Annotated in this window: 129 protein-coding genes and 15 pseudogenes (2 of these 144 cut by a window edge); 38 read left to right on the top strand and 106 right to left on the bottom strand. The window is 39.1% G+C overall.

The window, feature by feature from the left end:
* The 12 genes in view from BGM23_RS09055 to BGM23_RS09000 are tightly spaced (at most 41 nt apart) and all read right to left on the bottom strand, a layout consistent with a single transcriptional unit that may run on beyond the window.
* Positions 1-268 carry the 5' portion of an XkdW family protein gene (locus tag BGM23_RS09055; RefSeq protein ID WP_009967793.1) on the bottom strand. It extends 68 nt beyond the left edge of the window, so only the first 268 of its 336 coding nucleotides appear in the window; it begins with the start codon at positions 266-268; its stop codon lies beyond the left edge, outside the window.
* A 9-nt stretch (positions 269-277) separates the two neighbouring features.
* Complete coding sequence (locus BGM23_RS09050) at positions 278-1,378, bottom strand: pyocin knob domain-containing protein (protein WP_003229943.1); 1,101 nt, start codon at positions 1,376-1,378, stop codon at positions 278-280.
* A 2-nt stretch (positions 1,379-1,380) separates the two neighbouring features.
* Positions 1,381-1,653 carry a hypothetical protein gene (locus BGM23_RS09045; protein ID WP_003229942.1) on the bottom strand — a complete coding sequence of 91 codons (273 nt, stop codon included), beginning with the start codon at positions 1,651-1,653 and terminating at the stop codon, positions 1,381-1,383.
* Entirely contained in the window at positions 1,650-2,228 is a 579-nt protein-coding gene (locus BGM23_RS09040) for a YmfQ family protein (RefSeq protein WP_003229941.1), read from the bottom strand. Before BGM23_RS09040 ends, BGM23_RS09045 begins: the two co-directional genes overlap by 4 nt.
* Positions 2,212-3,258, bottom strand: coding sequence for a baseplate J/gp47 family protein (locus tag BGM23_RS09035; RefSeq protein WP_003229940.1), 1,047 nt, complete (start codon positions 3,256-3,258; stop codon positions 2,212-2,214). The genes BGM23_RS09040 and BGM23_RS09035 overlap by 17 nt, the downstream gene beginning before the upstream one ends.
* Complete coding sequence (locus BGM23_RS09030; protein WP_004398572.1) at positions 3,251-3,676, bottom strand: DUF2634 domain-containing protein; 426 nt, start codon at positions 3,674-3,676, stop codon at positions 3,251-3,253. Before BGM23_RS09030 ends, BGM23_RS09035 begins: the two co-directional genes overlap by 8 nt.
* 12 nt (positions 3,677-3,688) lie before the next feature.
* The gene (locus BGM23_RS09025) at positions 3,689-3,952 is read right to left on the bottom strand and encodes a DUF2577 family protein (RefSeq protein ID WP_003229938.1); all 264 of its coding nucleotides are present in this window, start codon (positions 3,950-3,952) and stop codon (positions 3,689-3,691) included.
* Entirely contained in the window at positions 3,949-4,929 is a 981-nt protein-coding gene (locus BGM23_RS09020; RefSeq protein WP_004398524.1) for an XkdQ/YqbQ family protein, read from the bottom strand. Before BGM23_RS09020 ends, BGM23_RS09025 begins: the two co-directional genes overlap by 4 nt.
* Before the next feature lie 12 nt (positions 4,930-4,941).
* Complete coding sequence (locus tag BGM23_RS09015; RefSeq protein ID WP_004398548.1) at positions 4,942-5,601, bottom strand: LysM peptidoglycan-binding domain-containing protein; 660 nt, start codon at positions 5,599-5,601, stop codon at positions 4,942-4,944.
* A complete protein-coding gene (locus tag BGM23_RS09010) occupies positions 5,594-10,351 on the bottom strand; it encodes a phage tail tape measure protein (protein ID WP_029727093.1) in 4,758 nt (1,585 codons plus the stop codon). Before BGM23_RS09010 ends, BGM23_RS09015 begins: the two co-directional genes overlap by 8 nt.
* 2 nt (positions 10,352-10,353) lie before the next feature.
* Positions 10,354-10,491 carry a hypothetical protein gene (locus BGM23_RS09005; RefSeq protein WP_021480099.1) on the bottom strand — a complete coding sequence of 46 codons (138 nt, stop codon included), beginning with the start codon at positions 10,489-10,491 and terminating at the stop codon, positions 10,354-10,356.
* Between the two features lie 41 nt (positions 10,492-10,532).
* Positions 10,533-10,982 (bottom strand): phage tail assembly chaperone, encoded by a 450-nt coding sequence (locus BGM23_RS09000; RefSeq protein ID WP_003229933.1) that lies wholly within the window; start codon positions 10,980-10,982, stop codon positions 10,533-10,535.
* Positions 10,983-11,789: 807 nt separating this feature from the next.
* Here BGM23_RS09000 and bsrH point away from each other — a divergent pair.
* The gene (gene bsrH, locus BGM23_RS21375) at positions 11,790-11,879 is read left to right on the top strand and encodes a type I toxin-antitoxin system toxin BsrH (protein WP_074794433.1); all 90 of its coding nucleotides are present in this window, start codon (positions 11,790-11,792) and stop codon (positions 11,877-11,879) included.
* 371 nt (positions 11,880-12,250) lie between these two features.
* On the opposite strand, the gene BGM23_RS08990 is transcribed toward bsrH, so the two are convergent.
* From BGM23_RS08990 to BGM23_RS08840, 31 genes are all read right to left on the bottom strand, one after another.
* Positions 12,251-12,694, bottom strand: coding sequence for a phage tail tube protein (locus BGM23_RS08990; RefSeq protein ID WP_015714312.1), 444 nt, complete (start codon positions 12,692-12,694; stop codon positions 12,251-12,253).
* A 2-nt stretch (positions 12,695-12,696) separates the two neighbouring features.
* Positions 12,697-14,097: a phage tail sheath family protein gene (locus tag BGM23_RS08985; protein WP_015714313.1), complete on the bottom strand. Its 1,401-nt coding sequence runs from the start codon at positions 14,095-14,097 to the stop codon at positions 12,697-12,699.
* Positions 14,098-14,289: a YqzN/YkzM domain-containing protein gene (locus tag BGM23_RS08980; protein WP_032679171.1), complete on the bottom strand. Its 192-nt coding sequence runs from the start codon at positions 14,287-14,289 to the stop codon at positions 14,098-14,100.
* Positions 14,286-14,723 carry a phage tail terminator family protein gene (locus BGM23_RS08975; protein WP_015714315.1) on the bottom strand — a complete coding sequence of 146 codons (438 nt, stop codon included), beginning with the start codon at positions 14,721-14,723 and terminating at the stop codon, positions 14,286-14,288. Before BGM23_RS08975 ends, BGM23_RS08980 begins: the two co-directional genes overlap by 4 nt.
* 12 nt (positions 14,724-14,735) lie before the next feature.
* Positions 14,736-15,239 (bottom strand): HK97 gp10 family phage protein, encoded by a 504-nt coding sequence (locus BGM23_RS08970; RefSeq protein ID WP_015714316.1) that lies wholly within the window; start codon positions 15,237-15,239, stop codon positions 14,736-14,738.
* On the bottom strand, positions 15,236-15,598 hold the full coding sequence (locus BGM23_RS08965; protein ID WP_015714317.1) for a YqbH/XkdH family protein: 363 nt from the start codon (positions 15,596-15,598) through the stop codon (positions 15,236-15,238). Before BGM23_RS08965 ends, BGM23_RS08970 begins: the two co-directional genes overlap by 4 nt.
* Positions 15,595-15,990 carry a protein YqbG gene (gene yqbG, locus BGM23_RS08960; protein ID WP_015714318.1) on the bottom strand — a complete coding sequence of 132 codons (396 nt, stop codon included), beginning with the start codon at positions 15,988-15,990 and terminating at the stop codon, positions 15,595-15,597. The genes BGM23_RS08965 and yqbG overlap by 4 nt, the downstream gene beginning before the upstream one ends.
* A gap of 4 nt (positions 15,991-15,994) precedes the next feature.
* Positions 15,995-16,306: a YqbF domain-containing protein gene (locus BGM23_RS08955; protein ID WP_015714319.1), complete on the bottom strand. Its 312-nt coding sequence runs from the start codon at positions 16,304-16,306 to the stop codon at positions 15,995-15,997.
* Between the two features lie 10 nt (positions 16,307-16,316).
* A complete protein-coding gene (locus BGM23_RS08950; RefSeq protein WP_015714320.1) occupies positions 16,317-17,252 on the bottom strand; it encodes a phage major capsid protein in 936 nt (311 codons plus the stop codon).
* Between the two features lie 18 nt (positions 17,253-17,270).
* Positions 17,271-18,245 carry an XkdF-like putative serine protease domain-containing protein gene (locus BGM23_RS08945; protein WP_015714321.1) on the bottom strand — a complete coding sequence of 325 codons (975 nt, stop codon included), beginning with the start codon at positions 18,243-18,245 and terminating at the stop codon, positions 17,271-17,273.
* Positions 18,246-18,250: 5 nt separating this feature from the next.
* On the bottom strand, positions 18,251-18,817 hold the full coding sequence (locus BGM23_RS08940; protein WP_015714322.1) for a hypothetical protein: 567 nt from the start codon (positions 18,815-18,817) through the stop codon (positions 18,251-18,253).
* Between the two features lie 42 nt (positions 18,818-18,859).
* Entirely contained in the window at positions 18,860-19,777 is a 918-nt protein-coding gene (locus BGM23_RS08935; protein ID WP_015714323.1) for a phage minor head protein, read from the bottom strand.
* Entirely contained in the window at positions 19,774-21,306 is a 1,533-nt protein-coding gene (locus BGM23_RS08930) for a phage portal protein (RefSeq protein ID WP_015714324.1), read from the bottom strand. Before BGM23_RS08930 ends, BGM23_RS08935 begins: the two co-directional genes overlap by 4 nt.
* Positions 21,307-21,309: 3 nt before the next feature.
* On the bottom strand, positions 21,310-22,605 hold the full coding sequence (locus BGM23_RS08925; RefSeq protein WP_015714325.1) for a PBSX family phage terminase large subunit: 1,296 nt from the start codon (positions 22,603-22,605) through the stop codon (positions 21,310-21,312).
* Positions 22,598-23,317: a phage terminase small subunit gene (terS, locus tag BGM23_RS08920; protein ID WP_053581899.1), complete on the bottom strand. Its 720-nt coding sequence runs from the start codon at positions 23,315-23,317 to the stop codon at positions 22,598-22,600. The genes BGM23_RS08925 and terS overlap by 8 nt, the downstream gene beginning before the upstream one ends.
* 523 nt (positions 23,318-23,840) lie before the next feature.
* Positions 23,841-24,029: a hypothetical protein gene (locus tag BGM23_RS08915; RefSeq protein ID WP_032722176.1), complete on the bottom strand. Its 189-nt coding sequence runs from the start codon at positions 24,027-24,029 to the stop codon at positions 23,841-23,843.
* Positions 24,030-24,173: 144 nt separating this feature from the next.
* Positions 24,174-24,629 (bottom strand): hypothetical protein, encoded by a 456-nt coding sequence (locus BGM23_RS08910; RefSeq protein ID WP_032722177.1) that lies wholly within the window; start codon positions 24,627-24,629, stop codon positions 24,174-24,176.
* Between the two features lie 90 nt (positions 24,630-24,719).
* Positions 24,720-25,373: a hypothetical protein gene (locus tag BGM23_RS08905; protein ID WP_032722179.1), complete on the bottom strand. Its 654-nt coding sequence runs from the start codon at positions 25,371-25,373 to the stop codon at positions 24,720-24,722.
* Between the two features lie 66 nt (positions 25,374-25,439).
* Complete coding sequence (locus BGM23_RS08900) at positions 25,440-25,646, bottom strand: XtrA/YqaO family protein (protein WP_032722180.1); 207 nt, start codon at positions 25,644-25,646, stop codon at positions 25,440-25,442.
* A gap of 81 nt (positions 25,647-25,727) precedes the next feature.
* The gene (locus tag BGM23_RS08895) at positions 25,728-26,156 is read right to left on the bottom strand and encodes a RusA family crossover junction endodeoxyribonuclease (protein WP_032722181.1); all 429 of its coding nucleotides are present in this window, start codon (positions 26,154-26,156) and stop codon (positions 25,728-25,730) included.
* A 95-nt stretch (positions 26,157-26,251) separates the two neighbouring features.
* Positions 26,252-26,401, bottom strand: coding sequence for a hypothetical protein (locus BGM23_RS08885; protein WP_074794430.1), 150 nt, complete (start codon positions 26,399-26,401; stop codon positions 26,252-26,254).
* Positions 26,392-27,333: an ATP-binding protein gene (locus BGM23_RS08880; protein WP_074794427.1), complete on the bottom strand. Its 942-nt coding sequence runs from the start codon at positions 27,331-27,333 to the stop codon at positions 26,392-26,394. Before BGM23_RS08880 ends, BGM23_RS08885 begins: the two co-directional genes overlap by 10 nt.
* Entirely contained in the window at positions 27,215-27,892 is a 678-nt protein-coding gene (locus tag BGM23_RS08875) for a DnaD domain protein (RefSeq protein WP_116758330.1), read from the bottom strand. Before BGM23_RS08875 ends, BGM23_RS08880 begins: the two co-directional genes overlap by 119 nt.
* A 76-nt stretch (positions 27,893-27,968) precedes the next feature.
* The gene (locus BGM23_RS08870) at positions 27,969-28,823 is read right to left on the bottom strand and encodes a recombinase RecT (protein WP_015714338.1); all 855 of its coding nucleotides are present in this window, start codon (positions 28,821-28,823) and stop codon (positions 27,969-27,971) included.
* 2 nt (positions 28,824-28,825) lie between these two features.
* On the bottom strand, positions 28,826-29,782 hold the full coding sequence (locus BGM23_RS08865) for a YqaJ viral recombinase family nuclease (protein ID WP_015714339.1): 957 nt from the start codon (positions 29,780-29,782) through the stop codon (positions 28,826-28,828).
* 103 nt (positions 29,783-29,885) lie between these two features.
* Complete coding sequence (locus tag BGM23_RS08860; RefSeq protein ID WP_003229905.1) at positions 29,886-30,080, bottom strand: YqaI family protein; 195 nt, start codon at positions 30,078-30,080, stop codon at positions 29,886-29,888.
* The gene (locus BGM23_RS21840) at positions 30,040-30,213 is read right to left on the bottom strand and encodes a hypothetical protein (protein WP_120028409.1); all 174 of its coding nucleotides are present in this window, start codon (positions 30,211-30,213) and stop codon (positions 30,040-30,042) included. Before BGM23_RS21840 ends, BGM23_RS08860 begins: the two co-directional genes overlap by 41 nt.
* Positions 30,210-30,467: a YqaH family protein gene (locus tag BGM23_RS08855; protein WP_015714340.1), complete on the bottom strand. Its 258-nt coding sequence runs from the start codon at positions 30,465-30,467 to the stop codon at positions 30,210-30,212. Before BGM23_RS08855 ends, BGM23_RS21840 begins: the two co-directional genes overlap by 4 nt.
* Entirely contained in the window at positions 30,464-31,033 is a 570-nt protein-coding gene (locus BGM23_RS08850; protein WP_015714341.1) for a helix-turn-helix domain-containing protein, read from the bottom strand. The genes BGM23_RS08855 and BGM23_RS08850 overlap by 4 nt, the downstream gene beginning before the upstream one ends.
* Positions 31,034-31,106: 73 nt before the next feature.
* Complete coding sequence (locus BGM23_RS08845) at positions 31,107-31,247, bottom strand: hypothetical protein (protein WP_003229902.1); 141 nt, start codon at positions 31,245-31,247, stop codon at positions 31,107-31,109.
* 29 nt (positions 31,248-31,276) lie between these two features.
* A complete protein-coding gene (locus BGM23_RS08840) occupies positions 31,277-31,507 on the bottom strand; it encodes a helix-turn-helix transcriptional regulator (RefSeq protein WP_004398958.1) in 231 nt (76 codons plus the stop codon).
* Positions 31,508-31,683: 176 nt separating this feature from the next.
* Here BGM23_RS08840 and sknR point away from each other — a divergent pair, with 176 nt between their 5' ends.
* Positions 31,684-32,034 (top strand): transcriptional regulator SknR, encoded by a 351-nt coding sequence (gene sknR / locus BGM23_RS08835; RefSeq protein WP_004398704.1) that lies wholly within the window; start codon positions 31,684-31,686, stop codon positions 32,032-32,034.
* A gap of 266 nt (positions 32,035-32,300) precedes the next feature.
* Here the strand turns inward: sknR and BGM23_RS08830 are convergent, their stop codons facing one another.
* Both BGM23_RS08830 and BGM23_RS08825 read right to left on the bottom strand, forming a co-directional pair.
* A complete protein-coding gene (locus BGM23_RS08830; RefSeq protein ID WP_003229900.1) occupies positions 32,301-32,468 on the bottom strand; it encodes a hypothetical protein in 168 nt (55 codons plus the stop codon).
* Positions 32,469-32,823: 355 nt separating this feature from the next.
* Entirely contained in the window at positions 32,824-33,360 is a 537-nt protein-coding gene (locus BGM23_RS08825; RefSeq protein WP_004399117.1) for an ATP-binding protein, read from the bottom strand.
* Between the two features lie 268 nt (positions 33,361-33,628).
* Here BGM23_RS08825 and BGM23_RS08820 point away from each other — a divergent pair, with 268 nt between their 5' ends.
* From BGM23_RS08820 to BGM23_RS22120, 3 genes and pseudogenes are all read left to right on the top strand, one after another.
* Entirely contained in the window at positions 33,629-34,147 is a 519-nt protein-coding gene (locus BGM23_RS08820; protein ID WP_015714342.1) for an ImmA/IrrE family metallo-endopeptidase, read from the top strand.
* Positions 34,147-34,545: pseudogene (locus tag BGM23_RS08815) on the top strand (sigma-70 family RNA polymerase sigma factor); the annotation flags it as partial. The gene BGM23_RS08820 and the pseudogene BGM23_RS08815, both read left to right, overlap by 1 nt.
* Positions 34,545-34,610, top strand: a pseudogene (locus BGM23_RS22120) (hypothetical protein); the annotation flags it as partial. The pseudogenes BGM23_RS08815 and BGM23_RS22120, both read left to right, overlap by 1 nt.
* A gap of 28 nt (positions 34,611-34,638) precedes the next feature.
* Here BGM23_RS22120 and yrkQ read toward each other — a convergent pair.
* Both yrkQ and yrkP read right to left on the bottom strand, forming a co-directional pair.
* On the bottom strand, positions 34,639-35,937 hold the full coding sequence (yrkQ, locus tag BGM23_RS08805) for a two-component system sensor histidine kinase YrkQ (protein WP_003246194.1): 1,299 nt from the start codon (positions 35,935-35,937) through the stop codon (positions 34,639-34,641).
* Positions 35,924-36,619, bottom strand: a complete 696-nt coding sequence (gene yrkP / locus BGM23_RS08800) for a two-component response regulator YrkP (RefSeq protein ID WP_003229895.1) — start codon at positions 36,617-36,619, stop codon at positions 35,924-35,926. The genes yrkQ and yrkP overlap by 14 nt, the downstream gene beginning before the upstream one ends.
* Positions 36,620-36,886: 267 nt before the next feature.
* Here yrkP and BGM23_RS08795 point away from each other — a divergent pair, with 267 nt between their 5' ends.
* The 3 genes from BGM23_RS08795 (at position 36,887) to BGM23_RS08785 (ending at position 39,173) form a co-directional block, all read left to right on the top strand.
* Complete coding sequence (locus BGM23_RS08795) at positions 36,887-38,104, top strand: DUF418 domain-containing protein (RefSeq protein WP_015251643.1); 1,218 nt, start codon at positions 36,887-36,889, stop codon at positions 38,102-38,104.
* The gene (locus BGM23_RS21830) at positions 38,023-38,271 is read left to right on the top strand and encodes a hypothetical protein (protein ID WP_119123070.1); all 249 of its coding nucleotides are present in this window, start codon (positions 38,023-38,025) and stop codon (positions 38,269-38,271) included. The genes BGM23_RS08795 and BGM23_RS21830 overlap by 82 nt, the downstream gene beginning before the upstream one ends.
* A gap of 344 nt (positions 38,272-38,615) precedes the next feature.
* Complete coding sequence (locus BGM23_RS08785; protein ID WP_015251641.1) at positions 38,616-39,173, top strand: GNAT family N-acetyltransferase; 558 nt, start codon at positions 38,616-38,618, stop codon at positions 39,171-39,173.
* A 489-nt stretch (positions 39,174-39,662) separates the two neighbouring features.
* Here the strand turns inward: BGM23_RS08785 and BGM23_RS08780 are convergent, their stop codons facing one another.
* From BGM23_RS08780 to bltR, 14 genes and pseudogenes are all read right to left on the bottom strand, one after another.
* On the bottom strand, positions 39,663-40,187 hold the full coding sequence (locus BGM23_RS08780; protein WP_003246192.1) for an NAD(P)H-dependent oxidoreductase: 525 nt from the start codon (positions 40,185-40,187) through the stop codon (positions 39,663-39,665).
* Between the two features lie 244 nt (positions 40,188-40,431).
* Positions 40,432-40,908: an HXXEE domain-containing protein gene (locus BGM23_RS08775; protein WP_004398792.1), complete on the bottom strand. Its 477-nt coding sequence runs from the start codon at positions 40,906-40,908 to the stop codon at positions 40,432-40,434.
* 582 nt (positions 40,909-41,490) lie between these two features.
* A complete protein-coding gene (locus BGM23_RS08770; protein WP_015251639.1) occupies positions 41,491-42,279 on the bottom strand; it encodes a sulfite exporter TauE/SafE family protein in 789 nt (262 codons plus the stop codon).
* Between the two features lie 59 nt (positions 42,280-42,338).
* Positions 42,339-42,566: a sulfurtransferase TusA family protein gene (locus tag BGM23_RS08765; RefSeq protein ID WP_012116896.1), complete on the bottom strand. Its 228-nt coding sequence runs from the start codon at positions 42,564-42,566 to the stop codon at positions 42,339-42,341.
* 33 nt (positions 42,567-42,599) lie between these two features.
* Positions 42,600-43,734, bottom strand: a pseudogene (locus BGM23_RS08760) (MBL fold metallo-hydrolase).
* 29 nt (positions 43,735-43,763) lie between these two features.
* Positions 43,764-44,048: pseudogene (locus BGM23_RS21825) on the bottom strand (DsrE/DsrF/DrsH-like family protein).
* Between the two features lie 20 nt (positions 44,049-44,068).
* Entirely contained in the window at positions 44,069-44,626 is a 558-nt protein-coding gene (locus tag BGM23_RS08750; protein WP_041520477.1) for a sulfurtransferase TusA family protein, read from the bottom strand.
* Positions 44,627-44,811: 185 nt separating this feature from the next.
* Positions 44,812-45,294, bottom strand: coding sequence for a DsrE/DsrF/DrsH-like family protein (locus BGM23_RS08745; RefSeq protein ID WP_015714353.1), 483 nt, complete (start codon positions 45,292-45,294; stop codon positions 44,812-44,814).
* 146 nt (positions 45,295-45,440) lie between these two features.
* Positions 45,441-45,701 carry a metal-sensitive transcriptional regulator gene (locus BGM23_RS08740; RefSeq protein ID WP_003237170.1) on the bottom strand — a complete coding sequence of 87 codons (261 nt, stop codon included), beginning with the start codon at positions 45,699-45,701 and terminating at the stop codon, positions 45,441-45,443.
* Between the two features lie 21 nt (positions 45,702-45,722).
* Entirely contained in the window at positions 45,723-46,040 is a 318-nt protein-coding gene (locus BGM23_RS22115) for a hypothetical protein (protein ID WP_015714354.1), read from the bottom strand.
* A 383-nt stretch (positions 46,041-46,423) separates the two neighbouring features.
* Positions 46,424-46,984 (bottom strand): cupin domain-containing protein, encoded by a 561-nt coding sequence (locus tag BGM23_RS08735; RefSeq protein ID WP_046663781.1) that lies wholly within the window; start codon positions 46,982-46,984, stop codon positions 46,424-46,426.
* Positions 46,985-47,209: 225 nt separating this feature from the next.
* Positions 47,210-47,353, bottom strand: a complete 144-nt coding sequence (locus BGM23_RS08725; protein ID WP_032729138.1) for a hypothetical protein — start codon at positions 47,351-47,353, stop codon at positions 47,210-47,212.
* Positions 47,331-47,435: pseudogene (locus tag BGM23_RS21820) on the bottom strand (N-acetylmuramoyl-L-alanine amidase); the annotation flags it as partial. The pseudogene BGM23_RS21820 and the gene BGM23_RS08725, both read right to left, overlap by 23 nt.
* 90 nt (positions 47,436-47,525) lie before the next feature.
* Positions 47,526-48,347 (bottom strand): multidrug efflux transcriptional regulator BltR, encoded by an 822-nt coding sequence (gene bltR / locus BGM23_RS08720; RefSeq protein WP_014480349.1) that lies wholly within the window; start codon positions 48,345-48,347, stop codon positions 47,526-47,528.
* Positions 48,348-48,463: 116 nt separating this feature from the next.
* On the opposite strand from bltR, the gene blt reads away from it, so the two are divergent.
* Together blt and bltD are read left to right on the top strand one after the other, a co-directional pair.
* Complete coding sequence (gene blt, locus BGM23_RS08715; protein ID WP_046663790.1) at positions 48,464-49,666, top strand: multidrug efflux MFS transporter Blt; 1,203 nt, start codon at positions 48,464-48,466, stop codon at positions 49,664-49,666.
* A gap of 168 nt (positions 49,667-49,834) precedes the next feature.
* Entirely contained in the window at positions 49,835-50,293 is a 459-nt protein-coding gene (gene bltD, locus BGM23_RS08710; protein ID WP_015714357.1) for a spermine/spermidine acetyltransferase, read from the top strand.
* 156 nt (positions 50,294-50,449) lie between these two features.
* On the opposite strand, the gene BGM23_RS08705 is transcribed toward bltD, so the two are convergent.
* The 3 genes from BGM23_RS08705 to BGM23_RS08695 form a co-directional block, all read right to left on the bottom strand.
* On the bottom strand, positions 50,450-51,754 hold the full coding sequence (locus BGM23_RS08705; protein WP_046663792.1) for a hemolysin family protein: 1,305 nt from the start codon (positions 51,752-51,754) through the stop codon (positions 50,450-50,452).
* A gap of 262 nt (positions 51,755-52,016) precedes the next feature.
* Positions 52,017-52,160 carry a YrzO family protein gene (locus BGM23_RS08700; RefSeq protein ID WP_014477437.1) on the bottom strand — a complete coding sequence of 48 codons (144 nt, stop codon included), beginning with the start codon at positions 52,158-52,160 and terminating at the stop codon, positions 52,017-52,019.
* Positions 52,161-52,177: 17 nt separating this feature from the next.
* Positions 52,178-53,143, bottom strand: a complete 966-nt coding sequence (locus tag BGM23_RS08695; RefSeq protein ID WP_015714359.1) for a DMT family transporter — start codon at positions 53,141-53,143, stop codon at positions 52,178-52,180.
* Positions 53,144-53,268: 125 nt separating this feature from the next.
* Here BGM23_RS08695 and czcR point away from each other — a divergent pair, with 125 nt between their 5' ends.
* Complete coding sequence (gene czcR / locus BGM23_RS08690) at positions 53,269-54,135, top strand: LysR family transcriptional regulator CzcR (protein ID WP_046663794.1); 867 nt, start codon at positions 53,269-53,271, stop codon at positions 54,133-54,135.
* Between the two features lie 120 nt (positions 54,136-54,255).
* Here czcR and BGM23_RS08685 read toward each other — a convergent pair whose 3' ends face one another.
* The 3 genes from BGM23_RS08685 to BGM23_RS08675 form a co-directional block, all read right to left on the bottom strand.
* Positions 54,256-55,293, bottom strand: a complete 1,038-nt coding sequence (locus BGM23_RS08685) for a flavin-containing monooxygenase (RefSeq protein WP_029727176.1) — start codon at positions 55,291-55,293, stop codon at positions 54,256-54,258.
* An 87-nt stretch (positions 55,294-55,380) separates the two neighbouring features.
* The gene (czcD, locus tag BGM23_RS08680) at positions 55,381-56,328 is read right to left on the bottom strand and encodes a CDF family zinc transporter CzcD (RefSeq protein ID WP_029727175.1); all 948 of its coding nucleotides are present in this window, start codon (positions 56,326-56,328) and stop codon (positions 55,381-55,383) included.
* A 287-nt stretch (positions 56,329-56,615) separates the two neighbouring features.
* Positions 56,616-57,005, bottom strand: a complete 390-nt coding sequence (locus tag BGM23_RS08675) for a tautomerase family protein (RefSeq protein WP_004398711.1) — start codon at positions 57,003-57,005, stop codon at positions 56,616-56,618.
* Positions 57,006-57,332: 327 nt separating this feature from the next.
* Here BGM23_RS08675 and gltR point away from each other — a divergent pair, with 327 nt between their 5' ends.
* Positions 57,333-58,217, top strand: a complete 885-nt coding sequence (gltR, locus tag BGM23_RS08670; protein ID WP_029727174.1) for a glutamate biosynthesis transcriptional regulator GltR — start codon at positions 57,333-57,335, stop codon at positions 58,215-58,217.
* A 173-nt stretch (positions 58,218-58,390) separates the two neighbouring features.
* On the opposite strand, the pseudogene BGM23_RS22385 reads toward gltR, so the two are convergent.
* Positions 58,391-58,551: pseudogene (locus BGM23_RS22385) on the bottom strand (hypothetical protein); the annotation flags it as partial.
* 71 nt (positions 58,552-58,622) lie between these two features.
* Here BGM23_RS22385 and BGM23_RS22380 point away from each other — a divergent pair.
* Positions 58,623-58,694: pseudogene (locus BGM23_RS22380) on the top strand (hypothetical protein); the annotation flags it as partial.
* A 61-nt stretch (positions 58,695-58,755) separates the two neighbouring features.
* On the opposite strand, the pseudogene BGM23_RS22375 reads toward BGM23_RS22380, so the two are convergent.
* The 10 genes and pseudogenes from BGM23_RS22375 to BGM23_RS22005 all read right to left on the bottom strand — a co-directional run.
* Positions 58,756-58,926, bottom strand: a pseudogene (locus BGM23_RS22375) (molybdopterin-dependent oxidoreductase); the annotation flags it as partial.
* Positions 58,927-59,113: 187 nt separating this feature from the next.
* Complete coding sequence (gene brnQ / locus BGM23_RS08660) at positions 59,114-60,436, bottom strand: branched-chain amino acid transport system II carrier protein (RefSeq protein ID WP_046663796.1); 1,323 nt, start codon at positions 60,434-60,436, stop codon at positions 59,114-59,116.
* Positions 60,437-60,596: 160 nt separating this feature from the next.
* Entirely contained in the window at positions 60,597-60,929 is a 333-nt protein-coding gene (azlD, locus tag BGM23_RS08655; RefSeq protein ID WP_003245988.1) for a branched-chain amino acid transporter AzlD, read from the bottom strand.
* Complete coding sequence (gene azlC, locus BGM23_RS08650) at positions 60,926-61,690, bottom strand: azaleucine resistance protein AzlC (RefSeq protein ID WP_015251618.1); 765 nt, start codon at positions 61,688-61,690, stop codon at positions 60,926-60,928. The genes azlD and azlC overlap by 4 nt, the downstream gene beginning before the upstream one ends.
* 12 nt (positions 61,691-61,702) lie before the next feature.
* A complete protein-coding gene (azlB, locus tag BGM23_RS08645) occupies positions 61,703-62,176 on the bottom strand; it encodes an azlBCD operon transcriptional regulator AzlB (RefSeq protein WP_053581893.1) in 474 nt (157 codons plus the stop codon).
* Between the two features lie 331 nt (positions 62,177-62,507).
* Positions 62,508-62,743 (bottom strand): annotated as a pseudogene (locus tag BGM23_RS08640) (barstar family protein).
* A 271-nt stretch (positions 62,744-63,014) separates the two neighbouring features.
* A complete protein-coding gene (locus tag BGM23_RS08635; protein WP_046663800.1) occupies positions 63,015-64,247 on the bottom strand; it encodes a cytochrome P450 family protein in 1,233 nt (410 codons plus the stop codon).
* 669 nt (positions 64,248-64,916) lie between these two features.
* Positions 64,917-65,483: a cysteine hydrolase family protein gene (locus BGM23_RS08625; protein ID WP_019712537.1), complete on the bottom strand. Its 567-nt coding sequence runs from the start codon at positions 65,481-65,483 to the stop codon at positions 64,917-64,919.
* A gap of 230 nt (positions 65,484-65,713) precedes the next feature.
* Complete coding sequence (locus BGM23_RS08620) at positions 65,714-66,085, bottom strand: DUF2568 domain-containing protein (protein ID WP_082201014.1); 372 nt, start codon at positions 66,083-66,085, stop codon at positions 65,714-65,716.
* 45 nt (positions 66,086-66,130) lie between these two features.
* A complete protein-coding gene (locus tag BGM23_RS22005; protein WP_165589092.1) occupies positions 66,131-66,286 on the bottom strand; it encodes a hypothetical protein in 156 nt (51 codons plus the stop codon).
* A gap of 276 nt (positions 66,287-66,562) precedes the next feature.
* Here BGM23_RS22005 and BGM23_RS22000 point away from each other — a divergent pair.
* Positions 66,563-66,688 (top strand): annotated as a pseudogene (locus tag BGM23_RS22000) (TetR-like C-terminal domain-containing protein); the annotation flags it as partial.
* Between the two features lie 226 nt (positions 66,689-66,914).
* On the opposite strand, the gene BGM23_RS08615 reads toward BGM23_RS22000, so the two are convergent.
* Positions 66,915-67,418: a DinB family protein gene (locus tag BGM23_RS08615; RefSeq protein WP_029318147.1), complete on the bottom strand. Its 504-nt coding sequence runs from the start codon at positions 67,416-67,418 to the stop codon at positions 66,915-66,917.
* Between the two features lie 226 nt (positions 67,419-67,644).
* Entirely contained in the window at positions 67,645-68,499 is an 855-nt protein-coding gene (gene aadK, locus BGM23_RS08610) for an aminoglycoside 6-adenylyltransferase AadK (protein ID WP_029727170.1), read from the bottom strand.
* 395 nt (positions 68,500-68,894) lie between these two features.
* On the opposite strand from aadK, the gene BGM23_RS08605 reads away from it, so the two are divergent.
* The 4 genes from BGM23_RS08605 (at position 68,895) to BGM23_RS08590 (ending at position 73,416) form a co-directional block, all read left to right on the top strand.
* On the top strand, positions 68,895-69,938 hold the full coding sequence (locus tag BGM23_RS08605; protein WP_029727169.1) for a nitronate monooxygenase: 1,044 nt from the start codon (positions 68,895-68,897) through the stop codon (positions 69,936-69,938).
* 346 nt (positions 69,939-70,284) lie between these two features.
* On the top strand, positions 70,285-71,082 hold the full coding sequence (murI, locus tag BGM23_RS08600) for a glutamate racemase (RefSeq protein ID WP_029727168.1): 798 nt from the start codon (positions 70,285-70,287) through the stop codon (positions 71,080-71,082).
* Positions 71,083-71,540: 458 nt separating this feature from the next.
* Positions 71,541-72,248, top strand: a complete 708-nt coding sequence (locus BGM23_RS08595) for a YrpD family protein (RefSeq protein ID WP_029727167.1) — start codon at positions 71,541-71,543, stop codon at positions 72,246-72,248.
* A gap of 466 nt (positions 72,249-72,714) precedes the next feature.
* Positions 72,715-73,416, top strand: coding sequence for a FadR/GntR family transcriptional regulator (locus BGM23_RS08590; RefSeq protein ID WP_029727166.1), 702 nt, complete (start codon positions 72,715-72,717; stop codon positions 73,414-73,416).
* Between the two features lie 99 nt (positions 73,417-73,515).
* Here the strand turns inward: BGM23_RS08590 and BGM23_RS21810 are convergent, their stop codons facing one another.
* The 8 genes and pseudogenes from BGM23_RS21810 to BGM23_RS08555 form a co-directional block, all read right to left on the bottom strand.
* The gene (locus tag BGM23_RS21810) at positions 73,516-73,692 is read right to left on the bottom strand and encodes a GapA-binding peptide SR1P (protein WP_231940258.1); all 177 of its coding nucleotides are present in this window, start codon (positions 73,690-73,692) and stop codon (positions 73,516-73,518) included.
* Between the two features lie 244 nt (positions 73,693-73,936).
* Positions 73,937-75,117, bottom strand: a pseudogene (locus BGM23_RS08585) (MFS transporter).
* 167 nt (positions 75,118-75,284) lie between these two features.
* Positions 75,285-76,043 carry an SDR family NAD(P)-dependent oxidoreductase gene (locus BGM23_RS08580; protein WP_029727164.1) on the bottom strand — a complete coding sequence of 253 codons (759 nt, stop codon included), beginning with the start codon at positions 76,041-76,043 and terminating at the stop codon, positions 75,285-75,287.
* A gap of 22 nt (positions 76,044-76,065) precedes the next feature.
* On the bottom strand, positions 76,066-77,019 hold the full coding sequence (locus BGM23_RS08575; protein WP_029727163.1) for a transketolase family protein: 954 nt from the start codon (positions 77,017-77,019) through the stop codon (positions 76,066-76,068).
* Positions 77,016-77,870 (bottom strand): transketolase, encoded by an 855-nt coding sequence (locus BGM23_RS08570; protein WP_029727162.1) that lies wholly within the window; start codon positions 77,868-77,870, stop codon positions 77,016-77,018. The genes BGM23_RS08575 and BGM23_RS08570 overlap by 4 nt, the downstream gene beginning before the upstream one ends.
* A 403-nt stretch (positions 77,871-78,273) precedes the next feature.
* A complete protein-coding gene (locus BGM23_RS08565; protein ID WP_015714381.1) occupies positions 78,274-78,843 on the bottom strand; it encodes a flavin reductase family protein in 570 nt (189 codons plus the stop codon).
* Positions 78,844-79,390: 547 nt separating this feature from the next.
* Complete coding sequence (locus BGM23_RS08560) at positions 79,391-80,239, bottom strand: MerR family transcriptional regulator (RefSeq protein WP_015714382.1); 849 nt, start codon at positions 80,237-80,239, stop codon at positions 79,391-79,393.
* A gap of 478 nt (positions 80,240-80,717) precedes the next feature.
* Positions 80,718-81,086 carry an MmcQ/YjbR family DNA-binding protein gene (locus BGM23_RS08555; RefSeq protein ID WP_029727161.1) on the bottom strand — a complete coding sequence of 123 codons (369 nt, stop codon included), beginning with the start codon at positions 81,084-81,086 and terminating at the stop codon, positions 80,718-80,720.
* 370 nt (positions 81,087-81,456) lie between these two features.
* Between BGM23_RS08555 and BGM23_RS08550 the strand changes: the two are divergent.
* Together BGM23_RS08550 and BGM23_RS22300 are read left to right on the top strand one after the other, a co-directional pair.
* Positions 81,457-81,748: pseudogene (locus tag BGM23_RS08550) on the top strand (phospholipid phosphatase); the annotation flags it as partial.
* 52 nt (positions 81,749-81,800) lie between these two features.
* The gene (locus BGM23_RS22300; RefSeq protein ID WP_015714385.1) at positions 81,801-81,929 is read left to right on the top strand and encodes a hypothetical protein; all 129 of its coding nucleotides are present in this window, start codon (positions 81,801-81,803) and stop codon (positions 81,927-81,929) included.
* Between the two features lie 64 nt (positions 81,930-81,993).
* On the opposite strand, the gene BGM23_RS08545 is transcribed toward BGM23_RS22300, so the two are convergent.
* Together BGM23_RS08545 and sigZ are read right to left on the bottom strand one after the other, a co-directional pair.
* Complete coding sequence (locus BGM23_RS08545) at positions 81,994-82,749, bottom strand: metal-binding protein ZinT (protein WP_029727159.1); 756 nt, start codon at positions 82,747-82,749, stop codon at positions 81,994-81,996.
* A 132-nt stretch (positions 82,750-82,881) separates the two neighbouring features.
* Positions 82,882-83,412 (bottom strand): RNA polymerase sigma factor SigZ, encoded by a 531-nt coding sequence (gene sigZ, locus BGM23_RS08540; protein ID WP_029727158.1) that lies wholly within the window; start codon positions 83,410-83,412, stop codon positions 82,882-82,884.
* 135 nt (positions 83,413-83,547) lie between these two features.
* Here sigZ and BGM23_RS08535 point away from each other — a divergent pair, with 135 nt between their 5' ends.
* Positions 83,548-84,528 carry an aldo/keto reductase gene (locus BGM23_RS08535; protein WP_004398762.1) on the top strand — a complete coding sequence of 327 codons (981 nt, stop codon included), beginning with the start codon at positions 83,548-83,550 and terminating at the stop codon, positions 84,526-84,528.
* A 275-nt stretch (positions 84,529-84,803) separates the two neighbouring features.
* Here BGM23_RS08535 and BGM23_RS08530 read toward each other — a convergent pair whose 3' ends face one another.
* Together BGM23_RS08530 and BGM23_RS08525 are read right to left on the bottom strand one after the other, a co-directional pair.
* Entirely contained in the window at positions 84,804-86,120 is a 1,317-nt protein-coding gene (locus tag BGM23_RS08530; RefSeq protein ID WP_029727157.1) for a citrate:proton symporter, read from the bottom strand.
* A 114-nt stretch (positions 86,121-86,234) separates the two neighbouring features.
* On the bottom strand, positions 86,235-87,104 hold the full coding sequence (locus tag BGM23_RS08525) for a LysR family transcriptional regulator (RefSeq protein ID WP_015251604.1): 870 nt from the start codon (positions 87,102-87,104) through the stop codon (positions 86,235-86,237).
* A gap of 144 nt (positions 87,105-87,248) precedes the next feature.
* On the opposite strand from BGM23_RS08525, the gene BGM23_RS08520 reads away from it, so the two are divergent.
* Complete coding sequence (locus tag BGM23_RS08520) at positions 87,249-88,352, top strand: 2-methylaconitate cis-trans isomerase PrpF family protein (RefSeq protein ID WP_017696050.1); 1,104 nt, start codon at positions 87,249-87,251, stop codon at positions 88,350-88,352.
* 271 nt (positions 88,353-88,623) lie between these two features.
* Here the strand turns inward: BGM23_RS08520 and csn are convergent, their stop codons facing one another.
* Complete coding sequence (gene csn, locus BGM23_RS08515) at positions 88,624-89,457, bottom strand: chitosanase (RefSeq protein WP_029727156.1); 834 nt, start codon at positions 89,455-89,457, stop codon at positions 88,624-88,626.
* Between the two features lie 437 nt (positions 89,458-89,894).
* Here csn and BGM23_RS08510 point away from each other — a divergent pair, with 437 nt between their 5' ends.
* Both BGM23_RS08510 and BGM23_RS08505 read left to right on the top strand, forming a co-directional pair.
* Entirely contained in the window at positions 89,895-90,158 is a 264-nt protein-coding gene (locus BGM23_RS08510; protein ID WP_003229850.1) for a CD3324 family protein, read from the top strand.
* 136 nt (positions 90,159-90,294) lie between these two features.
* Positions 90,295-91,116, top strand: coding sequence for an alpha/beta fold hydrolase (locus BGM23_RS08505; RefSeq protein WP_029727155.1), 822 nt, complete (start codon positions 90,295-90,297; stop codon positions 91,114-91,116).
* A gap of 382 nt (positions 91,117-91,498) precedes the next feature.
* On the opposite strand, the gene BGM23_RS08500 is transcribed toward BGM23_RS08505, so the two are convergent.
* The 4 genes from BGM23_RS08500 to BGM23_RS08490 form a co-directional block, all read right to left on the bottom strand.
* Positions 91,499-91,855 (bottom strand): SH3 domain-containing protein, encoded by a 357-nt coding sequence (locus tag BGM23_RS08500; RefSeq protein ID WP_004398671.1) that lies wholly within the window; start codon positions 91,853-91,855, stop codon positions 91,499-91,501.
* 51 nt (positions 91,856-91,906) lie between these two features.
* Positions 91,907-92,266, bottom strand: a complete 360-nt coding sequence (locus tag BGM23_RS08495) for an SH3 domain-containing protein (protein ID WP_004399021.1) — start codon at positions 92,264-92,266, stop codon at positions 91,907-91,909.
* Positions 92,267-92,529: 263 nt separating this feature from the next.
* Positions 92,530-92,631 (bottom strand): hypothetical protein, encoded by a 102-nt coding sequence (locus tag BGM23_RS21805; RefSeq protein WP_121572432.1) that lies wholly within the window; start codon positions 92,629-92,631, stop codon positions 92,530-92,532.
* Positions 92,632-92,775: 144 nt separating this feature from the next.
* Positions 92,776-93,162: a VOC family protein gene (locus BGM23_RS08490; RefSeq protein ID WP_015251599.1), complete on the bottom strand. Its 387-nt coding sequence runs from the start codon at positions 93,160-93,162 to the stop codon at positions 92,776-92,778.
* A 273-nt stretch (positions 93,163-93,435) separates the two neighbouring features.
* Here BGM23_RS08490 and BGM23_RS08485 point away from each other — a divergent pair, with 273 nt between their 5' ends.
* From BGM23_RS08485 to BGM23_RS08465, 5 genes are read left to right on the top strand one after another with little or no spacing between them, the layout of a single operon-like run.
* A complete protein-coding gene (locus BGM23_RS08485; RefSeq protein ID WP_014477469.1) occupies positions 93,436-93,681 on the top strand; it encodes a hypothetical protein in 246 nt (81 codons plus the stop codon).
* Between the two features lie 17 nt (positions 93,682-93,698).
* Positions 93,699-94,067, top strand: a complete 369-nt coding sequence (locus BGM23_RS08480) for a spore coat protein (protein WP_009967868.1) — start codon at positions 93,699-93,701, stop codon at positions 94,065-94,067.
* Positions 94,068-94,085: 18 nt separating this feature from the next.
* Positions 94,086-95,222, top strand: coding sequence for a zinc-dependent alcohol dehydrogenase (locus tag BGM23_RS08475; protein WP_003229843.1), 1,137 nt, complete (start codon positions 94,086-94,088; stop codon positions 95,220-95,222).
* A gap of 18 nt (positions 95,223-95,240) precedes the next feature.
* Positions 95,241-95,438, top strand: a complete 198-nt coding sequence (locus tag BGM23_RS08470) for a hypothetical protein (RefSeq protein WP_014480384.1) — start codon at positions 95,241-95,243, stop codon at positions 95,436-95,438.
* 15 nt (positions 95,439-95,453) lie between these two features.
* Complete coding sequence (locus tag BGM23_RS08465; RefSeq protein WP_003246006.1) at positions 95,454-95,753, top strand: spore coat protein; 300 nt, start codon at positions 95,454-95,456, stop codon at positions 95,751-95,753.
* A 262-nt stretch (positions 95,754-96,015) separates the two neighbouring features.
* Here BGM23_RS08465 and adhR read toward each other — a convergent pair whose 3' ends face one another.
* Entirely contained in the window at positions 96,016-96,438 is a 423-nt protein-coding gene (gene adhR, locus BGM23_RS08460; RefSeq protein WP_029318156.1) for an aldehyde stress transcriptional regulator AdhR, read from the bottom strand.
* A 182-nt stretch (positions 96,439-96,620) separates the two neighbouring features.
* Here adhR and BGM23_RS21325 point away from each other — a divergent pair.
* From BGM23_RS21325 to yraA, 3 genes and pseudogenes are all read left to right on the top strand, one after another.
* A pseudogene (locus BGM23_RS21325) lies at positions 96,621-96,801 on the top strand (carboxymuconolactone decarboxylase family protein).
* A 128-nt stretch (positions 96,802-96,929) separates the two neighbouring features.
* Positions 96,930-97,979 (top strand): NAD(P)-dependent alcohol dehydrogenase, encoded by a 1,050-nt coding sequence (adhA, locus tag BGM23_RS08455; RefSeq protein WP_029727154.1) that lies wholly within the window; start codon positions 96,930-96,932, stop codon positions 97,977-97,979.
* A 132-nt stretch (positions 97,980-98,111) separates the two neighbouring features.
* A complete protein-coding gene (gene yraA, locus BGM23_RS08450; RefSeq protein ID WP_003229836.1) occupies positions 98,112-98,621 on the top strand; it encodes a cysteine protease YraA in 510 nt (169 codons plus the stop codon).
* A gap of 41 nt (positions 98,622-98,662) precedes the next feature.
* Here the strand turns inward: yraA and sacC are convergent, their stop codons facing one another.
* From sacC to levR, 7 genes are all read right to left on the bottom strand, one after another.
* Complete coding sequence (sacC, locus tag BGM23_RS08445) at positions 98,663-100,666, bottom strand: levanase (RefSeq protein ID WP_231940262.1); 2,004 nt, start codon at positions 100,664-100,666, stop codon at positions 98,663-98,665.
* On the bottom strand, positions 100,605-100,772 hold the full coding sequence (locus tag BGM23_RS22105) for a hypothetical protein (protein WP_231940257.1): 168 nt from the start codon (positions 100,770-100,772) through the stop codon (positions 100,605-100,607). Before BGM23_RS22105 ends, sacC begins: the two co-directional genes overlap by 62 nt.
* 80 nt (positions 100,773-100,852) lie before the next feature.
* Positions 100,853-101,680, bottom strand: a complete 828-nt coding sequence (levG, locus tag BGM23_RS08440) for a PTS fructose transporter subunit IID (RefSeq protein ID WP_003229834.1) — start codon at positions 101,678-101,680, stop codon at positions 100,853-100,855.
* A 21-nt stretch (positions 101,681-101,701) separates the two neighbouring features.
* The gene (levF, locus tag BGM23_RS08435; RefSeq protein WP_003229833.1) at positions 101,702-102,511 is read right to left on the bottom strand and encodes a PTS fructose transporter subunit IIC; all 810 of its coding nucleotides are present in this window, start codon (positions 102,509-102,511) and stop codon (positions 101,702-101,704) included.
* Between the two features lie 16 nt (positions 102,512-102,527).
* Positions 102,528-103,016, bottom strand: a complete 489-nt coding sequence (gene levE / locus BGM23_RS08430; protein ID WP_029318159.1) for a PTS fructose transporter subunit IIB — start codon at positions 103,014-103,016, stop codon at positions 102,528-102,530.
* On the bottom strand, positions 103,016-103,456 hold the full coding sequence (gene levD / locus BGM23_RS08425; RefSeq protein ID WP_003246144.1) for a PTS fructose transporter subunit IIA: 441 nt from the start codon (positions 103,454-103,456) through the stop codon (positions 103,016-103,018). The genes levE and levD overlap by 1 nt, the downstream gene beginning before the upstream one ends.
* 189 nt (positions 103,457-103,645) lie before the next feature.
* Positions 103,646-106,453, bottom strand: coding sequence for a transcriptional regulator LevR (levR, locus tag BGM23_RS08420; RefSeq protein ID WP_029727152.1), 2,808 nt, complete (start codon positions 106,451-106,453; stop codon positions 103,646-103,648).
* Positions 106,454-107,009: 556 nt separating this feature from the next.
* Here levR and BGM23_RS21800 point away from each other — a divergent pair.
* Together BGM23_RS21800 and BGM23_RS08415 are read left to right on the top strand one after the other, a co-directional pair.
* A pseudogene (locus tag BGM23_RS21800) lies at positions 107,010-107,149 on the top strand (hypothetical protein).
* Between the two features lie 38 nt (positions 107,150-107,187).
* Complete coding sequence (locus BGM23_RS08415) at positions 107,188-108,576, top strand: amino acid permease (RefSeq protein WP_029727151.1); 1,389 nt, start codon at positions 107,188-107,190, stop codon at positions 108,574-108,576.
* A gap of 95 nt (positions 108,577-108,671) precedes the next feature.
* On the opposite strand, the gene BGM23_RS08410 is transcribed toward BGM23_RS08415, so the two are convergent.
* Positions 108,672-109,304, bottom strand: coding sequence for a LysE family transporter (locus BGM23_RS08410; RefSeq protein ID WP_003229828.1), 633 nt, complete (start codon positions 109,302-109,304; stop codon positions 108,672-108,674).
* A gap of 152 nt (positions 109,305-109,456) precedes the next feature.
* Here BGM23_RS08410 and BGM23_RS08405 point away from each other — a divergent pair, with 152 nt between their 5' ends.
* The 4 genes and pseudogenes from BGM23_RS08405 to oatA all read left to right on the top strand — a co-directional run.
* The gene (locus tag BGM23_RS08405; protein ID WP_029727150.1) at positions 109,457-110,284 is read left to right on the top strand and encodes a TrmB family transcriptional regulator; all 828 of its coding nucleotides are present in this window, start codon (positions 109,457-109,459) and stop codon (positions 110,282-110,284) included.
* 196 nt (positions 110,285-110,480) lie between these two features.
* Positions 110,481-110,981 (top strand): RNA polymerase sigma factor SigV, encoded by a 501-nt coding sequence (gene sigV, locus BGM23_RS08400; RefSeq protein ID WP_015251591.1) that lies wholly within the window; start codon positions 110,481-110,483, stop codon positions 110,979-110,981.
* Positions 110,981-111,838, top strand: a complete 858-nt coding sequence (gene rsiV / locus BGM23_RS08395; protein WP_003229823.1) for an anti-sigma-V factor RsiV — start codon at positions 110,981-110,983, stop codon at positions 111,836-111,838. The genes sigV and rsiV overlap by 1 nt, the downstream gene beginning before the upstream one ends.
* A gap of 110 nt (positions 111,839-111,948) precedes the next feature.
* Positions 111,949-112,806: pseudogene (gene oatA / locus BGM23_RS08390) on the top strand (peptidoglycan O-acetyltransferase OatA); it runs 1,046 nt beyond the window's last position.

The raw sequence follows: 112,806 nt of genomic DNA, 5'->3' as shown, positions 1-112,806 counted from the left end.
TTTGGTTTAATTCTTCAAGCTGTTTACGAGCCAGTTTTTCCTGTGACAACTCTCTTGCAAGTAGATCCACTTGAACTGGTGGTTCATATGCAGATGTACTCTGAAGCTCTTCCCACCAAGTTTTTAACTCTGCTTCCGTGGGTATAGGTGCCCTAATATTCCACTCTGCTATATATGAGGGAGTTCCATCACCATTATTCTGGACAATAAAATCCTTTGTGGGATCAGCTGTTGGGTATTTAAAAAGAATAGCTTCACCTATATTCATCGTTACCTCCTAAAATCTTGGATAGTTTCGGCCTCCAAGTTCTTGTATATCAAAAAAGTTAAATACACCATTTTTATCATCTACTGCCCTTTTCAGTGTTTCGTCTCCTCCGTAATTACAGTAGCACCAGATTTCAACGTAATCTCCTTTATTCATGGGTACAGTCGCATTGCCGTTTAAACCAAGATTCATCCCATTATCCTTTTCCTGAAAGTCTCCTCTTACATGGTGCAGTGTTTTATATGCTTTTCCATTTAGGTAAACCTTCAAATGAAAGTTTATATAAGATGTATAATTTAAGGTATATATACTTGCCCCGATTAAGTACATTCCATCGTTCGGAGCAATAAATCGATTGTTTTTAGTATCAAAAGCATTATGGCTATCCTTGATGACCCTGTTAAATGCAATTTTAGTGTGATCAATCTTTTTTAAATACTGAACACCTGTAGTTCCAATATTCGCATGAGCAAAACCTGATATCTTTTGCCACGGAGTCCAGCCTGAACCACTCCACCAGTGTCTAATCCAAACTCCTGTACTGTCATAGTAAGTCCCAGACTCATTCCCTGTTCCGTAAAAGTATTGAGTGAAACGGTAATTATTATATTTTTCATTTTTGACAATGCCATAACCCAAGGGGTAGCCTGTAGTATTTCCCTGCCCAATGTCCATTAAGGTCAGTCCTAAAGGATATTCTTCCCCTCCTGTTCTTGCATCTTGAATAGCATTGTCTCCAGTAATTAACGTCAGATTGTTATTTTTATAGTTGGTATCCACGTAATATTTTGCATCCGATAAAGCCTTATCCGCTTTTTCCTGAGCTCCGACAATTGTTTCTTTTGCATTCCAATTCTCCCGTTCCACTGGTGTAATGTGCCGTTGTAAATCATTACGATGCTCTTCAAATTCTTTTTTCGAAGCTTGCTGTACATTATCAACGTTCCCTAGCCCGATTTGCGCCTTTGTTGTATTGTGAGGGTTGTTCATGTCATTTTTATGTACAGCTAAATCTTTATGCGCATCTTGAATGCCTTTCTCCCAACGGTTCACATCATCTTCATTAATCGGATCGTCCGGGAGCCAATCTGTTTTTGCATCATAAGCCATTGTTAAACCACCTCAAAAGTAATCCTAAAATCTAGCGTTCTATTATTACTAACGTCTAAATCTGTTGTTCTTTCCGTAATCACGTTGTTTTGATCATCAAGTATCTGAACACTCTTAATATGTTTGATGTCTTCCTCTCGTTGAGTAAGCACCGTGACAACGGCACCCTGAATGGTGAGTTCCACAATTTCTGTTTCATTTCCATTCAGCAGCACTTTCGATATTCTATTTTTCAAATCTGCAGCTGTACGCTCTCTATAAAGCTGTGTAATCATACAAGGACCACCTCGTTATTATTGAGCGTGACGGAATAACCTACCTTTAGCTCACTTGCTTTTCGATACCTTCTGTTATTCAAAATGACAGTATCTTTTATTTGGAGTGGCTCATTCAAAGCAGCTCGCAAGGTATATGCCAAATGAGCTGGCTTCATATTCTCCAATGTTTCTATGAGCTCGCTCATATGCTGCATATCATCTATATCAATATCAACCTTAAAACGGTACTCTCCGGGAAGCAGCCGAACCTGAGCTGACGGATTTTTCAGGAACCGGTTCAACGCGTGTTCAATGGCCCTATATGTTGCCGGCGGTATATTGGACATTTTAGAGATTAGGCGCAATCGGCGGATCTCATCGGTGTCACCTGATTCCCGCGGTACGTTCAAAATCTTTTCCCATCGTTCAAGCCCCCAGGTTGCCGTAGTAACAAACAGCTGATCTGTCAGATCAAAGATGCTGTTATTTTGCTTCTCAAATTCCGGAGCTTCCGCTTTAAGAAGTTCAGCCATTTCCTTTAACTTGGTAAGGAACGGCGGCAGGTAAGCAGTCATTTCATCGAGTTTGCTCAATGATGTTCACCTGCCCCAATTTAGGGATTTCGACGGCACTCAGAACCAAATTTTCGGCCACGCCGTTGATTTTAATATCTGCGTAATCACTTACTGAAGGTGAATTGTAGACGATATTATTAATCTGCGATAAACGGATGACGTTATCTTCAAAGGCAATCTTTTTAAAAAGATTTAAAACACCTGATTCAATTTCTTGCTTTACCTGATCGATAGAGCTATTGACCTCGGGAAGTACCTCGGCTGAAATCTCAACCTCTTTCCATACCGCACTCTCCACTGTGACAAAGGCACCTATTGGCGCTTGTCCCTCACCTTGTCCGGGTTCAGGATCAATATAGTTTTTCACCTTTGATATTAAAATATCGGAAGCAGGTTCCAAGTTAGCATTGGTCACGACAATTTTGACTGTACCGTCCCCGTTCCAAAGCGGAAAGACCTTTACCTTCCCCACTCCGTCTACTTCTTCAGCCCATTGTTTATAGTGTGCTTTATTGGCACTGACAGCTTCTCGACGCACGCGGGTAAAATATCTAGCTCTTAAACTGTCATCATCCTCTTCTTCACGTCCAGGAATCAGAATCTCTTTCACAATCGCTTTTTGAAGCCCAGGTATAGTGTCTAATGACAATAGATTCTGACCGGATATGTTTGCGTTCCCTGCTTCCCCCGCTGTTTCACACTCCAACGTCCCGTCAGCTGTGTATTGAAAATAAAGATTATCAACATAAAAGCGAGACCCTACAGGAATGGTCACGCCTTCAGTAAACTCCCCTGCCCTGACTGCTTTTGTGGCAGCAGTCCGCTCAATGCCTGCTTCAGTAGCTCGTCGATCTAAAAATTCCCCTTGGGCCGTGTCTGAGAAGACAAGTTCCAGAACAGTATCGAGCCAAATATAAGACTTGGCCAATTCTGCGGCTACAGGAGCTAACGCGTTATAAATCACGCTGCCTTCCCTTTTATCAATGTCCGCTGAAATGCTGTTCAACATTCGATCCATAATCGATTCATAGGTTTGATCTTCAAACATCCTCGCCAAGCACCTCCTCGATCTCCAATGTTCCTTCGTCAGTCTCGACTGTAAAGGAGACACGGAACGATTCGCCTTGTTTTTCTATTTCAAAATCTGTAACAGCAGAAATCCGATCGTCATAGATCAGTGCTTCCTCTATCAGCCGAGGGATCTCCATTTTCTTATATGCGTCTGTTGTTTCGTTATCTGCCAGCACGTCTTGAAGTTCATTTCCAATGTCATGACTGTAAACAGAATATGCGTATCGCTCAGTATGGAGAGACAAATATACAAACTGCTTGATCGCTTCAAGGCCTGTGATGATTTCATTTGTGATACGGCCATTTTCAAAATCTATTTTGTAGGTTTGCGAGGTCTCTATGACTTCGCTGTCATCTTCTATATCCTCAAACTCGATTTCCGGAGACAAAGCCATTCCAAACACCTCCTATATTTTGTCGAGAATAAAAAATGATTGCCCGCCTTTTAAGGAGACAATCATCACACGCTCACCTGTATTTAATGCTTCTTCACCGGCCCGCAGCCGCTTTGGAACAATAATCAAATCAGCAGGTATTATTAATTTGTCATTTTCATTAAGCCTTATTTCAACAGGGGAAACGGAAACCACTTCAGCCGGTAGAATATCCACTGGCGACTCAGAATCAACTGCACGGACAGCCAAATGTTTGATTGCTTCACTTAATCTCATGAGGAAACACCATCAGGGATAGAATTTTTCTCAACCACATCAATGGTCATCGTGTGTGTCGATCCTTTAAATTCGTGTTTGTCTGTATCGATCCAGTATGTTTTCTTAACCCCGACTTCCGGAATTGAGATATAGATGGGCAACCCGCTCTGAAGATCCGGAATGCCAATCGCTTGAATACTCTTGAGTTCTTTTTTAACACCTTTTTTCTGTGCCTGTTTGACTTTCGCACGCTCCTGAAGCTGCGCCTGGTTAATGTTATCAGAAACCGTTTCGACATACTGAAGCACACCATATTTACTGATCCCTGAGCTGTCACTTGCAGTGGCTGTGTATGTTTTATTGTCTTTCTGCCGGCGGAGCTTTACTTTTGTGGCCGTGTCATTAATTGAAGTGCTGTATTGATAGCCGGTGATGTTCACACCCGTCTCCAACACCCATACTTCTGACAGATCTGGCCAAGCGCGAAGGCCAAGCTTCCCCTTCGCAGAATATAATTGATAATTCCTTCCGGTTTGGCTTTTCGTTTGTTTCAAGGCTTTTAGAATCATGTCATAAAGGCTCGTATCATCTTTAAACACTAATGATTTAATGGTGTAACCTGTATTTGCAATGGATGTAGTCGGAATCTGAAAATCTCGCGCCAACCGTTTTATAATCTCGTCTGCACGTTGATTTGAGAAAACATAAACATCTTTGTTCTTGACCAAATATTGCAGCATATCATAAGCCGTAAAAGTCATCCAGTGTTCTTCCGGATTGCGAGAAAACACAATGCCCCGGAACAGTTCTTTGCCCTTCCACTTAAATAAAACTGTATCCCCTTCAGATACGCTGTAATATGAATGGGTTCCCTGTTTCGTAATGATCTTGGCCGTAATCGATCGCGGCGCCTGATACCGTTGCCCTTCGAGGGAAACACTTTCAGTTACCAGCTCAAGCCATTCCGTTTCTTTAATGACGAAAAGTTCTATCATGTCATCACCTGCTTACTGCGGTATTTTTAATTTTTGCCCAGGAAAGATCCAGTGTCCTGGCTGTCTTATATTCCGTTTGCTTCGTTTGATCATAGCCTTTTTATTGACTTTCCATATCTTGCGCCATTTTGTACTGTCTCCATAAAATTTGCCGGCAAGGTCCCACAGTGTATCGCCTTTCTTAACGGTGTATGTTTTAGGAGCTGATTTAGATGGCCGTTTCTTCTTCGTCTTTTTCTTCTGCTTGATCTTCCGCGGCGAAGCAGTTTTGTATTCCTTCAGCTTTATTTCATAATCACGATCACCTATATCTTTTTGGCCCTCTGTATAAGAAAAAACCTCGATACTGCAAGTTAAATTAATTTTCGTTCCAGTAATTAAGAATTGAACCGGCTTTTTAGATTTCACCCATTTCTCGATCTTTGCAATAGCATTTTCAGGAGAAGGAAATCCCTTATACTCAGCAAGCGGGCTGTGTTTCTTTGGAAAAAAAGAAGAGAACGAAATTTCTTTCGCTCCCGGTTTATCAATAAAAGTGATCTCCCCAAAACTAGCCACTTTTACTGATTCATTTTGAATTGTGTTGGATATATCAATTTGTTCAGGAAGGACCGGAAGCCGCAGCTTGTCCTTCCCTTGTGAAATCCAGAATTCATATATGGATTTAGTCAAAAGCAACGACTCCCTTCGTTCCAATGTTGATATCCTGTTCAAGCTCATCGACAAGGGCCTGCTTAATCTTAGCTACAAGACTGTTCATGTCTTGGTCATTGTGAAAATGCTGATCGCCATTAAACTGAATAATGACCTCTTTGCCACCTGCAGCTTTAAACGTTGTTTGATTACGACCCGTTGTGGCAGCTGTTACCTGACCTGAAGATAATTCAGTTTGACCTTTTTCAGATGGGTCTGTGACTTCCATTCCGAGTGCCTTAGCTGCTTGGGCTAATAAATAACGTCCACGGATGCCTCGCTCCTCCGGAATGATCCATTCCCTTTTGTTTCCTTCACCGACACGGGCAATCTGCTCTTTGGTAATAAGTCCGCCGTTAGCGTAGCCAACATATGGACCTCCATGTCTCATGCTTCTAATGCCTGGTACATTATTAATTGATCCATATCTGCTTTTGATATAGCCAATCGCAGCAGCAGCGTTGTGAATCGGGTTAAGAATGTTATTCATGCCCGGCAATTTGTGTGCGTTGAAGGTACTTGGGATTGTCTGCATGAGCCCCTGAGATGGATGTCCTGCTTTCGCATTACTATCCCATAAGTTGATTGCCTTCGGATTACCGCCTGACTCATGCTGAGCAATTGTCATCAGCCCTGGAAGCCAGCTCATCGGTGTCTTTGTAGCCATGATAGCAGCCATGAGCCATTGCTTCACATTTCCGCTTACTGCGCCCATTCCAGAATAAGCGGCAGCTAGTGAGCCTGCTTGTTTTTCAGCAAACTTTTTTACATCAACAGAATCCAGACCTTTTACAATACCTATAGAGGCAAAACGCCCAAGACTCATCATGACACGGGAAGGTGAATGAATATCCAGCTCTTCACGAAATGCCTTCTCAACTTTTTTCGCCAGTTCCTTGGCAGCCTCATTGACTTCACTTGCCTTAGAAGTCATGCCTGAAACAAAATTACCGATCATACCGCTTCCCCATCCGTTTGATGATTCTTTAGAGCGGATAAACGGCTTGTTAATATGAGTGCTGACGTATTGATCAGTACCAGTTTGTGAGCTATTTTGTCCGGAAGCAAAACCTTTGATCGTTCCGCTTCCCCATGATGAAGATTTATTAACAGTGTTCTGAAATGGCATTTTAACCTTCGTCTGCAAGAAGCCATCTGTACCGGTCGAAGTGCTGTTTTGACCTTTAGCATAACCATTGACCACTTGCTTTCCGTAATTCGGAGAATAAGAGATTAAATTGTTCATTGGTTGTCCAACGTTTTTCTGTTTCCATGCTTCCATAGAAACAACATTATCTCTAATTCCTTGATCAAAGCTCTTCGTGAACTGTTGACCAAATGATGTTGCTTGTTCATCAAGACTGGATGTGTCAATAATAGGAGATACAGAAGCAGTCACCGCCGCACTACGGACTAGCGGGGAAGTTGCCGGTTCACCTCCTGCAGATGAAGCAGACGCTATATCATCAACCACACTCATCCCTAATTTCGAAGCAGCTTGAGAAAGGAGCATTTTGCCGCGACCTTTATTATTCTCAACAGGGATAACGAATTCTTTACCAGCTTCACCAATCCAAGATATTGTTGGCTTCGTAATGTAACCACCAGTAGCATGTTTCTTTGGCTTTTCTTTTCCCGAACCAAATAAATAATTTACGCCACTCTTCACATATCCCCACGCTTTACCAGCAGTTTTTTTCGCACTTGAAGCTACTTTACCACCAACTTCTTTTACCCCGCCTAAAATACTGCTTCCCAATTCCTTTACACTCTGCCACTTTTCAGACCACCACTTCTTACTAAAAAGGGTTTCTGAGATGGAACTCTTAACACTTTTCCATATTGATTTAGCATTGTCCCATTTATTTTTGGACCAGCTTTTTACACTTTCCCATTTTCCTGACCACCACTTCTCGCTAAATAGAGTGGATTTCAGCTTTCCTTTAACTGATTGCCAAACAGAAGACGCGCTGTCCCACTTACTTTGAGCCCAACTTTTTACGCCTTCCCATTTACCTGACCACCACTTCTCACTAAACAAAGTGGATTTTATTTTTCCCTTTACGGACTCCCAAACAGATGATGCACTATTCCATTTGTTTTGTGCCCAGCTTTTAACACCAGACCACTTCTCAGACCACCATTCACTATTAAATAAAGTAGACTTCACCTTTTCTTTTACATGAGACCATGTATCACTTAACCCATTGAGAGAAGTCTTCGCATTACTCTTAATGCCGGACCATTTTTCAGACCACCATTTTTGATCAAATAATGTACTGTTTAGTTTCTTCTTTACTTCTGAACCATCAAACGCTTTACCTAAACTTGAACCACCCATGGTGCCTGCTATACCACCAACTATTCCACCAATGGCTGTTCCCACTCCTGGAATAACACTGCCAATAGCTGCTCCTGTAGCCGCTCCAGCAAGACCACCGCCAGCTGATCCAATCTTTTCACCAACATTATCTTTATTCATCCCAATTAAATCGGTTGCCGCTAACGCTGTTCCTAATAGAGGGACTCCTTTTGCAAACTTGCCAACACTTTTCAGAGGACTTAAGACTTTCCCGAACTTCGATGTACCGCCTGCAGCTCTACCAGCTGAGTATAGCTCCGATCTCGTAGTGGTTATTGCTGGTCTTGATCCTCCGGTTGGATTAGTACCTACAGTTCTACCGGAACGCCTTCTCTCCAACCGTTCAGATGACACAACAATTGAACTGTCAGAAGGGTTCATTCGGTTTAGATTACCCCGTCGTCCTAAAACTCTTTTCCCTCGTCTTCTACGAATGCGATCATTTTTACCTCCATCGCTACAACAGCAACATGTTAAGCTGCCGCTTCGAGGTAAACTCGTTGGACTTGTGGCAGTTTTGGATTCTCTGCTCCTTGTGCTGGCATTACGATTACTGTTTCTGTTCCTCCTTTCACTTCGCGTATTAGCGCCAGCTTCAGGAGTACGTTTGGGAATTAGCTTTCGGATTACGCCTGCTGCATCACTTCCGACAGTACCTATGCCTTTTAACAGCGGACGTAGTATTTTCAAATAACCAATCAACCCGATTAAAGAAGGGATCACAACTTTAATCGCTGTTTTTAAATCTTCCCAATGGTTGACGCTCCACTCAATGGCTACGTTTAACTTATCACCTATCTCCTTACCAAGATCAGCAATATCTTTTTTGATCTCTTTAAGCTTTTCCTGACCTTCTTTACTGTTAATGAACGAGCTGATTTTATCAAAGGCTGGCCCTAATCCAGTTAGCAGAGAAGTTCCCATATCCTTAGATATGCTTTCAAAATCTCTCATGGCATCATTAACCGGTGTCATCGGATTATTATCCCGAAGTTTCGTAAAGCTTCGTTCTAATTCACCGCTTGTTTTGGCACTTGTACCAATACCCTCAGCCATATCTAAAATCGGTTGCTTGAGGTCTTCATATTGTGTTCCAATAAGCTCAGTCGCAATAGCAGCCCGCTTTGTTTTGTCTTTCACTTTAGAAAGTGCTTTTGCCACCCTAAATAAACTTTCCTCTCCGCTTATTGAACCATCTTTGAAGCCCTTGAACATTTTCTTAGTTTCCTTGGCTCCGAACAGCGTTTTAAATGCGTCCACTTGGCTATCAGACATTTCGGTTCGGCGGATGTTAAACTCACGCATACTATCGGCTAGGTTATCGAAGTTTCTGGCTCCACCCTTTGTTCCTTTTATCATGGCGTTTGCAATCTGGCCGCCTGTGAGCTTCAAGTCTTTAAAGGTGGAACTGTATTCATTCATCGTATCCAATAAATCGTCAGCTTGGTCACCGGCATTCCGATATACATAAGCAATTAAGTCTCCGCTTTGTTTTCCAGACAATTTCAAGTTGTTATACATTGAACTGAAAGCACGATCTACCTCAGCTTGATCAGCATTCATAAGCTGGGCAATCTTACTTGACGACTCAGTCAATTCAGCAAGAGCTTTTTTAGACGCCCCTGTCTGTTGCGATAAGTTTCTTAGAGATAAACTGACTTCTTCCCGAGAACTGCCCGCTTTATTGTTGAAATAGATCTGATCCGTCATTCTTGCAACATCTTTCTTATTAACGTTTGAAGTTGCTGACACGTAAGCATCCTGAGACATTGTACTCTTACCAGAACCCATAATTGAACCTGCAGAAAAACCGCCTGCAACTGCCAGAGTAATGGTAGCATCCTTCAAGCTGTCTATTTTCGCTTCAATTGCATCCAGAGCCGCTGAAGCTCTATCCTTAATAGAAACAGTTGGCTCAGCATGTTCGCCGTCTACATCGGACACATGACGACGGATCTCATCTAATTGGTTTGAAGCATGATCACGAACTGAAACAGTTGGCTCAGCGTGCGAGCGATTCAAATCAGAGAGACCTCCACGGATCAAACGAAAACGTGGTGTAGCTTGATCATTTACGGAAACTGTCACCTCATGGCTGCCCTCGGTAAGATCCTCAGCTTGCTGACGTATAGAATGTAAGCCATTCGAAACTCGATCATCTAAATCCACTTCAAGCGATCGAGCCCGTCCGGTCAAACGGTTGGCCGATCGGTCAATCCGCCGCATAACTCTCTCAGTCCGGTCTTCAGCCTCAAAAATAAGAGGGCCATTAGCGGCCCTCTTAAGTCTTTCAGCATTGCCTTGTATCATTCGAAGCTTGCGGGAAATCTTATCATGTAATTCAAACGTGGCTGTTAGTTTAGCCATAGTTAATTACCTCCCTTCTTCGCTTCTTTTTCTAACAGCTCAAGCTTATAACCGATTAACCCATATAAGAGCGCCTTGAATTCTTTCGGAGCCTCATATAGTTCTCTTAATTCTGACGGGGCGTATTTGAGCTCATGCATCGCGTAATAAAGATATACAGCCTCTTTGTCCCCGTCCTTTACTAGTTTTTTGCCGCTTCTTCAAGGTCTTCGAGATCATCATCAAATCCATTGATTTCAATTGCTTTGTTTAGCCAGTTCGCATACTCACCGCCGACTGAAAGAACACGTTTGGCGACTTCCACTGGATCTTCTGTTTTGTAAGCCTCACGTAGTTCCTTAGCTTTAAAGTTCGGATAAACAGTCGTTTCAACCGCAATACGAGCATAAAAGCGTTGGCTGTCCAACTCCTTCACACGGCCGCGGCCTTTTACATTTTTGTAAGTGGTGTTCTCTTTCTCAAGTTCGTCAATTCGTTCAGTCGTAATTGCTTTGAAAATGAATGGAACAACATTGCCTTCTTTGTCTACAAACCGTTTAGAAATCGGAACTTCTACCTCTTCCGCTTCAATTGTTTGTCCTGGCATAAAGAATGAAAGATCGTATACTTTTTCGTTTTGTTTTTCACTCATGTTTATTAACTCCTTCAAAATTCGATTTAAAGTTTTTCGCAATAAAAAAAGCACATTCTCCTGTGCAAACAAATTGAAATGATCAATTTATTTAGGGGATGTGCTTACCATAATATTCATGTATAATAGATTCTTGAAACTACCTTTTCCTATCTATAAAGGAGGGTGGTAGATAATGAATTCATGTAAACACCTCCTGAGAGGAGGTGAAAAACAATGACCACTGTCCAGTTTCTGCAAGTTTTGGCACCGATAGCGTTAAAGGTTGTTGCAGACAGATATTTTAGAAAGAAAGACACAAACGAATCAAAAGACATTGCAGTGTCTAAAGTATGTTTGTGTCAACAGACGCGACGGGTGATTAGTCCGAATAAAAGATATAAACGGAATATTCGCCCGAATAGACGCTTTAAAAGGAAAAGGTAGCTTCGTTTATAAGAGCTAGAGTGTTGCAGCACCCTGGCTTTTATATTTTATGCATTTCTCATGAAAGAAATACACGTTAACAAGTTGTATTGTTGTAATTGGTACCAACTATAAGCTTACACCAGTAGTTGCAATACTTTTGCTTGGTACCATTATAACATGAATATATATTGATTATATAATTATTTGTATCTTTTATTCGTTACTTTTTTTATCTCAGATCTCAAAATGGCCTTATCTTTAGAAGTCTTCACCCTATTTCTTTTATGAAAAACTCCTAGGATTTCGAAAGTGTTATGGTACAATATGGTTTAGTATAAATGAATATTGGCTTTCAACATCTCAAGGGCGGTCTGGCTCACTCCCTCATGAAAGGGGGTGATGCACTTGTCAACATTTCAAGCATTAATGCTTATGCTTGCTTTCGGGTCATTTATAATTGCCCTGTTGACTTATATAAAGAAAAAATAGACCCACCCCTTGAGCTCGGCAAAGTTAAAGGGTAAAGTCTATCCTAAATACTTTCATGAAGTTGTTAAGCCAGCCCTCTTGATGGGCCAACATTTATACCGACCCGGCGGCAACCGGGTCTTTTTTATTTTATGCATTTCTCATGAAAGAAATACACAGAAATCCAAGAAAAAGAAATGCATTACATTGATATTCGTGAATACCTTTGCCAATAGTATCAATAGTATTTATACTACTATTTTAACCACTTTACCACAGCGTTATCAAGTGGTAATGTACTAGATTTTCTTAGATTCCATTAGCTTTCCCTAGATTCTACGAGTTCCGTCTAAAATTTTTCAAGAAGAATTGAAATGCATTACAGTTGATTCTTAAAAAGTTTCCTTAAGCTTTTCAGGAACATCAAAATCCTCAAAGGTAAACGGCACTTCTTCTTCCAATGCTTCAGAATCAACATCAAGCCCAGCGATTTTCGCAGAATCAAAGTTTACATCGTACAAGGTGACTCGTTCAGTACCACGTCCTGAAGAAGCATCATCCAGAACAGCTTGTAAGGTGAAATAAGGATCGCTTCCCTTTTTCACATAGTCCATCATAATAAGAACAAATTGAGAAGTCACTTTATAAAAAGTGGCTGTTCCCGTTCCATTTGCTCCGGTCGTTTTGTGCCCCGTCATCCGACGACCCATGATATTGACCTCGGATTTGTTTTTCTCTACATTGGCTTCAAACGTTTTGATATGGGCCATTTCTTCTCCATCAAGAAACAACCTGCCCTCTTTACCTGAAATGGTGTTTTGCGCTTTTAATGCCATTCCTATTTCACCTCAACATTAAAGTAGAACTTTTCAGCTGCATCCACCGGTTGAACTGCTAGATCAATCAGGAAGCCGTCACGATCATTATTCAGAGCAATTGTAATGTCATTCTCTGAATCAAAATCAGTAATGCCCCCATTATCTTGAAGAACACTCAAGTATTGAGTAATCAGCGTTTTTACAAACTGTAGTCCGTCATTTGTAGCAGGAACGTCACTGCCGCTTGCTTTGCGAGACTTGATCAATGCTTTCAATTGAGATGTCAGGTCATTATTGATTGCATCAAGTACACGGACAATTTTGTTTTTCTGGAACATCTTATTTTTCTCTGCTGTTAGGCTTGTGAGTGAATTAATGTCCTTTTCAACCGATACTGATTTATCACGAGAATCATAAGTAAACAAGAATTCGCCATTTGACAATCGTTCAACGATTTCATCGTTGTCAATTCGGTTAAGGACATCTACAGCTCCCTCGTATTCTACAAATGTAAGTGATTGATTAAATGTAGCCCCCGCACTTGCGCCTGCAACCCAAGCAGTAGCTTTTTCAGGAGTGATCTCCGTTCCGTCTTGAAGTAGGACGCCACCAGTTACATTGATAATACCCTCATGGTCTCCCTTGTAATTTGAAAGTACACCTTGAACCTTTTGCCCTTGGTTGTCTCTCAGCCGTTTGATAAACGCAACAAACGTTGCTTTTAATTGCTCGTTATCCTCTACAGGCAGTGCAATTGTGTCAAAGTATTCCGTTTCAGCCGCTTCCAAGAAAGCTGTATAATCAGCATTGGTCGGTGTTTTGTCTGTTCCACCTGACAAGCGGATTCCGGAAGTTGCCGGAAGAGCACCGCTGACGTCTTCAGGGGCCGTACCGGTTAACGGAATAGTGACTGTTAAATCCCCTTTCCCCGTAAACGTGACATAGTTATTTTGTTTAAGCTCTTCAGCTTTAGACACTGTTTGTTTATCCACTTCTGACTGATCAAGGTAGGTAGTGACATCAACTTTCGAAGAGTCAATAACGTTTTCTGTAATACTGATAATGATGTCATTCCCCTTTGTGCCGCCATAAAGAGCAGTAGCTTTTACACCTTCGCTAATGTCTGCTGAGGCACGAAGACCTTCCGTCAGACGATAAAGCAAGACTGTACTTGCCTTTTTCATTGCCTCACGTAAAAGCAACAGCGAAGGATCATCAATGTTCAACCCCACTTTTTTATTCAAGTCCTCGATTGAAGAGATAGAAATGAATTTCTTAACCTCACCCCAGCTGGATGCTATCGGTAGCGCAACTGTTCCACGTTCTCCGGCAGAAACACGGTTCTCCGCGGTCGTTTTAAAGTTAAAGTAAATACCGGCACGCTCTTTTTCCTTGCCGGGTGTGAATGTTCCGCCGTTCATCTATTTGACCTCCTTTTGAAGAAACTGAGTAATCAACTTCTTCGCTTCCGATTTTGTAATACTTGTTTTATGAACATGAAAAAGAGCACCGTCAAACACCTCGGGTCTTACCCCAAAGAGCTCTCGACTGTGCTCTCGCAAATCCTTAATATAAAAAGCATTTTCTGCTTTCTCTTTTTTAGTGGCCATCATTTCACCCCACTTTTAAATTTAAAACCATCAATTGAACGCTGTTCTTCCTGCTCATACCAATAGCGGCTCGTCCAGTTTAAGACAATGGTGGCGTAATCATCTGATACCCGCGTTTCTATTCGAGATAGGCGAATAAAATCCCCCGTATCCTCGCCAGATTCTTGTATAAGCGGAATTATGCCCCTTCTGCTTCTAAGTGTATCCGCAATCCTTTCTGCTTCATTATGAGCCTTCTGTGCGTTTTCGTGAAAGAGTTTTACGTTTAAAACATAGGCTTTCTGAAACGTAGATACTGTGTCCGCCCCATCGACCGTTGAAGCCGGTGGAAAGTAAAGAGACGGAACAGCAAAGTCCTGCGGTATTCCTTCTTCATACACTTGAACAGGATACAGTTTGTATAGATAGCCCATAATTGAACCTACTTCTTGATTCATGGCAGCACCGCCTTAAAATTCTTCATCGATCCATTGTTGCAGCTTCCGCTCAAGGCTTCTCTCAAACATCAACTGAAAAATAGCCATGGCGTTATCCCAAAAACCAGAACCGTCGATCCACTGGAACCTTAGCATCATTCCGGAATTTCTTTCAGCAGGGTCATACTCAAAACGGTCGCCTTTCCACCGCCCTGGAACCCACCGTCTATCCTGATTTTTAGACGGATCGATAGTAAAGTGACCATCATTGACGTATGAGGCGTATTCCAGATTTGTTCCAACATCCAACTTTAAGCTGCCTTTTGTCATTGAAAAGATATTACCCTGGTCACCTTTCTGAAAGGAATTAAGCAAGCGGCGTGTGTCTACCGTCTTCGTCCTGATAATTTCATCTTGAATAATGTCTAGGAACTCAAAACCCATAGCTTCAAGCCACTCCTCGTATTTCCCTTTCAATTCTCCACGAGAAGCACGGTTTAATGACTGAATGAACTGATCAAGACCTTTGATCTTCACAAATATTCAACCTCCCGTACTGCCGTAACTTCCCAATGATGATTCCTGACTTTGCGGGGCTTCTGTAATTTATAAGCAGTACCATCCCAAACCGCCCTGTCATTTACTCGAATATCAGCAGTAGCAGGGAAATGCACAAGGAATGATTGATAAATAGCTACATTCGGTTCTTGTTGGATAATGGACTGACTCTTTTCTGTAAAATAACACGGCTGATTTTCTATGTCCGGCTCATCAGGGTACGAAAAAGCCGGTTGAACATCTTCAACCGGCACCCCGAATTTTTGCTGTCTATTTTCTTTTTTCTCCTGTAGATGGTAAATGTCACATCTGTGAGTCAATAAGGATTGATAACTCATATTGATCTCATCCGCACTTTCGCTTCAATCCCTTCTAAATCAGGGTCAGCCGGTTTCACATAATCTTTTATTAATGCATACACATCAGGTTTTTGAAGAGAACTGCCATCCCCCAGAGTATATGAATAGTCACCAATTTTTTCAGTTGTATATCCTTTAATAATTGACTCGTCGCCATTTATAAGAGCATAAAACTGAGACAACTTTAATAGGGCCAGTCGAACCGTTTCAGGCAAAGGAATATACTCTGCATCTGTAAAATCATGTCCAACTTTAAGAATGATATCGGCAGTTGCCTCAAGTATATCCTGTTTTAACAACTCGTCAGGCCTGGTCTTTACAGACTCAAAAACTGAATAACTCTTTAATTCATCGGGAGTGATTAACAGCATAAGGTCACTCCCCTTTGTTATCTATTTCGTTAAGGATGTAGGCAATTCTTTCATCTGCGTTTTTGAAGTCAGACGGATTGCCACCAAGATTAGAAATAATGGATTCATGCTCTGCTTTATTCATACCTTTCAATTCCGATTCAGTATAATTTATCGGATCATCCTTTTGATTCTTAAGATCTTTATCTAGCACAAAATATGGATTTTCATTTAAATACTCATAGAGTTTTTTCGATACTGTTTGACTGACACCTGATCGAAAGGTAACTCCCATCACATTGTATGTTTTGCCTTTAATAAGCTTTGCAGTATACACGCCAGACCACCTACTCCTTCACTTTCACAATCTTGGCTACTGCGTCTTCTTCTTCAAAAACACTATCCAATTTCGCTGTCAAAACGATGATAAACATACGGCGACGGATGTCCTTATCTACTTCAATCCGAATGTTACGAGAGAATCCGAGAATAATATTCTTCGGATGAGTAAGGATGATATCAGAAACATCTGTGGCTGTATCTCCTTCTCCAATCGTATAAGGTTGTAAGTTCGCAATACCTTTGACCGGAACACCAAACGCAGAAGAAAGACCACCTTGAACAGCTGCATCCCCTAAGTTCGTTTGACGATCCGCTACACGATCTTTCCATTCAACCTCAATACCAGGCGATGTATAGAAACGGAACTCCTGCGGAATTCGCAAATATTTAGGAGGTACAGCTTTGTATCCTCGCTTGAACGTTTGGCGTGTCAGTTCCTCACCTGCAGCATCGACAATATGAGATGTAGCTTGTTTTCTGATGCCATCTAATTGTGCAAGATATGAGTCGGACGAAGATGTATCACCATTTACAAGCAATTCTTCAATATCAACTGCAGCACGTTCTGCTATCATTTGCATAATTGTATTTTGAAGACCATCTTTTTCGATGTTGTTTTCAAGTGTGTCATAAGTGATGTTAACTTCAGCAATTACTTCTTTTGTGCTTAAGTTAACTGTACTAGTTGATGGAACTGACTTTTGATCTTTAATTAGCGCAACTCCCTCTTGGGCTGCCCTTAAAATACGCTGACCAAAACCGATCTTCTCGATTTTTTGCGTATCATGATCCATTTGAATAACTCGCGCATCTCTTAAAATAGTTGGCGTATCTTGTACCATTCGAATAAAAGTTGAAGCCTGAGTAGGATTCATAATCCCACCGCTCTCTAAAGTAGAAAGCGTCATTTCTGCTTTATTAATAACCTCTTGATTCCTCATTCGTATCCTCCTTATCCATTAAAACAACCCTGACCAGATTGATTTTTGAACTTGTTCAGAACCCGATTCTTCAGTTTGCTTAGATGTTCCCCGGCTTTTTTCAATTGCTTCAATACGATCAGCGAGTGGTTGAACAGCTTCTGAAATTGCTTTTTTCAACTTCTCGCCCTCCTTTTCAGCATCTTCTTCTATTTTTTCTTTATCTTTCTTTTTAAGCTCTTCCTCTTTTTCTAATGTCTCGAGCCGTTTCTTAATTGGCTCTAATGCTTCTTGAATGGATTTCGTTACTTCCTCCGAAGTCATTTCTTCTTCCCCCTCTTCTGTTTCCACTTGGCTCAGTAAATTTCCCAGAGCAGTATGAGCATTTTTAATTTCTTGTAGGTTTGAAGCGGAAAACTTTCTGCCCGCCTTTGTAACTGGCTCTTCATAAGATTGCTGTTGTTTTCCAACAAAAAAGTTTTTGAGCAAATTAAAAAGCCCTTTCTCATCTGTTTTATCTTGAGAAACGGGCTTTTCTTCTTGTTTTTCAATTGTCTCAGCAGTCCCTGCCATTGAATAACCGGTAATTTCACCTTTTTTGATTTGCTCCCATACTTCCTCGGAAGCCTTCGTCACAAGGACCCATGATCCTTTTTTGATGGTTTCCCCATTCATTTCAAAGTCTGCAGGCGCGACATAGGATTCCACCACTTCACCAACGCCGCCTTGAAAATCATGCTGCTTGTCAATTTCTCGGGCATCTTTCAGGAATCCATGAGCGGCTTTTTCGATTTCTGCCGCTGTCATGAAATCTCCGTGAGCGTCCACTGTGTCTGGTTCATATACAATACCGTACACAAGTTTTTGCTCGTCCGCTTCTTTCGTAAGGACCTCGACTTCCTTTTGAAAGTCTGGCTGTTTTTCTGATTTCATAAAAAAGAACTGCTTTTGATTAGCAGCCTTGTCTACGTAGGAAACGTGTGTGATTTTTGCGTTTACCAATTCTCTTGGCATATTGTTCACCTCCTTTCAATAATTTTCTTAGATGTTTTTAAAATTAGTTCATAGTAATCTATAGCTTCTATCAAACTTAATGAATCATCTGCCTTTTTTGAGTAATGATTAACATCCAACATGAATTTCCTTAAATGATTTATTGAATTGTAAATGTTTAAATCGATTTTATATAATTTTTCTAAAGCTCTTTTTTTCTCAGACCAGCTTAACCCCTCAGGTATTACACCCTTTGACTCTATTAATCCGTCTATTGTCGTCTCGAAACTGACCCAGGAAGCTATAATACCCGCCGACGGAGAAAGCTCTGCTATATCAGTAATAAATTCCACTTCTTCACGTGCTTTTTCTAGTACATTCTCATCTTCAGAATCAGAGTCACTTTCAGATTCACCCAGTGATTTACTGACCTTTTCTAATTCTTCTTGGAAATTAATATTTATATCTTTATAGGTTAAACTCAATAATTTACCCAGTTTAGACATAAGTGTCTTTCTCAAAAGAATTACGATAATCACAATTGCAATAGGCCAAGAATTAAAAATCGTAGAAAAAAACTCTAGCCAGCTCATGACTTCCCTCATTTCTTAAAGTAATGAGGAAATTATACAATTTTATTCCATGTTTGCTAAGGCTTCTCTTCGAATCTCTTCTTTTTCATCTGCTGACAATCCCAAAATCTCGTTATCTACCACAGGCGATAGAACACAATGGCAATTTACCCGTTCCCCTGCCGATAGTTTAGGATCTCGTGGAAACATGCAGGTCTCTCCGCTACCTGGTATATGAAATTCTTCATCCACTCCAATGACTGTGCCGTCAAGATCGATGTGATTTTCACGAAGATTGTTCTTCTTCCCTCCGCTGTGCCGCCACTTCTTTTTCTTTACTGCTGGCGATTGTGCATATGATTCATGCTGCGCGGCAGAGGAAGCAGCAAGCACTTCAGTGATGGCCGTAGTACGTGCCCGGTCCCTATCAAATTGCAGCATGTCTTTGAGAGTCAATTCAATGTCCTGTATAGATAATCCCTTCTCGATAGCATCAGTCAGTACGTTTTCCACTGCTTCATGAGTATTCAGCTTCATGATCCCAGCCAACTTCTTTGACCAATCCTTAATCCAATTAACTGTACGGGTAGATAAGACTTTAAAAGGCACTTCTGGATCTATAGAATCCATGATTACTTCAGCCAGCTCTTCAATAGTCTGTTGCAGGAATCCTTCGGTAAGTTCCTGAAATTCTTCCTCAAAGTCGTCCTCGGCAAATAGGTTCTGCGTAAAAAACACTAGAAGGGCTTCTAGCGTCTCTTTTGAGTCTTTGCCTATAAAACCATTCACACCATCTAAAAACTTCTTACGCTGGCGCCTGAGTAATCTAGCGATGCCTTTTTCATATTCCTCCACATACTTGGGTATATTAGATTTGCCAGGAAAGTCAGGTACCATCTCCCCCAATTGTTTATACTGATTTTCCTTGGCTTTTTGAATAAATGCGTTCAAACTGTCCAATAGCTTATCCGCTTTGTTCATCTCTTCAAATCCTCCAGAACATCCCGCATATCTTTTAATAACCCGATCATATCAGGAGTACCGTTCTTAGATTTAAACAGCGCAGCCAAAGAATCGGAAGCGGACGACTCGTTAGTTTTACCAAGCGGCCTGTTGTATTCTTCTTCTGGCCATTCTTCAAGTGTCTTACCGAGTACTCGGCCAGCCAAATCACGTAGATCATTCGGAGAAACTGCACCTGCTGTTATAAACGGTGTTAGAACCTTAGCAATTTCTAAAGGATCTCTAAAGTCTGGCCCTTTCAACATAAGACGAACCTTATGAATTTCAAGATCATTTAGAAATAAAGCATTCAGTTTACCTGTGATCAACTTTCGTTCAGGCTGAAAGACCTGTTCCTCAGTAATCTTTCTTGCTGTATCTGCAGTCGCTCTGTTGTAATCTTGAGCTTCACCAGTATAAAGTGGAGGCAAACGAAAAGCCGATCTAATTTTATCTCGGCTCTTTTGGTCATATTCAAGAAACAAAGCATCTTCTTGAAGGATTTCAGCAAGTGATTTAATATCAACTTTTACTGGAGCAATCTCTTCATCACCATGAATGTTTTTCCCCTTCGCTATGCCTTCCGCTTCAAGTAAAAGAAACTTATGTGCGTTCTCCACTCCTTCAAGACCATTCATATAATCCTGCAATTGTGTATATGAGTCCTCTGACAACATACCATTTTCAATTGTAATGGCTGCGGGAATATGTCTACCTTGCTTGAAGTACATGAAGTTCAGCTCTTCAGCTTTACGAGCACCATACAAATTAACAATATGGCCAATCCATCTGGGCTTACCATAAGTACCGCTTCCTATCTTGAAATGAACTACTTCATTAGCTTGTTTCTCGAATGGAGTCTGCTCATCATATTGACCTGACTCCAGATTTAAAGTGCGTGGGTCCCCATACTCTTTAAAGTAAACCATACGGCCGTCAATCATCTGAACATACTTACGAAATCGTTTTTCTCTTTTGATTGATTTCATTTGTCCTTGTTCGAAGTATGTAAAATCAACTTCGATTGGTTCAGACAGTTTGCAAACCCGAACATTTTGAACGTCCATATATTCAATACCAGCTGGCTTATTTTCACCGTTTCGAATCACTTCGATAAAGCCATTTCCTGTCTTTTCTCGGTCTTCAATAACAAAGCCGAGTAAAGTCTCTGCTGACTCATCAAAGTGAAGATATTTAACGAACTCTTCAAGCTTAGTCCATTCACTTTCAGCTTCTGTTTTTTCTTCATTTGTCACATCTGGAGAATTGACATCAAACGAATACTCAAAATCAAAACCAAAACCCACAATATTTGTCCTGTAGGCATCAACACATTGCTGCAATATCGTTGAATACTCAGCAATCATCTTTAATTCTTTAAGGTTATACGGAGGCGGCAAAATATTGCTGTCATAGCTGTCCGCAAATTCATCTTCATAAATTTGTTTCGTTGATTCAGTAGGTGGAGAAGCTTTGATCACTCGTGCTTTAACAGATTGTTTTGACATGCTTTACCTCCTTCCTGGTCTTGATCTTTGCGGTCTACCTTTAGATTCTTCTTTCAAATCGGTTACCTCATAATCATCGAGAGCGTACCAAATAGCTGACAGTGTATGCGGGTCTATGGTGAACTCATCTTCTATGATGTTCCCCAGCTTATCAGTAGCATAAGTGAGCGGTTTAAGTTCATAAATCGTGTTCTCGCAACTGTCAGAGCAAATGATCTTCTTGAACCGTTTGATCTTCTTTGTGTATTGGAGACGTGATCCTTGGTACTTACGGGCACCCACCATATTGAAACCGTGTTGCTGAAAGAAACGTATTGTTTTGGGCTCTGCTGAATCCGATTTGATTAACTCTTTAGTCTCTACAAATTCCTTGAGTTCTTCGGCTGTCTTATCGTCAGTCAATCCATTTTTGTAATACTCCCAGTAGATATAGAGGTATTTCTTTTCAGGATCAACAGCAACCCTAACGACGGCGTTATACGACTCAACAAAACCAAAGTCCATGCCAACTCGTTTAAGAGGGCGGTTAATATCAGCAATAGCCTTCAAAACCTCTTCATGAGGCCATTCTTCAAACTGCGGTAGTACCCGAATTCCATTCACGCCAAAATGACCTTTCCGCGCAATTCGGTAAAGGTCAGGGTCATATTCCTTCAATTCTTCAAGTTGCTGGACATAGCTTTCTGGCAGAAAAAGATTATCATCCGCCGTTGAGTGATGATAATAGGTGTCGTTGCTAACGATTATCCGCTTTTCATAAAGCTCCTTATCATCCAGTACAAATCGTTTCTCTCGATCATCTTTAAAGAAATGTTTAAAAGTCCAATTATCTTCTCCAACTGGATTTGTTGAAAGTATCATGTGAAGCGGCAATGTCGGGTGACGAAGACGTCCTAACAGCTCCTTGAATCCCTCATACTTCACTTCTGAACATTCCTCAATCCAAATAAGCGAAATATTATTGATTGATTTCAGTTTGGCTGGCTTATCCATCCCTTTAAAGATGATGCGACTGCCATTTGAAAATCGAATCTGCATAGGAGAAGATACACACCTAACGATATGATCTAATTTCAGATCACTTACAAGTTCATCAAAAAGAGAAAATGTGGAGTCCCTATGTGTGTCGTACACTTCTCTGATAACAAGAGCAGTCCGTTTTTCTTTAAGCAATTTCAGAATAATCTTCAAAGCAACATGATAACTTTTGGATGATCCATAACCACCAACAAGAAACTGAAACTTTTGATTCCAGTCAAAGAGAAATTCTTTAAAATGTGGATTTACTTGTTTAATCACTGTCATCACCTTTGTTCACAATGGTGATTTCAAAAGGTTTATCTTCTTCTGTAAGTTCTTCAATCTCTAATTTTTTCTTGTTGATATTTAAACACATATGCTCCAATTTAAGGCGTCGTTCGTCTTCTGCATGAGCTAATTCATCAAACTGTTTAATTAGATTCCTGAGCTCCGCCATTGCCCGAGATTGAGCATTTAAGAACGTTGCATGACGATCCCAAGAAAATTGGAATTCATACTCTTCCTCTTCAACTTCGTTTGTCTCAGATAGGACAGACTTTTTCTTTTTCAATTCTTTAATCATTTCTTCCTTATCAGAAACGAACATGATCTTTTGCGCTCTAATAATCGCGGCATATTGGATCTGTATTTGGTCCCATATCATATCGACAGGTGAGCGCTCCTGAATCTCTTCCATGATGGTTAGTGTTTCTTTTGGCAGGAACTTTGAGAAGAATCCATGTATCACAGCGTTTTGATTTCCATTTGGTGCACCACCCTTATTCCCTAAAGCATTTTTGTTACCGAGTGGTGCACCTACTTTTTTTGTGTGCACACTTTTCTTGGAGGGTGCACCCTTTTTTCTTTGCCAACCATGCCGCTGTTTCCACGATTTAATGGTGTTCACTGACACTCCGTACTTCTCGGCAAGATCCTTGTATTTCATACCTTTAACGTAATCTTTATACCCCTGTATGTGCTTTTCAATCATCTACATCCACCGCCGCCTCCTTTGAATTGAGTTGTTTTGAAATCAATGTGCTGGAATAAATATAACCAGCAAAAAAATAAAAGCTCCCCCATGTAGGAGAGCGCATATGGTACTTTTTCTCGCACTTAAAGAACCTATTACAGTTCTATTTTTCGATAATCTTGATCATCTAATAGCCTAATAAGATAATTTATTTTTTTCCTTTCTTTTTTTTATGTTTATTATCAAAAAAACCAAATACAACTGCCAATGCAATAATTATCGCGACCCACCAAGACCAATCCACTTTATTACCTCTTTTCTATAAATATTAATTTAAGTAACCTGCTTAATTAGCTGCCTTCATCGGTACTGCTAATATTGATACGTTTATAATAAGTTCTAGGTTTCATTAATCATATCCTCTCTAAGCTAAGCCATTACTCAGAGGCTGTTAGTCGCAAATAATCTCTTCTAAGATAAAGGACATGGTTACATCGCAAATTAAAAGAGCATCCCGAGGGATACTCTTTTTTAATTAGTTTTATCTTTTTTTCACATCAAATTGCGTTACAAGTCGCATGTTTACATTCGCAATACGCTTACCATCTTCAAACTCATACCAATGTTCACATTCTTGCAATTCTTTTATAAGTGCTTTTTCAGATTCGGCAATTACTTTAGCTGTTCTTACATTTTCATTATCAAACCAAAAAACAACCTCAAATTTCATAATCTTTCACCTCTTGCTTTATTATCGGGCAAGAGGTCTTTAAATGGAATGGTTCGCAAAATTTGTCGAATGATTTATTATCCTGTGTACTATATAGTTTAGGTGGCTCAATAAAATTTCTGCCGCGCCGACCTGCCTCCCATTTTACACCACAGATTTTTTCAGATTCAACAAACGCTCAAAGTGACAATCTTGGCATAATTGGCTGATCAACACGTCTTTCATTTTGCGTACAGTTTCCCGTGAAAAGCCAAGATGAAGACTAATAGCACGGTAGCTCATTCCCTCCATCATGCAGTCATAAATGACTTTATGCTGCTCCCCTTTGATCTTTTCGGCACCTAGCTCAACTGCATATACTCGCTCTTCATAATACTTAAGACGTTTGAAAAGACGTTCCTCTCTCATATCCATTTGCCTCAGCTCAGCCTGACTCTTCCCAGGACTTCCTTTTGGCATAGCAGCTTCTAATCCATATTGTGCAATACCCCAATTCTTCATTGGAATTACGGAACCATAGAGTACTCTTTGCAATCGATGAACCTCTTTCACCATCCAGTGATAGCTATTGATTAGATTTTCAATTTCTTTTTGATTCATGATTGTGTCCTCCTTTTCAAATAAAAAACGGACACCAAACAAACAACGTAAATGCTGTAAGTTCAGTGTCCGCAGGCTTTCCGTCTTGGACTAATCTTTTAAATTTAATAATAAATCATTCAAATCGTAAATAAATTTGTAAACAACTTCGTGAAATTCTTTGCAAAATTCCCTATTTAGTATATGTATTCTGTCACGGTCATCAATTTCAATATAATTGGTTTTTCTAATAATTTGAATTAATTCTTTTTGCTTTGTTTCATCTGGTATCATTGTTATTATTCCTGAATTGTGAATATAACAATTTCTAATCTTAGAATAATCAACTATTTTATTCCAAACATTGTTCGAGAATATTTCTGACTCTTTAAATTTCTCATTACTTTTATATCTTAATTTAAAATAACTTTTGGCTTTAAAAATCCCTCTATCATACTTAACTTTTTCTAAAATTGCTTTATCTAAACATCTACTTATAAGGTGGTACTCTAAAAAGCTATATATACTTGTAAATACACTACTTCTCAAAATTGAAGGATATGTGATATTGAAGTCATGGTATTCATCAATATAATAATCCCAATAATCTTCTTCAATTTCTGGGCTTAATTCTTTTGCTTCATTTTCATATCGTTTTTTTGCTATTTCAAACCTATCTTCAACATCATCCAGATATTCTATAAATTCATTTAAAGGTGACAAAACTCTTAAATAGAAAACAGCACCTGATCCCTTTAAAAACATTACTATCCTCCAGCGTTTTAGTTTATTTTACTACAAACCAATTTTAAGTGCTTCTTAAAACAAAGTTTATACCACCTTAAACCCTATCTCATGATCAACCCGCGCAAAGCTCCCCTTCACAGTTTGGATCACTGTTTTACCGTGCTCAGGAGCATCTAAGACATGGGCAGTACCTTGATTCCCGTCTAAAACAATGATCTTAACTTTCCCTGGGTCAATCTTCTGCTGAATAGTGAAGTCTTTTTTGATGTTTATTTCTCTTGGATTGTACACTTGAAGCGCCCCCTATGTTATGATAGAAGTACCAGTTCATATCAAGAACACTGAGGCTAAGCGCTTCAGTGTTTTTTATTTTTACGCAGAAACCTCTTTTATCTTGATCTCCACCCTCGGCTCATCGCTATAAAACTTGCTGACTTTCAGATCCACAACCTGACTATCATCTTTGTATATCAGATGATTCAAAGCATCTTTCACACCCTTTACATAGTTATCAACGTCGGGCTTTGTGGTCGGCCTCAGAAGACCTTTTTCAGCTTTTTCTTTCTTCTTTGATGAGTTTGAAACTGATTTTGGCATTGGTCTATACACTTTGACATCCATTGCAACTGGACCAGTAATAATTGTTTCTGGGCGATGCTGAGATGCAACCAATGCCACATACTGCTTAAAGTGCTTTGATTTCGCTGGATCACGCATATGCACCTTCCCATTTCGTATTGATCCACGCGGCCGTCCTTGTGCGACTGGCTCACCATAAACAGTGAACTTAATGCAATCCAACTGTTCTTTACCTCCCGTCAAGCTGTTCCCATAGCTGAATTTCTTTTTCTATTCTCGATGCGGAGAGTAAAATTGTCAGCAGAGACACGACTGCTTTAAGCACTCAGCATCCGCTCCATTTGCTTTATTTTTTCCTTAAGTAAACGGATTGTTGGTGTAAGATCTTTACCTTCAGTTGGATTTGAAGGTCCAAATATATAAAGTCCACCAGTTGCTTTTACATTCATTTTCTCCTTCATTCCCAATCACCTAACCTATGATTTAATTGCATTCGATCGCCTTTAATAATCACTATGTAATCACGACACATCTGGTGAATACGTGAACCAAGAGCCTCGTCTATATCCAAAATCTCATCAATTGTTAACTCCGAAGAAATCAGCAAAGGCTTATGATTCAAATAACGATAATTTAGGACTGACTGGATTTGTTCAACCTGCCAGTCGGTTGCCCTTGGTTGACCGTTTATTGGTTTAAATAAGTCATCAAGGAATAGAACTTCGACCTTTCTCATGGCATCCAGTTTTGCTTCTAAATTGTCAAAGTCAGCTTTCAAATCACCCATGCCCTCTACATAAGGGAAATACATGCAGTGTACTGATTTTTTCTTGATCAGATTATTCATTATCGCCGTGAGCAAATGAGTTTTACCGCTACCTGGCTGTCCAAGTAATGCGATACTGTTTTGCCGTTCTCCTTTGATTTTTTGAAAATCTTTATAGTATTCCACTGCACATTCATAGGCGTCCTTGATCATGTCTGGCTTACCGTCCGTGATGAAGTTACCAAAGAGAAGCTTTTCAAACTCTTCTGTAATGCCACTAGCTGACATGAGTCTGGCTATTTTCTTTCGTCTCACACATTCACACTGTTTTGAATAAGTATCTTTCCATTCACTAGCTTTGTCCGGCGTGCAAACCTTCCCCAAAAGAAAATCATCTTCGAGTACCATTTCGTCTGGAACCATAAGATCTAACTGTTCATCTAAATGCCAAGGAGTATCTTTATGGACCCGATAAACGACAATTCCACGATCATTACAATAAGGACAATTAAATTCAGCCTTTTCTACGGATGCGGCCTGTTTTGTTCCCAAAAAGCGGGCTGACTTTTCCCGAAGTTCCTGCATGATCGTTTGAAATGCGGTGTCTATACTGACTGCTTTGTTTATAGCCATATTGTTTCTCCTTTCTCTTTTGAGTGAATGGATTTGATAAGATGGCTTGAACATATGACAAACTTGCTGATTTCCCCTTTAGCTGAAACGCTGTCTTGATAGCCTCCATCACTTTTTCTTCACCATAATCGTCGACCATGTATCCAATTCGCTGTGCCTCTATAGGACCGACTGACCGAGCAACTTTGTTTTCATATAGCTCAAAGGCATTTTTCATTTTGTCATCGACCTCCTGATGTTCAATCTCAGCTGGTTCCAAAGCTTTTTTCTTCATGTAATTTCCTAGCTGTATGTAGTCCGCATAATGAAGTATGGTGACGATGAACCCTCTTTTTTGTGGAAGACGGTGCAATTTGATATATCCCTGTTTCTCCATTCGGTCTAGTGAGTATTTGATCTGTGCAGCTGACCAGTTAAAATCTTTTGCAAGTTCCACAATTTTGATAATGGTCTGCCCAAGCTCTAGCTCTTGATTTGGCCTGTATTCAGCTCTTTTGAACAAGTGATCATAAATTTTTTCATCCCTAAACTCTTTGAATGGTAGTCGGGGTATGACCACATACCCCATTGCTTTTATGTCCAAGTCACTCACCTACTTCCTTTCACAGAGTGCAGTTATGTCACAGGTGCCGGCCTCAATCGAACGGAAGTTCATCTTCTTTTATGTCTACAGGCTTACCGTCAAAAGGATCAGCTTCTTGTTCGCTTGTTTTTTCCGGTTCGTCTTTGTTTGAAGGCTCGGAATCGATAATTTCTGAGCTATCCGCTTCATTGGTAATGTCAATCCGTTCTCTTGTTTTATCTTCCTCAATAACTGCTTTTTGCATTTCCACAGAGAGAATCCCCCACTTGCTCAAAACTGCTTTTAATACAGTCTTAAGAGCCATCGCATCCCAATCATTTTTCCATCCAAAATCAGATTTGCTGAATTTCTTTTTGTGTTTCTCTACTTGTGCCTTTGTCCAGTACACTGTTTTTCGGAAGCCATTTATCAACTCAAAATAAGCTGCATAACCACTTACCGCGTCTGATTCTCGTTTTTCAAAATCAATCTCGATCTCCTCAGTCAATGGATTCCACTTCTGCAATTCTCCTTCATGAATCGGTATGCAATTGATGGACTTATATTGGCCTGTTCGTAAGGCAAGCTGGATATATCCTTTGTACCCAAGCTGGAATTGAGCCTTACCTCCATAAGGAACAATCCAGGCATATCCTAAGTTTTTATCTATAGGCAGATCGAGTGTAGCTGCCACCATTGCTGAGGATATGACACTCATAGGATCTGTTTTCTGCAGCATCTGCTCGCTGTTATATAGGCTTAAGATAGAGGCAGTAAACTGTGTAGCCCTCTTCCCTAATACTTCCTCAAATCGCTTAATAACGGATGGGGAGGAAAGTAAACCCTTCATGGTTGCTCCTTGCTGTTGCACAGGTGCGCTTTTTTGTTTCTTTTGGATGTTGTTTTTAATTGATTGATTAGTAGCCATAATCAGCTAACCTCCTTGATTCTAAAACGTCTGAAATGAGTTTCCTTTTTGACCTCCTCGTAAATATCCGGAAACTGCTCTTTCAGCTTTTTCGTGTCAACTCGATTTGAGACAACAGGCTTCCAATAAGCTTGATAGTTGCCGATAAACCCATACTCTGCATCCTTCATTTCATGTTTGATCTGGTTTTCTAATTCTTTTGCCTGACTTTGAAGCTCTGAGAGCTGTTCTTTAAGATGCAAATATTGTTGAATACGTTCTCGATTAGTCGCAGTTAAATCAATAGCTTTGTTATTTTCCGTTTCGGCATATCGCTTTTTGAGGTATTCCTCCGCAGCACTTGACCCATCTAAAGCAGGAGCTTGTCCACCTAAGACCTTTTCATTCCAGAACTCAATCTCTGCTTCAAAGATCATGTCAATTAACTCGTCGTCTCTCTCAATCTCTTTCCAAACAAACTTGTTTCCGCCAATCAGCACAGCAAAGTAAGCCTTCTGATATTCAGGTCCAAGTACACCCAGGTAATGCTGGACCTGAACGATATAGCTCTCGGGGATTTCTTCGTCCTCCCATTCTTTTAAGTTGTAAGCAGAGGTTGTTTTACATTCAAGGATCGCTTTTTCACCAACGATCATTCGGTCTACATTAGCCAAAATGAAATCATGTTCTGGATGTCTAAGTATTGCTTTTTTACGTCTAACCTTCTTGCCACTACGAATCTCAAATTCTTTTGCAACAATGTCTTCAAGCAATGATCCAAAGTAAGCAGCTTCACTTTGCGATTCACTAACAGGGACCTGTCCTGTTTTGTCTAACCATAATTCAAAAGGTGTCTTCCACTTGTTTAACCCCAAGATAATGGATGCATCTGAGCCGCCAATCCCTTTTCTTCTTTCAATAAGCCATTCATCACGGCTCATTTCAGAAGTCTTAGCAAGAACCTCAGCTCTTCTTGTCATAACCCTAACCCCCATTGTTTTTATTGAGGCTATCTGATAAAATATTTGCACATGAGTTTTTTAGATAGCCTTTAAAGAAGTCCACTTTGCCGAGTGGGCTTTTTTATTGCGCATTTTTAAATTCAAAACCAAGTTGCTCCCTTAAATATCTTTCCAAGTTCTCTCTCAGAATGATTTCGCCGCCATCAATTACATAATCATCAACTGGTGTTACTTCATCACCGTAAAAATCTATTTGCACATCCGTTTCAGTCAGCTTATCGTGCCAGTTGTTTATGACCATTGGATTTTCGACCATTCTTATTCTCCTCTCTGAATTTGTCTGCACGTCTATCCCATAACAGATGGAATTCACTATTGTTACGAATCATCGCACACCATTTACGAACTTCCAGAGCAGTTGCCGGTTTATGAACAAAATGAACCATCATCCTATACACCTGCTCACTACAGTTAAGTTGATACCTTGCTGTTGCATTTTCAATGCCGTTTCATAAAGACGTCCTTTGTTTGCAAGCCGGCTAATATCCTCAGTAAGAACCTTGATGCTTCCAGCGAGACTAATCGCTTCTTCATAATCACCATCACGTAAAGCCTCTGACAGCATGATTGATAGCTCTTCTGCTGATTCGATTTTTCTTTTTGCGATAGGAACATCTGACTTCAAGAAATGATTAGTATTCATACTGAAACCGCCTGCCTTCCTTCTTGTTTTGCCATAGCAACTTGATCAACTAGAGCTTTCCGCGTCCACCTATCTGCAAGCTCCTGCATTTTCAACCCGTGAGTACGAACAAGTGAATAAATCAATGTTTTGTTAGCCGCAATCAAATCAAAAATCTGCTTAATATCAGCCATCGGCAGCTCTTCAGTTTTACCTGGTCTATTATCAGTAAGCCAACGGGCTAAATGTTTGGTTGCTTGTAATGCTTCCTCCAATTGGTGAACCATATTAATCACCGCATTACTTGCACATTCATTGAGTGCCGGATCAATAGGAGCAGCGGCTGTGGGATGAAGTTTAAATAAGTAATGAACAAGATCAATATGTTCATAGGCATCGCACTTCTCAAACCACTTGATACATAACTCTGGAGTAAGCTTGGCAAGTCCATTTTCAACATCTGAAACATACCTTTGATCCTTACCTCCGATTAACTTTCCGATTTGGTATTGGGAAAGACCTGCAGCCTTACGGGCACTACGCATAATCTGCGGTAAATTCCGCATGTTGTATGGGTTGTTCTCCATATGTTTGCCTCCTGTTATATTAGGTTTTTAGTTTTAAAATTGAAGTTGAAAGACCATGCTGTTTATAAATGACTTAGGCTGATTCCTTTTTATTTTTTTGCGCAAGCTTCTCTTGGTGTTCATTCATACGCTGAACAAGTATGCCACTGAGGTATTTGTAGGCTTTGGCCTCTGCCTGTTCAAACAGTGGTCCTTTTTTCAAGATGACTTTCATAATTAAAAGGCCTCCTTTGTGAATTCTAATCATGCTGAATCCTTAGAATTATGTTTCGTTTCGTTACATACATCCTCAAAAAAAATAGTCCAGTCAAAGCCTAATTTCTCTCCTATTTTTTTTGAGACAATAACACTAGGCTTCCTAGTACCATTTTCTATCATGGTGTAGTATGCTCTACCAATCTGTGCAGCTTTGGCAACTTCTTCTTGAGTAAACCCTTTTTCTAAGCGGTTTTTCTTAAGCCATTTTCTCATCATTTTTCACCCCCTTAATCAGAAAATGTAACGTTTCGTTACTTAGATAATAGTATCGATTCGTTACATTGTCAACACATTTTCATAAAAAAAGTATCGTTTTGTTACCAAAACTTATATGTAACCCTTTGTTACGTTACAATGAGATATAGAATAAAAACAAAAGTCAGGTGATTAATATGTTCTCCGAGAACTTGAAAAAGTGCAGAAAACAAAAGAAACTAACCCAACAAAATATGGCTGATAAACTTGGAATTACTCGGCCTGCCTACACCGCCTATGAACTAGGTAGTCGTGAGCCTGACTATAAAACCTTAATTAATATTTCAAACATACTTGATGTTTCTTTGGATTATCTTCTTAAAGGAGAAAGCAATGAAAAAGTATTTCAGGATGAAGCAAAAAAAGTGTTAAACGATCCTGAAACATTCCTTGCAGCAAAAGACGGTGAGGTAACAGATGAGATCTTACAGGCTGCTTTGGAGATTATAACGGAGCAATTAAAAGAAAGACGGAAATCAGATAAATAAACGCAGTTAGTTTATTATTATTTATTTCTGTTTATTATGTTTAATTCTGTTTACTAATAAGATTTAGATTCTCATTTATATTTCATTCATACCCTCATTTAAAAAGTGATTTTGAATCCTTTACAAACCCTTACGTGACAAGGGTTTTTGTTGTTTTTCTCATTTATATTTTCATTTATGTTTCTTTTATATTCTCATGTAAAAAAATTGAGCGTTTATTGTGAGGGAAATTGCAGAGTATCGAAATGGGAAAAGAGGGCTTCTTGTTAAAAACCTTGCAAAGTGTATGTGAAAAAAATAAACAATACAATTATCGTAACAACAATAATTGTTTCTTTAATAAAATTTTTATTATCTTCATTCTTTTGTTTCTTTTTTTTAATCTCTTCTCTGTATTTTCTTTGAACCTCTTTCTTCTTATCATTATTTTTCATGATTAAACTCCTTTGAAGTCCATTTATTCCCTTGCCCCTATCATTTGCAATTGTAATAATTCACTAATGATTACACCAACAAAAAAGGATCGGCAAGTGCTTTTCACTCAATGGTAACCAACATAAGCACTAGCTGGACAGGTTTTAGGATGTATCTAATCGTTGAGGTTCCATTTCCTGCAACTGATCCAAAAACTTCCTTATGAAGAACAATCTCTTCTCTGTTGTGGGGATGCTACCAAAAATAGTAGGCAAATTGATAGCGGTATTAAAAAAACAGCTCATTAAATGCCATACTGGAACTGTCTTTGATTTTTGGATTTATTTTCTGATGCAGCTATTGCTATCCGTTAGTTTAATTAGAACTCAGATAATCCAAGACACGGTCAACTCTTTCATTGACTGAGCAGTCGTCTTCAATCTTTAACACTGGACAAGATAAATCTGCCATCCAATGTTCATGCAAAGCTCTACTTCTAACTTCCATTCCAGCATTATCATATAAAGAAGCCCACTCTAAAAATGTTTTTGATTGTTCATATTTACTGCCACCGGCTAACACTTCGTTTCCATAACGCTGAAATTCCCTGTGCCTTAGTCTCTCAAGCCGTATATCTTGTGGAATCCATAAGAAGACGACAAGGTCAAAATAACTTTTTAGATTATCGCCCCAGCCACACACTGCACCAGAAAGAATCCATTTTTCATTGATTGTTAAGTCTTTTTCAAGCAACTTTCTTCTTTCAGGAATTTCTCTTTTTTTAGTGAATTTGTCTAACCAATAGTAATTATCAGTATCAAGATGCGTATGAGGCAAACGCTTTGATAATGCAGCACCCAATGTTGAAGTTCCGACACCAGAGGCTCCCAATATGTGAATATTTTTTTTCATACTTCCCCTCCTTATTAAGCAACCAAACTCCCTGTTTGTTGCATAACGTACTTACTATTATTTTGACATAAATCCCTAAAAGACCTTTACTTTTCGAGGGAAATCCAGATGCGTGTTAAAATCATAATACTTACGAAAACAGTCATTATTAAACGGATTCATATTCCATCTCCTTAGACGCATTTTCCTATGAAAAAAGTCTTGATTTCCATATAATATTTAAACGAATCCAATTTTTAGATTGTCGTCTTTAAGGAGGTTTTTCATCTTGAGGTATACAAACAGTCATTTAGAGGATTGGATTGAAAACTTATACAAGAAGATTGATATTACAGAACCAGAACAAATTAATTTTGAACGGATTGCCGAGGCTTTAGATATCAGGCTTTCGTTTAAACCTGTTACAAGCTTCGCACTTAAACACAGCGGGATTTATAATATATGCTTGGACAGCCGAAAAAGCCGAACTGAACAATGGTATGATTTCGCTCATGAATTTTGCCATATATATAGACATGAAGGCGATAAAAAAACAATGCCTGCAACTTGGACAGATTATTTAGAGTGGCAGTCCAATTATTTTACATATCACTTTTGCATTCCAACTTTCATGTTGCGTAATATTAATCTTTCGTACATACAATCACATGCAATTGAAAATATAGCTTGGTTATTTAAGGTATCCCCTTCGTTTGCGAAGAAACGTTTGAGCATTTATTACAGGAAGCTGACTCAACCTTTATTTAATCAAACAGTTACGGGAAATCTGTGCACCCCCCTTTTGTAATTAATAATGAAATCCTCATGCATTTGCGCGCATTGAAAAAAACAAAAAAAGACGTCTCCCTTCACGATCCGATCGGGCAGGATAAGGAAGGGAATGAAATAAGCCTGATTGACGTTTTGAAATCAGAAAACGAAGACGTAATAGATACGATCCAGCTCAATATGGAGCTTGAAAAAGTGAAACAATACATTGACATTTTAGATGACCGTGAGAAGGAAGTGATTGTCGGGCGGTTTGGACTTGATTTGAAGAAGGAAAAAACGCAGCGAGAGATTGCCAAAGAACTCGGTATCTCACGCAGCTATGTATCGCGGATTGAAAAACGGGCGCTGATGAAGATGTTTCATGAGTTTTATCGGGCAGAGAAGGAAAAGCGGAAGAAGGCGAAGGGGAAATAATGCAGAAGAAGCCGGATCTCATACTCCGGCTTTCTCTATTTGAAAGAGTTATGAAAATCATTTTTCAATATATTCGTGGTTTTTATTCTCAGCCTACATCTTGGTGTTCCAAAATCGTAGCACAATGTAGTACTTAGAATTCTTTTGTATACTGTGAAACTGTCCCTGCATGCGGGACATCATTCGCGCAATGCTTCTTTCACCGAGTCCGTTGCTTTCCGGTGTTATATCTGCAAGTTTAATCGTATTGCTAACATGGATCTCAAATATCTCTTGATCCGATACAAACGTGATACTGATTTTTTCTTCCGGATCTGCGTATTTCAATAAGTTTGACATCACATTATCAAATACACGACCAAGCTCCTCCAAATTCACGTTAATATAGGTTTCCGGCAGCTCGCCTGAAATATGGACCCGAAAATGCTCCTGATGAAGGATAGCAATCTGATCTGATATTAGATCGTAGATCACTTCTTTCACTGCAACGGTCTCCAGATCGGCCTCATATTCCTTGTTCAGCAGGAAATACGCAAACAGATTGTCAGACAAGCTTTTTAATTGCAGTGCTTTACCATAAGCATTGGCTACATACCGATCTTTGCTGGCACCCGCTTCGCCTCCCTCTTTTTTGGCAAACTCCAGATTCATGATCAGCGACGTCAGCGGTGTGCGCATATCGTGCGACATTTCGGTAACCAGGCTGCGGCTCTCAGCTTGCAATTCCTCGATAGCTTTAAGTTTATCCAGGAAAGCTTTCCGCAGATCCTCAATGCTCTTTGCAATCATCGCTAATTCATCATGCCCTTTTATCGTCATCTCGTAGTCCAGTTCGCCCCCTTCAAGAATATGAATCTCTTGATGAATCGTTTTAAGGTAGCGAAGACTTTGGCGAATTCCGAAGAGAACAATGATTAAAAAGATGAGGGTTGCCCCGAGCAAATCCAATGCAAAGGCCAGATCATAATATCGGGAAGAGTAGAAACCGTCGATAATGACTCGTCCTTCACCATCGCTAAACTTGACAGGATGTGAATGATTTTGAGCGTACTGAGTCAGCTTTTCCTTTCCATAATCCGATTCGGAATAAATAGAATCATATTGCAGCTCCTGATCCTTGAATATGGTGAGGTTAATGTAATTTTCTTTTTTGACCCACTCGCCAAACGCTTTTCTATCTGATGTAGACAACTCATTTTCTGAAACGTACTTGCTGAATTTTTGAATGTATCTTGCTGACTCCTCGTGATAATACTCTTCCGAACTCAGATATCCCTCGATCAGATCATCTGTGATCTTTTGCAACGTCAGAAAGATCACACCACTCACAATCGCAGCAACCATTATCAGCAAAGCCAGTTTTTTGGTTAGCGTAAATTTAAGATGCGCCAAATCGATATCCTCTTCCCCATTCAGTTTTTATATAAACCGGACGTGCCGGATCATCCTCAATTTTGGAGCGCAGCTTCCGTATATGCACCATCACCGTATTGTTGGAACAGTAAAAGTAAGGCTGTCCCCACACACTCTCATATATATTTTGGGCAGAAAATATTTTGTTGCGTTTGTTCATCAGAAGTTTCAGGATACGATACTCCAGATCTGACAACTTGATTTGCTTCTCCTCTTTCCACACCTCATTAAATTCTTCGCTCACTCTTAGTTTGCCCCCGATAAGAAATGTTTCTTCCTGTTCCTTCTTTTCCTGATAGATAGTATATCTGCGTAATTGAGCAATCACTCTAGCGTGAAGTTCCTCTTCCGAGAATGGTTTAGTCATATAATCATCGCCGCCGGCGAGTAATCCCTCAGTTTTATCGAGTGTACTCGATCTGGCCGTCAGAAACAGAATCGGGACGTTAGAGGATTTCCTGATGTGCTGACATGTTTCAATTCCCGAAATGCCTGGCATCATAATATCCAAAATAACCAAATCAAGCGAGTCATTCACAAGTTGCAATGCTCGCTTTCCATCCTTGGCTCTTAGCACCTCGTAACCTGCACGTGTAAGGGATTCCTCCAAAAGATCACCAATATCCTCATCATCCTCTACGACTAATATTCGATAGGCCATGTCTCTCTCACCTCATGATTCTTGTTGTTATTTCTCGTGTGTCCTTACTATATATCGTTCATAGTAATAAGTACGTTATAAGATACTACGTAAATCTTAACAATTTATGAAAGCTGATGCTCGCCACAAATTTGTCACATTTTCTAAAAAAAATGATGACTCTTCATAAATTGTTAAGATTCGGTCTTTATATTTATCCATTGTAAGGCTCAAGTTTTTCAGATCCGCACTACACATTGCCGTGATAAATGGGAAAGGAGTATTGATATGATTGTACAAAAAGAAGGACGCGGGCAACCGGTGAGTCTGCGGGAACGGGTTCATTTTCTGGACATCGTACGAGGATTTGCCTTGCTTGGCATTATTATTGTCAATTATTTTCTGATCGTAGATTCAGTAAAGGGATTCGAAATGGCCTCCGATGACGTACTGCATAAGCTGGTTTCCTGGTTTGCCGAAGGGAAATTCGTTACGTTATTCTCCTTCCTGTTCGGAGTCGGGTTTATGATCTTTATGGATCGAGCCGCGCAGAAGGTAGAGAGTCCCAACAAGCTGTTTGCCCGCAGGTTATCTATCCTGTTGGGATTTGGCATTTTTCACATCACATTTGTTTGGGTCGGTGACATATTGGCCTTTTACGCCGTAAGTGGCTTCCTGTTACTCGCCTTCTATAAACGCACGGCCAAAACGGTGCTTAGATGGATTATCGCACTTATCGTGTTTCAATTCCTGACTCCTGTTTTCACAATGTTGTACAATGTCATCAATACTGCAGGGTCAAAAAACCCGAATTTTTCAGAGTTTACTTTGTTTAGCCACAGCAGCCTTACCTACATGGAATCCATCAGCACTCGGTGGACAGATATGGTCACGATGGCTGCCGGCTCTTTCTCTATGATCTATTCCATGTTTCTCATGTTTCTGCTGGGCGTGTACTTTGTTAAGATGGAATTTTTCAAAGACATGGAAGCGAAAAAGCCTATATGGAAGCGTATCTGGATCATTAGCACAATCGCTTTTCTAATAACACAAAGCAGTATATTACTAGACATGTTTAATCTTTCTGAGAATATGCTGTGGAAGGACATTTCCTCTGTCTTGGGTCAAAATGGCGGCTTAACCGGAAGTATGTTTTATATGAGCACTTTTGCAATGCTGTTTCTATACGTTCCTCAGCTGCGAGGCCCTATGATGATATTCACCAAAGTCGGACGGATGTCATTGACCTGTTATCTGCTTCACTCTATCATTGGAACAGTTCTGTTCCTCAGGTACGGATTCGGGCTTGCGGATCATATTCAATCCGCCGGCACGTTCATGTTCAGTCTGGCCGTGTACTTCGTTCTTATGAGCTTTAGTACATTGTGGTTGAAACGGTTTAGGTACGGTCCGATGGAATTAGTATGGCGCAAGCTGACGTACGGCAAAGTAAACGGGAGTCCCAAAGCAACTCCGCTGCATTCGGAAAAATCTATTCAGAAATAACCCCCTTGCACAGATTGCATGACTTCAAATTAGTGTTGTTGAATGAAGCGGGCATTAAACGGACAGATTTGATATATGGACTAGTTATTTTTATATCATTTAGGCTTCTTTGGGCTAATAAATCCACCAGAGTTTACTCAATGTGCATTGCTCATGATCGAATCTAAATTGAATCTTTTACGCATGTTCATAGTCAAAGGCGCCTCATTCGACTATTTTTGTAACTTTTCGCAGGAAAAATTCGAGAATGATGACAAATCCCGCATACGACACTTAATACGGTAGTGAACAATAGTAAATTAGGGTTACATGCAGCTTGTTTTCCAATGAAACAAAGAAAAAGAATCATACAAAAAGACAGGAGAAAGTTTTTGAAGTATTTTAACGCCAAATTTACCGCGGAAGAAAGAGCGATGGAATCACTTTTTTGTGAAAAGGCCTCGCAGAGCAGCTCGAATGTTTTACTGAACGACTGAACTCTATATTTTAGCAACTGAGGGAGTGAACAATCATGAAAACTAAAAATGAACCAAAAGTTATTCTGGAACTAGCAAAGGAATCTGATCTGCCAGAATTCCAAAAAAAATTACAAGAAGCCTTTGCGATCGCCGTGATTGAAACGTTCGGTGATTGCGAAGATGGGCCGATTCCATCGGACAATGATGTTCAGGAGTCTTTCAATGCTCCCGGAGCAGTGGTATATCATATTCTTCAGGATGGTAAGAATGTCGGTGGTGCAGTAGTACGTATCAACAGCCAAACAAATCATAATTCGCTAAATTTATTCTATGTATCTCCAGAATATCACAGCCAAGGGATTGGTCTTTCTGCTTGGAAAGCCATTGAAGCACAGTATCCGGATACTGTGCTTTGGGAAACCGTGACACCTTATTTCGAAAAGCGAAATATCAACTTCTATGTGAATAAGTGTGGATTTCATATCGTAGAGTTCTACAATGAACATCACTCTGATCCGCATATGCATCGCAATGGACGTGAAGATGACAAGCCCCTACTGAATGATGATGACTTTTTCAGATTTGTAAAGATTATGAAAAAAAAGGACTAAACAATTGAACACGGCGAGATGCCGCAGAGAGTTGCTGGTAACTTTTTTATATTTCATTATCAGAGGAAGGTAATAATGATGTTTAAAAGGTGTTTTGATCCCTGTCTCATAAACAGGGGTCAAAACACCTTTGAATCATCGGTTTCTTTTCTGACATATACCACGCCCACTAGTCCCTCAACATAGTAAAAACATATCATGAGTTACAAAAGCTTTTATTCAAAGCATATGTTTATTTTATTTATACTTATTTTCATCATTTTTCAGAATTCTGGACACCAATCGGGTACCTATTAGAGGCCAAGGAACTCTACATTTCATTAAGAAATACGTACTCATTGCCCTGCTTTAATTAATTTTAAGCCCTCGCACTATGCCCCCCCTGAATTAAGTATTTGATGTAACTTTGAAATTAAGTTTATGAAAATCTGTCACAAACCCTTATTTCATAACACATCATTTGTTTCAGCTTCCCTCGCGAATACCGGATTAATGCTCGGCTTTAAGATAGTCAACCAATCTCTCCGCACTGTTCTTAACATCTTCTTTTGAAAGATGAAGTGTCCCATATTGTGTAAACGCAGGAAGAAAACGCATTCCTATATAGTTAGCAGTGACTTGAAACGGTCTGATAAGCTCGCTGATCGTGATATTATATTCTCCGCCTGCTTGATAATCAGATTCCTGTGCGCCTAAGGAGATAGCTAAGAGTAGTTCTTTTCCATGCAATTTAGTTCCTCCAGTTCCATAAGCCCAGCCATGTGTTAACACATCATCTTCCCATTGTTTGAGTAACGCGGGACTGCTGTACCAATACATTGGGAACTGAAAAACGATACGCTCATGATCTAACAGGAGCTGCTGCTCTTTTTCTACATCAATGATAAAATTAGGGTATTCACCGTACAGGTCATGAACCGTAATGTCTTTCTCTTGCTTTAAACGATTCATCCAGGTTTTGTTGACAACAGACGTTTCCAAATTAGGATGTATAACGATAACTAATGTTTTCATTAGACTGATTATCCTTTCTTTGCCAATTAGTTATTATTTTTTACGATAATGAATTGATTCTAATTTTAAAATAGCAACTTTATTTACACCTATTTTATCCTTTTTCATGAATTCAGGGCAACTAATTGGGCACCAAAATCAATGATGACTTAAGACATTGTTTTGTAGAAATCCGATATAACAGAATAATCCATTATTTAGAAAATTTCCACCTTTTCCCTCAATCCTTACCAATTTAAACTCATTAAGGAGATACTTTATCACCAACTTTAAATAATAATGGAATAAGTGCTAATAAAATAATTCCTACAACCAACGTAGATATTATTAACTCCTTCCATACAATCAAATTCTTTAAAAACATTTGATAAATAACTAATGAGTTTACTGGAATGTTAAGCAATAAGCCCGTAAGAAGTCCAGGTGCATACTTTTTCATTACAACAGTTGCGATAAGATGTGGAAAAATAGCGTTGATAACCATAGAACCTAGAAAGCCAATGAAAATCCATTTTGCAATATCTGATTCTGGCATATATAAAAAACCAAATGCAGATAAATAAGCCAACATAGTTATAACAATGACAGCAAAATGAAATTCATTTGAAGTTACTGGCTTTTGAAACTTTGAAGATTGTTGTGACCACTCAGGTAACCAAATAGCTTCCTCAATATTATGAAGTGTAATAGCAAAACAAAAAAATGCTACGAAATAAACCACCTATCATTTCCTCCTCGGTGCCACAACCAATATGGTTTGGCAACATTATATTACATTTGAGGCTGATTGGATATGGTGTTAAAAGAGAGAAGAATCTGCCTTAGTAGTTGCTTCTTAATTATATGTGCAATAACGTGTTGTTACGTGGCATGTCATATTCAAATATAATAACTCTAAAGCAAACAAAGATACCTATATAGTTTGGCATCCTCTTTTTTAGTTCGAGTCCCTCTATTTATTTTGGGCACAAAATAGACATAATTTATATTGACTCATTATACCCATCACATACCATACCCCTTAAACCAATCAGGATTAAAATGTTTTAAAAAAGGTGATCAAAGATTAAGTTATGGTCTCTTTTATTTTATGAATGCTGTCTTAATGCAAAACAACACTGGACACCACTAAGTCAAATGCATTTCATGGTACTATAGTCAAGACTTGTCCAAGTCACCATTATCAAAATGAATTTCATCAAACACTTGAAACATTTATTGAACGCGGCCAAGTGTCATAACATTAATAAGAAACCAACGAGTGATGAATCTTTTAATCTTTCATTTTACCCGCTGGCTCATATCAAAGGAGCTCTAACCAAATTTTAATAGCTGTCGCACCTATTAATTGCGCTAAAACCCATTGCAGGAATTTTGTATTTACTTTTTGCCCAACTGATGCGCCAATAGGAGAAGCAATTAAACTAGCCATAATAAGAACCAGGGCTGGTACAAAAAGAACCTGGTCCGTAATTACTTTTCCAACTGTTGCGCCAATAGATGAAAGAAATGTAATCGCAAGAGATGAAGCGACTGTGATTCTAACAGGAATATTTAAAATCGATAACATAATGGGGACTAGGATAAAGGCGCCGCCAGCTCCTAAAATACCTGATACGCCACCAATGATAAACGCTAGGGACGAAGCCAACCATTTATTAAATATCACTTCTTTATCTTCTTCGCTATGTTCTTGTCCTTTTTGTCCTTTTTTAGGTATAAATATTAAAATAACTGCTATAATAGCCAGAATTCCGTATATAAAGTTAATTCCTTTTTCAGATATATAATGAGAAAAGTAACTCCCCAATACACTCCCTAAAAGGATGCTGCTTCCCATGTAAATAATTAATGCTTTATTTAGAAGACCACTCTTACGATAAGCCCAAACACCGCCGAGTGTCGCAAAAAAAACTTGAATAGCCCCTATCCCTGAAACTTCATGGGCAGTTAATGACATCACTCCCACTAAAGAAGGAATGTACAATAGCATTGGATAATTAATAACTGCTCCGCCAATACCAATCATCCCGGAAATAAAGGCACCAATAAACCCTATAATGAAAAGAGTTGTGATAAAGGCAATATCCATTTTGGTTTCCTCCTTTCAAAGGAAAAGGGTATCTTTTTATTCGATACCCTTTCACATTATTAGCCTTTTTTAATCCAGAATTTCAATACATCACCTTCATCAGTTTGCTCTAAAAGGTCATGCCCGCCTGATTTAGACCAAGCTGCAAGATCACTTTTAGCTCCCTTATCTGTTGCATGCACTTCTAATATTTGACCTGATTCCAGTTCATTCATCGCTTTTTTTGTCCTGACGATTGGCATTGGGCATGCCAGGCCTTTTGCGTCTAATACTTTATCTGATTTCATGTTCATCTCTCCTCTTTTTAATAGAAACTTGTGTTACCGTATTGCACAGCGGTTTGGGCCAATCTCCATTTCACGCTGTTTTTCTTCATCTGGGCTGATTTTCCCCATGTTTGTTTCTCGAATCTCTTGGTATGCATTTGGTTGCGGAGGCAAATGATCTGTTACTAGGTGTCTAAATTCTGTTTCATCCGCAATGTTCAAACCATGGTTCTCGCTAAATAATGTACTTAGTTTTTTACCAACACTTCCATCCTCATTTAGCTCGTCAATGATCATAAAGTGTGCCGGTAATACAATTAAATCCTTTGATAACGCTTTGTAACGGCTATAAAGCGTTTTTCTTAAATCTCCTACCCAATCTTCTGCCATACCGGCTAAGTCTGGTCTGCCGATTGAATCAATAAACAAAATATCACCTGAAAGAAGATACAGATCATCGACAATGAAAGAAGTGGACCCAATCGTGTGCCCCGGAGAATAAATCGGGTGAATTTTAATCGTTGTATTTCCAATGATCATGTCGTTTCCTTCTTCCAACGGCTGATAATCGAATACCACTTCTTCAGCATCTTTAGGCGGTAACCAGTAGGTTGCTTTTGTTTTTTCAGCAATGACTCTGCCGCCTGAAATATGGTCCGCGTGAAGATGTGTATCAAATACGTGAGTAATCGTTGCACCCTTCTCCTTCGCAAAATCCATAAAGAAATCTACCATACGTGTCGCATCAATAATTGCTGCTTCACCATTGGAAATGACCATGTATGACAGGCAGCCTTTACCGATTCGAACAAACTGATACATCTCACCGCCATCTTTTAAATCCCCGACTTTTACCGGCTCTAAATGTTCGCCCCATGCTTTCATTCCACCCTTAAGATAGGATACAGAATGACCTGCTTCAGATAGCATTTCGGATACCATGACGGATGAACCTTCTTTTGCACAAACGACCAGCACTTCTTTATCAGAAGGAATTTTCTCCAATATATCTTCTACGCCATCTAAAAGATCAAAATAAGGAACATTCAAATGGTCAAAGTCATGCCCTTCTATCTTCCAATCACTAAAATCATTTTCATTACGCACATCCAAAATAAATAAAGGTTCTTTGTTAAAGATTTTTTTTGTCACTTCTTTTGGGGTCATTGCCTTTACGGTCATGTTTCAATACCTCCTATATCAAATCTTTTAGCGGGACTAAAATGTTAAGGATACATCAGCATCTTTAGTAAAATCTAAAAAGGTAACAGCCCCGCCTACTTCGATTCCTTCCATAAAATCATCTTTTGTTAAACCCATAACGTCCATCGTTATTTGACAATCAAATCATGCAACTCCCATTTCAATCAGTTAAGAATAGAAGGCACATTTGCGTTCCTACAACCTTCTGCGACATGCTCTTTTCCTTGTCGCAATATTACAGACTTTATAAGCATCAAACAGACCGCCATTTGCCGCAATAATCGCTACTCTTGTACTCATCTGTTCATCATGCTTTTTATTTATTCGGTTTTACCTGTCCACTCCCGCATACCGGGGACAACATTAATAACTTTTTTAAAACCTTGTTTTTTCATGGTGTGGGCCGCCATTTCACTTCTTCTTCCCGAATGGCAGATAATATAAATTTCATCATTTTTGTTTAATTCATTAGAGCGCTTTTCCACTTCACCAAGAGGGATATGCACAACTCCAGGAATATGAGCTTTTTCATACTCCTCTATCTCTCGTACATCTAAAATGTTAAGAGACTCGTCACTATCCACTTTCTGTTTGAAAGCTTCTAATGAAATCTCAGGAATTGAAGATGCATTTTCTGATGAATGCTCTCCTCCTTTTCGAAGAAAATGACGAAGTATTTCTCCCTCTGCTTCAGTACCTAGATATTCATGGCCTGTACTTTTTGCCCATGCTTCCAGATCTGCTGTGGAACCTTTATCTGTTGCTTGAATTTCCAATACTTCACCAGCTTTTAAATCCTTCATTCTCTTCTTCGTTTTTACGATAGGCATTGGACACGCCAAACCTTTAGCGTCTAGTACAATAGTTGCTTTCATCATTTTTTTCCTCCTTTTCTCATATAGGGGTGGGGGTATATAAATATACAAAAAGTTTCTCACTAGAAGTTAATACCATGTATTCATGCCCCTTTTATATTTGTGATCTTTTTAAATCCTTGTTTCTTCAATATTTTTACTTCCCTTTAAACTTCTCCTTCCGCTTAGCAATGAGTAAATGAGTAACATTAGATAAATAAGTTGACACTGCCTTCCTCAGCATCAGCCAAATAGGCTGCTACACCAGCATAGTCAATATCATCTAATAGTTCTTTTTCCTGTAAACCAAGAAGATCCATTGTCATCGTACAAGCTACGAGCTTTACCCCCTGTTCTTGAGCCATCTCAATCAACTGAGGTAAAGTAAGTACATTATGCTTTTTCATCACATTTTTAATCATTTTAGGGCCCATACCTGCAAAGTTCATTTTAGATAAACCCATCTTATCAGCACCACGAGGCATCATCTTTCCAAACATTTTTTCAAGAAATCCTTTTTTCATTGGAATCAGCTCTTCTTTACGTAAAGCGTTTAATCCCCAAAAAGTATGGAAGATCGTCACTTCATGATCGTAGGCAGCTGCACCATTTGCAATAATATAGGCTGCCATTGCTTTATCATAATCCCCGCTAAATAAAACAATTGTTGTGCGTTTTGTTTGTTCTGTCATGTTTATTCTCCTAACTAATTACCCCCTCGGGTATATTAAAGTCAAAAAATTTTTTCGAAAGATCTGCTTTTATTCAACTCTTTAAATACCATAGGGGGTATAATATAACGCATATAAAAATTCGTCAACCTTAGGTTGATGAATTTTTATCGGCTCTTTACCAATAAGTCGACTGCTTCTTTTACTAAATTTTGTGTGTCTTCGCCTTTTTCTAAACTTTCACGAACACAATGTTCAAGGTTTGTGCTCACAATTAAACCCATCGCTCGATCGATCGCATTACGGGAAGCTGCTAATTGGGTCACAACCTCTCTACAATCTTTTCCTTGTTCCATCATAGTCAATACACCTTTAATTTGTCCTTCAATCCGTCGTAAGCGGTTTTTAATCTTTTGATCATACTCCATATATCAATGAAATCCTTTCTTTCATTTATTTTTACATTTACATGCTGCCAGTTCATAACTGTTTACATGGATACCTTTGCGCTTTAGAAAACGCACTCCTAAATTTAATTCCACCCGGTCACGAGCTATTATGTGTATTTTATCACGTGGAATCTCTAAATAAAAACGTTTTAGATACGCATATGGGATGTTTAAAATAATATTATCCGAAAAATTGGGTACATCGTTATAATGGCGAATATCTAATATTGTGATGTCCATAGCCTTTAATTTATCTTTATGGATACAAGAGATTCCGGTTATAGGATAATAACGTCTATACGTTGCAATGATAATCACAAAAATAAGCAGGAATGCAATAACTAAATAATTGATACTACTTACACCACCTTATTAACTCTTTGTTATTCACAAAACAATAATATACCCCCATAGGTATATAGTCAAGTGTGAAAGTTACTTTCTTTGAGCTGATAGATTCATTTCGATATCCGCGGATTGAAAAAATACTTACATTCGATAATGCCAATTCTGCTAAAAGGAACTCGAATAAAGCAATAAGCCGATTTAATTTTAAATCGGCTTTATTTATCAATTACTTAAAATTAGCACAAGACACGCTGCTTGGATATTAAATGGGGTTTCATTAGCATGGTACTGGTTCCCCATGTTTCATGCTGAATGTGACTTTAATTATTCTAGAATTCTGCAGAATATCTGTGCTAATCTTCCGCAGCCACTGCATCTGCTTTGGTTTCATGAACTGTACCAAATGGATGGTTAGGAGGAGCATAAATGGAGTAAAGTTTTAATGGCGTATTTCCTGTATTAATTACGTTGTGCCAAGTGCCGGCAGGGACAACCATGGCAGAATCATCATATACATTTCTTTGAAAGTTCAAATGATCTTTACTCTTTCCCATTTTGACGATCCCACGCCCCTGCTCAATCCGTAAGAACTGGTCAACGTTAGGATGGATTTCCAAACCAATGTCTTCTCCAATACCAAGACTCATCAAAGTCACTTGAAAATGCTTTCCTGTCCATAAAGCAGTACGGAACGTATTGTTTTGTTTTGTGGCTCTATTGATATTTACAACAAATGGTTTTGGTCCATAATCCTTCAAAAGAAGGTTTCTATCTTCATATGAAGAGCGCAAATCGGCACCTCTGTGTACGTTCTCCATCTCATTTGGAATAGTCCAATAAACAGATCTTCCGTCATTATACATCGGCACAGTCACATAATAATAACATTGAGGCGAAAAAGGGTTATAGTACATTTTTTGATCCCCGCAATTATAAATTTTTGTGATAGTATCCTATGCATTTATTAAGGGAGTGTGCTAAATCAAGAAAACTCATATTAAACACAAAAATGAATGTTCGATCACCGTTTGATTCATGGATGAATAATTTATCACCGACCTTGTAATCGTTTTCTGGATGTTGAATTTCACTAGCCTTTGTTAACAAGACATCGAATGACACCTTTATATGATGGATTATCAAAGGTCAACGATCCTAAATGGCTTTTGAACATTTACATAGCACAACAACAGAGTATACGGAATTCTGTTGTTTGTCCCCCCTGTCCCAGCTCTTTTAGATTTATCTCTTTGGATGCGCCTTGATGGCCAGCTTTTCAGCAGCGTAGTATTTAGCGCCTCCTGAATCGTTATAGCATATTTCAACGCCGATAGACTTGCGGTTCCCAGTGCCGTTTGTACCGTCCCTGTATGTGGGCTCGTTTTTAGTAAACCAGTTTATATTCTTTTTGGGCACACAACAGAAACAATTTTTCCATATGAAAATCTCGTAATCTTACACCTCTTTAACTTGAAGGAGGATTTTGGCATATGTATTTTCATACCCGTCAACTACCATCTCATCCAGCATATATTCCTCATATGCATTTTCCCCTATTTGCATTCCATTTCTTTCAATGAACTCAATGATTCTCCGGTATGCCTCTTCAGTATTTCCGCCTATTTCATATCCAACTGCATACAGGCCTTTTGGTCGTACATGATAATTTATGTTCTCTGCCCCATCTTTTACTTTTATATAAAAGTAACTGTAATTGTAGAAGTCTTTTTCTAAGATTTGTTCCCGTGCAAAGATTCCGCCTATCGGATATCCTTCATCTAATTCATATTGCTGAACTTCATGAATGAGTTCTGAAATGGCTGCCACATATTTTCGTTCCGGTAAGTTTAATGTTTTTCGGCTTAACATGAATGTTTCTTCATTTAAATATTCAAAAGAAATTGAGGAAAAATCAGTCTCAAGTGCTTGTTCTGTAAGCGTCACTTTTGTTTGTAAGATCGTTTGCAACTGCTTAAGCTCATTTATTTTTTTATCAATCTCAATAGACTTTTCTTTTAGAACATGCAGGATCTTGTCTGGTGTTTTTCCTTTTATTAGACACTTTATTTCTTTTAATGGAACCCCAAGCTCTTTAAATAGACTGATGACTTGAAAAATCTCAAATTGATGATAGGAATAATATCTATACCCATTTTCTTTTTTTATTTCCGGCGAGAAAAGACCAATCTCATCATAATGAAATAAGGTTTGTTTTTTTACACGGCAGAGCTTCGAAAACTCCCCTGTTGTGAAATACTTCTTAACATCTTCGCTCATAAAAACCTCCTTGACTATACGGTAACCATATACCTTATGATTTGATTGTACTTGAAAAAAGCTTCAAGCGAAAAGGATAGGTAAAAAGGGTTCAATTGAGTAAAAGGGGAATTCAGATGAAAAAATCAATAAATGAGCAAAAAACGATATTCATTATACTATTAAGCAACATCTTCGTAGCATTTCTTGGTATCGGTTTAATCATTCCAGTTATGCCTTCTTTTATGAAAATCATGCATTTATCCGGCAGCACAATGGGTTATCTTGTTGCGGCTTTTGCCATTTCTCAGTTAATTACTTCACCTTTTGCAGGTAGGTGGGTTGACCGTTTCGGGAGAAAAAAAATAATTATTCTCGGGCTGCTTATATTCAGTTTATCTGAGTTGATTTTCGGATTAGGGACCCATGTTTCAATATTTTATTTCTCGAGGATATTGGGTGGTATAAGTGCGGCTTTTATCATGCCCGCGGTAACAGCATATATAGCTGATATTACAACCCTAAAGGAAAGGTCAAAGGCTATGGGGTATGTTTCTGCTGCAATTAGCACAGGCTTTATTATTGGACCTGGTGCGGGAGGATTTATTGCCGGCTTTGGTATCCGCATGCCGTTTTTCTTCGCCTCCGCCATCGCATTAATAGCAGCTGTCACTTCCGTTTTTATACTAAAAGAGTCATTGTCAATAGAAGAACGCCATCAACTCTCATCTCATACAAAGGAATCAAATTTCATTAAAGACTTGAAGAGATCCATTCATCCTGTTTATTTCATTGCATTTATTATCGTCTTTGTAATGGCTTTTGGTTTATCAGCTTATGAAACGGTATTCAGCTTGTTTTCTGATCATAAATTTGGCTTTACACCAAAAGATATCGCAACCATTATTACGATTAGTTCCATTGTTGCGGTAGTTATTCAAGTTTTACTATTCGGGAAATTGGTCAACAAACTTGGAGAGAAAAGAATGATTCAGCTGTGCTTAATAACCGGTGCGATCTTGGCTTTCGTGTCTACTGTTATGTCAGGATTTTTAACTGTTTTGCTTGTAACTTGTTTTATTTTTCTGGCGTTCGATTTGCTACGTCCGGCCTTAACCGCTCATTTATCCAATATGGCCGGTAACCAGCAGGGTTTCATAGCAGGCATGAACTCCACATACACCAGCCTGGGAAATATATTTGGACCTGCTCTAGGCGGTATACTATTTGATCTTAACATTCATTATCCTTTCCTTTTTGCAGGTTTCGTTATGATTGTCGGCCTTGGTCTTACAATGGTTTGGAAAGAAAAAAAGAATGATGCTGCAGCTTTGAATTAATTCATTTTCTATAAAGTCAAGTCATTTGGATGCAGGGAATGCCCCTGGTTAGGCACAATAAGAAAAGGTACTTAATTTGATAGGCTACATGTTGCTTGACGTGAATATAGTTTAAGCTGAGTTTTAGCAATATCAGGATACCGGGATAAGAAAAAAGGAGAATGTAGTATGAGTATAAAAATAAAAGGAGTAACTGATGATAATCGTGCTGCAATTCTTGATCTACATGTCAGCCAGAATCAATTATCATATATTGAATCTACAAAAATATGTTTAGAGGATGCAAACGAATGTCACTATTATAAACCTGTCGGGCTTTACTATGAAGGAGATCTAGTCGGTTTTGCAATGTATGGATTGTTTCCCGAGTATGATGAAGATAATAAAAACGGACGAGTCTGGCTTGACCGATTTTTTATTGACGAACGCTATCAGGGAAAAGGATTAGGGAAGAAAATGCTTAAAGCCCTCATTCAGCACCTTGCTGAGCTATATAAATGCAAAAGAATTTATTTAAGTATATTTGAAAATAATATTCATGCTATACGCCTTTATCAAAGGTTTGGTTTTCAATTTAATGGTGAACTCGACTTTAATGGTGAGAAGGTAATGGTAAAAGAGCTATAGATATCCAGGCCTCCTTTTTTGCTGAGAAACGTTTGAACTTCGATAATGATTACCTACTTAAACTGCAAGATCATTGTTTAAAAAAGCCTGGATGAAAATTTCATCTCAGGCTTTATGCATCTTATTAGTCAAAATCTCATGTGTTTTATCCAGATGTTATTCTTTTTTCCGGACAATTTCTAAATAATTAATATGCCGGCCAACTGTTTTGTGCACTTTAAAAATATACCCATCGGCTTCTATAACGGACCCAACTGCAGCGTCTATTTGTTGAGTCATAAACCAGCCGCCTATTGTATCCACTTCGTCACTTGCTAACGTCGTTCCCAATAAATCATTTACATCTTCAATGAGCACTTTCGAATCTAAGATATAGTGATTATCATTTACTTTTCTAATATTAGGCACTTCATCTTTATCAAATTCATCTCTGATTTCCCCGACAATTTCTTCAAGAATATCTTCAGCAGTGACTAAACCTGAAGTGCCGCCATATTCATCCACAAGAATAGCGATATGTGTTCGCTCTTTTTGCATTTTTACCAATAAATCATGAATTGGAACGGATTCAATAACATGGATAACAGGGTTGATATGATTTTCTAACTTGAAATCCTCTTTTATCTTCTGGTCTGTGTCAATATAAGCTGACAAAAATTCTTTAGCATTGATAAAACCAATGATTGAATCTTTATCTCCATTTAGGACTGGGTACCTTGTATAGCTCTCTGTCTTAATGGTCTTAACAATAGTTTCATAAGAATCCTCACTAGAAATCGCTACGATCTCTCTTCTCGGAATCATAATTTCTTTGGCGATTCTTTCATCAAATTCAAAAATATTATTTACATATTTCAACTCATTTTGATTGATTTCACCGCTCTTATAGCTTTCAGACAGTAAGATGCGCAGTTCTTCTTCAGAATGAGCAAGTTCATGTTCTGATGCAGGTTTCAAACCGAAGAGTCCTACTATAAACCGGGCTGAACCATTTAAAAACCATATAAAAGGGAACAGGATGCGGTAAAACCAAATAATTGGCTTTGCAGTCAAAAGAGTGATGGTTTCCGCTTTTTGGATAGCGAGTGTTTTAGGAGCAAGCTCTCCAACTACAACGTGCAAAAAAGTCGCCATCACAAAAGCAATCACTAAGATCAATACATGTGAGACTGTTTCACTTACATGAAAATGAGCAAATAAGGGGTGCAAAATCACTTCAAAAGTCGATTCTCCGACCCAGCCAATTCCCAACGCTGTAACCGTGATCCCTAATTGACAAGCTGACAAATATTCGTCCAAATGAGTAATGACCTTTTTGGCTGATATGGCACCTTTTTTTTCCTCTAATATGAGTTGGTCAATTTTTGATGACCTGATCTTTACTATCGCAAATTCAGTCGCAACAAAAAATGCTGTTAAGACAATTAAAAGAGTAAAGATTATAAGGTTAATGGTTGTCAATGATTTGCCTTACCTAGTAAGGCGTACACCTCCGATGTAAATATTTATTGAATAAACAAAAAACAGTATATATAACATTATAAGTTCAAAAGAACCTAAAATCAACTCTGAATGATGTAAATAATCATCTTTTTCCGTATGGAGAGTGGTTCCCATAGTCTTCAACTAACGATTAGTGACGTTTTAAGGCTTAAAATAGAAAGCAAAATAAAAACACACCTGAATTTTCTGGTGTGTTTCAATAATATCCAACCGTCTTGATTTATTTAATGTCTTTATTAAGGTTTTCTTTTAAAATTTGAATCAATTCCGCCTGTTGCTTTATATTTTTGCGGCCATTTCTATTAATTGCAGCAAGTTCACAGACAATTCCAGCTGAAATGAAAAACAATAAACCTTCAAACATTTTAAATCCCCCACCGTCTAAGTGATAGTCAAATTTGTTTTTTCTTTTTGTAATACCTGCTTATAATCTTCCTTACGCTGATATATGTTATTTAAAATGAGTCCAATAATGACAAACAGTGTTCCTACTATATCAAATGCAGTTATGTTATATCCTTTGATCACCATGATTAACAATGTAGTAATGGGGACAAAGTTAATAAATAAAATCCCATTAATGGATGATAGGATTTTAATGCCATAGTTCCAACTAAGGAGGGCTATGATACCTGGTAAAGTAATCATAAATAAAAAATCATACTTAATTGCTGCAATCACTTTAATACTCGGTACCGACACGTAACCTTGCGCGGTAAGTATAGCTGTCATGATTCCTGTTATAGCTGTGCCGAATAAACATGTCAAAGTTGAATAACGAAGTGTGGACCACTCTCGGAATATCTGTCCCCCCATTGTGTAGACAACCCACCCTAAAACACCAATGAATATAAAGAGTATCGAGAATAGATGATCCCCTAATGAAAAAAAGAAACTTATATTACCTTTGGTTATGACCATCGAAGCCCCCAAAAAGGCAATCAATATACTGATCATTGTGTATTTTTTAGGTTTCACATGTTTATATCCCCATAGAATAACAATTGAAAGCATCGGCATGAGTGCCTCGGCAATGGATGCTGTCATAATTCCAGACTTCCCCATCAACCTTTGACCTAAAAAAATAAGAACATTGTATACAGTAAACGCCATCACCCCAAATAAAATGATCCATTTTGCTTTACCCTCTAAATAAAATGATTTTTTTCCTTCTCTCACCAATAATAAAATCACTAACATAATCGTTACCACACCGTAGCGAATAAATGAAAAATAAAACGGATCAACAAATTCTAATGCATGATCTGCAACTGGAAACATCGCGCCCCAAGACATACTTGCTACTAAACATGTAAGGGCACCAATGAATAATTGACCTTTTTTCATTGAATTCCCCCCCTTTTCTTTAAAATTACAATGAGAATTATAAAAAGAAGTAAGCATCAAGTAAAATGAACAAAAGTGATGAAAAACATCATTGATAATGATACTTTAATGAAGGGGGGATCTTCATGGAACTGCGAGACTTACAAATTTTCAAATGCGTAGCCCATCACAAGAGTATTACCGGTGCTGCAAAAGAGTTAAATTATGTACAATCTAATGTAACTGCGCGGATTAAGCAATTAGAGAATGAACTCAAAACACCTCTTTTCAATCGCCATAAAAAAGGGGTTTCACTAAGCCCAGAGGGCCGAAAAATGATTGAATACGTTAACAAAATTTTGAAAGATGTTGAAGAACTGGAGCAAGTCTTTCTAGATACTGATATACCGTCTGGAATATTAAAAATCGGTACAGTGGAAACAGTGAGGATACTGCCGACCATCATAGCTTCCTATTATAAAAAGTATCCTAATGTGGATTTATCATTGCAGGCTGGTCTAACAGAGGAACTTATTAAAAAGGTCATGAATCACGAATTAGACGGAGCTTTTATTTCAGGCCCTTTGAAACATTCTATCCTGGAACAGTATGATGTTTATACTGAAAAACTTACTCTTGTAACCAGTAACAAAACGTTTAATATAGAGGATCTTTCAACGACTCCGATTCTTGTTTTTAATCAGGGGTGCGGGTATCGGTCTAGGCTTGAACAATGGCTCAAAGATGAAGGTGTGCACCCAAACAGAATGATGGAATTTAACATCCTGGAGACAATCTTAAATAGTGTTGCACTTGGACTCGGTATAACAGTGGTACCGGAATCTGCTGTTATGCATCTAGCTGCACAAGGTAAGGTTTATTGTCACCCATTGCCTGAGAAAGATAGCTGTATCTCAACAATCTTTATACGCCATAAAGATGCGTACCTGACAAATTCAATGCGCAGCCTCCTTAAGACCATTGTTGAACATAAAAATATGAGTATGGCTTAAAGTGCTTTTTCTCTTTCTATGTTAACTTCTTAAATAAAAGAGAAAGCGCATCTCCACTTCGCTACCCTTATTCACGCAAAAAATAGAGCAGTAAACATGTGAGTTACTGCTCTGCTTCGTTTATTCACCGTTCATTTGTTTTACAATGTATTCAGCATCATTTCCTACGCCTTGAAGCAACGCTGAACCTCGCTTATGCTGCCAAGGCAAACCTATAAAGTACAATCCTTCTACAGGTGAAACACCTCTATGATGTATGATTCGACCTTCTTGATCCAAAACACCTTTTATATTTATCCAACATAAGGGATTCTTGAAACCAGTAGCCCAAATAATATTGTTTACTTCTAATGTAGATGAATCTTTAAAAATGATTTCATTTTGCTTTGCGGCAATGACTCTTTTTTTTAAGATGATCTCCTTCTGTTTTATTGCATGTTTTAATTCATGCCCAAATACTGGATCACCTTTCTTTTGAATGAATTTGCCTACTATTGATGTATGACTTGCATGTAAAACTCCTAGTTTATCAAACCACCAAAAGATGCTTCTTTTTCCGATCATTAAAGGGAAATAAACTAGTTTATTACTACAGGCTAAATATGTAACTCTTTCTTTGGATAATTCAACAGCTATTTGAGCACCACTATTCCCACCACCAACTACTAGTACATTTCCATATGCCAATTGTTTTGAATTCTTATATTGTGATGAGTGTAGTTGATTAATATTATCGGATAAATCCTTTGATATTGATGGAATATTAGGGGTATGAAAAGGCCCTGTAGCAATGACAAGATTCTTCGTTTGATATTCTTCCCGATTTGTTTTTATTAAGAAATAATTCTTTATTTTTAGGACACTTATTACTTCTGTCCGTAATTGGATTGGAATTTCAAATTTTTTAACATACTTCTTTAGATAAGCAACAATTTCATTTTTTGAAGGAAATCCATGTTTTTCTCCTTCAAGATGCATTCCAGGCAAAGAGCTATACATTCGAGAAGTAAATAAAACTAATGAGTCATACCGATCTTTCCAGCTCTCCCCCACCTCATGACTTTTATCCAAAATGATAAACTTTTGATCGGACTGCTTAAGATAATATCCTATTGAGATCCCTGCTTGACCAGCCCCGATTACTATAGTGTCGTACACATTATCACCCCGCCAATTTCAAATTGTCAGTAGACAGAATTTGCAAAATGCTAGTTGATCTCCTCACTATAAAGTTAGATAAAAAATTTAATGGTGATGGTGGTTACGCGGCTTCTCCATTTTGGGCTGACAAAGGATCGCATTGTCGTGATTATGCGCTTCGGTTTCCATTTGAATGGTTACGTGCGTAATGCCTTTATGCTCAAGTTCATGTTCAATTTTGCGTAATATATTTTCACTTTCTGAAATGGTCAGTTGATCGTCCACAACTGCATGGCAAGAAAGAGCATTCAATCCGCTTGTGATAGACCATATGTGTAAATCATGAATGTTTTGAATTCCCTCTGTCCCTTCAATTGTACGAATGATATCAGAGACATCGATATTTTCTGGAGTTCCTTCCATTAAGATGTGAATGGAATCTTTAGTCACATTGTAACCGCTTCTTAGAACAAGAATAGCCACAATGATACTAGCCAATGGATCTGCCCAGCCCCATCCAAAGAAGATGATAAGTATGGCAGCTAAAATGGCACCTACAGAGCCGAGCATATCGCTTATTACATGTAAATAAGCTCCTCTTATATTCAGATTATTCTTTGTATCTCCGCCACTCATCATAATCCAAGCGACCAATAGATTCACAACTAACCCGATGATACTAATTGTAAGCATGCCGGTTGCTGCTACTTTTGGTGGATTAGAGAAGCGTTCGATTGCTTCATAAATGATATAAAGAGAAATAAGAATTAAGGCAGCACCGTTTATCACAGCTGCAAGAATCTCAAATCGTTTATAGCCGAATGTCTTATTGTGATTTGCCTTTTTTTCAGCTAATGTAAAAGCAATCAGGGCAACCATTAATGAAATTGAATCACTCAGCATATGGCCTGCATCAGATAAAAGCGCCAGACTATTTGTTAAAAATCCACCTATAGCTTCTATTATCATATAACCTGTAATCATGATAAAAGAGATCAATAAAACCTTTTTATTTGCTCCTTCATTATGATTGTGACTATGATTGTGACCCATAAAAAACTCCTCCTTAACTAAAGTTTTTAATACATATGTATTTATTATTTCAAATCTGTTATGAAGCATTCTAACATGATGCAAATAATATTTATATATGAGCATGTGTTCATATATAAATATATCTGCTCTTTACTGAAATGTCAAAATATTTTTTATAGAAATCAACAATACCTCCTTAATTATTCTTTTATAAACATAAAAAAGCGGAGCAAACACATGGTTTGCTCCGCTACCCTAGTTTCTCTATCCTTTTCTTCAATCAAGCATTTGAGGGTAGTATTCAACTACAATTTACCTGTTAAAAATTGGGCCTCACCAAGTCCAAAACTCCAGTCAGCATTATCATTTTCAACAATAGATACAATTAAATCAGTTGATGCGATACCACACTCAGATTCCAGTCTTTCAGCTAACAGCCTGTAAAATTTTTGTTTCTTCTCTTCCGGTCGGGATTTACTTGTAACTGAAAGAACAACAAGATTTTTAGTTCGGTTAAATCCTAACCCAGTATCCTCAATAATCATATGATTTTCTGGATGTTCATGAACAATTTGATAACGGTCTTGTTGAGGCACATCAAAAGCCTCTACTACAACATTGTGAGCGACATCTAAAAGTTTTTTCAAACTTGATTGATCTCGCCCTTCTATTAAGTCAAAACGAAGTAATGGCATAAAATCCCCTCTTTCTACTGTCAGATATTTCTAATCATCTGCTACATAATGTGCTCATTTTTATTCTTACTACATTAGAATAAAATAATTTCCCAATAACCCCTTCATTCTGTTGTTAGTCAAGCCTATGTTATGATGTGTATTTCCATAGGCAATATACAGAATCAACTTCGAGGAAATTAACCATTTTTTGAAATAGCCTTATCACTTACTTTAGAAATCATTTATTCTTCTAAGCTTTAGTTTACATGAAGCTCTGCTATCATATATAATTCAAAATTAAGATGGAAGACATCTCAAAATCAGATATCAACTATGGAGGACTAGATGAATATTCAGTTGTTACAGGTTTTTCTCACTACTGCTCGTGAAGGCAGTATTTCCAAGGCTGCTCAGACTTTAAATTATGCACAATCGAACGTAACGAATAAGATACAACAACTAGAAAACGATTTACAGACAAAATTATTCTATCGCCACAGTCGAGGAATCACACTTACTCCCCCAGGGCAAATTCTTGTTTCTTACTCAGAGAAAATTCTAAATACTATTGAAGAAGCTAGAGCAGCGATGGGGGAATCATCCGCTCCTTCTGGGCCTCTGCGTATTGGATCAATGGAAACAACGGCTGCAGTTTGGCTTCCTCAACTCCTTGCACATTATAATAGCCTCTATCCAAATGTTGATTTAAATCTAGTAACCGGTCCTACGGAACAACAAATACAAGCTGTTTTACACTATGAGTTAAACGGCGCTTTTGTTTCAGGGCCTATTGAACATCCTGATTTAGTTCAAGAAAAAGTATTAGAAGAAGAGATGGTTCTGGTTACGAGTGCTTCACACCCTGATATTTCTACCATCCATGATGTTCAAACACAAACCATGCTGGTATTCCGTGAGGGGTGCTCTTACAGAGCAAAGCTCAATCATATTCTGCAAGAAGAAGGTTTATCGCCTGTAAAATTAATGGAATTTGGCATACTTGAAGCCATTATTGGCTGTGTTAGTGCCGGCTTGGGGATTTCACTGCTGCCTCGTTCAATCATTGCTTCGCATGAAAAAGAAGGCCGCATCCGCAGCCACACTATCTCTGACAAATATTCTTTCGTATCAACCATGTTTATAAGGCGGAAAGACACTTTAATTACCCCTGCTTTATCTGCTTTTTTAACGCATATGAGGGATCATTTTCAGGTAAAGAGGCCAGATTAATCGTAAATAAATGGATGGAAGGCAGGCTTCGCCTCAAAATAACTCTGATCAGTTGTCTGATATAAAAATATAGGCGCATCTCATTGTTTGTATAAAGCAAAAAAGCAAACTTCGGTATGTAGTTTGCTTTTTCTTCGTGATTTTGCACTCTGAATTGTGAAACCTAGTCGATAATTAGAATGTAGATTTTCCTCATTCAAAGAATTTTGAACGAAGATCATTGCCCTAGACACTTGGTTGCGTCTTGAAGTTAAAGGCTAACTATTCCTAAAGAGTCAATCGCTCTCACAACTATTAAATATTCACCTACAGATTTCGGGTGCCGACGGAAAGAGAATTTCTGCCACTCAACACTCTTACGACCTTTAACTTGAGCTTCTTTCCAACTCTCTCCTCCATCAGTGGATACTTCAACTGTTACAATTGGATGTTCTGCCCATGTCCAACCGAAAATATCAATCTCTTCAAGTTCAACCAATTGTCCATCTACTACTTCTCGGTCAACGTAATATTTGGCAGTGAAAGCACTGTTGCTTCGGGAATCTGAAACAGTCAAATGAGTCAGCCATTTTTTAGAATTAGTTCCATAATAGCCGGAAACAACAAGCCGAACAGGACCACCCCTCTCTACAGTTAACGGCTCATTGTTAATTTCCAAAGCTATTAATACGTTTGGGTTTAACACCTTTGCTAGGGAGAGGTCTTTCTCGTACTCCGAATAGTATTCGTGGGTGAAACTCCTTGATCAATTACCGGATGTTCTTCCTACCTTACGAAGAGGCGAAACAAGAGGAAGGATGATTGTAAATTTGGTTGAACACATTTAATAAGCAATGCAACCGGCGAACAAGCACTTTGTCCTTCCTGCAGATCTGAGTGATATTGCTGTTGATTGATCAACTTGTTTTTGTTCGGAATATACTCAGTATATAGCCGCATATTCCCCCTGCAATAGCTGGAATGAGCCACCCAAGCCCTATGTTATACATAGGAAGAATCTGAGTGAAAATACGATTCACAACTTCAATTTGTATTCCAGCCTCCTTCAAACCGTCAAATAGACTGATGATGAATGCGAATAATAAACTGCCTTGATACACTTCTGTCTTCCCTTTAAATACAGAATGCAAAAACGTTAAAAATATTAAGGAAATCGCGATAGGATACATTGTCAGTAAGACAGGCATTGACACCTTAATGAGCTGGGTTAATCCTATATTTGCGACAAGCGTACTAAACACTGATAAAACGACAGCAATTTTTTTATAAGAAATGTTCGGAAATAGTTCATGAAAAAATGAAGAACACGCAGTGATCAGTCCGACACTTGTCGTCAGACACGCCACTGTAATCATTAAGCCCAATAAGATTGAACCATAAGATCCAAAATAATAGGATGAAACCTTAGCCAAGACCTCTGCTCCATTTTCTAAAATCCCCAGTTCTTCAACGCTGGAAGCCCCCATATAGGAAAGGGCTGTATACATAACTGCTAAGAGTACAGCTGCAATCGCGGCTGCTTTTGCACAAACACCCATCAGCTGTTTTTTGGTAGAAGCTCCTTGTTCCTTCAATGCATTCACGATGATAATTCCAAAAACAAATGCTACAAGGGCATCCAGAGTAAGGTATCCTTCCTGAAATCCTTTAAAAAACGCTTGTGATGTGTACCCTTTTGATGGTGCTTGAATGGTTCCAATTGGGCGAATAAGAGCTACCACTACAAGCAATCCGATAAATGTCAGCTTAATTGGTGTCAAAAATTCCCCAACTATATCAATGATTTTTGAAGGATTAAGTGATAACACGCATGCCAATCCGAAAAATAATATTGTAAATATGATCAATGAGACAGGGCCTGCATCATTTGATAAAAAAGGTTTTACCCCAATTTCAAACGATACGTTTCCTGATCTCGGGATAGCGAAAAAAGGCCCGATTGCCAAATAGAGAATCGTCGTAAATACAATGCCAAACACCGGGTGAACACGGCTGGCTAACGACTGTAAGTTTTGTTTACCCGAAAAAACAAATGCTGTTATAGCCAGTAATGGCAATCCAACTCCGGTCACTAAGAAACCTGCATTAGCGACCCATACATTTTTCCCAGCCATTTGACCAAGCATAGGCGGAAAAATGAGGTTTCCTGCTCCAAAAAACAATGCAAATAGCATTAATCCTATAATGATGATATAGGAAGCAGACACTTTTTTTGACATTATATATCCTCCGATTAAAGTAGACACTTCTTGAATAGCCAGGAAACATTACAGATGCTATTTGCACTGGCACAGTGTTGATTCCAAAATAAGCTTGTGTCAGTTTTATATATTTTTATCAAGTTTAATAAAAGCATGATTTGATAGTTTCCGATATCGGTTAAAAAACCAATTGCACCAAAACCATATAAACAACGGTTCCCCCCGCTATGGAAAGAAGCATATTTTTCTTCCACAAGTGAAGCAGTACAACTGCAGCTGCTCCAACCAATTCAGGAATGCCATGACTTCCAGAAAGCAGACTCACATCTTTTAAACAATAAATGACCAAAAGCCCGATTACCGCTGATGGCAGCACTTTACCAAGATACTGTACATATTTCGGTGTCGGTTTGCCAGACGGGAAAATCATGAATGGAAGGAACCGTGTCAGCATTGTTCCTAGCACGACCATTGCAATGGTGATCATTTGCTGCGTCATAGTCATCGTCATACGGAAACCTCAGCTTTCTCCAATGGTTTTCTCAGAACAGTCAGTACCCCTAAAATGGCGAGCATAGCAGGAATAATAAATTGGTTTCCGCCAAAAAGGATAAGACAGGCTACTGAAAGTCCAAGTCCTGAGAGAGCACTGTAATGCTTTTTCTCTTTCATCCATTGTTCTATGAATATCACAATAAACAGAGCAGTCATCACAAAATCAAGCCCTTCGGTATTAAACTTCACGTACGACCCAAAAATACCTCCTATCGCTGCCCCCGCGACCCAATATAAATGATTAAGCAGTGTCACAAAAAACATAAACCAGCCCTTGTCAACATTCGCCGGAACATTAGCGGTATAATTGATAGAAAATGACTCATCGCACATTCCGAAAATCAGATAAAGCTTTTTCTTTCCAGTCCCCCTGTACTTATCCAACATGGAAATTCCATAAAACAAATGCCGGGCATTGACCATTAACGTCAAAAAAAGAGCATTCATAGGGTTGAACGCACCAAGTAAAAAATTCGCTGCAACAAACTCCATTGAGCCCGCAAATATCATAAAACTCATGATGATTGGATAGATTGCGCTAAATCCCAAAGAATGCATAAAGATTCCATAAGCTATCCCCAAAAATAAAAACCCCGCAAAAATCGGAATGGTATATGGGAATGCAGAACGAAATGCAGCCCATATTTGACTTCTCTTATTCATATGAGTGTTTATAGCAGGAGAGCTTAAATGTAACGATTCTTTATTTTTATTCAAATCAACAACCTCCTACATTTCATCAATTGGCACACTGACAGTTCTTTTTTCTGTACTCATGACTATGCTTGTGTCAACTCCACTCATAGCAGGGTTCTGCATTAATGAATCAATGATAAAATTCCGATAACTCTCCATGTCCTTCGCCACAATCTTAAGCATATAGTCATGGCTTCCTGTAAGTGTGTAGCATTCTTGAACCTGTGGGAATTTGTTTATATCCTCTAAAAATGAATGAATTGTCTCCCTATTTAAGGGTGATAAGTTGATGAGAGCTAGTGCTGTGACTTCGATTCCAAGTTTTTTCTCATCAACAATAGTCGTAAACTTTTTAATTATACCTGCTTCTACTAGGTTCTTTGTTCTTGCAAGGCAAGCTGATGGTGAAAGCCCAATTTTCTTAGATAAATTTAAATTTGATATTGAAGCATCTTCCTGCAATTCTCTTAAGATGGCCTTATCAGTTTCGTCAAGCATAATACCCATTTCACAACCCCCAATACCCTTGACAGAATTATATTTCATCCAATTTAAATAATAACGAATTTTTATTCGATAATCAAATATTATTTAAATTTAAATCCCTTTAAAATATTATTCACAGAATAAAATTATCCCCGTGATTAACTCATAATGAAATTAACTTACATCAGAAAGAAGTCATGGGAGAGTTATGTACTTGTGTGACTTGATACCAACATCATAAGAAACTTATCAGAAGCCAAAAAGTTATTGCGGTCTCACCGAAAATTGAATTTGCGGTGCCCATTGCCTTTTTCCGCGAACGAAAATTGTTAAAATTCACAAAACAGAAAGTCTACTCTATTATTATTTTAAATTCGTCCTTTAGTTCCTCTTGAGCCTCTTGTAAAACTTCTAATACATCGTCAGCGTATGAACCTAAAAATGTATGAACTCAAAATTTTTCAAGACTAAAGTGAGCGGCAAATCCACCCACCCTGTCAGGCAATCCCATAAAGATTTATCTTTTAAAACATCATGTAAAACTTCTATATTTTCAAAGTCTTTTCCATCTATCATTATTTTTCTCATTAGAAACTATGCCCTCCATTATTTTATCTTAACAAACGTTTACTATGTAACAGCTGTTTGTCCAAATGAGGCTGAAAACAAATAAAAAACACCGATAGGATGAAACTATTGGTGTTTGCAAGACATCTTCATGCCCGGTAGGCATAAATAATGCTAAACTTTGTTTTTAAAAAGCTATCATATCAAATTTTTATGTTACAGCTTTTACTATCGTTTAATCTAATTGAGGAGTAAAACAAGATATGTTTGAAAATCACATATCCCCAAAAAATTAAAAACTAAGCGGCAGTTCTTCGAGTGCTCTCATCAGAAAATTCCCTTTCCATTTCATTTGTTCCTTTTCGCCTTTTAACTGTATATTTGGACAGCGGCGTAATAAGGTGGACATCGCAATCTTTGCTTCTAAGCGGGCTAGCTGTGCACCAAGGCAAAAATGATTGCCATGGCCAAAAGCAATATGGCGGTTGTTCTTTCTTTCAATATCAAATATGTCGGCATTTGGAAATATCTTCTCATCACGGTTTGCTGATGCTAAAGAAATGATGATCACATCTTTCCGTTTAATCTCCTGCCCATGCAGTATAAACGGTTCAGCCGTCCAGCGAATTGTCGTTAGTTCAACTGGGCTGTGAAACCGCAATGCTTCTTCTATGGCTGAATTCATCAAATCTGGCTGCTGGCGGAGCTTTTCAAATTGATCACCGTGACACATCAGAGCATATGTCATATTGGTGATTAAATTTACGGTTGTTTCATGACCTGCAACGATAAGCAGCATAATCATCGAGTACAATTCTTCTGTACTTAATTGTGTGCCTTCACTTTCCGCTTGAATTAATGCACTGATTAAATCTCCTGCAGGTTCTCTCCTTTTTTTGCGAACTAAGGATTCCAGATATTCAACAAACTCCCCTAACAAGTGGTCATTCTCCTGAAGTCTTTCAGGGGCATCTGAAAAATCAATAATTGCTTGCGACCACACTCTGAATTTTTGACGATCTTCCAAGGGAATGCCGAGCATTTCACTTATCACGATAATCGGCAAAGGAAACGCATAATCGTCTACCAGGTTCATGAATTTGTTGGGCTGTACTTTATCCAATAAAGAATCTGCGATATGTTGAATTTTGTCTTCCAACTGCAAAATCATCCGATGCGTAAATGCTTTTTGAACAAGAGTTCGCAAGCGATTGTGATCCGGGGGATCTGAATTAAGCATATGTTTTGTTAAAGACTCTTCATTCTTCAATAGAGCAGGACGTTTTTCTTTTGCGGTAAATACATTTTCATAGTTTTTCTTTAATTTTTCATTCTTTAATAAATGTATTGCATCATCATATCTCGATATGAGCCAGCCTTTCCCCAGAGATCCTAAAGATAATGGGTAGAGAGGCTGTGATTTTCGCAATTCTTTATAAAATTCATACGCTTCATCTTTAAATGCTCTCGAAGACAATTGACTTTCCGTCAAGATGGTTACACTCTTTTTTTCTTTTGAAGACATTCATTCGACCTCCATCTTTATGAAAGGTTATGATAATCTTTAAATATAAAATCAGGACGATTTGTAAAATGATCCATTGAGATCAGTATTCATGATAAGGGCCAAAATGCCGCCCCCGCATTTTGAAATAAAAGGTATGAGACAGTCATTAATCATTTTATGGCGAAACTCCTAATACTTCTAAATATCATGCCGGCTCTTTTAAGTATTTGGAATATTCTCCAACTTCATTAGTCACAGTCACTGTCAACATGTTCAATACTGAAAATCCTCCCATTTTGATTAATGTTATCCCCCCTGCTGCTATATAATCGATCAAGTTAATGTCGGGTTTATCACGATGTTTTAATAGAGCGGCAACAACCATTTCACCATTACTGAATGTCAACAAAAAAGAAATGCTTTTTAAAATATGCTCTTGTCAGTACTTTATGCATTTCAAAAATAAATGAATGATCTTTTTTTCGCGTTTTACGAGTAAATCCATAAAAGGATATTGATTGAAAGATTCATGGAGTAGCTTTGCCACTTAGCTTATTCATCTGCCCTAGCTTGTCGATAAAGAAACATTGATACATCTCCTCTGAGCAAGTAAAGAAGGAAATCGAATTAAAGCGCCCTTCCTATTGGAAAGGCGCCTGCCGTTTTACTGTGCCAAAATGTTTTTCATCAGTGAGTTTTTATAAAATCATTTATTAATTGATCAGTTGTCAATATTGTGGCAAATTCATCATGCAATGTAGCTAGAGATATATTATGAATAGTCGCCGCATCATAATATGTATCATTTTGGTCTCTCATTCCGAAGGCTGCTGTTGCATCTGAAATCAGGTATGTATCAAACCCTAAATTACCACTCATTCTTGTGGTGGTTGATACACAGTGAGGCGTGGTTAAACCAGTTATGACTACAGTGTTTATTTCATTTAATTTTAAGAATTCTTCTAAATTCGTACCAATAAAGCTGCTATTTACTGTCTTGGTTATAATGACTTCTTCATCCATAGGCTTAACTATTTCCTTTATCGCAAACCCTTCATTCTTTGGATGGAATAAAGAATGAGGTTTATCAGAAGTGTGTTGTATGTATATGACTGTCCATCCTTTTTCTCTCCATAATTTTAGTATTTTACTAATATTTTCTTCCGCCTTTACGTTATTCCGTTCCCCCCATTTTTTATCATCGAAGGCTTTTTGTACATCCACAATGATTAAAGCTTTTTTCTTTTCTTCCACAAGATACCCTCCTATGTAGAATTTCTATTTATTACTACATTCTAAATACAAATTTTACTTTTGTACAATTGTTTAATGATGAATTTCAAATGAGCGCCTTCTTTATTGGAAAATGCGTTCTAAACTGCAACTGTGCCCAAGCCGTTAACCTTCAATAATCTAATCTGAGAATCACTGGCTCTACAGAGAATGATAAAAAGCACTCTAATAACGAGTGCCGAAATGAAAAACTATTGATTTAGAAGCCATTTGATACGCTCAGCTGAAAAGATGTAGTGGAGTATTATTAGACATAAAAAGACAATACCAACTGGTTTTAAATGACTAAAATAAAGCGCTGCAACAGCCAGTGCAAAGATCAATAATTCAATAACTAACCTTGTTACCCCGTTTACAGCTATTACAGTTTGTCCGCTTCGACTAGGATCATTAGGTACTGCAAATACAGACCAGACAATCATAACTGCAATAGGTAAAACCAAAGTTGAAACATATTTAAAATAACCATTAAAGCTTATCCAAGCAAACACCCCTAAGGAGATTAGTGCAGCCATTTCAAGGGTGAATCTTAAAAGTAAATTAGTCTGATTCAGTTTTTCCAACTCCTCTATAAAAAACACCCCCGCAGGAGATGCTCTTTCTCTGCTTTATTTCAGCGTATAAAAACTTTTCTGTTCTTCCTCTCTAGATTCTATTGTAGTTTTCGGCGAGATTACCTCTACTTTTGAAGAGATGATACCGACTGCTGCTGTTACCAATGCTCCGATTAATAGAACGATGATAAGTATAATGAAATATGACAACTTTTCCCCTCCTATCCAGTTAATTATCCAAATAATCAGGAAGTTGTCTACAATTTGCAGAATTTGTCGAACGAAGTAAAGATTATACCTGGGAGGCTTTACTCATTGTATGAATTACAGTAATACACTACCTTCCCTTTTGAGAAGACGTTCCTCTCTTATATCCATTTGTTGCAACTTAGCTAGACTCTTCCAATAGGCTTCCTTTTGGCGCAGCTGCTTTTATTCAAAAATTGAGCAACACCTGAATGTTTCATTGGAATTTCTGAACCATAGATCGTTGCTGAATTTGTTACAAATGCATACGTAGGAGTAGTCGAATGGTGGTTGAAAAATGAAATGCCTTACCCACCTCGAGTGATGGCAGAAAAAACGGGGGTTTTGTTAGAGAGGAATCTATAGACATGTGTATCTAGAAGATTTGACAGCATTAAAATACTTACATCGTTGGGAACAGGCCAACAATAAAGCGGAAGAACGTTGTCATTTGAAGTGGTTTGGAGTAAAAATGATTCGAATATGTTCTTATCATTGGTAAACGAACAAAAAAAGAACATGTTTTGAAAAAAGATTGATCAAAACATCTTCTTATATGTTGTCATAGCGTAACTTTTTATAAAAAGGTTGATTACATTTTCGGGGCTTCCAAACCAAATTTTGCCCATTCTTCTTTTGCTGGACCATAAATACCTGGAACAGTTAAACCTGCTTGTCTCATAAGAACAGTCATTTGTCCCCGATGGTGGTTTTGATGTTGAATTAAAAACATCAAAAGTGAACCGTTAGGCATTTGTTGTCCAATAAAGTTGATACGTTCTTGAAGTGTATGGTCAGTCCATTGGGTTTTTAATGCCTGTACAAATGCATTACTGGCTTGATGATAGCTGTCAGCTATAAACTGAGCCGAAGTTGGAACAGGATAATCTTCAGCTGGGGCATGGAACGTTAAGTCTGTGTTTGAGGTAATGATGCGAATAGCAGCAACAGTGTGCCAGGCAATACGGCCTAGAGTCCAATTTTGTGAAGTTATTTCTTGATTAAGTGATTCATCAGTCAGACTATTTAATAGTTTCTGTGTAGCATCTGCTTCGAACTCCCAAGATTTCAAAAAATGGTCTAAGGTTTGGAACACAAAAATCCTCCTTTTTATTCTTTTGTTTTTTCAATGTGCCTATAGGTTAATTATAATGCCTCGTTTCGTTAAAAAGAACAAAAATTTTGGACAAGAATAATCATAGTAAAATGCGTAGACCTTCTTAAACATAACGATTTACGCATCTTTTTACAAACATGGTGACTCCTTGGTCTCCATTGTCAGCGAGAATCAAATATCATATGAAAACAATCCTATATTCTTATTACTTTACTGAGCAATAAATCCCTTCGGTATACTTAGTGATGCCTTCATCGTAATCAGGATACTGATATGTAAGACTTTCTGATACAGCTTTTGAATACTTTCTAAATAATGCATAGCAAGTAAATAAAGACTTCCACATTTCCTGATACCCATTCACAGAATATGTAGACATGAGTTCCTCCCATTCTTTATTTGAAAGGTACCGTTTCATAAATTTATAGTTCTTCCCCATACTAAATGAATACCCTTTCTGAGATGCGATATGCCAGGCCATCATTCTCAATAAATTAGGACGTACAATTTCATTTAAATGGTCAATGGCAAAAAGGATTTCATTTCTTGCTAGTCCTTTTACTACGTAAGTCGAAACCATCCAGAACTCATTACAGCAATCATCAAATTCCCTTGCAGTCGGCTTTTTCATCCAGTATTGGCGATCATTTGGGGTCACTTTATAGTTGATGAACGAACCCTTATCGAGCAAGACCTTAACCAAACCATCGTTATTAGCAAAATAATCTTCTGCTTCACGAATTGGAATAAGGGTTAGATCTAATTTGTTCCCATCCTCAAAAAGAATGATGTATGAAAACCAATTACCTAATTCGGGAGGAAAAAGCTCCATATCTTCTGGTTTTTGCATCATAATGCGCTTCCCAAAGATTTCGAGCCACTGATCATTTTCTTTAAAAGAATCTACATCAGTTACAAAATACGAGATGTCATAATCTTGGAAGTTGTCAGGAGGGATATTTCTGTTTGTACGTGACCCTTCCAAAGTGACCAATCGGATTCTCTCATCGTTCAAAGCAAAGTCCAAAAAAATGTCCATCATTTCCTGCTCACTTCGCATTACATGTTCCTCCGTTTCAGCCTTAATATCTAACTGTAAAACCGAATATTGATCTGTACGTCTTATAGATTTTTTTACTCTTGAATGTGATGTATTCTTCTAAGCTTTATTTTACATGATGTTCTTCTATATATCATTCAATATTAAGATGCAAGACATCTCAAAATCAGATATCAACTATGACGGACTACATGAATATTCAGTTTTTTGTAGAGCCGCCATGGGACGACACTATCTTTGACGCACTTTAATCCCCCCTGCTTTATCGTCATGTTAACTGGTATGAGAGATTGACAAAAAGAAGGAAAACGATATATTTAAACGAATACGAGTTTTTGAGTAAATTTTAAAATGACACTTTTTTCAAAAATCATGTCTTAACGGGGGGATTCGGTATGAATGAATTTATGAAAAAGTTTTCTTTAACAAAACCGATTATTCAAGCTCCAATGGCCGGCGGTATTACAAAGCCCCGACTTGCATCTGCAGTTTCGAATCAAGGTGCTCTTGGCAGCTTAGCATCGGGGTATCTTACACCAGACCTGCTAGAACAACAAATAAAAGAAATGTTTGAGCTGACAGACGCTCCTTTTCAAATTAATGTGTTTGTTCCGCTTGGTCTAGAAATGCCACCAGAAGATCAGATTAAAAAGTGGAAAGAAAACATACCATTAGCTAATCAAGTAAATCAATTCACATCTGTACAAGAAGAGTGGGATGACTTCTATCAAAAAATTGATCTAATTTTAAAATACAAGGTTAAGGCTTGCTCATTCACTTTTGATCTGCCGCCTGAAGACGCAGTAAAGGAGCTAAAAACCGCTGGATGCTGTTTAATAGGAACCGCTTCAACAGTAGAAGAAGCATTGTTAATGGAAGAACGGGGAATGGATATAGTAGTCCTTCAAGGAAGTGAAGCCGGTGGACATCGCGGAGCATTCTTACCTTCCAAAGGTGAATCTGCCGTAGGTTTAATGGCTCTGATTCCACAAGCAGCAGATGCACTGAGCGTACCTGTCATAGCTGCTGGGGGAATGATAGACCACAGAGGAGTAAAAGCAGCTTTAACCCTCGGAGCCCAAGGAGTTCAAATCGGTTCTGCCTTTTTAATTTGTCACGAGAGTAACGCACATCCAGTACATAAACAGAAAATACTAGAAGCAAACGAAGCAGATACAAAGCTTACAACATTATTTTCAGGTAAAGAGGCCAGAGGAATCGTAAATAAATGGATGGAAGAAAATGAACAGTTTGAGACACAAACCCTTCCGTACCCTTATCAAAATACACTAACGAAGGCAATGAGACAGAAGGCTTCACTTCAAAATAACCATGATCAGATGTCTTTATGGGCAGGTCAAGGGATACGGTCATTGACTGAGGAAATTTCGGTTAAGCAGCTTTTAAATCAGCTTTGCCAAGAGGATATAAAAATATAGGCGCACCTCATTGATAGAGCAAAAAGCAAACTTCGACAGGCAGTTTGCTTTTTTTCGTAATTTCATCCCCTGACTCTGGAAATTTAAATACTCCTACATGTTCAAAGCTAATTGAATCGGGTTATCAATCATCCCATTGATACGATGCGATCTTGATAATTTCACCACAACCACAATACATTACCAACATTTCGATCTTATCTCCCCTTCTCCAGTTTTGCTCCCTATTCGAATAATCGATAGCTCCCATATTAAATTTGAATAGTAAAATGGTTCTTTTTCGTTTGATTCAGATGATATAAAGTCATATGATAAAAAAAGAATGAGACAGAAAGCGTGAGAAGTGATGAAAATAGGATTTTTTGATTCGGGAATTGGTGGCATGACTGTATTGTATGAGGCCAGAAAAGTTCTTCCTTATGAAGATTACATTTTTTATGCAGATACGTTAAACGTTCCATACGGTGAAAAATCAAAGGGTAAAGTTAAAGAATATATTTTCAATGCAGCTAAATTTCTGGCCAGTCAAAATATCAAAGCTCTTGTTATTGCGTGTAATACAGCTACTAGCATTGCGATAGAGGATCTTCGGAGAAACTTCGACTTTCCGATAATCGGAATCGAACCCGCTGTAAAGCCTGCTATAAATAAATGTACAGAGGAAAAAAAAAGAGTTCTGGTAGTTGCTACTAATTTGACGCTTAAAGAAGAGAAATTTCATAATCTAGTTAAAGAAATTGATCACCATGACCTTGTTGATTGCTTAGCTCTTCCAGGACTAGTTGAATTTGCTGAGAACTTTGATTTTAGTGAAGACAAAATCATTAAATATCTAAAGAACGAACTATCTTCTTTTGATTTGAAACAATACGGAACGATTGTGTTAGGATGCACTCATTTTCCGTTTTTCAAAAACAGTTTTGAAAAACTGTTTGGGATAAAAGTTGATATGATTTCAGGCAGTGTCGGTACTGCAAAACAGTTGAAAAAAGTTCTTGCAGATCGTAATCAGCTTGGTAAAGGCTCGGGCTCAATCACCTTTTTCGATTCTGGCCACAAAATTGTGGAGCAAGAAATCATATCAAAGTACAAAAGATTGTTTGAAATATTAGATGAAACTCAAAGGAGTCATGTTGGACATTGAATGTAAGGGGCTCTGGTTATAAACAATTTTTCAGTAAATTTACAAAAGAGAGAAGTATGAATTCGGGTTTGTTATCCAATGTAAATGAAAAAGACAATCTCCTGAAGAGAAACATGAACTAAGAAGCGGGCTTAAAAAGCCCACTTTTTTTCTAACAAACAATTGAGTTATACACACATATCTGATTACAGTGTTTTCTCTCTTTCCCCTCTTATTTCTACCCCATCTCTATAGCTTTTCTATTACAATAAAGCACAAGTATCGATTGAAAAGTTATCGTAACATTTACACTTCACAGGACATTTTTCGAGATTAGAAATCGACCGTTTGCCAGATATACAAAGTAATAATATGTAAATTCTGTGTCTATTTGCATGTTTATTATGGAATTATTTTCATAATGTTTTATAATACAAGATGATAGCGTTTTCTAATTATAATGATAGGGGGAAATAATGATGATGAAAAAAGGACTGCTCGCGGGTGCGCTTACGGCAACTGTGCTTTTTGGCACATGTGCAGTAGATGCGCCGGGTATTATTAGCCCAAAAACCGCAGAAGCTGCATCACAGCTAACTGATGGAATCGGCGGGAGGGCTTACTTGAACAGCACTGGTGCCATTTTTGTTACGAAAATCCAGCTTCCTAGCTCCATTCAGGTATCAAATGGGACAGCCTATATCTACTCTGGCTTTAGCGGAGGCACAGAATCCGATATCGGGTTTCAGTACAGTGATAAATATAACGTATGGAAACCATATATGAAAGTCGGTTCAAAAGGACAGGATCAGGTTCAGTACCTCGAAGGAGGAAGCCAATTTACGAATACGAAAGGCTTCCGTCCCGGCAGCACCGTACAACTTACCATCTACAAAAACCTTAACGGCAATACACGCGCTACATACTGGGGCACAAACAATGCCGGATACAACGGCCGTCTCATCTCAGAAATCAGCAAAACAAATGTCGGCTCCATCTCAAAATGGAAAGCGCTCGCTACAGTTGCAACAACAGGTTCACGCCAATCTATCAAATCAAATTTTTCAACATCTTTTACAAACATCACCATCGACAACAAAGCAATAACACCTGTAATTGATACACAAGACTTCGCTAAAGTAACAGTCTCAGGCAACAGTGTCAGTTTATCCGTTGTGAAAAATTAAAACATGTTAAACACACTTAAAGGGGGCTTTAAAAGCCCCTTTTTCATTTCATTGTAAGGTGATAGGAGCAGCCCGCCTGGCAGCCAAGACAGCTAACGGATTGTACGGCAAAACCGCTTCAACGTAAGCGGTTCTTTTTAAAACGAATCACTTTTCTGTGTTCTCCTTCTTTTCAGCTACAAACTATGTGATAAGTGCGGAAAAATTAAGGTTCTCATTTACATTCTATTCCTCTGTTTTTTAAAGTTGTCTACTAGGCATACCGCTCTCTTAAGGATAAAAGTCATTGGATTGGCATCTCTTCTAATAAATCTTCTTTTGCTTTCATTCCCCTCTGATTTCAGCAGTATTAGTAAGCACAGAGGTTTTTTAGTTCCCGATTACATGAACGTATTGAGGAATAATTATTTTGCCCTTCAAATCTGAAAGGTATATAATATATATACTTGTATGACAATTGAAAGGAATGATTTTTATTAAATTCAATCCTGTTTCCAATAAAAAATTATACATACAAATTTATAATCAGATCCTTTCGGAAATTCAGTTAGGTTCTTTTAAAGTAGGAGATAAACTGCCTTCAGAAAGGGAACTATGCGAACAGTTTGGTGTCAGCCGCGCGCCGGTTAGGCAGGCTTTGAGTGCCTTGGAAATGAATGGTGTCATTTATTCTCGCCAGGGAGAAGGGGTGTTTGTTAAGAATACCACAATAACCAATGGGATTTCTGCTTCCATGGAGTCAGCACCTCCGGAAGATATTGTGGAAGCAAGAATGAACATTGAGCCTTTAATTATAAAATTTGCGGCTTTGAGAGCGACTGACGAAGATATTCGGGAGCTTAGGAAGACAATAAAAAAAATGGAAGAAGAAACACTTTCTGGTGTATACGTTCCTGAAACGGACGAACAATTGCATATGGGGATTGCAAAAGCATCACATAATGATTTATTTATTACCTTCATGTCCGCTATCACGAATGCTATGAAGCAGCAGGAAATGTGGCGATTTATCCGTGACCGAACCGTTACTCGTTCAGAATACCGGGAAGTGAATTTCCAGGAACACAAACTGATTATTAAAGCGATTGAAGACCGTAACGAAAAAGAAGCTGTTGAACGAATGACTGCCCACATGCAGAACTTATATGATCGATATTGGAAAAGCTAAACTCTGTTATAAGAAGCCCCCTGTTTATAAAGGAAGAAATAAAAAATCAGGCGTATAGTGGCTACAAGCCGACCTCCATTTCTATACGCCTTTTCCTGCCTATTTTGCTTTTTGGTCTCCTGATCCTAAACATCTTTGACACATACCATATAACACTTTAACACCTTCAGAACTATCAGCTGTATCGATCACTTTTTCACACACCTGGCATACAATCGTATCTTGTTGCACTTTCGATTTCTGTACCATGGTTTTATTGCCTCCAATCATTTTCATTTCATAAATGCCCTCATCAAATCAAGTCTTGATGGCCGCTTCCCCACAACGTCTGCACGTAGTGATAGTGCTTCGCAACTGTGACCACAGCCCGAATGACAGTATTCATTCCTGGATCATCCCTTTCGCTGATTAAGCCCCGAATTTTTATGGACACATATATTTTGCAAGATTTAGAATTTTCTATATCCCTAAAAATGACTGTTGTTATGAATATTACCCAGTACTCTTAATGAAATCTTTTTCAACCAGATTTTTCAATGCTGGATTTATATGTGGCATTTTTTACTTTAAGCGCTTTTCCAGACTGTTTCACTAGAAATACAAGAATAAAAGAAGCAAGGATCATGCTTAGGCCTAAGAAAATCATACTGATATTAAAAGAACCTGTCATATCTTTAATATAACCGACAATGTATGGACCGAAAAATCCGCCAAGATTTCCGATACTATTAATTAATGCTATCGCACCACCCGCTGCTGCTCCTGTTAAGAAAGAAGGCGGAATTGCCCAAAACGGAGAATAGGCACCAAAAGCGCCGCATAACGCAATTGTTAAAAATACAAATGCTAATATAACACTTGAATTTGCTACATAGCTGCTAATGACCATTGCAACAGCGCTTACAGTTAAACAAACAGCTACATGCCAGAGCCTTTCGTTTTTCTTGTCAGAATGATTTCCAACGAAAATCATAACCACCATAGCACAGAAATACATAAACCCTAACAGCCAGCCCATCCCCTGCGTGCTTAGAGAAATCGTTTCAGATAATCCTTGTGAGATCGTCGGCAAGAACATGTTAATGCCGTAATATCCAATCATCCAGCAAAAATAACCAATCGATAGTATTAACACGTCCCGATCTTTTAAGGCTTGAGTAAATGTATAGTGCTTTACCTGTTCTTTTTCCATCCTTTCTTTTGTTGTTACGTTAATAAGCCACTGCTTTTCATCTTTATCCAGCCATTTCACATCTTCAATTTTGTCATCCAGGTAAAAAAATGCAATTACACCAAGAATAAGCGCAGGAATCGCTTCTAAAATAAACAGCCACTGCCATCCAGATATATCAAGCCACTCAATTCCTAAGAGAAATGTAGAAAGCGGAGAACCCAATGCATTCGCCCCGGGGATGGCCAGCATAAATCCAGCAATTGCTTTAGCATGGTGTTTCGTTTGATAAAAACCACTCAAATAAAAGACCATACATGGATAAAAACTAGCTTCTGCTGCACCTAATAAAAAACGTGCAGTATAAAACTGCCATGGTTCTTGTACAAAAGCCATTAATATCGCGATGATGGTGCAAAGCCGATATTAACTCGGTCTAAAATCGCGATAATAAAACATAAGAATAAAAATGGAATTAACCGAATTGTTACTTTACGAGTGGTTGAACGCTCTAATGCTAATTGGTCCAAGAAGATTCCCCTTAACCCTAGTGTTGTCCTCCAAAGATAAAAGAATCATATTGTCTTCAGAAACAAAAGCCCCCTTTTGTTAAACGCTTACATTTTTTCTTTCGTTTTGTTTGGTCTTTAATAGAGAGGGTCAGGCATGTTAAACATACCAGCTCTGCATAGATCCATTAGTCCATATGTGAACCGCCATTAATATCAATTTCTTCCCCTGTGATGTAGGCTGCTTCTTTAGCAGCCAAAAACGTAATTGCGGCGGCAATTTCTTTTGTTTCACCCGGGCGACCCACGGGGATATTATCAATGACTTTTTTCGCATCTTCTTCAGAAAGTGATTTCCAAATGTCAGTATTTACAAGGCCTGGCGCTACGCAATTCACAGTTATACCATCCTTCCCTACTTCACGGGCAAGGTTTTTAGAAAAGCCTAATACGGCTGCTTTGGAAGCGGAGTAATGGGCACCGCCAAAAACGCCGCCGCCCCTTTTTGCAGATACAGAAGACAGGTTGATAATACGTCCATATTGCTGCTTTTTCATTGTTTCTAGAACTGCTTGTGTGCACAAGAACAACCCAAACATATTGACGTTGAATACCCTTGTCATATCTTCCAATGTCATATCCTGTACCGTTACTTTTTGAGAAATTCCTGCGTTATTCACTAAAATATCAATGCGGCCGAACTCTTCAAGTGTTTTGGCTATCATATGGTCAACTGATTCTTTATTCGTTACATTAACTTCTACACCAACCGCTCTCCCTCCGCTTTCTGTGATAGCTTCTACTGTATCCTGAATACCTGTCTGATTCATATCTGCTACTACAATTGAAGCTCCCTGTTTGGCAAGAGTTAATGCAATGGTTCTGCCGATTCCTTTTTTAGAACCGCTTCCTGTCACTATAGCTACCTGATTATTTAATGTAAACATGGCGTACTCCCACTTTCATGTTTTATATTCTAAGCATATCTTTAGCCGTTTTTATAATATTTTCGATGGTAATGCCGTTGATTTCCAGCAGCTTCTCATAAGGAGCCGATTCTCCAAATCGGTCCTGCACTCCGATTCGTTTGACTCTGCCCCGCCCTTCTTCGGCTGCTACTTCACATACAGCACTTCCCAGCCCGTTCAGGATGTTGTGATCCTCCACAGTCACGATATTGCCGAGATCCAAACACTCTACCACGGCTTCTCTATCTAAAGGCTTGATCGTATGCATGTCTAAAAGAGTTGCATAAATCCCTTGCTCTTCCAGCTGTTTGACCGCTTCTAAAGCAAGATATACTGTATCGCCATTTGCAATGATTGCGATATCTTTTCCGTGCTTTAATTGCTTGGCTTTTCCAATGATAAATTCTTCATTTTCGTCGTAAATAACCGGCACTGCGTCTCGGGTAAAACGCAGGTACATTGGACCGTACGTATTCGCTGCCTGCCTGATCAGTTTTCTAGTTGAGTGGTAGTCAGCACCCATGATCACAGTCATATTTGGGAATGATCTTAATACGCCCATATCCTCAATCGCCTGGTGGCTTCCGCCATCATTTCCAGGTGTTAATCCGCCGTGTGAGCAGGCGATCTTTACATTCAAATTTGGATAGCAAACTTCTTGGCGAATTTGTTCCGCCATACGCAGCGAACCGAAGACAGCATAGGTGCTTACAAATGGGATTTTACCTGTTGTCGCCAAACCTGCTGCCAGGCCGGCACCGTTCTGTTCCGCAATCCCAACGTTCACATGCTGATGAGGGAGCTGTTTTATGAATTCTCCTGTTTTGCATGACTTGCCGATATCGATATCGATTACGTAAATATTTTTATTTTCTTTTCCCAATTGAACGATTTCATCACCAAAAGCTTCCCGTGTCGCTTTTTTCGTGATTAATGCTTTTTCGGTTTGGCTCATGATCTTAAACCCCCTGCCAGTTCCTCTAATGCTTGTTCGTATTCTTTCTCATTTGGCGCTACTCCGTGCCATGAGCAGATATTTTCCATGTAAGAAACGCCTTTGCCTTTAATCGTGTCTGCTACAATGCATTTCGGCTTTCCATTTTTCGTTTTTGTCACTTTGTCTAATATCTCTACAATCTCTTTCATCGAATGTCCGTCAATTCGCTTTGTTTCAAAACCAAACACTTCAAACTTTTTCTCGATGTCTTGCAGCGGCATTACTTCATCACAATAGCCATCAATTTGCAGGCGGTTATTGTCGACAAAAACAATTAAGTTATCAAGGCTGTATTTTACTGCGGTTTGAACCGCTTCCCAAATTTGTCCTTCTTGGCATTCTCCGTCGCCTACCATAGCGAATACCCGGTAGTCTTTGCCGTCCCGTTTGCCTGCAAGCGCCATACCCACGGCACAGGAAAGCCCTTGGCCCAATGAACCAGTTGAAATGTCGATTCCCGGGCATTTCTTCATATCAGGATGGCCTTGGAAAGGCGAGCCGTACCGCCTTAATTTGTATACGCTTTCATACGGGACAAATCCTCGCAGCGCTAAGGCAGCGTATTGAATAGGTGCCACATGGCCTTTCGATAAGACAAAACGATCCCGGTCTTCCCACTTGGGATTTTTAGGATCTATATTCATTTCTTTAAAATAAAGGGCTGTGATGATATCAGCAGCGGATAATGAACCTCCTGGATGCCCGGACTGGGCTTCGTAAATCATCGTTACCGCTGTTTTCCTAAGCTCAATGGCTTTCGCTTGCAGTTCTGCCAAACTTGCTTTTTTCACTCCGATCACCTCAGTCATTGTTTAAAATGTAAACTTATATTCTTAGTCACTTGTTAACTTGTAATACAAGTGACTTATGAGAACACTATACAATTCTTAACAGCGTTTGTCTACCGTTTTTTGAAAATTTTAAATTAAACCAATTGAAGCTTATATGCTAGACTAGACTCATTTTCAGATCCATAAATGCCCTCTAGTTACTACAACAGATAGTCTGCAAATGGAAATTTAAATACCTTTTCAGGGTAAAATGAATTGAGCCTTATAAATATAAAAAGACCGCAAAGCCTTCTTAAAGAGAAGCGTTGCGGTCTTTGAGTCTCTTTTTTACTTCGTATAAGTCAATAGATTTCCAGCGGAGTCCGCGGAAATACATTCATTGATTGGTTTCCTCTACTCTATGCGGAGAAACCTGAATGTTTCAATCAGTTTTGGGATAAAAAACATGTTGACGCTCCTCTGCTTGACTATTTAATATTCGATAGTTGGCCCCTCCAATATGAAGCGGAATATCCAGTTTTTCTAAATCTGGCATTCCATTTTTCAGGAAAAGCTCTTTATCTTGATATCTCTGTAAAACTTCTCCCACAATCCACTCTTGATCGCCCAACGTGGAAACACTGTGTACTTTACACTCATAAGCAAAATAAGCATCAGTTAAAATCGGCACCTCGGCTTTTAGCCCTTTTTCGTATTGAATATGAAATGCTTCAAACTTATTTATATCTCTACCACTACGGGTGCCTAATGCTTGAATTAATCCCGAACATCTCCCTGGAAGAAAATTCACACCGAAAATACCACTTTTCTCAATCAATTTGTAAGTATATGTCTCTTTGTTTACGGATATCCCATACATTCCTGGAGAAGATCCAATGTACGTATGCCACCCAGAAGACATTGCGTTTTTTTCACCTTCATATTGAGCCGTAACTACAGCTACCATTCCAGGGTAGGCGTACCAAATTGGTTCATCTATCGGTGCTCTCATCTTCATCGCTCCTTTTGTTTTAGATTTAATTTTTATTAAAATTTGAGATGCAGCAAAACAACAATGATAAAAGCTAACCCAGCAAATTAGAAGTACATGAGATGGTGGTCAGGGACTGAGGTGTCAGATGTCAATCAACCGATAATAAAGCAGTATCTCCATCGTATTTTTCGATTAAGTATGCAAAGGAGCAAGCTCTACACCGCACGCCCCGCCAAAAACAATAACACGATCAGGGCTGTGCTTTTGAATTAAACTTTTGGCAGACCGAGCTTGCTTTAATCAAAAACTCCTTCCAATAATCCCCTGCTCTTTTTCAAGAACCGCATCTAAATCGACAAGTACTTCTTCAAATGGGCCATTCGTTTTGGGAGCAAGTCAGTTTAATAAATGTGCTCCGAGTACGTAAGGGTTGTTACCGCCTTGCCATTGCGGCATGAGTAACCGAAGCGCATACCTTCTTTATTTGTCATTTTATACATCCTTCCTTTCATGAATGAATATGATGAACAAATCATAAACCCTATAGCAGCTATAGGGTCAAGGGTTAGTTATTTTTTAGCACTCTTAATTCTGTAAGGAAGTTTTCTTCTCTTAATGAGTTATAGTCGATTGGAAGAGAAACTTGATATACTTTTCCATCCGTTTGGATGCCGTGAGATTCAATATATTGATAAAGCTTTTGATAATACTCATCATAATTTTTTGCAGACCAATTAAATGCAATACATACATATTCACCAGATGGGATCGTATCTAACCTCATGTTTTTTTCTCCTATGTCTATTTTTTTCCCACTGCAAACAGTCGTATAAATACTATTGCAATAAATTTCACGAGAATCCTTATAGGGCTTGAAATCATAAATGAATCCATAATAGTTATCTATTACATCCCCTATTTTTTCGACAACGTCAGCCAGCTTTCTGTAATACAAATCGGATTGATTATGAGGATTAACTTGAGGCGTCTCTACTTTTAATATTGTTTGTTTATCTATATACCGAAAATAAACGAAACCTTCATCTTTTTTACTGCATATTTCTAATTGTTCATTAAGCTGTTTTCGTCTCCTATGAAGTAATTGACGAGCACGTTCGAGCTTTTCCATTTCTTGCACAATAACGCTTTCTTTCTCCTCAAGAAAGTATTGCATATCTTCTGGGGTGCAAGTATATGAGCTGAAACGCTTAATTTCTTCTAGAGGTGTCCTAATATATTTTAGATACTTGATAACATCTAAATAAAAGAACTGTTTGACATGATAATACCGATAACCATTATCCTGATCTGTATAATAAGGCTTGAAAATTCCGATCCTATCATAATAGCGCAATGTTTGAATTGAGATGTTATTTAGACGGGCTGTTTCGCCAATTGTAAAATATTCCTTCATCCATCTCATCCTTTCGTCTTAGCTCTAAGAATTCTTTCTTCACTATACACGGTTACCTTCAAAATCTTAACTGAGCAATCTTGAGAGCAATCTGTTATCTTCTTTTTCGTTTTCTTAAAAAGATCCGCCAAGAAATGATCTTTCCAGTTTCATAACAATTGCATGTTAAGCAGGAAAAGTATTGACCCTATCGTCACAACAGGGTTTATGATTTGTTACGCAACTTTAAAATAGTTGGAAAAAGGAGGGGGAGTGTCTGTCAGAAGATGTTTAAAGTATCCACTGTAGTCGTGGCTGAGTTTATGAGGCAAGTCATTCAAGACTGACAGGCATAGATGATGTAAATGGGTCAGGTCGTTACATATAATTGAACTTTTTAAAAAGCTTAATCCTTAAAAAGATTAAGCTTTTTTCCTTTCCAATGCTCACCTTATAGATTCCATATCAAGACGCAAGGCTCTTATAGCACTTCAAGGCTTTACATATTACATCCCCTCTCCCTCGGGCCTGTCGCATACTTGGTTTTAGTTAACATGTAGCTTTGTGTTATCATATCGTATATGTCTTTATCTGAGACAGTTCCGTCAAGAATGATAGAATTCCAATGCTCTTTATTGAGATGAAATGCTGGAACGACCGAAGTGTATTTCTGTCTCCAAAAATCGAGAAAACCGGGTTCACACTTCACATTGATCCAAATATAATCATTTTTTTTAAATATCCACGCAAACACCTTTCTGTTTTCTATGTGTCGCATTAACGTCCAATTTTTATCACGAAACGGGTAATCTTCATATACATTTTTAAAGCTCAAACAATAATCAATTGCTTCCTCTCTATTTTTCATTGCTTGCCTCTCCTTCTACATATAAATAACTGCCTAAAGTTTTTTCTTTAGCAATTGATTTCCTCTACTTTATTTAACAATAATGAATATGTGAATAAAAGAACTATGATTAACAATTTGCAGATCGGGCAGTAAATTAAAAATTCAGTTGCTTTTTTCTGAAAGCTACTTTAGCTATTCGGGCGCATTGGACAAACAGAGGCTTTCGTTGGTACCCCTGCCTTTCTTCGGCAATCCTCTAGCCTGTTTACCGGCATCATCAACCGATAAACATAAACAAGCTGGCAGCAATAAGCACCAGCTTGAAACATATTCTTTATGAAGTGGCTCCCCCAACTGATCAATTGCCCCTTGTTGGATGCCAACATTCATTGCAGAACGCCGTACTTTCAGAGAGGAAAATGCCGCATATTTTGATATCGCAGAAATCAGGCTACAGTGTAATTGACGGTCTTGGTCCACTTACCAATGTATATCGAATGAAGGCGGGGGCGACGACAACGATTAACAGGGTCCCGGCAAATGCCACGATGAAAAAATATAATGATAAAGGAACCAATTCCGGCAGCACGAGCTCCAGTCTCGGCAGCATCGTGAGTTTGGTCAATACGTTACGCGGACCCTATTCTTCAACGAACCCGGCTAAGGGATATTTTCACTTTGTTAATGCAATAACGTTGTTTTATTAATGTTTTGTTTATTTTTTAGGAGTCAATGAAAAAGAAGTTACCGCTGGCGGAGAGAGAAAACAGACAAAAAGCTGCTGGCGAAGAGTCAGCAGCTAACACAGGAGCATTTAAGCATTTCACCTCTATAAAGGACAGGCGCCATTTTCCACATTGATAAATGGCTGTTGCAGAACAGCTTTATGATAAAAGAACACCATACTTCATAGAGTAATCATCATTTAATGAGCCATCATCTCATGGGCAATATCGTGTCCATCCATTTTTGACGGGTAGTAGGTAGGCCAATTTTTGACTTCATCAAGTAAAGCTTCACGGTCGTCCCCCCAATAGAGATGATAATGACTAGCTTTAGTCGGGTAAATACTATGATCACTAAACTGAATATACTGAGGCAGCTCTTCTGCTTTTTTAGCTAGTTTGAATATGTATCTTACCCCTCTATTGCCCGCATCATAGGTGAGAATTTCGTACCCGTCATACGTATACTTACCAGAATATTCTTTTCCATTTTTGAAGAACGTTACAGTATCTTTCTGGATTACAATACGGTCAACATCTGTTTGATAGCCTTTTTTATAATACTCTTTATATTCTTCAGCTGTCTTGCCGCCTTCGTGTTCTGATTTATATGAAAACACTTCGTCAAGAGTACCATCTTGCAGGTATGGATATACAGATTGCCAATCTCCTTCCCAATCAGAAAGTAAGCGATCCTTTACTTGGCTGTTTTTAAAATAGCCTTCATATATTTTTTCTGTTTCTTCATCATGCGCATGACTATGATCGTGAGAATGTTCTTGTGTATGACTGTCAGATGTTTGCTCTTGCGTTTTGGAAGAGTCTTCTTCAACTGCTGAGGATGATGTTGTTTGATTAGACTCACCTGCAGAAGAACCGGAAGTCTGACATCCTGCCAATACGAGTAATGAACCAATCGTTAATATGCCTAGCCGCTTTGAAAATAAAATGTTCATTCCAACACTCCTTTTTATTAAATCGAAAACATTACGATTTATATTATACATACATCTCTTGCAAACATCAAAGGGAAAATGCTCTTCATGCGGATGGACTATTTTAAAGGAATAACTGACTTTGTTCATCAGTTATTCCTTTAAAATACGAAAGTCTACGATATTTCCATATCGATCCGCTTCAATATTACAGCACCCCTCAAGCAGCTGTTTTAATTTTCCCCGTCCGCGTTGTACCCTTGATTTTGCTCCTGAGTAAGAAATGCCGAGCTTTTCACTCAACTCTTTCTGTGATAACCCCTGAAATTCAGTTAACTCGAGCGCCTCTCGATACTTTTCAGGCAACCGTTTGATGGTCGATCGAATACACACAGTTGCTTCCTTGGTGAAATTTTCTTCCTCTGCACGGTTATTAAAATGTAGATCATCAGGCAATATTTCGCTTGTTTTTTTTGTACGGTAAAAATCAATAATCGTATTTCTAGTGATCCGATAAATCCAGCTGTCGATCTTTTGTTCATCGATCAGATTTGGGAGATGCACTTGTATTTTCATAAATACGATTTGCAAGAGGTCATCAACGATAGATTGATCGTTAACCCTTTGTGAAATATATGTTTTTAACGGCTGATGAAATTGATCCCATAGATCCTCTATATTCATTTGAAAAAACCTCCTATAATTTTGCGTCTGCTTTACATTTGCTTCGTCTTTTTAATCGTAACAAAGAGCGAAACAATTGTTGAATCAATTGTATTGCAGCTGTTGCAAAAAATAATGATAAAGGAGAGGTTTGTTGTGGAGTATACCTATTTAGGGAGAACAGGATTGCGGGTGAGCCGTTTATGTTTAGGCACGATGAATTTTGGAGTTGATACAGACGAAAAGACTGCGTTCCGTATCATGGATGAAGCGCTTGATAACGGCATCCAATTTTTTGATACTGCCAATATTTACGGCTGGGGCAAAAACGCAGGATTGACAGAGAGCATCATTGGAAAATGGTTTGCACAAGGAGGACAGCGCCGCGAGAAAGTTGTTCTGGCGACAAAAGTATATGAACCGATTTCTGATCCGAATGACGGGCCAAATGATATGAGGGGCTTGTCTCTATACAAAATCAGACGTCACCTGGAAGGATCACTGAAGCGGCTTCAGACAGATCATATCGAATTGTACCAAATGCATCATATCGATAGGCGGACACCGTGGGATGAGATATGGGAAGCTTTTGAGACTCAGGTTCGCTCCGGCAAAGTAGACTATATTGGATCCAGTAATTTTGCAGGCTGGCATTTAGTTAAAGCGCAAGCTGAAGCTGAAAAACGGCGATTCATGGGACTCGTCACTGAACAGCATAAGTATAGTTTATTAGAACGAACAGCTGAGATGGAAGTGCTGCCGGCTGCACGGGATCTTGGTTTAGGAGTAGTGGCGTGGAGTCCCCTTGCAGGAGGGCTTCTTGGCGGGAAGGCATTGAAAAGCAATGCCGGAACTCGTACAGCAAAAAGAGCAGATTTAATTGAAAAACATCGTTTGCAACTCGAGAAATTTTCAGATTTATGCAAAGAACTAGGAGAAAAAGAAGCAAATGTGGCTTTGGCATGGGTGCTGGCAAATCCAGTTTTAACTGCGCCGATCATCGGACCACGAACGGTTGAGCAGCTGCGTGATACGATAAAAGCCGTTGAAATCAGTCTGGATAAGGAGATTCTCCGCATGTTAAATGATATCTTTCCCGGACCTGGAGGAGAGACACCTGAGGCATACGCCTGGTGATACATTCATTACTCAATACTGACATTTTTCTTAAATATTTATACTGAACTATCATATTAGGAAAGACAAGAGCTTGTTTGTCTCTTGTCTTTTCCACATCATGCTGAAAATGCTGGCTAAACATCGACAAAAATGCTGCCGCTTCTAAAAAAGAACCCTAAACAATAGAGTAACTGGAGAGACAACTGGCTTGATCAGCTTGGGACCCCTTTCAGCTGTATTTAAATCAATCAAACTAATGATTCATTGGCAGTCTAAATATTATTATTGTATCTTTACAAAATAGTAATAGCCCCTGTAATGATTGCTAACAACGTAATAACTAATGATGTAATTACAGCCCACTTAACGGCAAACCTTTGAAATGACCCCAAGTCCATTTTAAGCATGCTTACTAGCAATACTGTTGACGCAACCAATGGACTCATCAGATGAACCGGCTGCCCCATTATAGAAGCCCTTGCAATTTCTACTGGTTCTATACCATATGCTGAGGCAGCTTCTGCAAAGATAGGTACCATACCAAAGTAATATGCATCATTTGATAAAACAAAAGTAAACGGAATACTAGTGAGTGCTACAATAACGGGGAAAAACCCTCCCATTGATGAGGGAATAACGGATATTAATGATCCTGCTATGGCATCCACCATCTTTGTCCCGGATAATATACCAGCAAATACTCCTGCTGAAAATACCAATAATACTACAGTTATGGCATTACCAGAATGCTCGGCGATTCGCTCCTTCTGCATTTTTACATTCGGATAATTTATAGTAAGGGCAAGAACAAAACCAATTAAAAATAAAACTGACGGATGCTTAGTTCCAAGCACAATAAACACCATGATACTTATAACGAGGAATAAATTAAGATATATTAAGCGTGGTCTTTTCAATTGCTCGCTCTCCAAACTAGCAGCCATATAAGATTGAGAGCTGTCCTTTGTTATATGTCTAGGCTTTAATTGAACGATGCCTATTCGATTCCTCTCTTTCCTTCCCATTAGAAAAGCCAGAAATATCACACAAGCAATACCTCCAAGCATGGTCGGAAGTAATGGCACAAAAAAATCTGAAGGATCCAAACCCAGCACTGAAATCGCTCTTGTAGCTGGTCCGCCCCATGGAGTCATTCCGCTAACGATACTCAACGACAGCATTGCTAATGTCGCCATAACCATGGGATTCATACCAATTCTTTTATACAAAGGTAACATTGCTGAGACTGTTATCATATAGGTTGTTGTACCGTCCCCATCTAAAGCGATAAGCATTGCCAAGACGGCAGACCCTATCGCTATTTTCACAGGGTCTCCCTTTACTATAGATAAAATTTTTTCTATTAGCGGATCAAATAAACCTGCATCAATTAAAATTCCGAAAAAAAGAATAGCAAACAATAGCAATGCCGCTGAACTTGCAACTGTTTGAATTCCTTCTAAAATCATGTCGCCAATACCCTTACCAAAACCTCCAATAAGAGCAAAAACAATGGGAGTGATGGTCAAGGCAACAATAGGCGAGACTTTCTTTGTCATTATTAATATTGTAAAAACAGTTACCATCGAAAAACCTAAAATAGTAAGCATATTACACCTCCAAGAATGCGCTTTCAAATGACTTTTGATTAACATATCTTATACGGTGTAATAAGTTAAATAAATATTTTTTTACTGTGTTTCAAAAAAAATTCTATCATAACTTTAAATGGTTACCATTTGTTCACCCTTTAAAAAATCAATGAATGCTTTAACGAGTTTGATTCCTAATGATTTTTGATCGTACATTAGCCAAGTATCTCTCATTAGAGGCTTACCCTTAGCATTATACAGTTCCATTGTGTACAAATGATCAGATTCCTGCAGGCAAATTTCTGGTGCTATGGAGTAACCAAGACCATGCTTTACCATCTCTTTGCAAGTCTCTTGTCGATCCACTTCCATTGCAATAATGGGGGCTTGTTTTAGATTCGTATGCATCCAATCTTCTATAATCGTTTTTAAAGAAGCATCCGTTTTATATTTGATAAAAGGTAAAAAAGGAAGCTGCTCTATCGTTATTGGTTTTTTTGAGATGATATGTAATTTTTCCCGTGTCAGCCGTTCCTCCACCCCTTTCCAGCGATGGCTTCCTCTCAGTATACCGACTTGTACAATACCAGCATCTAATAATTTCATGACATCTGTGCTCCAGCCTGTTTGTACACTATATTGGACATTAGGATACATAGTGGAAAATTCCCTTAATAACTTAGGGAGCTTATATTGAGCGAAATTGCTTGATACCCCCAGCCTTAGATGTCCTTGCACCTCTTTGCTTAGATTAGAGATATGATCTTTGGTATCTTGAAGTTCCTGTAGCATTCTTCTTGCATAAGCAACCAAGTGTTCTCCTTCCGCAGTAAAGGTAATTCCTTTATGCCTTTTGGTGAATAATTCAATTCCGAAAATCTCCTCAATCTTATTCAACCGATAAGTGATGGAAGGCTGTGATGTAAATAATCGTTCTGCTGTTTTTGTTACACTTTGTTCTTCGTGAAGAATTTTCAATAAAATCCAATCTTTCTCATCCATTTTCATCTTCCTTTCTAGTCCTTCTTTCACAATTATAAAAGTTTTTTTATCGAATATTAAGAAAACTTATATTTTATTTTTATTTTTTTACCTTCTACACTAAAAAACATAAAAAATACTACCTTTAAGATGAGGATGATGACGATGGTCAAGACGAATGTAACAATCATGAGAGGCGGAACAAGCAAAGGCGTTTTTTTCCACGAATCAGCCATGCCTAACAATAAAAACGAATGGGAGCCCTTTTTGCTTGATGTCATGGGAAGTCCTGATAAAAGACAAATAGATGGTTTGGGTGGCGGTAATTCCCTTACTAGTAAAGTGGCAATAATAAAGAAAGCATATACTTCGGATATTGATGTTCACTATACTTTCGGTCAAGTCAGCATTTCGGAAGAAAAGGTGGACTTTAAGGGGAACTGCGGAAATATCTCCGCTGCTGTTGGTCCATTTGCTATCGAAGAAGGACTTGTAAAAGCGACAGAACCAATGACTGCGGTAAGGATCCTGAATACCAATACGAATAAAATGATCATTGCGGAAGTGGAAGTGGAAGACGGTCAGGTCAAATATGACGGAGATGTTACGATATCTGGAGTGCCTGGATCTGGATCTCCAATCTATTTAAACTTTCATGATGCCGCTGGTTCAGTTACCGGTCATTTATTGCCTACTGGAAATAGTTCGGAGTTTTTAGATACAAGTCAAGGCCAAATAGAGGTGTCTATTATCGACTATGCAAATCCATTAGTTTTTGTGGAAGCCAGCAGTATCGGCCTGGAGGGAACGGAACTTGCAGAAGAATTTACTGATTTACAGTTGGCTCAATTTGAAGAATTAAGATCCATTGCGGCAGAGAAATGCGGCTTTGCTAGTCGATTTTCAGCTACAAAGTTATCGCCGGCTGTCCCCAAACTGGCTATAGTAGCAAAACCAGAGAAATATAAAGATAGTACAGGTGCTTGGCATTCAAGCGTTGAGATGGACTTACACATCAGGATGATGTCCATGCAAAAGCCACATCAAGCACTGGCTGTCACTGGAGCGATATGTACAACAAGAGCCCTTTCAGTGGAAGGTGCAATCCCTGCAAGAATAGCAAAAAACCACTCTACAAAGGTTCGGCTAGCTCATTCTTCTGGTATTATTGAAACAATGGTGGAGCCCACTGGTATAAAGATCGTCCGTACCGCACGACGTATTATGGACGGAACAGTTTATACGCATGGAGACTATCAAATGATGTAGATGGACTGTGCAAAAAGCCTCCCCCTTTCCATCGTTAATAGATGGATTGAATGCGCCTTCTTGCACAGATCCATTGTAATCTTGCATGGCTTTAAAAAAGCCTCTATATTGTATTTTATGAAATCGCCAAGGTCCTTTCATGTATCTGCCTCAAGCATGACATAATCATTATAGAGAAAATTGAATACTTTTTACTGCAAATAAAAAGATACCAACATCATTGGTATCTTTTAGATTGAGTTCATCTGCAGCGGTTTCTTTTCCTCACTGCTTATTTGATTACAAAATTACCGTACTCGTTTGAACGAACATGAATCGGTCCGTTTAGATTATAGTTGTTCTCCTTGGCGATAGAGCGAAGCACGTCCACACGGGCAACTGATTCTCTCCATTCGTCACGGGTGTCATGATTGGCCGGATTCATCAGATCGTCATAGCGTACGTCCAAGAATTTATTCAACCACTTCTTCTCGTCTATTCCGTCTTTAGGTGATCCGCCCGCTTTTTTGTTCGTACGTTTAATCAAGGCATAAAAAGAGTCAGGGTCATCACCATCGCCATGCTGAATAACCGTATCGTACATCACAGCTCTAGCCAATGCTGTTTTTAGTCCGGCATTATCCGATCGTTTCATGGCAGGCTGATAATACAAATGGTCATTTACTTTGTCTTGAGCGGCGCGAAATTCCTTATCATTTGCAAGCGACTTCCAGGCAGAAGCGAATCCCTTGAGATTGCTTGTATCATCGCTTTCTTCCTTGGCCAGACGGCGCAATTCAGTCAGATACTTTTTCAGTTTGTTATTCGGAACTGCCTTTGTGTATACTTCTACTACTTCCAATGCATCCCCGGTAGCCGTTGTAAAGCCCGCCCGTCCGCATGTATAGCCTCGCCCGTCATCCAATCGCTCTACATATCCATATTGGATCTCCGTTGTGCCGTTTTCAAAGATACTTGTCAGCTGTTCCGCCCGGCGCTTTTGATCTTTATTCAGTCCCGCCGCAAAAACCGTTTCGCTCATCATCAGGGTAAAAAACATGGTGAAAACAAGTAATGAGATCGCTGCTTTTTTCCAAAAATCTGCTTTTTGCATACTGATTTTCATTTTACTTCCCCTTTCTAAATATTGTAAATACAGACTCAGTATACATGATGAAACTGCCCTATTGTTGAAAATACATCAATTTGTAAATATTTTGAATCTAAAGTAATATAGCTTGAATCTTACTCTTTTCATTGCCAATCAGCCTTAGCCCCTCTCACTGGGAAGGTCCCTTTCATACTGCTTCAACTTTCATTAACAAGATGCCATAGGCTTTACTCTATTTTATAATGGAAGTGATCATCGAAAATCGTTAGGGAGGTGATGTAAATGGCAAGCAAGATGAGAATGCCAGATTCCGCAACGTCCCATGCAAAGCCTACTATTGGGAAGGCGATACTTTGCATGGGGTAGACTTTCTAAAAGATCGCCCAAGTAAGCTTTTCTGATATAGTGGCTTTGCACCTTATTTGACATAAAAAAATAAGGAGCTGGCAGAAATGGCATATGTAAAAGCAACCGCTATTTTACCTGAAAAGCTGATATCGGAAATTCAAAAGTATGTTCAAGGAAAAACAATATATATCCCTAAACCTGAATCCTCTCATCAAAAATGGGGTGCGTGTTCAGGAACAAGAAAGCTGATCGATGACAGAAACGCTTCTATTAAAAAAGCATTTAAAAACGGCAAAACCATTCATCAATTATCTGATGAATATCACCTCTCTATTGAAACAATAAAAAAAATTGTCTACTCTAAATAAACAAAACGGAAGCACTGATAAAAAATAATCAGTGCTTTTTATATGGCGAGTTTGTTTCTTAGTTATTTCCTGCATATGATACCATTGGCCAATTGTGTAAAGTTAAGGGAGATGAGAAGAAAGGAAGGTCCTACAAATGACGATAAACAATGGAACGTTGCAAGTACCCGGCGCGAACATCCACTATCAGGTGCGTGGCTCAGGTCCAATCATTCTTTTGGTCCACGGCGGAGGCGGTGATGCCGACAAGTTCCATCATGTTGCCAATCATCTGGCTAACTGGTACTCGGTTGTTACTTACGATCGCCGCGGCCATTCCCGCAGCAATCTCGCCAATCAGATTGAGGATTACCGTGTGGAAACACACAGTGACGATGCTCACCGTCTTCTAGCCAAAATCACCAATAAGCCGGCCTATGTATTTGGAAGCAGCTCCGGGGCTGTTATCGGGCTTGATCTGTGCATACGCCATCCCGAACAAGTACATGTCATGATCCCACACGAACCAATCTTATTGCAGCTTCTGCATGGAAATGAGCTGAAACAAGCCGAGCAATTCATGGAAGACCTTAAGAAAAATCATCAAAGTGAAGTCATTAAGTTCATGTCAAGATTAGAGACAGACGAACAATCAAAGGCTGTGCTGACAAAGCGGCTTCTCGGCAATTCAACGTATTTCACTGAGTATGAAATTCAAGGAATTCTCAGCTATACATTAGATTTCGAAGCATTAAAAACTGTGTTTACATCTTCACCGATGAAGATACTCCCAGCTGGCGGAAGTGCTTCTCGGGAGCTTTTTCCTTATCGTTGCGCGAACGCCCTAGCGGAACAATTGGAAACAGAATTTGTTGAATTCCCCGGAAATCATACGGGGTACACAATGTACCATAAAGAATTTTCTGAGAGGTTACACGACATGTTAGAAAAAGAAAATAAACATACGTGTTCAAAATAGGACAGGTAAAACTAACTATGGAATTGGAGAAGATTTCACGAAGCGTAAAAAGAACTTTTCACTAACGAGAACGCAATGTGAGATGTTTAACCAAAGTGATATTAGGGATTTCATCGAAAAATAGGTTTGTACATTACGTTCTCCTATTGATTATTTCCTATCTTAATTCCGTATTTTATACCATTAGATACAACTCTAAAGCGGCTCGTTATTTTGTCCTCAACAACAACCAGTGTCTAACATCATGAATCTCTTTTGAAAATCACCACAAATGCAGGTATGGAAGACTTCATCGCAGCAAAAACCATACCAACTATTGTTGTTGGTATGGTTCGTCCTAGATAGGCCCTTAAGAAGAGATTCTATTGTACGGAGTATTTAGCTAATTGCATTTGTAACCGACAGGGCCGTCTGAACCTGTGTACACATATGTGTCAGACACATATCCAATATTCACGACACCCCGGGAATCTTTCCACTGGATTTGGTCCCAGATATTACTCGTTCCATACTTCCCTGTAACAGTCGTTCCATAAGCGTAACAATAATAAGGAACACGGGAGCCACTCGGAATGGAAAGCATAATAGGATAATTTGTACCAGGACCGCTGCGCATATTGACAGGCGCACCGCTGCTTGTTGAGACAGTAAAGTACTGCACGGCAAGTGCCTGACTGGAAAAAATGAATAAAGATGCAATCATCACGGTTAACATACTCAGCATTTTCAGTTTAGTCAATGTCATCCCTCTTTCTTCAATTCCTTCATTTTAAGAAACGATAGAACAATGCTACCAGCTGCATTTAGGAACAACCGGACCGTCTGAGCCTGTATACATATATGTATCAGAGACAAATCCAGGAACGATCTCCCCGCTGGCAAGCGTCCGCTCTGTGTAATTCCAAATGTTACTCGTTCCATACTTTCCAGTTACAGTTGTACCGGTTTTGTAGCAATAGATCGGGATGCGGGTTCCGCTCGGAATAGTCGTTACAATTCCCCAACTTGTACCTGGGCCGCTGCGCATATTGACAGGAGCACCGCTGCTTGTTGAAACCGTATAATACTGAGCTGCAAGTGCATGGCTAGAAAAAATGAACACAGATGCAATCATCACCGTTAGCATACTTAGCCTCTTTAGCTTATTCACCTTATACCCTCCCCTTATAAATGCCGTACGTTTGACTTTCTTACATCCAGTTAAGGATTTACTTTCAGATACCATGCCCCCTCCCCTCTCATATATTTATCAATGTACCATAAACTAGATCTTTCAAAAGTGGAATTATTCCTATGTTTTCGACAATTAAGGATACAAAATAAATGGTAGTCAGGCTTGATATTGATGGTGTGTTACATTTGGCATTTGTCCAGTCGGTAATCACGATTGACAATCAGGAAAAAGGACATGGATCAAGCGGTTTCGTGTCCACCAATTAACTCAATCAGTGTACTTCTGCCTTGTATCCACGCTTCTTCTCGATTCATAGATACTCCACCTTTTTCACCAATCAAAAACGGACACCAAACAAATCAGCGTAAATGCTGCAAGTTCAGTGTCCGCAACCTATTATGACTTTGCTTTCTTTTACCAGGGCGTATAAAAATGATTAGGTACGTTATCAAACGTTATATTCTATGATTTTGCGAGTCGAAAAATCATAACATTTTATATATTTCAATCAGATTATGATCTGGATCTCTGAAGTGAGCAACTCGGGCACTCCATTCCTTGCGATCATGCGGTTTATTTACACATTTAACTCCTTTTTCGTGTAAATCGTCATATGTTTTATCAACATCTTCTACCTTAAACTGAAGCAAAAATTTTGATTGAGCTTCTCCTTCCAACGATTTTTTTTCCTCTCCAACGATTTCAGCCATCGTTTCACGAGATAAAAGCTCTATTTTCGTTTCCCCATTATCAAAGAGTGCATATTCCATTTCATTCTCTAACCAACTTATTGGAAGTCCTAATGAATCTTTGTAAAACTCCACGCTTTTCTTAAAATCATTCACCAACAGTCTAATTTGTAACAGCTTCATATCGAGTGCCTCCTATAAAACCATACTTTTTACTGGTCATCCAATTTAATGATACAAAAGGAAACCTGACAGCACTATGTCAAGTTTCCATAAATAAATTTCCTACTTCACCTTTATTTCAGATTTAAGTGCAGTTTATTCCATGTCATAAGAAATGTACGCTAACGAGCAAAAACAGCGATTCTTAAAACAAAAAATGATACCGAGTGTATTTTCTGTATGCTTCAACTTCATTTCGGGAAATGTAACGTTGATAAAGGAGGTTACATCAATATGGATCATCAAACATTGGCAGCTCACGAGGCTGTTGACTTACATGAAATCGTGAACTTTAAAACACTTTGTATAGCGAAATCAAAGTTAATGCAAGGACTTGTGTTTGACCAAGAACTGAAGGACTTGATGCAAAAAGATGTACAGCAATCCATTCAAGACCTTACTGAATTACAAGCGGTTTATGAGCGTGCCTCATTTCAGGCCCCTGTCCCTCAAAGCCGCCCAACGCCAATCATCAATTGAAAGGAAGGTAAGCCTCTTTGAATAATGATCATTTAGACCCCATTAATTCGCTGAATGTGCCTGAACTAGCAGACACTACATTCGCGATGGATTTTCTTATACGAGCTAAGGAAGGCGTAAGGAATACTGCTGTAGCTTTGACAGAAACCGCTTCACCAGATGTAAGAGCCTTGCTGCGGAAACAGCTGATGCAAGGAATTGCAATGCACCAAGAGATTACGGAACTGATGATCAGCAAAAAATGGTTCCATCCATATGAGCTGAGCGAACAGTATAAGCTGGATCAGCTCTCTGCAAAAAACACGATCATGGTCGGCAATATGAACCTCTTCCCTGATGAAACAAATCGTAAAGGGATGTTTGACCGGACACCTGATGAACACTAACACTGGAGGTTTTACAGCATGAAGGCAGTAACGTATCAAGGCATTAAAAATGTTGTTGTCAAAGATGTCCCCGATCCAAAGATTGAAAAATCCGATGACATGATTATCAAAGTCACCAGTACAGCCATTTGCGGATCAGATTTACATTTAATCCATGGATTCATTCCGAATATGCAAGAAGACTATGTCATCGGCCATGAACCGATGGGAATCGTCGAAGAAGTTGGTTCTGGGGTGACTAAACTAAAAAAGGGAGATCGGGTAATTATTCCCTTTAATATAGCATGCGGGGAATGCTTTTTTTGTAAAAACCAGCTGGAAAGCCAATGTGATCAGTCTAATGACAATGGGGAAATGGGTGCTTATTTCGGCTATTCAGGGCAAACTGGCGGTTATCCAGGCGGGCAAGCTGAATATTTAAGAGTGCCGTTTGCGAATTTTACCCATTTTAAAATCCCTGAATCTTGTGAGGAACCCGATGAGAAATTAAGCGTGATTGCCGATGCCATGACCACCGGCTTTTGGAGTGTGGACAATGCCGGCGTAAAAAAAGGCGATACAGTTATCGTTCTCGGCTGCGGACCAGTCGGCCTGTTTGCTCAAAAGTTTTGTTGGCTAAAAGGCGCAAAACGCGTCATAGCAGTAGACTATGTAAACTATCGCTTACAGCATGCGAAACGTACAAACAAAGTAGAAATCGTTAATTTTGAAGACCATGAGAATACAGGGAATTATTTAAAGGAAATCACGAAAGGCGGAGCGGATGTAGTCATTGACGCTGTTGGGATGGATGGTAAAATGAGCGATCTCGAGTTCCTTGCCAGCGGCTTAAAGCTTCATGGCGGAACGATGAGTGCATTGGTCATTGCTTCCCAAGCTGTTCGCAAAGGAGGAACCATACAAATTACAGGTGTGTATGGAGGCAGATATAACGGTTTTCCGTTAGGAGATATTATGCAGCGAAACGTCAATATACGCTCTGGACAGGCTCCTGTGATCCACTATATGCCGTACATGTTTGAACTAGTATCGACAGGCAAAATTGATCCGGGAGATGTTGTCAGCCATGTCCTGCCGCTTAGTGAAGCCAAGCATGGCTATGACATTTTTGATTCAAAAATGGATGATTGTATCAAAGTTGTGTTAAAGCCTTAAAAAACGGAGGTTACAGAAATGGAATACGCCTTACACGAAGTGCTTGAGGTTCAGGAAATGACTGCATTTAAGACACTTTGTTTGACGAAATCTAAAACAATGAAAGCACTGGTATCTGATCCGAAGCTGAAAGAAATCATGCAGCAAGATGTTGATATCACCACACGCCAGCTGCAGGAATTTGCCTCTATTTTATCTAATGCAAAGCACGAATGAGGAGATGAATAAATCATGAATCCTATCATAGAATATCTGACTGGCATGAATGTTCTAACAGACCAAATCATTGCTATGGACTTATTAATTTCAGCAAAGAACGGAGTCAGAAATTATGCGATGGCAGCCACTGAAGCCGGAACGCCTGAAGTAAAAGAGGTCCTTATCCGCCATTTGGAAGAAGCACTCGATATGCACGAACAACTCTCAAGCTATATGATGGAAAAAGGCTGGTACCATCCTTGGAACCCTGACGAACAAGTCAAGCTGAATTTAAAAAATATTGATACAGCCATTCAATTGCCAACCCTTTAACATACAATGACTGATTTGCTGAGGAACAGTATTGATTGGCCACAACTGTTCCTCAGCTTCAAAATGAGCACTGTTTGTTCGGGTCCTATGACCGTAAATAGATTAACCGCTTTTCTCCATCTGATCTCCGATAATGTTTGCAAATTCTCCAATCCAAATAAGGAATCGTAACCACCTCTTTTTATGCGATCTCTTGATGGAGAAAACAGGCCAGAAACAAAATCCTTCGTTTTTGACCTGCCCTCTTCACACGCAAAGAATGCTACCTTCTTTGCTCCACTGATCCGTGAAGACTTTCCGTTTTAGGCCTGCTTTTGAGCTTTGCCTCATTTTCACGCAATTTCCCATCATAATCTTTAATTTTTGTGTCTAATCTCTTAATTGTTTCATCAATTTCTTTCCGCTTCTCTATCAGCCGCTGTCGTTCGTCAGCCAGGATATTTTTTCGAGCTTCTACCGTACAGTCACCTTCGGTAAATAATGTTGTATATTCAATTAGCGCTTCTATCGATAGTCCCGCATTTCGCATGCATTTAATGAATTCAATCCATTTGATATCTTCTTCATCATAGTCGCGAATGCCGCTGTCTTTTCGTTTTACAGGCGGGATTAATCCTACACGTTCGTAATATCTGAGTGTTGCGGCTGTCAGGCCAAACTGCTTTGCCACCTGAGCAATATTCATGATCTTCACCTCTCTATCCTGCATGTTGTGAAGGTAACACTTAAAGTTAACTTTAAGTCAAGCTCAAGACAAGTGGTTAGCTGCTGAATCTGGGTTTATATATTCGGGACTTGCCTTAAAGCACACTTTAAGCTCTATACTTCTCCATGCAATAAAAACAGTGTAGATGGAGGGATTGCTGAATGGCAAATAAACAAACTGCCGGAAGAGAACAAACCAAAGTTTGCTTAACTTCATGATGATGTTCTATTCGGTGACATTTGGGAAAGAGAGGAAGAACTTCCCCCCCGAGATCGCAGCATAATTACAGTTTCTACGTTAATTGCTGACTGTATCTCAACTTATAAATCAGGTTCATTTTAAATGTTATTTTAAAAAAACCCTTGCCTTAAAGCAGACTTTAAGGTTTATCGTTATGTTGAAGACACCATAAAACATAAATAAGTGCATGTTTTTTTACAACACTTATGATGAAGAAAGGGAAGGTTCATATGTGTAATCAACATCAAACCCGTGTATTAAGCGTGTCACATGCAAAAGCCAAATTTGAACAAACGACGATTGAGCGAAGAGGATTACGGCCGCACGATGTCTTAATCGATATTAAATTCAGCGGTATTTGCCATTCAGACATTCATAGTGCTTTTGATGAATGGGGCGGTGGCATCTTCCCAATGGTGCCTGGACATGAAATAGCCGGTGTCGTAACAGCCGTTGGAGCAGAAGTCACCAAGTTTGCTGTCGGAGACCGCGTTGGTGTCGGCTGTTTTGTTGACTCTTGCGGAGAATGCGAATACTGTCTCAACGGAGAGGAACAATTCTGCACGAAGGGTGTTGTTCAAACGTATAACTCAGTAGACTACGACGGAAACCCCACTTATGGCGGGTACAGCCAAAAAATCGTTGTCACTGACAGATTTGTTGTTCGCATACCAGATCGTTTGGAAATGGATGTTGCCAGTCCGCTGTTGTGTGCAGGTATCACCACGTATTCCCCGCTGAAACACTGGAATGTTGGCCCTGGTAAAAAAGTTGCGATTGTAGGCGTGGGTGGCCTTGGACATTTGGCGATTCAATTTGCACATGCGATGGGTGCAGAGGTAACCGTTCTGAGCCGTTCCATGAATAAGAAAGAGGAAGCTCTGGAACTCGGTGCAAATCATTACTTTGCAACAAGTGACCCAGCTACATTCACTGCATTGGCCGGGCGTTTTGACGTGATCTTAAATACGGTATCGGCAAATCTCCATGTAGATGCCTATTTATCAATGCTTCGTATAGATGGGACACTTGTAAACGTTGGAGCTCCTGCCAAGCCGGACACATACAGTGTGTTTTCCCTAATCATGGGGCGCCGCAGCATTGCAGGTTCTCTAGTCGGCGGAATTCAAGAAACTCAAGAGATGCTGGATTTCGCAGCTGAGCATGGCATCGAACCTAAAATCGAAGTCATCGGAGCTGACCAAGTGGACGAAGCATACGAACGTATCCTCCGAAGCGATGTCCGTTATCGATTTGTGATTGATATTTCCACATTGTAATAGGTTAGTCCTTATATGGGCTGACCCGCTTTTAATGAAACTCACGAAAAATGATCTCGTTAAGCAAATATTTTGAAGGCCGGTCAATCTTCCTGTTATTCTATGAATAGAGAGTTATTAGGAGGGTTTTTTATGAGCAAAAAAATTGCAGTTCTTGTTACAGACCAATTCGAAGACATCGAATATACAAGTCCGGTAAAAGCATATGAAGAAGCAGGCTACAGTGTTGTGGCTATCGATTTGGAAGCCGGCAAAGAAGTTACCGGTAAGCATGGCGAGAAAGTAAAGATTGACAAAGCCATCTCTGATGTGGATGCAAGTGACTTTGATGCACTTTTAATTCCTGGGGGATTCTCTCCGGATTTGCTTCGTGCAGATGACCGTCCGGGTGAATTCGCAAAAGCATTTGTCGAAAACAAAAAACCTGTTTTCGCAATTTGCCACGGCCCGCAAGTACTGATTGATACGGATCTTCTAAAAGGCAAAGATATCACAGGCTACCGCAGCATCCGCAAAGATTTAATCAATGCCGGTGCAAACTACAAAGATGCAGAAGTAGTCGTCAGCCACAACATTGTCACAAGCAGAACACCTGATGATTTGGAAGCATTTAACCGCGAATCTTTAAACTTGTTAAAATAACGAGAAGGCACAGACTGTTCGGGTCTGTGCCTTTTTTAAAATTAAGACTCCTTCTTTACATTCTGAAAGACAGCAGTCGCGTCCCACACATTCAAGCCAAATTGGCCTTCTGAAAATGCGGAATCATTTGCATCAATCACAAGACGATCATCTAAATAGATTTTAAAGCGATCGCCCTCGGCCTCTGTTTTCAGATGATACTTTTTATTAACGTCTATCGGTGTTTTGTATTCAGCAATGACAGAAGCAGCACCGTTCTCAAATTTAAAGAATTTCACTAGATCATGCTTCGCATCCACATTGGCAAGGTAACCGTTTTTGGCATCTTTGTCAGAGCGAAACATTAGTGCTCCTGCCCCTCTTCCGTTTCCATCCTTAATGGTGATATCAGATTCATAAGTGAAGTCTGACCCGGATGCTGAAGACAAGATAAAGGAATCTCCGTCCGACCTCCCTTGTTTCCCCTCAATTGTGTCTGCCCACGTGCCATTTACAGTCGTCCAGCCAGTCATATTGGACATAAAAGGTGACGTTCCCCATACCTTTTTTAAAGGGTGTATGGTTAAAGATTTTACCTTTACACCGCCCTTTGCAGCATATAATTCAAGCCCTTTGCTTGATCGGTCTGGGAGAATAATATCCGTTATGACCTGCTTTCCGTCATTCCCAAATACTTCAACCGAGGAGCGGTCAACAAAAATGCGCAACTTAACCTTCCCATTTACTGGCTTCAACGGGGCTGTTTCTTTTCCGGTGTTAAAGGCCGGATTAAAGGTGTCGTTGCCTGACTCGCTCCGGTCAACGAACAATTTGGCGTTCCTTCGGTCATAGCCGACCTTCGTAAATTGATTTTCACCTGTTCGGACCTTAAAACCAAATTCAGCAGCTGAACCAGGGCTTACTTTAAATTCTGCATTTATTTCATAGGCATCTCCAGATTGCCCCGCTAACACATTATGACTTGCAGGCGATATGGTCAGATTCTTCCACTTCTTAGAGGTTCCGCGAATGGTTTCCAGCTCTTTCACCGGTGTTTGGACCACTCTAACCCCTTCGGTAAACGCTTTCAATTTTAACTCTCTTGGAATGGACGTTGCACTTCTCCATGGGGATGTCGGAACATCATTCGCATATTGCCAATTGCTCATCCACCCTAACCATAGCCGGCGGCTGTCTGTGGATGGAATATCAGACCAGGATACAGCCGCATAAAAGTCTCTGCCGTAATCCGTCCAGAGAACTTTGTTTGGCGGGTTTTCATTTTTAAAATGAGTTCCATCAAAGTCCCCTACAAAATATTGCATGCCTGATCCTCCCGAGACCGCTCCGTTTCCGACACTGACCTGCATGACCCATTTTTTTCGATTCGGATTGCCGTCTACCGGAAGCTCAAATAAATCCGGGCATTCCCATACTCCCCCGTGGCTTCCTTGATCCTGTCCAAATTCACTTGCATACGTCCACTGCTTCAGATTTTTTGATGTATAAATGAGGATTCGGTCACCGGCCGCAAGCACCATCACCCACTTTTTTTCTTTCTCATACCAAAAGACTTTTGGATCGCGAAAATCTTTTTTACCCGGGTTTGGAATGACAGGGTTGCCAGCGTACTTCGTCCATGTTCTTCCTTTGTCGTTGCTATAGGCAATACTTTGCACTTGATGGCCTTCCCGATCCTGTGTATAAATGGCCACAAGCGGCTTCTCTTTGCCTGTTTGAAAACCGCTTGTGTTATTTTTATCTACAACTGCGCTTCCAGAAAAGATCGTGCCTTTTTCATCCGGATAAAGCGCAACAGGAAGGTGTTCCCATGTAACCAAATCTTTGCTGACGGCATGCCCCCAATGCATGGGCCCCCACTGAAGCCCGTATGGATGGTATTGATAGAACAAGTGATATTCCCCGGCATAATATACCATTCCGTTTGGGTCATTCATCCAGTTTGCCTCCGGTGTGAAGTGGTATTGAGGACGGTAATCCTCATCATAGTAGCTTGAATCGGCTGCATCTGCCGAAAATGCCATAGTCAACAGCAGGGTGAACATGATTATGACTTGAATCAGTCTCTTTTTCATTTGTTCCTTCGCTCCTCTCTTCATGTTTGAACACTTTCAAGAGAGACTGCTGCGCAAGCTGGTCCGTTTCTGGCAATTCTCCTCTGTTACACTGTTATCCGAATGATTTATATATGAAAAGACTGCTGCAGTTTCTCTCTCTTTCCTTCACACACCTTATGCTAAGAATCCAGCCCAATACCCGAGAATCCCGATGACAAAGATGCCGCAAATAATGAGAAGTGGATTCACCCCTTTGCGAAGCATCCATGCCACCAATAACGTTAATCCGAGAGGCAGCGCACCCGGCATAATGCTGTCTAACACGTTTTGTACAGTTTGAACATCTACTTTTCCGCTTTCATCCTTAATCCTGGATACAACGATTGGAATGTTGATGGTGGTCCATTTGGACACGAGAGCCCCCATAACAAATAACCCGAGAATCGAAGCGCCCTCTGTAAGCTTTTGAATGCGATTCCCCGCTAAATCCTGAAGAATCTCCATTCCTTTCACATAGCCATACTTTAATCCGTAATATTTTGTGCTTAATCTTATGGCATTCAGCAAGAAAAAGAATAGCAAAGGGCCGGCAATGTTTCCTCCTAAAGCAAGGGAGGCTCCTAGCGCAGCTAAGACAGGACGAATCGTTCCCCAGAAAATTGGGTCGCCTACGCCCGCTATTGGTCCCATCAAACCAATTTTCATTCCGCTTATCGCTTTTCCGTCAATTCCTTTATTGTTCGCCATTTCTTCTTCCATGGCTGCCGTCACACCAAATATAGGCGCTGTCAGCCACGGATGTGTATTAAACCATTCCAAATGCCGCTGCAAGGCTTCGTTTCTTTTCGCTCCGGGACCGTACAATTTTTTGATCGCCGGTATCATGACATAACAATATCCCATTGCCTGCACACGTTCGAAGTTAAAGGAACCGAGTAAAAAATTTGAACGAATAAACATGCTGAAAATTTCTTTCTTCGTTAATCGTTTTTCTTTCTCCATTTTTTCTTCCCCCCTCATCGTTTAGGCATCAAGATCATCATCATCGTCATCATAAACAGCAACACTGCCACTGTCTGATGCGGCCGCGACTGCTCCGTGAGCGCTTTGTTTTTGCATCACCTGCTGGTATAAAAGCGCCAGACAGAGACCAAGGGCTCCAAATCCCACTAAGTTAAAATCGGTAAACGCCGCTAATAAGAAACCAATATAGAAAAATGGCTTTAAATAAGGAATATTCATCATATTGATCACCATGGCATACCCGACAACCACAATAATGCCTCCGCCTATTTGCAGTCCTTTTGTAATGACATCAGGAATATTTCCCAGGAACGCCTGAACAGCGCTGACACTAATTAAAGCAACAATCAATGTAGGAATCATGACGCGCAAAGCTTGAAACACCATCGCGGTAATATGCATAATTTCAATTCCTTTTATATTTCCCGCTTTTGCATATTGATCAGCGCGGTGGATGAAAAAGACAGTGATCGTCCGAACAAAAATCGTCAGCGCCTGACCCGCAGCTGCTAAAGCAACAGCGACAGCAATCCCTTCGCCAATTCCCTGATCAGCGGTAATAACTAAAATGGTTGAGATGACAGAGGCGATCGCTGTATCAGGTGCCATGGCAAGCCCGACGTTCATCCAGCCGAGCGCCATCAGCTCCAGTGTGCCTCCAAGAATAATTCCCGTTTTTAAGTCCCCGAGCACCAAGCCAACTAACGTACAGGCCACAAGCGGCCGGTGTGTCTGCCCTTCATCCAATACACTTGCGATTCCGGTGATTGCTGCAATGATTAACAACAAAATAATTTGTAATGAAGACATATTCTCATCCCCTTGATTATTTTGTTACGTTCCGTAAAATCTGTACAAAATCCTCACTGGCATCTGAAGGCAGCTGCCTCAATTCCAGTTTCACGCTCTTGTCACTTAATGTTTCAAATGCCTTTATATCTTGTTCTGTGACACTGACTGATTTTGTGATTTGCCTGCGATGATTTTCAAAACGCATTCCCCCGACGTTTACGGTTTTGATCGGTACACCTGCTTCTATAAGAGATACAATATCAGACGGATTTTCAAACAAGAGCATTGCCGTTACCCCTTCGTAGCGCGGACTATGAAATGCTTTTGCCATTTTAGAAACCGAGACGGCACTTGCCTTTACATTTGAAGGCGCAACAGAAAGGATCAGCGTTTTTCTCATTTCGTCCTGAGCAATATCGTCGGAGACAACGATGATTCGGTCGGCTGCATGGACTTTTATCCACCTTGTCAGGATTTGGCCGTGAATAAAGCGGTCATCAATTCTTGCTAACACAATGTTCATCATAATTCATCCTCTCTTGTATCTTGATTGGCTGTTTTTACTTTTTCTAAATGTTCACTGCACACTTGAAAGCTTTGCTGACTCATTGCTTTTAAGTTGTTCAGCAAATCTTTGAGAGCCAGATGTTCTCTCAGGCTTAATACCTCCAGCAGAATCGGCAGGTTTACGCCGGCTGCCATATCCATTCTTTGATCCTCAGCAATAAAGGAAGCTGCCGCGTTATATGGCGTCCCTCCAAAAATATCGACTAAAAAAAGCACTTCATGTTCTTCCGGGATATCCTTGAGCGCCTGATGATATTTTTCTTGCAGTGTTTGTATTCCTTCCCCTTTAAAAAATGGCACTGCAATCAGGTTATTTTCTTCACCGAATATCATCCCTGAAGACTCTTTTAATGCTATGGGAAAATCTCCATGACCGCTGATAATAACTGAAATCATATCTATTGCTCCTTTCCTGTTTTGTACATCCAAATATAATGCAAGGATCGTGCCAACACAGGTGGGTTAAGCGTTTTCATTGTTATTTCAGCCAATAGCAATTTGTTGTTGAAACACTTAAAACGAAAAAAATAAACCTGTATTAAAATGGTGTTCCATTTAATACAGGTTCATATGAAAAAACTGTTTTTAAAACAGCTGGCCATGCACTTCTTCAGCAAATATGGCGGCTATAAATAATTTTTCATCATCACTAATGCGAAGTCCGAGCTTTTCTTCATAAGGGGCTAATGTTCGCTCTGTCACGTACACCATTTCCTTCAGCTGATCATTGATCTCTTCTTCCTCTGAGAAAGCGATCGGATTCTGCTTAATTACCCTTTCAAAGGCGAAAGCCGTGTGCATAATGACTTTGATCAAAACAGCATTATTGAAAATGACCCCCAGCTCATCTTGAACGGTTTGCAGCCACTCCAATAACATTTCGATCACATGGTGGGGATTCAAGAAGACAAGGTATTTTTTCAGGCTATCCTCGCAAAGCTCCCTGACAATAATATTTGCTTCGTTCAATCCATTGCTCAAGGAGATGCTTCCTTTTGTAATCGCCTGTTGAATCAGCTTCTCTCCCTCCCCTTCAATTAACACTTCTAAAGATACATGCGGAGCATTGATTTTAGGGTCTTTCGTTCCGACTGTCGCAAGGATTTCATACTCTTTTTCGATTTCTTTTATGCTGTTGGCCAGCTTAATCGATGATACGGTCAATATGTGAATCGGGGTATCGGAGGCCTTGTTTACGATCGTGGTTAGAATGTCTTCCAGCTTTTTGGCCGTTCCGCTGCCCGTCGTGCAGATGGATACCAATGCCTTCTTTTTGCCGGATGCCGCGGGCTGACGCTCCCACAGCTCGATAAAATCCTTCGTGACCGATTGATAGATCGCATGCAAATTTAAATTCAAATAGTTGACCTTTCTGACAGCATCCAGCACCATTGAAGTCGTAACATTGCTGATCGTTTTGATGGAAATTCCTGTCTTTTCCTCCAGCCTGCTTTCCAGCATTGCAAGCGACCCCATGTCTACCAGCATTAAAACACCTTCGCCTTCGTCAACCTGTTTCATTTTTTCCGCTACGCATTCAAGAATGTCCGACGGTGAAACAGAAAGCGGCATGTCAACTGCTGCAATCGGCGTGCTCCCTAGCAGTTCTGTCGCAACTTCAACCATTGAACTCGCCGTACTGTTTCCATGAGCAGCCACGATAATTCCGACTCTTTTGTTCTCCTTTAACGATTTGATGGAATGGATTAACATCGTTAAGTAGATGACTTCTATTTCAGGAATAGCCACTTTAAAATATTCCTGAATTTTATCTTTAAAAATCATCGCCACCCGATATTCTTTCACATGGGTATCACGAATTTCATCCGTCTCCTGTGTATTCAAAACATCAATTTGCTTTCCTCGCTTTAAAAATGCGTCAATATGCATACTCAAGAAATAAATAAACTTACGGTCAAATGTGCAATCCAGCTCATGTTCAGCTATTTCTTTTAACTGTTTTGTCATTTGAATCACGTCATCTTCAACGAATGTCAGCAGGCTGTCTTTTTGAAAAGCTTGATGATGAAAAAAACTTCTGACATGCAAATGGACATCAGTCAAGATGTATTGGTTAATATCCTTTTTGGATAAACCTTCTTTCATAAGCGTTTTCACTTTTTCCTCAATCAAATGATATAAGTTAAATGAGAGGTCTTCGTCAATTTTTGTTGTTTCATCTTCTACAATCGGAGAGATAATCGTTGTAATATTGACATATTCAGAAATGGCTTTGCTTCTTTGCATGTTTTTGCTGCTGGACATCCATTCTTGCTTGATTTCATCAGGCAGATCGCGAACAGTCAGTTCAATAACTTCATTTCTGTCAAGGTTATGCAAAAATCCGTGTGCGCAAACTAACTGGACATTTGATTTCAGCTGTCCGACATTCCCAAATTTCGCAGAGTGAATAAGCGCATTATAGACATCGATATGCACACTCAGATTCTTCTTAATTCGCTCTGCTTCTTTCCCTAATAAAAACGTCGTCAGATCCACTCTTTCTTTAAGCGATCGTTCTTCAAGCGAAGGAATATGAATGGTCATTGGGATTCTTCGCAAAAACGTTTTCAATAGTGCAGAACTCGGATTTTCTGTAGTCGCACAAATAAACAATACGTTCGATGTTCGTTTATGTTCAGATTCTCCAAGCCTGTTATAAGAACCGCTGTCAATAAAATAAAACAGCATTTCTTGTCCCTCGGGAGGGAGACGGTGGATTTCATCCATAAAAAGAATGCCCCCATTGGCCTGTTCGACTAAACCCGCCTTATCCTCGGCAGCACCTGTAAATGAACCTTTTTTGTGTCCGAATAATTGAGAAAGCAATAATTGAGGGTTGTTGTAGTAGTCTGCACAGTTAAATGTAATAAATGGTGCGCCGGCCTTCAATATGTCAGAGTAAATGGCAAACTGGTAAATTCGGTTCGCAAAAAGGGATTTACCGGAACCAGTCGGCCCTAGGAGGAGCATATGCAGACCGTTCGGCGGATAAAAGACAGCTGCTTTTGCCTGGGAGATCGCTTTCTTCAAACTCCCTTTTGCCCCTATCATAAGCTCTAGGGGATTCGTGGAAATGTGTTGATGATTTTGCTTTGAATTTCCGGAAAACGCCTGAAGGTCTTTCACTTCCATCATCTCTGTATCCCATTTCTTGTTGAATAATTTTTCTGCTATCTCGACTGGGATGTATCTTACAGGAAACGTTTTAATTTTGATGACCTTTTTGGACCGGACGAGATTGTTCAATTCAAAGCTGACATTGGACCGCTCCATTTTCAGCTGCTCGGCAATCTCCTTTGCTGAATTCCCTTGTATTTTTAAAAGATGATCTAAGGTTGAATCATGAAAATTATGCTTGAGCTGATGGTATATTTTATCTATTCTTCTCACGTCTATCATCCTTTGTCCTTATTAGATAAGCCATTAACAAGAATATTTCGAAACTTTATAGTCCGCGTTGAGATTATCTGCTGATACACGTTTAAAAAGGTCTCTATAGCAGATTGACAAAGCTGGCTTTTATGCATATATGTTTACATTTCGAATCATTTGCAACTCATATTAGTATGATAGATTCGCGGTTCTGGAGGGCCAGTCCCCTTCAAAAGTAATAATCAGTAAACAGTTTATCATTCTTGGGGAATGTAATGATGTCAAAATCATCAATGACAAAAAATGCATCTTATAGATCAGGACAATTTTCCTAAATATAACCCCTTAGGTTCGTTCACAACAAAAAAGACGGACACTCTATGTGACCGCCGCAGTATTACAATATGCAAAACTTCGTCATTTTTGCAATCCACCTTGAAAGTTAAGGAATCTGTAAGCTTAAAAACTTTATCTCCGATTCTCTCGATTTGATCCCCCCTGCAGGCCTCAAACATAGTGGGTATGCAATTATACAAATCGTTACCGATTAAAACTAGCCTGTCAGATTGTCCAAATGACTTTCCTGTTTTACTCTGCTATTCAGGTAGAATCACGAGTAAAAATAGAGCCACAAGACATGTAACAGCACTTAAAATAGTTTTAAAATTTAAAAATAAAAGTATCTATTCTTTTAAATGTTATAATATCCGATAAAACTTTACTCATCTTTTTATTACTGGAGGAAAATAAAATTGATAGGCAATTCTAGCAAAGACAATTTTGGCCAGCAACAGAAATTGTCTAGAGGCCTTAAAAACAGGCATATACAATTAATGGCGATTGGAGGTGCAATCGGTACAGGTTTATTTTTAGGTTCAGGTAAATCCATCCATTTTGCAGGACCATCCATTTTATTTGCTTACTTGATCACCGGCGTATTTTGCTTTTTCATTATGCGTTCGCTCGGAGAACTGCTCTTATCAAATGCGGGATACCACTCTTTTGTTGATTTTGTAAGGGACTATTTAGGAAACATGGCAGCATTTATCACTGGGTGGACCTACTGGTTCTGTTGGATTTCCCTCGCGATGGCTGATTTAACGGCGGTCGGCATTTATACGCAATATTGGCTTCCCGATGTGCCTCAATGGCTGCCGGGTCTTCTTGCGCTTATTATCCTGCTGATCATGAACCTTGCCACCGTTAAACTTTTCGGAGAATTAGAATTTTGGTTTGCATTGATCAAAGTCATTGCCATACTGGCTCTGATCGTAACTGGTATTCTCCTGATTGCGAAAGGTTTTTCCGCAGCTTCCGGCCCTGCCAGCCTCACCAACCTTTGGAGCCACGGCGGCATGTTCCCAAATGGATGGCATGGGTTTATCCTATCGTTCCAAATGGTCGTCTTCGCTTTCGTGGGTATTGAACTTGTTGGACTGACAGCAGGTGAAACAGAAAATCCCCAAAAAGTGATCCCTAAAGCCATCAATCAAATCCCTGTCCGGATTTTACTTTTTTATGTTGGCGCACTTTTCGTGATTATGTGTATCTATCCTTGGAATGTGTTGAATCCAAACGAAAGCCCATTTGTTCAGGTCTTCTCTGCAGTAGGCATCGTTGTGGCTGCCAGTTTGATCAATTTTGTTGTATTAACATCAGCCGCGTCAGCTGCAAATAGCGCTTTATTCAGCACAAGCCGAATGGTCTATTCACTTGCAAAGGATCATCACGCACCTGGACTATTAAAGAAATTAACTTCTTCTAACGTGCCAAGCAATGCGCTGTTCTTTTCATCCGTCGCCATTCTGATTGGCGTTAGTCTGAATTATTTAATGCCTGAGCAAGTCTTCACACTGATTACAAGTGTTTCTACAATATGCTTCATTTTTATTTGGGGCATCACGGTGATTTGCCATTTGAAATATCGAAAAACAAGGCAGCATGAAGCGAAAGCAAACAAATTTAAAATGCCTTTTTACCCATTATCCAACTATTTAACACTTGCATTTCTCGCGTTCATTCTTGTCATATTGGCACTGGCGAATGATACACGTATTGCTTTGTTTGTCACCCCGGTCTGGTTTGTTTTATTGATTATTTTGTATAAGGTGCAAACCCGCAGAGGACATAAGGTGAAATAAAAAAAAGACAAGGGATACTCACTCCCTTGTCTTTTTATATGTGTCAAACACTAAATTAAACTTTGGTTTCAAATTTCATTCACTTCATTTAAGTGTTAACTCAAACCAGTTTTGATGCCGAAACCTACTAATATTATTCCGGTAATTTTTTGAAACACTTTCTGGAACTTCGAGTTTTTCATCCATTTTTTTGCGTAATCAATAATATAAACAAGAAACAGGAACCACAACACCGCTAATAAGGTTAGGATTGAAGCTAAAATGATGAGCTGCTGGTTTATATTTCCGTTCAAATTGATAAATTGGGGCATGATTGTAACATACACCAAAACAGTTTTAGGATTGAGAATGTTACTGAGTGATCCTTGCATAAAGGAAGTTTTATAATAACGTTTCGGAGAACTTGCCATATTTTTTGCTTGGGATTGCATGTCATCTAACGAAAACATACTTTTAGCAAAAAAACTTTTTACACCTAAATAAATTAAGTATGCCGCTCCCAAATATTTGATCGTTGTGAAAAGAATCACTGACTTTGCGATTACCACTGATAATCCTAAAATGGCAATCACCGTCCAAAAGGAAAGTCCTGTCGCCAATCCGAGAATGTTATAACGGCCGGCTTTCGGACCATACCTAAGCGTATTTTTCATCACAAGCATCGTATCTGCCCCCGGTATGATAACCATCATGGCAGCGATCGGTATGTATGCGAGTAAGCTGTGCATTGTTCTCTCCCCCTTTAAAAATCCCCTCAATCATATAGTGACTACAAAAGTAACTACTTATAAAAGTGTATCAATGCGTTTGGAATAAATCAATATGGTTTGTTAAAATAGCGATTACTAAGGCAGCGATTGCTCTTTATATTGGAGGATATATGAAAGAAAATATGTTAGACATTTTAAAAAACCTCAATTTTACAGAATATGAATCGAAAGCGTATTTGGCATTATTGCAAGAATCACCTTTAACAGGCTATGCCGTTGCCAAAAAATCCGGAGTTCCCCGTTCTAAAATTTATGAAGTCTTGGAAAGCCTTGTCATAAGAGGAGATGTTTTTGTCAGTCATGGAAATACGCCTCAGTATGTTCCTGTCCCCGCAAAAGAACTGATTAAAAACCGCCGACTCAAAGCGGAAGAGCATTTTGATCAGGCTGAGAAATATTTTGAAAAGTTCGAGCAGACTGCTAATGACCGGGAAAACATCTGGAATATCACCGGCCGCAGTGAAATTCTTGAAAAGGTGAAGGCTTGTATCTTATCCGCCAAAAAAAGAATCCTCTTAGAAATATGGAAAGAGGATTTTGAGGAGATAGAATCAGAGCTAAAACAGGCGGCAGAACAAGGCGTTATTGTCACCATTATTGCGTACGGAGACATCGTATCTGATTTTTCCAATGTTTACCTTCATGATATGAGCAGTGAAATTACAGAAGAGTATGACGGACGGTGGCTTGTCTATAGCGGAGATGATTCAGAAGTAGTAGCGGGCATTGTCTCACTTGGCAATGACAGCCGTGCTGCATGGACGATGCATGTAGGTTTAGTCATGCCTATTACTGAAGTGATCATTCATGATCTGTACCTCATGGAAATTCTGAAAAAGCATAGAGAGCTATTAGAAGAGAGCTTCGGGAAAAATCTCATCCAGTTGCGCCGTAAATTTTCTATCCACTCAGATTTCAAAAAACATTATTTGGAATAATGTTTGGCATCTCTTACCCCAAAAACAAGGCTTGTACAAAACAAGCCTTGTTTTTTTATGCATAAACCCCCCATGCTGATTTACTTCTCTCTTTTAAAAAAATGTGATTCTGCGCAAACTATTTTTCAGCCTGCCGCGTCTATCCTAGGTAACAGCCTACGATATACGTATATTCAAAAAGGAGCCCTTTATTGCAATGAAGAAAAAACAAACAACAAAAGCGTTGCTTGTCACATGCATAACTGACCATAAGCAAGATTTCTACAGGTTGGCTTTCAGTTATGTGAAAAATCAAGATGACGCATTAGATATTGTTCAGGAATCTATAAAAAAAGCGCTGAGCTCAGTTGAAACGGTCAGGAACCCTGGGACGATAAAAAGCTGGTTTTATAAAATTTTAGTACGGACAGCCATTGATTTTTTGCGCAAACAAAAAAAGATAAGAGTGATGGACGACGAAACGATAGAATTTTTAAGCAAAGGAAAGGAAGACCATTACAAGGATACTGATCTCCATGAAGCGCTTGACGAATTGCCGTACCGCTATAAAACCATTATTATTTTACGTTTTTTTGAAGACCTCAAATTAGAAGAAATTGCGGAAATTACAGGAGAAAACACGAATACCGTCAAAACGCGCCTATACAGAGCATTGAAGCTGATGCGCATTCAATTGACGAAGGAGGATCTTTCTTAATGGATAAGAGATTACAGCAATTAAGAGAAGAATATAAAAATGTTCAGATTCCTAAAGAATTGGATATCATTGTTGAAAAAGCCCTTCAGCAAGAACCAAAAAAGAAAAGAATCGTCATGTGGCCGACATCAGCAGCAATCGCTGCAGCTATTTTATTCACTGCGCTTGTTAATATCAACCCGGACGCCGCTCAGGCTATGTCCAAGATCCCTGTCATCGGCAAAATCGTCAAAGCGATCACCTTTATTGAAATCAAAGAGGAAAAAGACCAATCAAGCATTGATGTCAAAACACCTGCTTTGTCCGGGCTTTCTAATAAAGAGCTTGAAAACAGCATTAACCAGAAATACTTGAAAGAAAGCCAGCAGCTGTATAAAGAGTTTATACAGTCCACATCCAAAAACAAAAAAGGGCATCTCAGCATCTACAGTGATTACGAGACGGTCACAGACACGCCAGATTTACTCTCTATCCGGCGCAATATTGAAACAACACAAGCATCTTCCTACACACAAAGCCGTTATATTACAATTGACAAAAAGAATGATATTTTACTTACATTAAAAAGCTTATTCAAAGATGAGCGCTATATCAAAGTCATCAGTCAAAACATCAAAGAACAAATGAAACAGCAAATGAAGGAAGATCCAAATAAAATATATTGGCTCACTGACGAAGATGCAGAACCGTTCAAAACGATTCTTCCTGATCAGACGTTTTACATTACTGAAGACCATAAACTTGTGATCTCATTTGACGAATATGAAGTCGCCCCCGGCTATATGGGCGTTACAGAGTTTACAATTCCAACCGGCGTCATTTCAAACTTGCTAGTGGGAGAACGTTATATTCGATAAAATAAAAACATCCATCTAAGATTATGGATGTTTTCTCTCTTCTCTATTCGAGGTCGTAACCTCGCTATCAAAAACAACGAGAATATTTGCATACTATTGGAGGAATACCCATGTATCACAAGACACAGCATCATCGATACATCCCTGGACTTGATGGCCTTCGCGCTTTTGCCGTCCTGTCAGTTATCGCTTATCACCTAAATTTCAATTGGGCTAACGGTGGTTTTATCGGAGTTGATATCTTTTTTGTTTTATCCGGATATTTGATTACATCCATTCTATTACCGGCATATGGAAATGATATCAATCTTGATTTTCGGGACTTTTGGGTGCGCCGCATTCGGCGGCTTCTGCCGGCAGCGTACCTTATGATCTTTTCCACTGTTGTGTGGGTCGTATTGTTTGATCGAGAACTATTGCACACTGTACGTGGAGATGCGATCTCTTCTCTCTTTTATATGAGCAATTGGCGGTTTATTTTTCACAAGCTATCATATTTTGATAGTTTCGGTTCCCCATCACCTCTAAAAAACCTTTGGTCGCTGGCGATTGAAGAACAATTTTATATCATATGGCCGATGTTCTTAGTTGTTGGAATGTACATAATGAAAAGCCGCGCCAGATTGGCTGCGGTGATATCATTGCTTGCGCTTTGTTCAGCCGTGATGATGAGCGTACTGTATGAACCTGGCGGAGATCCGAGCCGCGTTTACTATGGCACAGACACTCGTTCGTTTGAACTTCTCATCGGATGTGCCTTGGCTTTGGTATGGCCGATGAAAAGGCTGTCTTCCAACAGGCTGCCTAGCAAACTGAAGCACACTTTGCACGCCACTGAATTTTCGGCATTTTGTATATTAGTGTTGTGTGTCTATTTCACAGATGAATACGAGCCTTTTCTTTACAGAGGCGGAATGCTATTCATTAGCATGACTGCCGCAATCCTTATTGCATGTGTTTGCCATCCG

The organism is Bacillus sp. FJAT-14266 (genome assembly GCF_001719225.1).
Classification (GTDB): Bacteria; Bacillota; Bacilli; order Bacillales; family Bacillaceae; genus Bacillus; species Bacillus subtilis.
The sequence above is the reverse complement of the archived record's forward strand: the minus strand, read 5'-3'. Positions and strand labels throughout refer to the sequence as shown.

What these genes read in the sequence shown, in the direction of transcription:
- BGM23_RS08505 (WP_029727155.1), top strand. Translation starts at nt 90,295, where the DNA reads ATGACGATAAACAATGGAACGTTGCAAGTACCCGGCGCGAACATCCAC.
- BGM23_RS08750 (WP_041520477.1), bottom strand. Translation starts at nt 44,626, where the DNA reads ATGATGAAAGCAACTATTGTACTAGACGCTAAAGGTTTGGCGTGTCCA.
- BGM23_RS09020 (WP_004398524.1), bottom strand. Translation starts at nt 4,929, where the DNA reads ATGATAGAACTTTTCGTCATTAAAGAAACGGAATGGCTTGAGCTGGTA.
- brnQ (WP_046663796.1), bottom strand. Translation starts at nt 60,436, where the DNA reads ATGTCAAAAAAAGTGTCTGCTTCCTATATCATCATTATAGGATTAATG.
- czcR (WP_046663794.1), top strand. Translation starts at nt 53,269, where the DNA reads ATGGAACTGCGAGACTTACAAATTTTCAAATGCGTAGCCCATCACAAG.
- bltR (WP_014480349.1), bottom strand. Translation starts at nt 48,347, where the DNA reads ATGAGCGAAGATGTTAAGAAGTATTTCACAACAGGGGAGTTTTCGAAG.
- BGM23_RS09030 (WP_004398572.1), bottom strand. Translation starts at nt 3,676, where the DNA reads ATGGCTTTGTCTCCGGAAATCGAGTTTGAGGATATAGAAGATGACAGC.
- BGM23_RS08945 (WP_015714321.1), bottom strand. Translation starts at nt 18,245, where the DNA reads ATGCCAAGAGAATTGGTAAACGCAAAAATCACACACGTTTCCTACGTA.
- gltR (WP_029727174.1), top strand. Translation starts at nt 57,333, where the DNA reads ATGAATATTCAGTTGTTACAGGTTTTTCTCACTACTGCTCGTGAAGGC.
- BGM23_RS08780 (WP_003246192.1), bottom strand. Translation starts at nt 40,187, where the DNA reads ATGAAAACATTAGTTATCGTTATACATCCTAATTTGGAAACGTCTGTT.
- levG (WP_003229834.1), bottom strand. Translation starts at nt 101,680, where the DNA reads ATGGAGAAAGAAAAACGATTAACGAAGAAAGAAATTTTCAGCATGTTT.
- BGM23_RS08490 (WP_015251599.1), bottom strand. Translation starts at nt 93,162, where the DNA reads ATGAAGCTGTTACAAATTAGACTGTTGGTGAATGATTTTAAGAAAAGC.
- azlD (WP_003245988.1), bottom strand. Translation starts at nt 60,929, where the DNA reads ATGACGATGACTATGACGCAGCAAATGATCACCATTGCAATGGTCGTG.
- yqbG (WP_015714318.1), bottom strand. Translation starts at nt 15,990, where the DNA reads ATGCTGTTAATCACTCCCGATGAATTAAAGAGTTATTCAGTTTTTGAG.
- BGM23_RS08905 (WP_032722179.1), bottom strand. Translation starts at nt 25,373, where the DNA reads ATGTTTTTAAAGGGATCAGGTGCTGTTTTCTATTTAAGAGTTTTGTCA.
- BGM23_RS08965 (WP_015714317.1), bottom strand. Translation starts at nt 15,598, where the DNA reads ATGAGTTATCAATCCTTATTGACTCACAGATGTGACATTTACCATCTA.
- BGM23_RS09045 (WP_003229942.1), bottom strand. Translation starts at nt 1,653, where the DNA reads ATGATTACACAGCTTTATAGAGAGCGTACAGCTGCAGATTTGAAAAAT.
- BGM23_RS08740 (WP_003237170.1), bottom strand. Translation starts at nt 45,701, where the DNA reads ATGGAGTATGATCAAAAGATTAAAAACCGCTTACGACGGATTGAAGGA.
- aadK (WP_029727170.1), bottom strand. Translation starts at nt 68,499, where the DNA reads ATGCGAAGTGAGCAGGAAATGATGGACATTTTTTTGGACTTTGCTTTG.
- BGM23_RS08855 (WP_015714340.1), bottom strand. Translation starts at nt 30,467, where the DNA reads ATGAATACTAATCATTTCTTGAAGTCAGATGTTCCTATCGCAAAAAGA.
- sigZ (WP_029727158.1), bottom strand. Translation starts at nt 83,412, where the DNA reads ATGAATATAGAGGATCTATGGGATCAATTTCATCAGCCGTTAAAAACA.
- BGM23_RS08745 (WP_015714353.1), bottom strand. Translation starts at nt 45,294, where the DNA reads ATGACAGAACAAACAAAACGCACAACAATTGTTTTATTTAGCGGGGAT.
- BGM23_RS08770 (WP_015251639.1), bottom strand. Translation starts at nt 42,279, where the DNA reads ATGGATATTGCCTTTATCACAACTCTTTTCATTATAGGGTTTATTGGT.
- BGM23_RS08785 (WP_015251641.1), top strand. Translation starts at nt 38,616, where the DNA reads ATGAAAACTAAAAATGAACCAAAAGTTATTCTGGAACTAGCAAAGGAA.
- BGM23_RS08795 (WP_015251643.1), top strand. Translation starts at nt 36,887, where the DNA reads ATGATTGTACAAAAAGAAGGACGCGGGCAACCGGTGAGTCTGCGGGAA.
- BGM23_RS08830 (WP_003229900.1), bottom strand. Translation starts at nt 32,468, where the DNA reads ATGAAAAATAATGATAAGAAGAAAGAGGTTCAAAGAAAATACAGAGAA.
- BGM23_RS08595 (WP_029727167.1), top strand. Translation starts at nt 71,541, where the DNA reads ATGATGAAAAAAGGACTGCTCGCGGGTGCGCTTACGGCAACTGTGCTT.
- BGM23_RS09025 (WP_003229938.1), bottom strand. Translation starts at nt 3,952, where the DNA reads ATGAGATTAAGTGAAGCAATCAAACATTTGGCTGTCCGTGCAGTTGAT.
- BGM23_RS08675 (WP_004398711.1), bottom strand. Translation starts at nt 57,005, where the DNA reads ATGCCATTACTTCGTTTTGACTTAATAGAAGGGCGAGATCAATCAAGT.
- BGM23_RS08765 (WP_012116896.1), bottom strand. Translation starts at nt 42,566, where the DNA reads ATGAAATCAGATAAAGTATTAGACGCAAAAGGCCTGGCATGCCCAATG.
- BGM23_RS08910 (WP_032722177.1), bottom strand. Translation starts at nt 24,629, where the DNA reads ATGAATCAAAAAGAAATTGAAAATCTAATCAATAGCTATCACTGGATG.
- BGM23_RS08840 (WP_004398958.1), bottom strand. Translation starts at nt 31,507, where the DNA reads ATGATGAGAAAATGGCTTAAGAAAAACCGCTTAGAAAAAGGGTTTACT.
- rsiV (WP_003229823.1), top strand. Translation starts at nt 110,981, where the DNA reads ATGGATAAGAGATTACAGCAATTAAGAGAAGAATATAAAAATGTTCAG.
- azlB (WP_053581893.1), bottom strand. Translation starts at nt 62,176, where the DNA reads ATGGGTATTATGCTTGACGAAACTGATAAGGCCATCTTAAGAGAATTG.
- BGM23_RS09000 (WP_003229933.1), bottom strand. Translation starts at nt 10,982, where the DNA reads ATGAGTGAAAAACAAAACGAAAAAGTATACGATCTTTCATTCTTTATG.
- terS (WP_053581899.1), bottom strand. Translation starts at nt 23,317, where the DNA reads ATGATTGAAAAGCACATACAGGGGTATAAAGATTACGTTAAAGGTATG.
- BGM23_RS08975 (WP_015714315.1), bottom strand. Translation starts at nt 14,723, where the DNA reads ATGAATCAAGAAGTAGGTTCAATTATGGGCTATCTATACAAACTGTAT.
- sacC (WP_231940262.1), bottom strand. Translation starts at nt 100,666, where the DNA reads ATGTTCACCCTGCTGTTGACTATGGCATTTTCGGCAGATGCAGCCGAT.
- BGM23_RS08950 (WP_015714320.1), bottom strand. Translation starts at nt 17,252, where the DNA reads ATGAGGAATCAAGAGGTTATTAATAAAGCAGAAATGACGCTTTCTACT.
- adhA (WP_029727154.1), top strand. Translation starts at nt 96,930, where the DNA reads ATGTGTAATCAACATCAAACCCGTGTATTAAGCGTGTCACATGCAAAA.
- BGM23_RS21830 (WP_119123070.1), top strand. Translation starts at nt 38,023, where the DNA reads ATGGCGCAAGCTGACGTACGGCAAAGTAAACGGGAGTCCCAAAGCAAC.
- BGM23_RS08985 (WP_015714313.1), bottom strand. Translation starts at nt 14,097, where the DNA reads ATGAACGGCGGAACATTCACACCCGGCAAGGAAAAAGAGCGTGCCGGT.
- csn (WP_029727156.1), bottom strand. Translation starts at nt 89,457, where the DNA reads ATGAAAATCAGTATGCAAAAAGCAGATTTTTGGAAAAAAGCAGCGATC.
- BGM23_RS08525 (WP_015251604.1), bottom strand. Translation starts at nt 87,104, where the DNA reads ATGGATGAGAAAGATTGGATTTTATTGAAAATTCTTCACGAAGAACAA.
- BGM23_RS08870 (WP_015714338.1), bottom strand. Translation starts at nt 28,823, where the DNA reads ATGGCTACTAATCAATCAATTAAAAACAACATCCAAAAGAAACAAAAA.
- bltD (WP_015714357.1), top strand. Translation starts at nt 49,835, where the DNA reads ATGAGTATAAAAATAAAAGGAGTAACTGATGATAATCGTGCTGCAATT.
- BGM23_RS08850 (WP_015714341.1), bottom strand. Translation starts at nt 31,033, where the DNA reads ATGGAGAACAACCCATACAACATGCGGAATTTACCGCAGATTATGCGT.
- BGM23_RS08545 (WP_029727159.1), bottom strand. Translation starts at nt 82,749, where the DNA reads ATGAACATTTTATTTTCAAAGCGGCTAGGCATATTAACGATTGGTTCA.
- BGM23_RS08880 (WP_074794427.1), bottom strand. Translation starts at nt 27,333, where the DNA reads ATGGCTATAAACAAAGCAGTCAGTATAGACACCGCATTTCAAACGATC.
- BGM23_RS08735 (WP_046663781.1), bottom strand. Translation starts at nt 46,984, where the DNA reads ATGTACTATAACCCTTTTTCGCCTCAATGTTATTATTATGTGACTGTG.
- BGM23_RS08825 (WP_004399117.1), bottom strand. Translation starts at nt 33,360, where the DNA reads ATGAAAAAAAATATTCACATATTGGGAGCCTCTGGTGTCGGAACTTCA.
- BGM23_RS08485 (WP_014477469.1), top strand. Translation starts at nt 93,436, where the DNA reads ATGGATCATCAAACATTGGCAGCTCACGAGGCTGTTGACTTACATGAA.
- BGM23_RS08465 (WP_003246006.1), top strand. Translation starts at nt 95,454, where the DNA reads ATGAATCCTATCATAGAATATCTGACTGGCATGAATGTTCTAACAGAC.
- BGM23_RS08570 (WP_029727162.1), bottom strand. Translation starts at nt 77,870, where the DNA reads ATGACTGAGGTGATCGGAGTGAAAAAAGCAAGTTTGGCAGAACTGCAA.
- BGM23_RS08580 (WP_029727164.1), bottom strand. Translation starts at nt 76,043, where the DNA reads ATGTTTACATTAAATAATCAGGTAGCTATAGTGACAGGAAGCGGTTCT.
- sknR (WP_004398704.1), top strand. Translation starts at nt 31,684, where the DNA reads ATGTTCTCCGAGAACTTGAAAAAGTGCAGAAAACAAAAGAAACTAACC.
- BGM23_RS08915 (WP_032722176.1), bottom strand. Translation starts at nt 24,029, where the DNA reads ATGAAATTTGAGGTTGTTTTTTGGTTTGATAATGAAAATGTAAGAACA.
- BGM23_RS08560 (WP_015714382.1), bottom strand. Translation starts at nt 80,239, where the DNA reads ATGAAGGAATATTTTACAATTGGCGAAACAGCCCGTCTAAATAACATC.
- BGM23_RS08405 (WP_029727150.1), top strand. Translation starts at nt 109,457, where the DNA reads ATGAAAGAAAATATGTTAGACATTTTAAAAAACCTCAATTTTACAGAA.
- levE (WP_029318159.1), bottom strand. Translation starts at nt 103,016, where the DNA reads ATGAACATTGTGTTAGCAAGAATTGATGACCGCTTTATTCACGGCCAA.
- BGM23_RS21840 (WP_120028409.1), bottom strand. Translation starts at nt 30,213, where the DNA reads ATGATGGTTCATTTTGTTCATAAACCGGCAACTGCTCTGGAAGTTCGT.
- BGM23_RS08565 (WP_015714381.1), bottom strand. Translation starts at nt 78,843, where the DNA reads ATGAGAGCACCGATAGATGAACCAATTTGGTACGCCTACCCTGGAATG.
- sigV (WP_015251591.1), top strand. Translation starts at nt 110,481, where the DNA reads ATGAAGAAAAAACAAACAACAAAAGCGTTGCTTGTCACATGCATAACT.
- BGM23_RS08845 (WP_003229902.1), bottom strand. Translation starts at nt 31,247, where the DNA reads ATGAAAGTCATCTTGAAAAAAGGACCACTGTTTGAACAGGCAGAGGCC.
- BGM23_RS08930 (WP_015714324.1), bottom strand. Translation starts at nt 21,306, where the DNA reads ATGTCAAAACAATCTGTTAAAGCACGAGTGATCAAAGCTTCTCCACCT.
- BGM23_RS08990 (WP_015714312.1), bottom strand. Translation starts at nt 12,694, where the DNA reads ATGGCATTAAAAGCGCAAAACACCATTTCAGGTAAAGAGGGCAGGTTG.
- BGM23_RS09050 (WP_003229943.1), bottom strand. Translation starts at nt 1,378, where the DNA reads ATGGCTTATGATGCAAAAACAGATTGGCTCCCGGACGATCCGATTAAT.
- murI (WP_029727168.1), top strand. Translation starts at nt 70,285, where the DNA reads ATGAAAATAGGATTTTTTGATTCGGGAATTGGTGGCATGACTGTATTG.
- BGM23_RS08530 (WP_029727157.1), bottom strand. Translation starts at nt 86,120, where the DNA reads ATGCTTACTATTTTAGGTTTTTCGATGGTAACTGTTTTTACAATATTA.
- blt (WP_046663790.1), top strand. Translation starts at nt 48,464, where the DNA reads ATGAAAAAATCAATAAATGAGCAAAAAACGATATTCATTATACTATTA.
- BGM23_RS08475 (WP_003229843.1), top strand. Translation starts at nt 94,086, where the DNA reads ATGAAGGCAGTAACGTATCAAGGCATTAAAAATGTTGTTGTCAAAGAT.
- yraA (WP_003229836.1), top strand. Translation starts at nt 98,112, where the DNA reads ATGAGCAAAAAAATTGCAGTTCTTGTTACAGACCAATTCGAAGACATC.
- levD (WP_003246144.1), bottom strand. Translation starts at nt 103,456, where the DNA reads ATGATTTCAGTTATTATCAGCGGTCATGGAGATTTTCCCATAGCATTA.
- BGM23_RS08940 (WP_015714322.1), bottom strand. Translation starts at nt 18,817, where the DNA reads ATGAGCTGGCTAGAGTTTTTTTCTACGATTTTTAATTCTTGGCCTATT.
- BGM23_RS21810 (WP_231940258.1), bottom strand. Translation starts at nt 73,692, where the DNA reads ATGAAAATGATTGGAGGCAATAAAACCATGGTACAGAAATCGAAAGTG.
- BGM23_RS08470 (WP_014480384.1), top strand. Translation starts at nt 95,241, where the DNA reads ATGGAATACGCCTTACACGAAGTGCTTGAGGTTCAGGAAATGACTGCA.
- BGM23_RS08865 (WP_015714339.1), bottom strand. Translation starts at nt 29,782, where the DNA reads ATGACAAGAAGAGCTGAGGTTCTTGCTAAGACTTCTGAAATGAGCCGT.
- BGM23_RS08575 (WP_029727163.1), bottom strand. Translation starts at nt 77,019, where the DNA reads ATGAGCCAAACCGAAAAAGCATTAATCACGAAAAAAGCGACACGGGAA.
- czcD (WP_029727175.1), bottom strand. Translation starts at nt 56,328, where the DNA reads ATGGGTCACAATCATAGTCACAATCATAATGAAGGAGCAAATAAAAAG.
- bsrH (WP_074794433.1), top strand. Translation starts at nt 11,790, where the DNA reads ATGCACTTGTCAACATTTCAAGCATTAATGCTTATGCTTGCTTTCGGG.
- BGM23_RS08860 (WP_003229905.1), bottom strand. Translation starts at nt 30,080, where the DNA reads ATGGTCGAAAATCCAATGGTCATAAACAACTGGCACGATAAGCTGACT.
- BGM23_RS22300 (WP_015714385.1), top strand. Translation starts at nt 81,801, where the DNA reads ATGAAAAAGAAGTTACCGCTGGCGGAGAGAGAAAACAGACAAAAAGCT.
- BGM23_RS08520 (WP_017696050.1), top strand. Translation starts at nt 87,249, where the DNA reads ATGGTCAAGACGAATGTAACAATCATGAGAGGCGGAACAAGCAAAGGC.
- BGM23_RS08980 (WP_032679171.1), bottom strand. Translation starts at nt 14,289, where the DNA reads ATGATGGCCACTAAAAAAGAGAAAGCAGAAAATGCTTTTTATATTAAG.
- BGM23_RS08605 (WP_029727169.1), top strand. Translation starts at nt 68,895, where the DNA reads ATGAATGAATTTATGAAAAAGTTTTCTTTAACAAAACCGATTATTCAA.
- yrkP (WP_003229895.1), bottom strand. Translation starts at nt 36,619, where the DNA reads ATGGCCTATCGAATATTAGTCGTAGAGGATGATGAGGATATTGGTGAT.
- BGM23_RS08510 (WP_003229850.1), top strand. Translation starts at nt 89,895, where the DNA reads ATGGCATATGTAAAAGCAACCGCTATTTTACCTGAAAAGCTGATATCG.
- levF (WP_003229833.1), bottom strand. Translation starts at nt 102,511, where the DNA reads ATGTCTTCATTACAAATTATTTTGTTGTTAATCATTGCAGCAATCACC.
- BGM23_RS08635 (WP_046663800.1), bottom strand. Translation starts at nt 64,247, where the DNA reads ATGTCTTCAAAAGAAAAAAAGAGTGTAACCATCTTGACGGAAAGTCAA.
- BGM23_RS08695 (WP_015714359.1), bottom strand. Translation starts at nt 53,143, where the DNA reads ATGAAAAAAGGTCAATTATTCATTGGTGCCCTTACATGTTTAGTAGCA.
- BGM23_RS09010 (WP_029727093.1), bottom strand. Translation starts at nt 10,351, where the DNA reads ATGGCTAAACTAACAGCCACGTTTGAATTACATGATAAGATTTCCCGC.
- BGM23_RS08700 (WP_014477437.1), bottom strand. Translation starts at nt 52,160, where the DNA reads ATGTTTGAAGGTTTATTGTTTTTCATTTCAGCTGGAATTGTCTGTGAA.
- BGM23_RS09035 (WP_003229940.1), bottom strand. Translation starts at nt 3,258, where the DNA reads ATGTTTGAAGATCAAACCTATGAATCGATTATGGATCGAATGTTGAAC.
- BGM23_RS09005 (WP_021480099.1), bottom strand. Translation starts at nt 10,491, where the DNA reads ATGCATGAGCTCAAATACGCCCCGTCAGAATTAAGAGAACTATATGAG.
- BGM23_RS08555 (WP_029727161.1), bottom strand. Translation starts at nt 81,086, where the DNA reads ATGAAAAATAGAGAGGAAGCAATTGATTATTGTTTGAGCTTTAAAAAT.
- adhR (WP_029318156.1), bottom strand. Translation starts at nt 96,438, where the DNA reads ATGAATATTGCTCAGGTGGCAAAGCAGTTTGGCCTGACAGCCGCAACA.
- BGM23_RS08935 (WP_015714323.1), bottom strand. Translation starts at nt 19,777, where the DNA reads ATGAACAAAGCGGATAAGCTATTGGACAGTTTGAACGCATTTATTCAA.
- BGM23_RS08410 (WP_003229828.1), bottom strand. Translation starts at nt 109,304, where the DNA reads ATGCACAGCTTACTCGCATACATACCGATCGCTGCCATGATGGTTATC.
- BGM23_RS08590 (WP_029727166.1), top strand. Translation starts at nt 72,715, where the DNA reads ATGATTTTTATTAAATTCAATCCTGTTTCCAATAAAAAATTATACATA.